General features: G+C 64.9%; 107 protein-coding genes and 2 tRNA genes (1 of these 109 running past the window's edge). 48 read left to right on the plus strand and 61 right to left on the minus strand.

The window, feature by feature from the left end; genetic code table 11:
* A partial coding sequence (locus QQJ84_RS04425; protein WP_284256874.1) for a methyl-accepting chemotaxis protein occupies positions 1-532 on the plus strand: 532 nt, incomplete at its 5' end.
* Positions 533-534: 2 nt separating this feature from the next.
* A complete protein-coding gene (locus QQJ84_RS04430) occupies positions 535-1029 on the plus strand; it encodes a chemotaxis protein CheW (RefSeq protein WP_284256875.1) in 495 nt (164 codons plus the stop codon).
* Positions 1030-1126: 97 nt separating this feature from the next.
* Here QQJ84_RS04430 and QQJ84_RS04435 read toward each other — a convergent pair whose 3' ends face one another.
* Entirely contained in the window at positions 1127-1777 is a 651-nt protein-coding gene (locus QQJ84_RS04435) for a hypothetical protein (protein ID WP_284256877.1), read from the minus strand.
* 405 nt (positions 1778-2182) lie between these two features.
* Between QQJ84_RS04435 and QQJ84_RS04440 the strand changes: the two genes are divergently transcribed.
* Positions 2183-3658 carry an efflux transporter outer membrane subunit gene (locus tag QQJ84_RS04440; RefSeq protein ID WP_284256878.1) on the plus strand — a complete coding sequence of 492 codons (1476 nt, stop codon included), beginning with the start codon at positions 2183-2185 and terminating at the stop codon, positions 3656-3658.
* 38 nt (positions 3659-3696) lie between these two features.
* On the opposite strand, the gene QQJ84_RS04445 is transcribed toward QQJ84_RS04440, so the two are convergent.
* The 6 genes from QQJ84_RS04445 to QQJ84_RS04470 all read right to left on the minus strand — a co-directional run bounded on the left by QQJ84_RS04445 (position 3697) and on the right by QQJ84_RS04470 (position 9757).
* Positions 3697-5016 carry an ABC transporter ATP-binding protein gene (locus tag QQJ84_RS04445; RefSeq protein ID WP_284256879.1) on the minus strand — a complete coding sequence of 440 codons (1320 nt, stop codon included), beginning with the start codon at positions 5014-5016 and terminating at the stop codon, positions 3697-3699.
* A 4-nt stretch (positions 5017-5020) separates the two neighbouring features.
* On the minus strand, positions 5021-6748 hold the full coding sequence (locus QQJ84_RS04450; RefSeq protein WP_284256881.1) for an ABC transporter permease: 1728 nt from the start codon (positions 6746-6748) through the stop codon (positions 5021-5023).
* 191 nt (positions 6749-6939) lie between these two features.
* The gene (locus tag QQJ84_RS04455; protein WP_284256882.1) at positions 6940-7128 is read right to left on the minus strand and encodes a YgaP family membrane protein; all 189 of its coding nucleotides are present in this window, start codon (positions 7126-7128) and stop codon (positions 6940-6942) included.
* 249 nt (positions 7129-7377) lie between these two features.
* Entirely contained in the window at positions 7378-7830 is a 453-nt protein-coding gene (gene dut, locus QQJ84_RS04460; protein ID WP_284256883.1) for a dUTP diphosphatase, read from the minus strand.
* Positions 7827-9011, minus strand: a complete 1185-nt coding sequence (gene coaBC / locus QQJ84_RS04465) for a bifunctional phosphopantothenoylcysteine decarboxylase/phosphopantothenate--cysteine ligase CoaBC (protein WP_456304808.1) — start codon at positions 9009-9011, stop codon at positions 7827-7829. The genes dut and coaBC overlap by 4 nt, the downstream gene beginning before the upstream one ends.
* Positions 9008-9757 (minus strand): class I SAM-dependent methyltransferase, encoded by a 750-nt coding sequence (locus QQJ84_RS04470; RefSeq protein ID WP_284256884.1) that lies wholly within the window; start codon positions 9755-9757, stop codon positions 9008-9010. Before QQJ84_RS04470 ends, coaBC begins: the two co-directional genes overlap by 4 nt.
* A gap of 25 nt (positions 9758-9782) precedes the next feature.
* On the opposite strand from QQJ84_RS04470, the gene mutM reads away from it, so the two are divergent.
* Positions 9783-10610, plus strand: coding sequence for a bifunctional DNA-formamidopyrimidine glycosylase/DNA-(apurinic or apyrimidinic site) lyase (mutM, locus tag QQJ84_RS04475; RefSeq protein ID WP_284256885.1), 828 nt, complete (start codon positions 9783-9785; stop codon positions 10608-10610).
* Here mutM and QQJ84_RS04480 read toward each other — a convergent pair whose 3' ends face one another.
* The 4 genes from QQJ84_RS04480 to QQJ84_RS04495 all read right to left on the minus strand — a co-directional run bounded on the left by QQJ84_RS04480 (position 10611) and on the right by QQJ84_RS04495 (position 16043).
* Entirely contained in the window at positions 10611-11708 is a 1098-nt protein-coding gene (locus QQJ84_RS04480) for a sensor domain-containing diguanylate cyclase (protein WP_284256886.1), read from the minus strand. It abuts the gene before it with no gap.
* A 110-nt stretch (positions 11709-11818) separates the two neighbouring features.
* Positions 11819-12724: a glycosyltransferase gene (locus tag QQJ84_RS04485; protein WP_284256887.1), complete on the minus strand. Its 906-nt coding sequence runs from the start codon at positions 12722-12724 to the stop codon at positions 11819-11821.
* Positions 12724-13191 carry a thioredoxin-dependent thiol peroxidase gene (gene bcp / locus QQJ84_RS04490; protein WP_284256888.1) on the minus strand — a complete coding sequence of 156 codons (468 nt, stop codon included), beginning with the start codon at positions 13189-13191 and terminating at the stop codon, positions 12724-12726. The genes QQJ84_RS04485 and bcp overlap by 1 nt, the downstream gene beginning before the upstream one ends.
* Complete coding sequence (locus QQJ84_RS04495; RefSeq protein ID WP_284256889.1) at positions 13188-16043, minus strand: bifunctional [glutamine synthetase] adenylyltransferase/[glutamine synthetase]-adenylyl-L-tyrosine phosphorylase; 2856 nt, start codon at positions 16041-16043, stop codon at positions 13188-13190. Before QQJ84_RS04495 ends, bcp begins: the two co-directional genes overlap by 4 nt.
* A 17-nt stretch (positions 16044-16060) precedes the next feature.
* Between QQJ84_RS04495 and QQJ84_RS04500 the strand changes: the two genes are divergently transcribed.
* Positions 16061-18763: a YhdP family protein gene (locus QQJ84_RS04500; protein WP_284256890.1), complete on the plus strand. Its 2703-nt coding sequence runs from the start codon at positions 16061-16063 to the stop codon at positions 18761-18763.
* Between the two features lie 54 nt (positions 18764-18817).
* Here the strand turns inward: QQJ84_RS04500 and QQJ84_RS04505 are convergent, their stop codons facing one another.
* Both QQJ84_RS04505 and QQJ84_RS04510 read right to left on the minus strand, forming a co-directional pair.
* The gene (locus tag QQJ84_RS04505) at positions 18818-19417 is read right to left on the minus strand and encodes a nucleotide exchange factor GrpE (RefSeq protein WP_284256891.1); all 600 of its coding nucleotides are present in this window, start codon (positions 19415-19417) and stop codon (positions 18818-18820) included.
* Between the two features lie 39 nt (positions 19418-19456).
* Entirely contained in the window at positions 19457-20413 is a 957-nt protein-coding gene (locus QQJ84_RS04510; RefSeq protein WP_284256892.1) for a GGDEF domain-containing protein, read from the minus strand.
* A 118-nt stretch (positions 20414-20531) separates the two neighbouring features.
* Here QQJ84_RS04510 and dapD point away from each other — a divergent pair, with 118 nt between their 5' ends.
* From dapD to parC, 6 genes are all read left to right on the plus strand, one after another.
* Positions 20532-21380, plus strand: a complete 849-nt coding sequence (dapD, locus tag QQJ84_RS04515) for a 2,3,4,5-tetrahydropyridine-2,6-dicarboxylate N-succinyltransferase (protein WP_284256893.1) — start codon at positions 20532-20534, stop codon at positions 21378-21380.
* A gap of 9 nt (positions 21381-21389) precedes the next feature.
* Positions 21390-22484 carry a succinyl-diaminopimelate desuccinylase gene (gene dapE / locus QQJ84_RS04520; protein ID WP_284256894.1) on the plus strand — a complete coding sequence of 365 codons (1095 nt, stop codon included), beginning with the start codon at positions 21390-21392 and terminating at the stop codon, positions 22482-22484.
* Positions 22481-23041 carry a hypothetical protein gene (locus QQJ84_RS04525; protein ID WP_284256895.1) on the plus strand — a complete coding sequence of 187 codons (561 nt, stop codon included), beginning with the start codon at positions 22481-22483 and terminating at the stop codon, positions 23039-23041. The genes dapE and QQJ84_RS04525 overlap by 4 nt, the downstream gene beginning before the upstream one ends.
* Before the next feature lie 75 nt (positions 23042-23116).
* Entirely contained in the window at positions 23117-24250 is a 1134-nt protein-coding gene (locus tag QQJ84_RS04530; RefSeq protein ID WP_284256896.1) for an amidohydrolase, read from the plus strand.
* The gene (recO, locus tag QQJ84_RS04535; protein ID WP_348522664.1) at positions 24251-24979 is read left to right on the plus strand and encodes a DNA repair protein RecO; all 729 of its coding nucleotides are present in this window, start codon (positions 24251-24253) and stop codon (positions 24977-24979) included.
* Between the two features lie 4 nt (positions 24980-24983).
* A complete protein-coding gene (gene parC / locus QQJ84_RS04540) occupies positions 24984-27212 on the plus strand; it encodes a DNA topoisomerase IV subunit A (protein WP_284256898.1) in 2229 nt (742 codons plus the stop codon).
* Positions 27213-27296: 84 nt separating this feature from the next.
* On the opposite strand, the gene QQJ84_RS04545 is transcribed toward parC, so the two are convergent.
* A complete protein-coding gene (locus QQJ84_RS04545) occupies positions 27297-28412 on the minus strand; it encodes a protoglobin domain-containing protein (protein WP_284256900.1) in 1116 nt (371 codons plus the stop codon).
* A 484-nt stretch (positions 28413-28896) separates the two neighbouring features.
* On the opposite strand from QQJ84_RS04545, the gene QQJ84_RS04550 reads away from it, so the two are divergent.
* The 3 genes from QQJ84_RS04550 (at position 28897) to QQJ84_RS04560 (ending at position 30310) form a co-directional block, all read left to right on the plus strand.
* Positions 28897-29262: a roadblock/LC7 domain-containing protein gene (locus QQJ84_RS04550; RefSeq protein WP_284256901.1), complete on the plus strand. Its 366-nt coding sequence runs from the start codon at positions 28897-28899 to the stop codon at positions 29260-29262.
* A 77-nt stretch (positions 29263-29339) separates the two neighbouring features.
* Entirely contained in the window at positions 29340-29837 is a 498-nt protein-coding gene (locus QQJ84_RS04555; RefSeq protein WP_284256903.1) for a protoglobin domain-containing protein, read from the plus strand.
* A gap of 140 nt (positions 29838-29977) precedes the next feature.
* Positions 29978-30310: a YXWGXW repeat-containing protein gene (locus QQJ84_RS04560; protein ID WP_284256905.1), complete on the plus strand. Its 333-nt coding sequence runs from the start codon at positions 29978-29980 to the stop codon at positions 30308-30310.
* A gap of 54 nt (positions 30311-30364) precedes the next feature.
* Here the strand turns inward: QQJ84_RS04560 and QQJ84_RS04565 are convergent, their stop codons facing one another.
* Both QQJ84_RS04565 and QQJ84_RS04570 read right to left on the minus strand, forming a co-directional pair.
* Positions 30365-30796 (minus strand): SufE family protein, encoded by a 432-nt coding sequence (locus QQJ84_RS04565; RefSeq protein WP_284256906.1) that lies wholly within the window; start codon positions 30794-30796, stop codon positions 30365-30367.
* Positions 30793-31782 carry a magnesium transporter CorA family protein gene (locus QQJ84_RS04570; protein WP_284256907.1) on the minus strand — a complete coding sequence of 330 codons (990 nt, stop codon included), beginning with the start codon at positions 31780-31782 and terminating at the stop codon, positions 30793-30795. Before QQJ84_RS04570 ends, QQJ84_RS04565 begins: the two co-directional genes overlap by 4 nt.
* Positions 31783-31916: 134 nt before the next feature.
* Here QQJ84_RS04570 and QQJ84_RS04575 point away from each other — a divergent pair, with 134 nt between their 5' ends.
* Positions 31917-32555: a glutathione S-transferase family protein gene (locus tag QQJ84_RS04575; RefSeq protein ID WP_284256908.1), complete on the plus strand. Its 639-nt coding sequence runs from the start codon at positions 31917-31919 to the stop codon at positions 32553-32555.
* 66 nt (positions 32556-32621) lie between these two features.
* Here the strand turns inward: QQJ84_RS04575 and QQJ84_RS04580 are convergent.
* Positions 32622-32695: transfer RNA gene (locus QQJ84_RS04580), tRNA-Gln, on the minus strand.
* Between the two features lie 148 nt (positions 32696-32843).
* On the opposite strand from QQJ84_RS04580, the gene QQJ84_RS04585 reads away from it, so the two are divergent.
* The 8 genes from QQJ84_RS04585 (at position 32844) to QQJ84_RS04620 (ending at position 41140) form a co-directional block, all read left to right on the plus strand.
* Entirely contained in the window at positions 32844-33908 is a 1065-nt protein-coding gene (locus tag QQJ84_RS04585; protein ID WP_284256909.1) for a Ppx/GppA phosphatase family protein, read from the plus strand.
* Positions 33905-34576 carry an RlmE family RNA methyltransferase gene (locus QQJ84_RS04590; RefSeq protein ID WP_284256910.1) on the plus strand — a complete coding sequence of 224 codons (672 nt, stop codon included), beginning with the start codon at positions 33905-33907 and terminating at the stop codon, positions 34574-34576. Before QQJ84_RS04585 ends, QQJ84_RS04590 begins: the two co-directional genes overlap by 4 nt.
* Before the next feature lie 128 nt (positions 34577-34704).
* On the plus strand, positions 34705-36201 hold the full coding sequence (gene guaB, locus QQJ84_RS04595; RefSeq protein WP_284256911.1) for an IMP dehydrogenase: 1497 nt from the start codon (positions 34705-34707) through the stop codon (positions 36199-36201).
* Positions 36198-37475, plus strand: a complete 1278-nt coding sequence (locus tag QQJ84_RS04600; protein WP_284256912.1) for an RsmB/NOP family class I SAM-dependent RNA methyltransferase — start codon at positions 36198-36200, stop codon at positions 37473-37475. Before guaB ends, QQJ84_RS04600 begins: the two co-directional genes overlap by 4 nt.
* On the plus strand, positions 37472-38005 hold the full coding sequence (locus QQJ84_RS04605) for a GNAT family N-acetyltransferase (protein WP_284256913.1): 534 nt from the start codon (positions 37472-37474) through the stop codon (positions 38003-38005). The genes QQJ84_RS04600 and QQJ84_RS04605 overlap by 4 nt, the downstream gene beginning before the upstream one ends.
* A gap of 83 nt (positions 38006-38088) precedes the next feature.
* Positions 38089-39639, plus strand: coding sequence for a glutamine-hydrolyzing GMP synthase (guaA, locus tag QQJ84_RS04610; protein WP_284256915.1), 1551 nt, complete (start codon positions 38089-38091; stop codon positions 39637-39639).
* An 11-nt stretch (positions 39640-39650) separates the two neighbouring features.
* Positions 39651-40490: a class I SAM-dependent methyltransferase gene (locus QQJ84_RS04615; RefSeq protein ID WP_284256917.1), complete on the plus strand. Its 840-nt coding sequence runs from the start codon at positions 39651-39653 to the stop codon at positions 40488-40490.
* A gap of 17 nt (positions 40491-40507) precedes the next feature.
* Positions 40508-41140, plus strand: coding sequence for an MBL fold metallo-hydrolase (locus QQJ84_RS04620; protein WP_284256919.1), 633 nt, complete (start codon positions 40508-40510; stop codon positions 41138-41140).
* Positions 41141-41147: 7 nt separating this feature from the next.
* Here QQJ84_RS04620 and QQJ84_RS04625 read toward each other — a convergent pair whose 3' ends face one another.
* The 9 genes from QQJ84_RS04625 to QQJ84_RS04665 form a co-directional block, all read right to left on the minus strand.
* On the minus strand, positions 41148-41819 hold the full coding sequence (locus QQJ84_RS04625) for a metallophosphoesterase (RefSeq protein ID WP_284256920.1): 672 nt from the start codon (positions 41817-41819) through the stop codon (positions 41148-41150).
* Positions 41816-43219 carry a cryptochrome/photolyase family protein gene (locus QQJ84_RS04630; protein ID WP_284256921.1) on the minus strand — a complete coding sequence of 468 codons (1404 nt, stop codon included), beginning with the start codon at positions 43217-43219 and terminating at the stop codon, positions 41816-41818. Before QQJ84_RS04630 ends, QQJ84_RS04625 begins: the two co-directional genes overlap by 4 nt.
* Positions 43216-43902 (minus strand): metallophosphoesterase family protein, encoded by a 687-nt coding sequence (locus QQJ84_RS04635; RefSeq protein ID WP_284256922.1) that lies wholly within the window; start codon positions 43900-43902, stop codon positions 43216-43218. Before QQJ84_RS04635 ends, QQJ84_RS04630 begins: the two co-directional genes overlap by 4 nt.
* A gap of 159 nt (positions 43903-44061) precedes the next feature.
* On the minus strand, positions 44062-44460 hold the full coding sequence (locus tag QQJ84_RS04640) for an MAPEG family protein (protein WP_284256923.1): 399 nt from the start codon (positions 44458-44460) through the stop codon (positions 44062-44064).
* Positions 44461-44533: 73 nt separating this feature from the next.
* Entirely contained in the window at positions 44534-47224 is a 2691-nt protein-coding gene (gene topA, locus QQJ84_RS04645) for a type I DNA topoisomerase (protein WP_284256924.1), read from the minus strand.
* A 12-nt stretch (positions 47225-47236) separates the two neighbouring features.
* Positions 47237-48373, minus strand: coding sequence for a DNA-processing protein DprA (gene dprA, locus QQJ84_RS04650; protein WP_284256925.1), 1137 nt, complete (start codon positions 48371-48373; stop codon positions 47237-47239).
* Positions 48373-48954, minus strand: a complete 582-nt coding sequence (plsY, locus tag QQJ84_RS04655; protein ID WP_284256926.1) for a glycerol-3-phosphate 1-O-acyltransferase PlsY — start codon at positions 48952-48954, stop codon at positions 48373-48375. Before plsY ends, dprA begins: the two co-directional genes overlap by 1 nt.
* Entirely contained in the window at positions 48951-50219 is a 1269-nt protein-coding gene (locus QQJ84_RS04660; protein WP_284256927.1) for a dihydroorotase, read from the minus strand. Before QQJ84_RS04660 ends, plsY begins: the two co-directional genes overlap by 4 nt.
* On the minus strand, positions 50216-51142 hold the full coding sequence (locus QQJ84_RS04665) for an aspartate carbamoyltransferase catalytic subunit (RefSeq protein ID WP_284256928.1): 927 nt from the start codon (positions 51140-51142) through the stop codon (positions 50216-50218). Before QQJ84_RS04665 ends, QQJ84_RS04660 begins: the two co-directional genes overlap by 4 nt.
* Before the next feature lie 135 nt (positions 51143-51277).
* Between QQJ84_RS04665 and QQJ84_RS04670 the strand changes: the two genes are divergently transcribed.
* Together QQJ84_RS04670 and QQJ84_RS04675 are read left to right on the plus strand one after the other, a co-directional pair.
* Positions 51278-51931 carry a Spy/CpxP family protein refolding chaperone gene (locus QQJ84_RS04670; protein ID WP_284256929.1) on the plus strand — a complete coding sequence of 218 codons (654 nt, stop codon included), beginning with the start codon at positions 51278-51280 and terminating at the stop codon, positions 51929-51931.
* A gap of 102 nt (positions 51932-52033) precedes the next feature.
* A complete protein-coding gene (locus QQJ84_RS04675) occupies positions 52034-52399 on the plus strand; it encodes a Rieske (2Fe-2S) protein (RefSeq protein WP_284256930.1) in 366 nt (121 codons plus the stop codon).
* A gap of 153 nt (positions 52400-52552) precedes the next feature.
* Here QQJ84_RS04675 and QQJ84_RS04680 read toward each other — a convergent pair whose 3' ends face one another.
* The 8 genes from QQJ84_RS04680 to QQJ84_RS04715 form a co-directional block, all read right to left on the minus strand.
* The gene (locus QQJ84_RS04680; RefSeq protein WP_284256931.1) at positions 52553-53560 is read right to left on the minus strand and encodes a zinc-dependent alcohol dehydrogenase family protein; all 1008 of its coding nucleotides are present in this window, start codon (positions 53558-53560) and stop codon (positions 52553-52555) included.
* 28 nt (positions 53561-53588) lie between these two features.
* Positions 53589-54377 carry an MBL fold metallo-hydrolase gene (locus tag QQJ84_RS04685; protein ID WP_284256932.1) on the minus strand — a complete coding sequence of 263 codons (789 nt, stop codon included), beginning with the start codon at positions 54375-54377 and terminating at the stop codon, positions 53589-53591.
* Positions 54374-55153 carry a TatD family hydrolase gene (locus tag QQJ84_RS04690; protein ID WP_284256933.1) on the minus strand — a complete coding sequence of 260 codons (780 nt, stop codon included), beginning with the start codon at positions 55151-55153 and terminating at the stop codon, positions 54374-54376. Before QQJ84_RS04690 ends, QQJ84_RS04685 begins: the two co-directional genes overlap by 4 nt.
* On the minus strand, positions 55153-56694 hold the full coding sequence (gene metG / locus QQJ84_RS04695; protein ID WP_284256935.1) for a methionine--tRNA ligase: 1542 nt from the start codon (positions 56692-56694) through the stop codon (positions 55153-55155). The genes QQJ84_RS04690 and metG overlap by 1 nt, the downstream gene beginning before the upstream one ends.
* Positions 56691-57674, minus strand: a complete 984-nt coding sequence (locus QQJ84_RS04700) for a DNA polymerase III subunit delta' (protein WP_284256936.1) — start codon at positions 57672-57674, stop codon at positions 56691-56693. The genes metG and QQJ84_RS04700 overlap by 4 nt, the downstream gene beginning before the upstream one ends.
* Complete coding sequence (gene tmk / locus QQJ84_RS04705; RefSeq protein ID WP_284256937.1) at positions 57671-58297, minus strand: dTMP kinase; 627 nt, start codon at positions 58295-58297, stop codon at positions 57671-57673. Before tmk ends, QQJ84_RS04700 begins: the two co-directional genes overlap by 4 nt.
* 100 nt (positions 58298-58397) lie before the next feature.
* Complete coding sequence (locus QQJ84_RS04710; protein WP_284256938.1) at positions 58398-59264, minus strand: RlpA-like double-psi beta-barrel domain-containing protein; 867 nt, start codon at positions 59262-59264, stop codon at positions 58398-58400.
* Positions 59261-60220 (minus strand): lytic murein transglycosylase, encoded by a 960-nt coding sequence (locus QQJ84_RS04715; protein WP_284256939.1) that lies wholly within the window; start codon positions 60218-60220, stop codon positions 59261-59263. The genes QQJ84_RS04710 and QQJ84_RS04715 overlap by 4 nt, the downstream gene beginning before the upstream one ends.
* Before the next feature lie 134 nt (positions 60221-60354).
* Between QQJ84_RS04715 and rpoN the strand changes: the two genes are divergently transcribed.
* Complete coding sequence (gene rpoN / locus QQJ84_RS04720; protein ID WP_284256940.1) at positions 60355-61857, plus strand: RNA polymerase factor sigma-54; 1503 nt, start codon at positions 60355-60357, stop codon at positions 61855-61857.
* 48 nt (positions 61858-61905) lie between these two features.
* Positions 61906-62499, plus strand: coding sequence for a ribosome hibernation-promoting factor, HPF/YfiA family (gene hpf / locus QQJ84_RS04725; protein ID WP_284256941.1), 594 nt, complete (start codon positions 61906-61908; stop codon positions 62497-62499).
* Positions 62500-62559: 60 nt separating this feature from the next.
* Here the strand turns inward: hpf and map are convergent, their stop codons facing one another.
* The 3 genes from map to QQJ84_RS04740 form a co-directional block, all read right to left on the minus strand.
* The gene (gene map / locus QQJ84_RS04730) at positions 62560-63360 is read right to left on the minus strand and encodes a type I methionyl aminopeptidase (protein WP_284257023.1); all 801 of its coding nucleotides are present in this window, start codon (positions 63358-63360) and stop codon (positions 62560-62562) included.
* Between the two features lie 104 nt (positions 63361-63464).
* Positions 63465-64880: a class II fumarate hydratase gene (fumC, locus tag QQJ84_RS04735; RefSeq protein WP_284256942.1), complete on the minus strand. Its 1416-nt coding sequence runs from the start codon at positions 64878-64880 to the stop codon at positions 63465-63467.
* Position 64881: 1 nt separating this feature from the next.
* Positions 64882-65193, minus strand: coding sequence for a hypothetical protein (locus QQJ84_RS04740; RefSeq protein WP_284256943.1), 312 nt, complete (start codon positions 65191-65193; stop codon positions 64882-64884).
* Positions 65194-65233: 40 nt separating this feature from the next.
* Between QQJ84_RS04740 and QQJ84_RS04745 the strand changes: the two genes are divergently transcribed.
* Positions 65234-66244, plus strand: coding sequence for an enoyl-CoA hydratase/isomerase family protein (locus QQJ84_RS04745; RefSeq protein ID WP_284256944.1), 1011 nt, complete (start codon positions 65234-65236; stop codon positions 66242-66244).
* On the opposite strand, the gene QQJ84_RS04750 is transcribed toward QQJ84_RS04745, so the two are convergent.
* On the minus strand, positions 66207-66950 hold the full coding sequence (locus QQJ84_RS04750) for a WecB/TagA/CpsF family glycosyltransferase (RefSeq protein WP_284256945.1): 744 nt from the start codon (positions 66948-66950) through the stop codon (positions 66207-66209). The two genes, QQJ84_RS04745 and QQJ84_RS04750, sit on opposite strands and share 38 nt — an antisense overlap.
* A complete protein-coding gene (locus QQJ84_RS04755) occupies positions 66947-68134 on the minus strand; it encodes an outer membrane beta-barrel protein (RefSeq protein ID WP_284256946.1) in 1188 nt (395 codons plus the stop codon). The genes QQJ84_RS04750 and QQJ84_RS04755 overlap by 4 nt, the downstream gene beginning before the upstream one ends.
* Before the next feature lie 75 nt (positions 68135-68209).
* Between QQJ84_RS04755 and QQJ84_RS04760 the strand changes: the two genes are divergently transcribed.
* Positions 68210-69205 carry an acyltransferase family protein gene (locus QQJ84_RS04760; RefSeq protein WP_284256947.1) on the plus strand — a complete coding sequence of 332 codons (996 nt, stop codon included), beginning with the start codon at positions 68210-68212 and terminating at the stop codon, positions 69203-69205.
* A gap of 48 nt (positions 69206-69253) precedes the next feature.
* On the opposite strand, the gene ubiG is transcribed toward QQJ84_RS04760, so the two are convergent.
* Complete coding sequence (gene ubiG, locus QQJ84_RS04765; RefSeq protein ID WP_284256948.1) at positions 69254-69961, minus strand: bifunctional 2-polyprenyl-6-hydroxyphenol methylase/3-demethylubiquinol 3-O-methyltransferase UbiG; 708 nt, start codon at positions 69959-69961, stop codon at positions 69254-69256.
* Positions 69962-70023: 62 nt separating this feature from the next.
* Here ubiG and QQJ84_RS04770 point away from each other — a divergent pair, with 62 nt between their 5' ends.
* The 9 genes from QQJ84_RS04770 to QQJ84_RS19435 all read left to right on the plus strand — a co-directional run bounded on the left by QQJ84_RS04770 (position 70024) and on the right by QQJ84_RS19435 (position 81099).
* Positions 70024-71238: an aspartate kinase gene (locus tag QQJ84_RS04770; protein WP_284256949.1), complete on the plus strand. Its 1215-nt coding sequence runs from the start codon at positions 70024-70026 to the stop codon at positions 71236-71238.
* Positions 71222-72265: an NAD(P)H-dependent flavin oxidoreductase gene (locus QQJ84_RS04775; RefSeq protein WP_408861779.1), complete on the plus strand. Its 1044-nt coding sequence runs from the start codon at positions 71222-71224 to the stop codon at positions 72263-72265. The genes QQJ84_RS04770 and QQJ84_RS04775 overlap by 17 nt, the downstream gene beginning before the upstream one ends.
* Positions 72266-72377: 112 nt before the next feature.
* Positions 72378-74642 (plus strand): putative PEP-binding protein, encoded by a 2265-nt coding sequence (locus tag QQJ84_RS04780; protein WP_284256950.1) that lies wholly within the window; start codon positions 72378-72380, stop codon positions 74640-74642.
* A 55-nt stretch (positions 74643-74697) separates the two neighbouring features.
* Positions 74698-75633 (plus strand): helix-turn-helix domain-containing protein, encoded by a 936-nt coding sequence (locus QQJ84_RS04785; RefSeq protein WP_284256951.1) that lies wholly within the window; start codon positions 74698-74700, stop codon positions 75631-75633.
* A 10-nt stretch (positions 75634-75643) separates the two neighbouring features.
* Entirely contained in the window at positions 75644-76768 is a 1125-nt protein-coding gene (gene ispG, locus QQJ84_RS04790) for a flavodoxin-dependent (E)-4-hydroxy-3-methylbut-2-enyl-diphosphate synthase (protein WP_284256952.1), read from the plus strand.
* Positions 76769-76846: 78 nt separating this feature from the next.
* Positions 76847-78070, plus strand: a complete 1224-nt coding sequence (gene hisS, locus QQJ84_RS04795; RefSeq protein ID WP_284256953.1) for a histidine--tRNA ligase — start codon at positions 76847-76849, stop codon at positions 78068-78070.
* Positions 78067-79125 carry a peptide chain release factor 1 gene (gene prfA / locus QQJ84_RS04800; protein WP_284256955.1) on the plus strand — a complete coding sequence of 353 codons (1059 nt, stop codon included), beginning with the start codon at positions 78067-78069 and terminating at the stop codon, positions 79123-79125. The genes hisS and prfA overlap by 4 nt, the downstream gene beginning before the upstream one ends.
* Positions 79122-79946 (plus strand): peptide chain release factor N(5)-glutamine methyltransferase, encoded by an 825-nt coding sequence (prmC, locus tag QQJ84_RS04805; RefSeq protein ID WP_284256956.1) that lies wholly within the window; start codon positions 79122-79124, stop codon positions 79944-79946. Before prfA ends, prmC begins: the two co-directional genes overlap by 4 nt.
* A 154-nt stretch (positions 79947-80100) precedes the next feature.
* Positions 80101-81099 carry a DUF4167 domain-containing protein gene (locus tag QQJ84_RS19435; protein WP_408861782.1) on the plus strand — a complete coding sequence of 333 codons (999 nt, stop codon included), beginning with the start codon at positions 80101-80103 and terminating at the stop codon, positions 81097-81099.
* Positions 81100-81148: 49 nt separating this feature from the next.
* Here QQJ84_RS19435 and QQJ84_RS04815 read toward each other — a convergent pair whose 3' ends face one another.
* The 3 genes from QQJ84_RS04815 to QQJ84_RS04825 all read right to left on the minus strand — a co-directional run bounded on the left by QQJ84_RS04815 (position 81149) and on the right by QQJ84_RS04825 (position 86616).
* Complete coding sequence (locus tag QQJ84_RS04815) at positions 81149-81523, minus strand: hypothetical protein (RefSeq protein WP_284256957.1); 375 nt, start codon at positions 81521-81523, stop codon at positions 81149-81151.
* 130 nt (positions 81524-81653) lie between these two features.
* On the minus strand, positions 81654-82268 hold the full coding sequence (gene rpsD / locus QQJ84_RS04820; protein ID WP_284256958.1) for a 30S ribosomal protein S4: 615 nt from the start codon (positions 82266-82268) through the stop codon (positions 81654-81656).
* Positions 82269-82395: 127 nt separating this feature from the next.
* The gene (locus tag QQJ84_RS04825) at positions 82396-86616 is read right to left on the minus strand and encodes a Hint domain-containing protein (protein WP_284256959.1); all 4221 of its coding nucleotides are present in this window, start codon (positions 86614-86616) and stop codon (positions 82396-82398) included.
* A gap of 136 nt (positions 86617-86752) precedes the next feature.
* On the opposite strand from QQJ84_RS04825, the gene rnr reads away from it, so the two are divergent.
* The 3 genes from rnr to rpmG all read left to right on the plus strand — a co-directional run bounded on the left by rnr (position 86753) and on the right by rpmG (position 90726).
* Positions 86753-88966: a ribonuclease R gene (gene rnr / locus QQJ84_RS04830; protein ID WP_408861785.1), complete on the plus strand. Its 2214-nt coding sequence runs from the start codon at positions 86753-86755 to the stop codon at positions 88964-88966.
* Complete coding sequence (locus QQJ84_RS04835; protein ID WP_284256961.1) at positions 88963-90486, plus strand: S41 family peptidase; 1524 nt, start codon at positions 88963-88965, stop codon at positions 90484-90486. Before rnr ends, QQJ84_RS04835 begins: the two co-directional genes overlap by 4 nt.
* A 72-nt stretch (positions 90487-90558) precedes the next feature.
* The gene (gene rpmG / locus QQJ84_RS04840; RefSeq protein ID WP_284256963.1) at positions 90559-90726 is read left to right on the plus strand and encodes a 50S ribosomal protein L33; all 168 of its coding nucleotides are present in this window, start codon (positions 90559-90561) and stop codon (positions 90724-90726) included.
* Positions 90727-90835: 109 nt separating this feature from the next.
* Here rpmG and thiL read toward each other — a convergent pair whose 3' ends face one another.
* The 10 genes from thiL to QQJ84_RS04890 all read right to left on the minus strand — a co-directional run bounded on the left by thiL (position 90836) and on the right by QQJ84_RS04890 (position 99221).
* On the minus strand, positions 90836-91774 hold the full coding sequence (thiL, locus tag QQJ84_RS04845) for a thiamine-phosphate kinase (RefSeq protein WP_284256964.1): 939 nt from the start codon (positions 91772-91774) through the stop codon (positions 90836-90838).
* On the minus strand, positions 91771-92250 hold the full coding sequence (gene nusB, locus QQJ84_RS04850; RefSeq protein WP_284256965.1) for a transcription antitermination factor NusB: 480 nt from the start codon (positions 92248-92250) through the stop codon (positions 91771-91773). Before nusB ends, thiL begins: the two co-directional genes overlap by 4 nt.
* Positions 92247-92726, minus strand: coding sequence for a 6,7-dimethyl-8-ribityllumazine synthase (gene ribH / locus QQJ84_RS04855; protein ID WP_284256966.1), 480 nt, complete (start codon positions 92724-92726; stop codon positions 92247-92249). The genes nusB and ribH overlap by 4 nt, the downstream gene beginning before the upstream one ends.
* Positions 92723-93862, minus strand: coding sequence for a 3,4-dihydroxy-2-butanone-4-phosphate synthase (gene ribB, locus QQJ84_RS04860; RefSeq protein ID WP_284256967.1), 1140 nt, complete (start codon positions 93860-93862; stop codon positions 92723-92725). The genes ribH and ribB overlap by 4 nt, the downstream gene beginning before the upstream one ends.
* 57 nt (positions 93863-93919) lie before the next feature.
* Positions 93920-94534, minus strand: coding sequence for a riboflavin synthase (locus tag QQJ84_RS04865; protein WP_284256968.1), 615 nt, complete (start codon positions 94532-94534; stop codon positions 93920-93922).
* A 2-nt stretch (positions 94535-94536) separates the two neighbouring features.
* Positions 94537-95643 (minus strand): bifunctional diaminohydroxyphosphoribosylaminopyrimidine deaminase/5-amino-6-(5-phosphoribosylamino)uracil reductase RibD, encoded by a 1107-nt coding sequence (gene ribD, locus QQJ84_RS04870; protein ID WP_284256969.1) that lies wholly within the window; start codon positions 95641-95643, stop codon positions 94537-94539.
* The gene (gene nrdR, locus QQJ84_RS04875) at positions 95640-96113 is read right to left on the minus strand and encodes a transcriptional regulator NrdR (RefSeq protein ID WP_284256970.1); all 474 of its coding nucleotides are present in this window, start codon (positions 96111-96113) and stop codon (positions 95640-95642) included. The genes ribD and nrdR overlap by 4 nt, the downstream gene beginning before the upstream one ends.
* A 15-nt stretch (positions 96114-96128) precedes the next feature.
* Positions 96129-97427 carry a serine hydroxymethyltransferase gene (gene glyA / locus QQJ84_RS04880; RefSeq protein ID WP_284256972.1) on the minus strand — a complete coding sequence of 433 codons (1299 nt, stop codon included), beginning with the start codon at positions 97425-97427 and terminating at the stop codon, positions 96129-96131.
* Complete coding sequence (rpiB, locus tag QQJ84_RS04885) at positions 97424-97882, minus strand: ribose 5-phosphate isomerase B (RefSeq protein ID WP_284256973.1); 459 nt, start codon at positions 97880-97882, stop codon at positions 97424-97426. Before rpiB ends, glyA begins: the two co-directional genes overlap by 4 nt.
* A 70-nt stretch (positions 97883-97952) precedes the next feature.
* Complete coding sequence (locus QQJ84_RS04890; RefSeq protein ID WP_284256975.1) at positions 97953-99221, minus strand: NRAMP family divalent metal transporter; 1269 nt, start codon at positions 99219-99221, stop codon at positions 97953-97955.
* A 255-nt stretch (positions 99222-99476) separates the two neighbouring features.
* On the opposite strand from QQJ84_RS04890, the gene hemB reads away from it, so the two are divergent.
* Together hemB and QQJ84_RS04900 are read left to right on the plus strand one after the other, a co-directional pair.
* Positions 99477-100469: a porphobilinogen synthase gene (hemB, locus tag QQJ84_RS04895; protein WP_284256976.1), complete on the plus strand. Its 993-nt coding sequence runs from the start codon at positions 99477-99479 to the stop codon at positions 100467-100469.
* A 1-nt stretch (position 100470) separates the two neighbouring features.
* Positions 100471-101397: an oxidoreductase gene (locus tag QQJ84_RS04900; protein ID WP_284256977.1), complete on the plus strand. Its 927-nt coding sequence runs from the start codon at positions 100471-100473 to the stop codon at positions 101395-101397.
* Here QQJ84_RS04900 and QQJ84_RS04905 read toward each other — a convergent pair.
* Positions 101381-102085, minus strand: coding sequence for a phytoene/squalene synthase family protein (locus QQJ84_RS04905; protein WP_284256978.1), 705 nt, complete (start codon positions 102083-102085; stop codon positions 101381-101383). The genes QQJ84_RS04900 and QQJ84_RS04905 overlap by 17 nt on opposite strands.
* A 57-nt stretch (positions 102086-102142) precedes the next feature.
* Between QQJ84_RS04905 and QQJ84_RS04910 the strand changes: the two genes are divergently transcribed.
* Together QQJ84_RS04910 and QQJ84_RS04915 are read left to right on the plus strand one after the other, a co-directional pair.
* Positions 102143-102751, plus strand: coding sequence for a superoxide dismutase (locus tag QQJ84_RS04910; RefSeq protein ID WP_284256979.1), 609 nt, complete (start codon positions 102143-102145; stop codon positions 102749-102751).
* Positions 102752-102911: 160 nt separating this feature from the next.
* On the plus strand, positions 102912-103970 hold the full coding sequence (locus tag QQJ84_RS04915; RefSeq protein WP_284256980.1) for a hypothetical protein: 1059 nt from the start codon (positions 102912-102914) through the stop codon (positions 103968-103970).
* On the opposite strand, the gene QQJ84_RS04920 is transcribed toward QQJ84_RS04915, so the two are convergent.
* Positions 103967-104401: a GNAT family N-acetyltransferase gene (locus QQJ84_RS04920; protein WP_284256981.1), complete on the minus strand. Its 435-nt coding sequence runs from the start codon at positions 104399-104401 to the stop codon at positions 103967-103969. The two genes, QQJ84_RS04915 and QQJ84_RS04920, sit on opposite strands and share 4 nt — an antisense overlap.
* Before the next feature lie 97 nt (positions 104402-104498).
* Positions 104499-105173, minus strand: a complete 675-nt coding sequence (locus tag QQJ84_RS04925) for a class I SAM-dependent methyltransferase (protein WP_284256982.1) — start codon at positions 105171-105173, stop codon at positions 104499-104501.
* Between the two features lie 101 nt (positions 105174-105274).
* Between QQJ84_RS04925 and QQJ84_RS04930 the strand changes: the two genes are divergently transcribed.
* Positions 105275-106054 carry a glycosyltransferase family protein gene (locus QQJ84_RS04930; protein WP_284256983.1) on the plus strand — a complete coding sequence of 260 codons (780 nt, stop codon included), beginning with the start codon at positions 105275-105277 and terminating at the stop codon, positions 106052-106054.
* Positions 106055-106063: 9 nt separating this feature from the next.
* On the opposite strand, the gene QQJ84_RS04935 is transcribed toward QQJ84_RS04930, so the two are convergent.
* The 4 genes from QQJ84_RS04935 to QQJ84_RS04950 are packed head-to-tail and all read right to left on the minus strand — an operon-like array spanning position 106064 to position 111530.
* Entirely contained in the window at positions 106064-108709 is a 2646-nt protein-coding gene (locus tag QQJ84_RS04935; RefSeq protein ID WP_408861791.1) for a valine--tRNA ligase, read from the minus strand.
* Between the two features lie 30 nt (positions 108710-108739).
* On the minus strand, positions 108740-109351 hold the full coding sequence (locus QQJ84_RS04940; RefSeq protein WP_284256984.1) for a DUF2497 domain-containing protein: 612 nt from the start codon (positions 109349-109351) through the stop codon (positions 108740-108742).
* Positions 109352-109359: 8 nt separating this feature from the next.
* Positions 109360-110853, minus strand: a complete 1494-nt coding sequence (locus QQJ84_RS04945; protein WP_284256985.1) for a TolC family outer membrane protein — start codon at positions 110851-110853, stop codon at positions 109360-109362.
* A gap of 20 nt (positions 110854-110873) precedes the next feature.
* Positions 110874-111530, minus strand: coding sequence for a protein-L-isoaspartate O-methyltransferase family protein (locus tag QQJ84_RS04950; RefSeq protein ID WP_284256986.1), 657 nt, complete (start codon positions 111528-111530; stop codon positions 110874-110876).
* A gap of 136 nt (positions 111531-111666) precedes the next feature.
* Here QQJ84_RS04950 and QQJ84_RS04955 point away from each other — a divergent pair.
* Both QQJ84_RS04955 and QQJ84_RS04960 read left to right on the plus strand, forming a co-directional pair.
* Positions 111667-111740, plus strand: a tRNA-Cys gene (locus tag QQJ84_RS04955).
* Positions 111741-111785: 45 nt separating this feature from the next.
* Positions 111786-112019 carry a Flp family type IVb pilin gene (locus QQJ84_RS04960; RefSeq protein WP_284256987.1) on the plus strand — a complete coding sequence of 78 codons (234 nt, stop codon included), beginning with the start codon at positions 111786-111788 and terminating at the stop codon, positions 112017-112019.
* A gap of 31 nt (positions 112020-112050) precedes the next feature.
* Here the strand turns inward: QQJ84_RS04960 and msrA are convergent, their stop codons facing one another.
* A protein-coding gene (gene msrA / locus QQJ84_RS04965) for a peptide-methionine (S)-S-oxide reductase MsrA (RefSeq protein WP_284256988.1) crosses the window boundary here: on the minus strand, positions 112051-112127 show its 3' end. 478 nt of this gene lie beyond the right edge of the window; the window shows 77 of its 555 coding nt (coding positions 479-555); its start codon lies beyond the right edge, outside the window; it ends in the stop codon at positions 112051-112053.

Raw genomic sequence — 112127 nt, forward strand, 5'->3', positions numbered from 1 at the left:
GGCGCGGGCAGGGGACGCGGGGCGTGGTTTCGCCGTGGTGGCAACCGAGGTGCGCGCCCTGGCGCAGCGTTCCGCCGATGCCGCGAAGGAGATCAAAACCCTTATCTCCGCCTCCGGCCAGCAGGTCGCCACCGGCGTGCGTCTGGTGGGCGAAACCGGCAAGGCGCTGGGCCGCATCGTGGAACAGGTGGAGCGGCTGAACGGTCTGGTGAGCGAAATCGCCGCCTCGGCGCAGGAACAAGCCACCGGCCTCGCGGAGGTGAACACCGCCGTTAACCAGATGGACCAGGTCACCCAGCAAAACGCCGCCATGGTCGAGCAGACCACCGCCGCCAGCCACAGCTTGGTCACCGAGGCCGAGGAACTCTCCCGCCTCGTCGCCCAGTTCCAGACCGGCTACATTGAAACCGGGCACCCCGAACCACCGCCAATACGCAAAACCGCCGCGCCGGCTGGCCGTTTTCTGCCGCTGGCCCGCACGGATAAAACCCCCCAGCTTGCCCTGGCGGATGACGATATGGAGGAGTTCTAGCCATGAATCAGATATACCGGACCGCGACCCAGCCAGACCGGCGCAGCGAGCTTCTCTCTGTGCGGATCGGCGCTCAGGAATTCGCGATGGACATCCGCTCCATCCGTGAAATCCGCGGCTGGATCGCCTCTACCCACCTGCCGCACGCCCCCTCCTACATCAAAGGCATGATCAACCTGCGCGGCACCGTGCTGGTGGTGATCGACCTCGCCGAACGCCTCGGTCTGCCGCCGCAGGAACCAAACGCCGCCTCGGTTGTTGTGGTGGTGGAGGACGGCGACAAAACCGCCGGCCTGCTGGTGGATGCGGTGTGCGATATCATCACCGTCACTGACGACATGCGCCAGACCACGCCGGAAACCGGCAGCAACGGCCCAAGGCAATTCATCGAGGGCCTGATCATGCTTGACAGCCGCATCATCAGCACGATCTCCATTCCCGCGATCATGCCCGACGCCACCGCCCTGGAACAAATCCCGGCGGTCGAGCCTGTCTGATTTGTCTCTATAAACACAAATGAACCCAATTTTTGTTCCAGCGCGTGGCTTCATCTGTTAAATTGAAGCCACAGGTTCATTTTAGCTGATTATCGCGTTAAGCCGCCGTCGCCCCGGCAAACTCCCAGAAATTCGCGCGCGGTGATGTTCTGGCGATAAATGCCCGCAAATTAGGGTGCTGCCATCCATCAGGGCCGATAAGCGCGCTCATCGGTGCAAAAAACTCGTGCGCATGCGGAACCTGGCTCGCGGAAAACCCCTCATAATGCCGTGGCCGCAGCGCATACATCACCCTGATATCGCGCACCGGCAGCGTCATCGGCCCGGCGGGTTCATTACGGAGTAATCCGGTATAGCGCCAGCGCAACATGTTGTTGTTCTCCGAAACCGGGCTGTTCAACCACTCCACCGGGCAAACCGCCAGCAGCGAGTGCATGGAAGGCGCGAAGCGCGAGCGTTTATCCAGCAGATTCTGGAACGAGCCACACGCCTCGATGGCAAAAATATCCACAAACGGGTCTCGCTCCGTCCCCCCGAAACAAAGCCACAGCCCATCCGGCATGGTACGAAGCCGGTTCGAACCGGGTAGTTTCAACAACGGCTGGTCCAGATCATTCACCGTTCCCGGCCGCGCCCGCAGCCACGCACCTCGCGCGCCCATCTCGCGGTCAGCAAGGCCGGGCGGGTGCTGCGGCCAGGTGCGCAGTTTCTGGCGAACGAGTTGGTCAAGTGTCGTCGCAGCGGCCATCGGTATTTTCCCTAACATTGTATTACGTGAAACAACCTTAGATTGAATACTGACCAAAAACGACTCGGATGCAAGGTCTAATTTGCATATTCAGGATATTAGCCATGTTTTTATCAACCGGGCGCATAAATTACACAAAGACTAATCAATTGATTATACGGCAAGTTACCGCGTATTCAACCTGAAGTAGCTCCTTTCCGCTATCCGGGATTAATCGCTTTGCCGCCGCCGTATGGCTGCCCGCACGGAATGTGGCTAACTCAGCCCGGTAAGATGATGCGATAACACACTGTTACAGCGCTCCTTGGGCGTGCTCCGGCATGGTGGCCATTGCTCTTGTGCTTTGGTGGATTGTGCTATCTCTTAAAGCAAAGGCCTGCCAGGCCGCATAAGGAGTTTGCTTACGTGTTTTCCCCTCTCCGGCTTCACCCGAAACTATTAGGCGCCGTCTCGCTGCTTGCCCTCTCGGGCTGCATGGTGGGCCCAAATTTCACCGCCCCGCGCCCGGCGGTTCCCGCAGCCTATATCTCCAGCGCCCCCGCCACCCCTTATGTCTCCGGCGGCCCGGTGGACCCGCAATGGTGGAACAGCTTTAACGACCCCGAGCTGACCAAGCTGGAGGCCGAGGCCGTGGCCCAGAACCTTGACCTGCAAATCGCCACCCAGCGCATGCTCGAAGCCGAGGCCCAGGCGCAGATCGACGGCGCCGTGCTCTATCCCAGCATCGGCGCCAACGCCTCCTATTCCCGCCAGGGGCTGAGCGACAAGGGCGTCGTCCAGGCTCTGGGCGGCGGTGGCGGCGCCGGCATCCCCGTCTCCGGCATTCCCCCGTTTGACGTTTACCAATACGGCCTCCAGGCAACCTACGACCTTGATTTCTGGGGCAAGAACCGCCGCACCGCCGAGGCCGCCGTTGCCGCCGCCGCTGGTTCGCTGGAAGCCCGCCGCGCCGCGCTGCTCAATGTCGAAACCCAGGTCGCCAGCAACTACATCCAGCTATGCGGCACCGAGGCTGTGCTCGCCATCACGCAAAAAAACCTGGATTCGGCCAATCAGCTGGTCAATCTCACGGTCGAGCGCCAGCAGGCCGGCCTCACCACCGCGCTGGATGTCGCCAACGCCCGCGCCACCGCGGCCCAGATCTCCTCGCAAATCCCCACCCTCACGGCCCAGCGCGACGCGCTGATCAACCAGATCGGCCTGCTGCTGGGGCAAACCCCCAACGCTTTGCCGCCTGAGCTGGTCACCGCCGCACCGGTGCCGCTCACCCCGCCCAGCGTACCCGCCGGCCTCCCGGCCGACCTTCTTCGCCGCCGGCCAGACGTGCGCGAGGCCGAGGACAAGCTCCACACCGCCACCGCCGAAGTCGGCGTAGCCGTGGCGCAGTTCTTCCCGGATTTCTCCCTCACAGGCTCCGTCTCGCTCCAGGCCCTGCAACTCAAAAACCTGAACGGGCTGAGTGCGCTCACCTACGCGGTGGGCCCCACGCTCACCATCCCGCTGTTTGAGGGCGGCCAGCTCCACGGCCAGCTCAAACTGCGCAAGGCGCAGCAGCAGGAAGCCGCCATCGGCTACGCAAAAACCGTACTCACCGCGTTTTATCAGGTGGACAACGCCCTAAGCGCCTACACCCAGGAACACGCCACGCTGAATGCGCTGACCCTCGATGCGCAACAAAGCCAGATCGCCCTCAGCCTCGCCGAAGACCAATACAAACAAGGCCTGGTGGACTACCTGACCGTGCTCACCGCCCAACAGGCCTACCTGGCCGCCCAACAGGCCCAGGCGGTCGCGGTGGAAACCCTGGGCACTGACCTCGTCACCCTCTACCAGGCGCTCGGCGGCGGCTGGGAAGGCGATGTCACCACCGGCAATTCATAGGGGATCACGCGGCAGGCTGAGCCTGGTTTATCCCAGGCTCAGCCTTCCTCCTCGTCTTCTTCCTCCAGCCCGAACTGCTGCGCCTCTTCGTCATACTCAAACAATTCCGCATACCGCCCCCAGGCGATCACCGTGCGCAGCGTTTCCTCGGCGTATTCGGGAGACATATGGTCCTCCAGCTCGTCGCGGAAGCGCACCGCCGATGCCCGGTGGTTGGAGCGCTGGTTTATCACCGTGGTAATCGCCGAGATCAACGGCACATGCGCGCGCAGTTGCGCCGCGAAAATCACCTTGCGGTCCTCGGTCTCGGCCTCGGCAAACTTCCGCCCCATCTCGCTCAGAATCAAATCGCCTTCCTCGAGCACGGCGAACCCCAGCATCCCCAGCGTCTCGCCCAGCGGTAGCAGCTCATCGGCCTCATATTGCAGCGCCGCCGCCAGCGCCGGCAAATCCGCCCGCCCGTCATAGGGCGGGTTATGCAGCGTCTCTATCAAGCCGGACATCAAATTCGTGCCCACCGGATGCAGCGGCGTGGCAAACCCCGTTGGCACCGCCGCCGGCACCGCCTGCACCTCCTTGGGCGCCCGGCGCGTCATAATCCCATAAATATCGTCAACCATCTGGCGGAACGCCGGGTCAAACCGGTTGCGCGGATGCGCGAATGGCACCCGCAGCTCATGCGCCACCCGCCCCGGGTTGGAGGAGAACACCAAAATCCGGTCGCACAACAAAACCGCCTCCTCGATGTTATGCGTCACGATCAGAATGGATTTCACCGGCAGCTTCTTGTCCACCCAAAGGTCGATCAAATCGGTGCGCAGCGTCTCCGCCGTCAACACATCCAGCGCCGAGAACGGCTCATCCATCAGCAGCAGATCCGGATGCACCACCAGCGCGCGCGCCAGGCCCACGCGCTGGCGCATGCCGCCTGAAAGCTCCTTCGGGTAGGCCGTATCATACCCGCCAAGCCCGATCAGGTCGATCGCCGCCTCGGTGCGTTCCTCGCGCTCATCCTTGCGCACGCCCAGCGCCTCCAGCCCGAGCTCCACGTTTTCCTGCACCGTGAGCCACGGAAACAGCGCAAAGCTCTGGAACACCATGGCCACGCCCTCGGCTGGCCCGCGCAGCTCCTTGCCGCGCCACTTCACCTCACCCGCGGTCGGCTTGAGCAGCCCCGAGACAATGCGCAGCAACGTCGATTTCCCCGAGCCCGAGCGCCCGAGCAGGCCCACGATCTCGCCCACCTCCAGCGTCAGCTCCACATCATCCAGCACCACCAGGTCGGCGCTGGCCTCCTTGTGGTATGATTGCCGGCAGTTGCGCACGGTCAGCAGCGGGCCTTCAAAATTCTGATCCATGATGTTACCCCAAGGTGGTCCGGCGGGTCGCGTAGGCATAGAGCGGCCGCCATAAAATCCGGTTGAAGGTGATGACAAATACGGACATCACGACGACCCCCAGCACCACGCGCGCCGTATCGCCATTGTTCGTCGCCTGCGCGATATACGCGCCAAGCCCCTGCGCCACCAGTTTATTGCTGCCCCAGCTTGCCACTTCGGCAACGATCGAGGCGTTCCACGCGCCGCCCGAGGCCGTAATCGCCCCCGTAATGAAATACGGCAAAATCCCGGGGATCATCACCTTGCGCCACCACAGCCAGCCGCGCACGCGGAAATTCGCCACCGCCTCCTTCATATCCCCCGGAAACGCCGCCGCCCCCGCGATGACATTGAACAACACATACCATTGCGTGCCGATCAGCATCAGCGGCGAGAGCCAGATGCTGGCGTTCACATGAAAATACACAATCGCGATCACCACCGGCGGAAACAGCAGATTGGCCGGGAAGGCGGCGAGGAACTGCGCAATCGGCTGCGCGATGCGCGTGGCCCCGGGGCGCAGCCCGATCCAAACGCCAATCGGCACCCATACCAGCGCCGCGATGCTCATCAACACAATCACCCGCGTCATCGTATAGGCGCCCATCAGCACTGCGGTGCCCAGGTCATGCCAGTGCAGCGACCCGGCGATAAACCCCACGATCTTCCACCCGGCATAGGCCGCCACCAGCGCGATCACGCCAAACCAGAGCCCATCGACAATGCGCGAAGGCTCCCGGTTCTCGTCGATCTGCACCCGCACCCCGGCCCCCAGGCGCAGGCGGAAGACCGCCCCCAGCGCATCGCCGATCCCATCGCCAATGGTGCGGAACAACGCCGTCCGGCGCAGCAGCTTCAGCATCCACGGCTCCGGCGCCGGCACGCTCGCCGTCGTCTCGAAGCGGAACTTGCCAGACCACGCCACCAGCGGGCGGAAAATCAGCTGGTCATAGAGCAAAATCACCACGAGCATCGCCAAAATGGCGTAGCCAATGGCCTTTATATCCTTTTGCGCCAGCGCGGTGGCCACATACGAGCCAATGCCCGGCAGCGCGAAATTAGTATTGCCCACCGTCACCGCCTCGGAGGCGACCACAAAAAACCACCCGCCAGACATCGAGAGCATGGTGTTCCAGATCAACCCCGGCATCGCGAAGGGCACATCAAGCCGCCAGAATTTCTGCCAGGAGGAGAGCCGGAAACTGCGCGCCACCTCCTGCAGGTCATTCGGCAGCGTGGTCAGCGCCTGATAGAAGCTGAACGCCATGTTCCAGGCCTGGCTGGTGAAGATCACAAACACCGCCGCCAGCTCCGCGCCCATCACCTGGCCGGGGAACAACGCCATGAAGAACGTCACCGTAAAGGTCAGAAACCCCAAAATCGGCACGGATTGCAGAATATCGAGGATCGGTATCAGCACCATCCCCGCGCGCCGGCTCTTGGCCGCCAGGGTGGCGTAGGTGAAGGTAAACAAAAACGAGAAGAACAGCGCCGCGAACATCCGCGCCGTGGAGCGCAGCGCATAAAACGGCAGATAGCTGGGGTCGAGATGGATCGGCGTATTCTGTATGGCCGCAATCGGCGTCGCAATGGTCCCGCGCCCCACATCCACCAGGCCGATCAACAGCCCCATCACCAGCAGCAGCGCCACCCCGTCCCAGCGGTTGGGCAACCGGCGTCCGGCCAGGGCAGGGGGGGTATAATTGGTCATCGTGCCGCCTGGCGCTTTAAGGGTTGTTCCGCTGCTCCCCCTTAGCCACGTCGCGCTCTTTTGTCACCCAGGGAGGGATTGTGCTTTCATGACAAGCCCCGGCCTCACACGTCAGCCCCTCCGTCACGCCCCATCCGTCATGCCAGCGAAAGCTGGCATCTCCCAAAACACCCCCACGGCCATAACCCAACTCAGGCAGACCGGCAGGTCTTCATCCCCAGCAACCGATACGCCGGGCACCAGCCGATAACCCCGGTCGCCAGCGGCACAACGCCAATATAGCCCCACAACCCCACATAATGCAGCAACGCCGCCGCAATCAGCGCCAGCCCCACCATAATGCGCAAAATCCGGTCAATCCCGCCAACATTCTTCATCATTTTCAATTCTCCGTGCTGTGCCAAACCAAACACTCCGCAGTATGCGCGCCGGGGTTAACCCCTGGTCCAGACTTACATCACGCCACCATTAAATGCCTTTTCGCAACAACCCGCAAGCTATGCCAATGACAGCCAATTCATTCCTTTTCCGTACCAAATCCGCACAAATTGGGGTGCAAGTAAAAAATTAAACTTTATAAACAGCATATTAAGGGAAATTCCTCACAAACGCTCCACGTGAAGCACCCCCTAATGACCAGTGCTGCCAAACCCGCCAGCCCCGCGCGCCGTCTCGTCCAAATCCTCCACCTCCACCCAAACCGCGCGATAAACCGGCGCCAATACAGCCTGCGCAATCCGCATCCCGCGTGTCACGGTAAAATCCTCCGCCCCCGCATTCAGCACGATCACACAAACCTCCCCCCGGTAATCTTCGTCGATCGTGCCTGGAGAATTTGGAATCACGATACCATGCTTGAGCGCCAGCCCCGAGCGCGGCCGCACCTGCAGCTCAAACCCCGGCGGCAGCGCGATGGCAAACCCCGTGGGGATCAGCGCCCGCCCGCCCGGCGCAATCCGCACCGGCTCATTCACCGCCGCGAGCAAATCCATCCCCGCCGCGCCCTTGGTCGCATATTCCGGCAGCGCCAGCCCAACGCCATGCGCCAAACGGCGGATTTTCACCTCATACCCGGCACTCATGCAAAAAATTTCCCTATCTTGTCAGCCAGAAGCCCGGCCACTTCCCGCTTGCTCAGCTTCGGCCAGGCCTGCGCGCCCTCATCGCTGAGCAGCAACACCTCGTTTTCCTCGCCGCCCATAATCCCGGTGCCGCCAACATTGTTGGCCACAATCCAGTCACACCCCTTGCGCGCCCGCTTGGCCGCCGCGTATTCCGCCAGATGCTCCGTCTCGGCGGCAAACCCCACGACCAGCCGCGGGCGCAGCGGCCCCGGCGCTGAGAGCCGCGCCAGAATGTCAGGGTTTTCAGCCAGTTGCAGCGCCGGGGGGGCGCCGCCATCCTTCTTCATCTTCTGCCCCGCCGCCGCGGCCACCCGCCAATCGCCCACCGCCGCCGCGCACACCGCGACATCCGCCGGCAGCGCCGCCTCCACCGCCGCCAGCATCTGCGCGGCGGTCTCCACATGCACCGTTTGCACACCCGCCGGGTCCGCGATGCCAACCGGCCCGCTCACCAGCGTCACCCGCGCGCCCAGCGCCGCCAGCGCCGCCGCGATGGCATGGCCCTGCTTGCCCGAGCTGCGGTTGGCGATGTAGCGCACCGGGTCAATCGGCTCATGCGTCGGCCCGGAGGTGACAATCGCATGCCTACCGCTGAGCGGCCTCGCAACCCCAAGCGCCGCCTCAATTGCCGCCAGAATCACCGGCGGCTCCGCCAGCCGCCCCGGCCCAAACTCGCCGCAGGCCATCGGCCCCGCATCGGGCGCCACCACCAGCACCCCGCGCGACTCGAGCAATGCCATATTCGCCCGCGTCGCAGCGTGTTCCCACATGCGCACATTCATCGCAGGCGCCACCAGCACCCGCTTGTCGGTCGCCAACAGCAGCGTGCTGGCCAAATCCCCCGCCAGCCCGGCCGCCATTTTCGCCAGAATATCCGCGCTCGCCGGGGCCACCACCACCAAATCCGCCGAACGGGAGAGCTCAATATGCCCCATCTCGCTCTCATCGGTGAGCGAGAACAAATCCGTGTGGACTTTTTCCCCCGAGAGCGCCTGCAACGCCATCGGGGTGACAAATTTCTCCCCCGCAGGTGTCAGCACGCAGCGCACGCCATAACCGGCCTTGCTCAGCAGCCGCACCAGCTCCAGCGCCTTGTAGGCCGCGATCCCGCCGCTGACGATCAGCAGGATGCGCTTCACAGCCGCCAGCCCTGGTGAATCGCGGCAATCCCGCCGGAGAGGTTGCGATAGCTCACGCGCTCCAGCCCGGCGGCCTCCATCATCGCCTTCAGCGTCTCCTGGCCGGGGAACATGCGGATGCTCTCCGCCAGATATTGGTAGCTATGCGCATCCCTGGCGACGATCTGGCCGATTTTTGGCAGCGCCTGGAACGACCATGCATCATAGAGCTTCTCCAGCCCGGCGATCTGCAGCTTGGAGAACTCCAGCACCAGGAACTTGCCCCCAGGTTTGAGCACCCGCCGCGCCTCGGAAATCACCTTATCCTTATTGGTGCAGTTGCGCAGGCCAAAGGCCATGGAAACCCGGTCCACCGACGAATCGGGCAGGGGAATCGCCTCGGCATCGGTCACCAGAAAAGTGATATCCCCCAGCAGCCCGTTGGTGGTGGCGCGCTCGCGCCCCACCGAGAGCATGGCGGCGTTGATGTCTGACAAAATAGCCGGTCCGCCGCCCTTTTTCAGCCAGCCAAAGGTGATGTCCCCGGTGCCGCCTGCCAGGTCCAGCAAGGTGCGGTTGGGCCGCGGGTCCAGCGCTTGGATGAATTCGCGCTTCCACAGCCGATGCACGCCAAGCGACATCAGATCGTTCATGATGTCGTATTTTCCGGCCACGGAATCAAAAACCTCGCGCACCAGTTCGCGCTTTTTCGCGCGGTCCACGGTGGTGAAGCCAAAATCGACGGTCTCGGGGGTGTTGCTTGTCATGATCCTAGTATAGCCATGTTTACAAATGCCGGAACTCCCCGAAGTAGAAACCGTGATGCGCGGGCTGGACGCCAGGTTGACTGGCCATGTGATAACGCGCGCCAGCCTGCACCGGCCTGACCTGCGCTGGCCGATCCCCCCCGAGCTGCCCAAAATCCTAACCGGCGCGCGTGTGCTGGGGTTTCGCCGCCGGGGCAAATTTCTGCTCATGCGGCTGGACCGTGAGGTTTCGGTGCTGATCCACCTTGGCATGTCCGGCCGGATGCTCTTTGACGCGCCGCCCGCCAAACATGAGCATCTCACCCTGGAGATGGACGACGGCACGCGGCTGGGCTTTATCGACCCGCGCCGTTTTGGCGCTCTGGACCTGATCGCCACCAGCGCCGAGGATACCCACAAGCTGCTCTCCGGCATGGGGCCGGAGCCGCTGGGGAATGAATTCTCAGGCCCCGTTCTGGCGGCGGCGCTGAAGGGCAAGGCGACCACGATCAAAGCCGCGCTGCTGGACCAGGGGATCGTCGCCGGGATCGGGAATATCTATGCCAGCGAGGCGCTGTTCCGCGCCAGGATTTCACCGCGCAGGCTGGCGGGGAGCTTGAGCAGGCCGGCGGCGGAGCGGCTGGCAACGGCAATCAAGGAAACCTTGCGCGATGCCATCGCCGCCGGGGGATCGAGCTTGCGCGATTATGTGCAGCCAAATGGCGAGCTGGGATATTTTCAGCACGCATGGAAGGTTTACGGCCGCGCCGGAGAGCCTTGCGAGCGCTGCCCCGGCCCGCCGGAATGCACGGGTATCAAGCAGATTGTGCAGGCAGGGCGCAGCACATTCTACTGTCCTAAAACCCAGAAGTGATCATTCCGCCGCCAGAATTTTCTCCAGATTGCCGACCACAACCTTGTTCCGCCCGCTGGCCTTGGCGCGGTAGAGGCCGTTGTCAGCGGTTTGCACCATGGCCTTCAATCCAGCTTCAACGTCCAGCCGCGCCACGCCAATGCTGATGGTGAATTTGCGGTGCGGGAATTCAGAATTCGCCACCAGCGCGCGCACACGCTCAGCAACCAGAATCGCGTCTGACAAATCAGTCGCGGGGAGCACGATCACGAATTCCTCGCCGCCGTAGCGCGCCAGAAAATCATAGGGCCGCAGGCTGGCCAGGAGCACGCGGGCGACCGACTGCAATGCGGAATCGCCAGCAAGATGGCCGAACGTGTCATTATATTGCTTGAACAGATCGATATCGACCATCAACAGGGAGAGCGGCGCGCCGGTGCGCCGCGCGCGGGAGACTTCCTCGTTCAGTTTCTGGTCGTAGGCGCGCCGGTTGGGGATGCCGGTGAGGGCATCGGTGATGCTTTGCTGGCCGAGCCGGGCATTGGCGGCCGAGAGACCGATGACGGTGCGCCGCATGTCCAGCAATTCCATGATCTGGCGCGCCAGCGTTTCCAATGCGCTGGCTTGTTCGGGCGAGAGGGTGCGGGTGCGCTTATCCAGCACGCTTAAGGAGCCGAGGACCGCGCCGGCGGGCGAGATGAGCGGCACGGCCGCGTAGAAGCGCAGTTTCGCCGGGGCGGTGATGTTGGTGGCGCCTGAAAAACGCGGGTCCTGCTGCATGTCCGCCACGACGATGATCGGGTCCGGCTGCGCGATGGTCAGATCGCAGAAGGCATGGCTGCGCGGCAGACTCTGGGCTTTTTCCGCGAAGGCGCTGTTGCTGAAACGTGCCTTGATCCATTGCCGGTCGCGGTCAAAAAAGGAGATCAGAGCGGTTTGCGTGCCGCAGATGAAGGCGGCGAGCCGCGCGATGTCGCCGTAGGATTTTTCCTCCTCGCTATCGAGGATTTCATAGGCTTCAAGCGTCTGCAGGCGGATGGATTCATCATCGTCCAGAACAGGGGCGCTGAATGGCGCGTTGGCGGCACCCGGACGGCGCAAGGCTAAAATTTCATTCACGGCACTAAACCTTTCCGTTGGATAGGCCGATGTTAGGTGCATAATGGTTAAGAAAGCATGAAAATGCGTGGAGGCTGTTGTTAATCTTAACGCAACCATCCGTGGCGCGTTCAGGGAGCTTCCGCGAAGATTTTGATATTCATGAAATTGCTGTCGGTGTTCGCGGGCACCTCGCGCCGGTAGCGGATGAGTGCGGAGGCCAGCCGGGCGAAGCGTATGGCCTCCGAGAAATCAACGCCTTGCAAAAAATCGCCGAGCCAGCTGCACCAATCGAGATAATCCCGCGAACGTGCATTCAGCATTTTACTGAAGAACACCGATGTCTGGTCTTCGCCATGCCATTGCCCGCTGGTCATGGCTTCGAGATTTCCCGGCTTTGGGCCGTGCATATGCAAAATCGCCGCATGGCTGGTGAAGGGCCAGTAGGGCTTGTAGTTGAAGAGCGGATCGAGACGTTCCCACAATCCGCGATAGGCTTCGTTCAGGGCGAACTGATCGTTATAGCGGACCATATCTCCCGAATTTATGCGGAATTTGATCTGCTCCTCCAACGCCGGATAAGTCGCGCGCATGGCGGGGACATTCAGCAGCATCACGCCGGAGTTGAAATAATTCCAGTTGTCCGGCAGCATTTCCGGCGCGGCGGCGAAAACCTTCGGGCGCAGCATCGAGAGATCAAACGAGCGCAGGAAGATGATGTCGCAGTCGGTATAGAGCACGAATTCGTGCTCATGCTCCACGGCCGGAATTTCCAGCCGCAGCCAATGGCCGATGGAATGGGGATTAAACGTGCCCGCCGCCCGCGCCTGCGCGAACATGTCCAGAAACCGGGGTTGGATGTCGCGCACGCGCACGCCGTGCTGTTCCATCCATGCGGTGAATCCGGTGCGCGCACCATAATAAAGCAGCACCGGCTCCAGCCCGCCGATGGCGCGCGCGCTCAGGACCATCAGCCGGGCGAGGGCGCCGGTTTCACCCAGGCCGCCCGCCTCGTCAATGGCGAAATACCAGCGCATTATTTGAGGGCTTGCACAGCCTTCAAAACCTCATCAGCGTGGCCTGCGACTTTCACCTTCGGCCAGATGTGGGCGATTTTACCCTTGGCGTCGACCAGAACGGTCGAGCGCTCGATCCCCATGTATTTTTTGCCGTACATGGATTTCTCCAGCCACGCACCATAGGCGGCGATGGTGGTGGTCTCGGGGTCTGAGGCGAGGGGAAAAGTGAGGTTGTATTTTTCAGCGAATTTCTCGATCGCCTTCATGCTGTCCTTAGAGACGCCGATGATGGTGACGCCGGTTTTGCCAAGCTGGGGCAACGCTTCCTCAAAGGCGCAGGCCTCCTTGGTGCAGCCGGGCGTGTCGGCGCGCGGGTAGAAATAGAGCACGAAGGGCTTGCCCTTGAGGCCCGCCAGGCTGACGGTGCGCCCGCCCGAGGCGGGGAGGGTGAAATCCGGCGCGGCATCGCCGATGTTGAGGCTCATGTGGCAACTCCCTGGTTTATATACATCTCGAAACAGTTTTTGACATTGAAGGCCGCCTGCGCCATGGCCTCGCGCAACGCCTCCCAGTTGGGCGCGCGGGTTGCGCGCAGCAGCGGGATTTGCATCGCGGGCGGCACGGTATGGGCGCGGTCGGAAAGGCCGGTGATACGGTTAATGCCCTGCACGCTGCGCCAGAGATGATCCGCCGCGAGCAGCGCCTGGGCCTCGCCCTGGGGCAGATGCCCGGCCCCGGCCAGGGCGCGCAGGGCGTCGGCGGTGTTGGCGTGGAACAGTTCGGGCGCGCGCGGGCCGTGGATGAGTTGCAGCGCGGCGGCGATAAAGTTCACCTCCAGCATGCCGCCGGGGATTGTCTTGATGTCAAACGGGCCGTGCGGGGGGAGGTCGGCTGCGATGCGGTCGCGCATGGAAACGGTGTCGGCGCGGATTTTGGCCGGGGAATCGGGGCGCGAGAGGGCGGTGATGATCTCGGCCGTGACCTTGGCGGCAAAACCCGGCGTGGCGGCGAGCACGCGGGCGCGGGTGAGGGCCAGGCGCTCCCAGGTCCAGGCGTCGGTGGCCTGATAGCGGCGGAAGGAAGAGAGCGAGACGGCGACCGGGCCGTGGTTGCCCGAGGGGCGCAGGCGCATGTCCACATGGTAGAGTGGCCCCTCCGGCCCGCGGGCGGTGAGCGCGGTGGTGAGCGCGTTGGCGAGGCGCACGAAATAGGGGGTGGGCGCGGTTTCCATCGGGGCGTGGTCGTAGATCAGCATCAGGTCGAGGTCAGACCCGGCGAGCATCTCGCCGCTGCCGGCCTTGCCCATGGCGACCACGGCGAAGGCGCCGCGCGGCACCTTGCCGTAGCGGGCCTGGTGCTGGGCCAGCACGCGCGGCAGCAGGGCGCCAAGGGCGGCGGCGGCGAGGTTGCTGCGCAGGCGGCCGGATTCATCGGCATCCATGCGCCCCTCGAGCGTGGCGACCGAGAGGTGAAATTCCTCGCGCCGGACGAAATGGCGGGTGAGGGCCACCGCGTCCTCCAGATCATCGGCGTCGCGCAGCAGGTGGCGCAGCACCGGCTTGGGGGCGGCGAAGCGGGCCGTGGGGGAGAGCAGCGCCTCCAGCGCGTGCGGGTCTTCGGCCAGATGCTCGGCCAGGGCCGGGGCGGCGCCCAGCACGGCGGCCATGCGCCGCAGCACCGCCGGGTTGCGCTGGAAGAGCGAGAGCAGTTGCACCCCGGCGCGCTGGCGGGAGAGCAACGTGTCAAAATGTGCGAACACCTTGTCCGGCTCGGGCTGTTCGCCCAGCACGGCGAGCAGCGGCGGCAGGATGTTTTCCAGCAGGTCGCGCGCACGCTCCGAGCGCAAAGCGGGGACCTGGCCACCGGACCATGCGCGCAGGCGCTCGGCGATGTGCTGGTCACCGGTGAAGCCGAGTTGATGCACCCGCGCCGTGAAGGCGGCGGGCGGCGGGCCTTCGGTGCCGGGGTCGATGCGGCTGTGCGGCGAGGCATCCTCACCGGCATCAAAAAAGGCCAGGAAGTGGCGGTGTACGCGGGCCAGGAGGCGGGGAAAGTCGCGCCGGAAATTGGTGTCGCCGAGGAAGGTGATGAAGGCGTTCAGCGCGTCCTCGGTGGCGGGCAGGGTATGGGTCTGGCGGTCGGCGATCATCTGCAGCCGGTGTTCCACGCGGCGCAGCTGGCGGTAGTCGGCGGCCAGGGTGCGCGCCACGGCGGCGGGCAGGTGGCCGGCCTTCACCAGGGCAGGGAGGGCATCGAGCGTGGCCAGGATGCGCAACTGCTTGTCCTGCCCGCCCCACACCAGGCTAAGGGTCTGCACGATGAACTCGATTTCGCGGATGCCGCCCTGGCCGCGTTTTATATCGCGCCCGAGGAGGCCGGGGCTGTTATGCCCGGCGTCGATCTGGCGCTTCATGTCGTGGATGTCGGAGATGGCCGCGAAATCAAGGTTTTTGCGCCAGATGAAGGGGCGGATGGCAGCGAGGAAGGCCTCGCCCATGGCGATGTCGCCGGCGATGGGGCGGGCCTTGGAGAAGGCGGCGCGCTCCCAGGTGCGGCCCTGGCTCTCATAATAGGCAAGTGCGGCCGGCAGGGCCATGACCGGCGGGGTGGCCGAGGGGTCGGGGCGCAGGCGAAGGTCTACCCGGAAAACGTAGCCGTCGGCGTCGCGGGTGGCGAGCAGGCCCGTGAAGTCGCGCGCCAGGCGGGCCATGATGGGTTGGGCGTCTTCATCATAGACCGGCGATTGCGGGTCGAAGAAGAGCACCAGGTCAATGTCGGAGGAGTAGTTGAGCTCGCGCGCGCCGAGTTTGCCGAGCGCCAGCATGGTGAAGCCGGAGTCGCGCTCGGGGTCTTGCGGGTATGGCAGGGCGATCTGCCCGGCCTCGTGCAGGCTGAGCAGCAGGTGGCGGGTCGCGGCGCGGCAGGCGGCTTCGGCGAAATCGGAGAGCGCGGCGGTGATTTTGGGCAGGCGCCAGAGGCCGCCGATGTCAGCGATGGCGATGGCGAGGGCAGCCTGGCGCTTGGCCTCGCGCAGCTGCGCCGCGAGCTGGCGGCGGCTGGCGGTGAGCGGCAGGGTGCGCAGGTTTTCCAGGGCGCGGGCCAGGGCGGCGTCGGGCCCGGCCTTCAGCGTCCGCATCAGGCAGTCCGACTCGCGGCAGGCCATATCCGCCAGATAGGGGGCGTTGCCGCCCAGGCAATCAAGCATCGCGCGGCCGGCGGGGGTGGCGGCAAAGCGGCGCTGGGCGGGGCCGATGGCTGCAAAATCCTCATGCAGCCGGGCGGCGGCGGCGGGATCGGCGGGGCTGGGAAATTGTGGGTTGTGGGATATGGCGTGCATCTGGCAAGCAGCACAAGATGAAATGGCGCGCAGGTCAAGCAGGGCGGATTGTGGGGGAGGCGGTGCATCAGCTCGGCCGCATCGCCATGCTCGCGGCGATACTGGTGCTGGTGAGCGTTCTGCTGCTCGGCTTCCGGCTCTCGCAAGGGCCGATTTTGTTGCCGGAGCTGGCTTCGCGCCTGGCCACCGCGGCTTCGGGCCACGGCATCAGCGTGGAGATGAAAGAAGCGGAGCTGACCTGGGCCGGATACCGGCAGGGCGGCGGCGTGCCTGTTTATTTGCGGCTGGGCGACATCGCCGTGCGCAACGGGGTGGGGGTGACCCTGGTGAGCATTCCAAGCGCAAAGCTGGAGTTGCTGCCCTCGGCGTTGATGGGAACCGCCGCGCCGCTGCTGGTGAGCGCGGCGCATGCGCAGTTTTCCGGCTCAAGCGTGCCGGTTTCGCTGCAAGCGGCGATCTGGCCGGGGGCTGATTTCAATTTTGCCCGCGCGGAAGTCGGCGTCACGCTCGGGCCTGGGCGGCTGGGCGTGGGGGTGAACAGCCTGCCGGTCGATTCCGGCGGCTTCAGCGTAAAAATCGCGCCGGGGGCGGCTGATCTTGCCGGCGGGTTTCTCGACCTGAGCCGCACCGGCGCCAGCAAGCCGCGCATGACATTCAGCGGCAACGCGCGGCTGAGCAGCCTTTGGAATATCAGCATTTCCGCCACGGCCGATGAGGTGCAGGCCGGGGATATGGCCGCCTACTGGCCACCGGGGCTGATCCCGATGACGCGGCGCTGGGTGCTCAACAACATCACCGCCGGCACGGCGCGCAATGCCGGCTTCGTCTTCAGCCTGACAGCGCCGCCCGACCTGGGGGGGCTGCGGCTCGCCAACGCCACCGGCAGTTTTTCCGCCGAGGATTTGACGCTGCGCTGGCTTGACGGGGCCACGCCGCTCATCGGGCTGAACGGTGGCATGGTGTTCCAGGATTTGAACAACGCGCTGGTCACCGCTGAGACCGCGCGGCTGGGCGGGTTGGTGCTCACCCATGGGCAAATGGCGCTCTCGGATATGAGCGTGCCGGCGCCAACCATGGGGCAGGTTGATGTGAGCCTCGCGGGTACGGTTCCTGACGCCATCGCGGTGCTCAACGCGCCGCCGCTCAGCCTGCTGAGCCAGGCGCCGCCGCAACTGGCAAAGGCAACGGGGAATGTCACCGCCGCGGTTGAGGCGCGAATACCGTTTGTTAATGATCTGCAACTGGAAAATACCGGGCTGCGGGTCACCGCCGATCTGAGCCAGACGGCATTTGGCTCCGGCGTGCAGGGGCTGCCCTTTTCCCAGGGCAAAGGCGTGCTGGAGGCGACGGTGCTGGGGCTGACCGCCAAAGCGGACCTGCAGTTCGCCGGGCAGCCGGCGCAGTTGAATGTGAAAGTGGGGTTCTCCGGCAAGGGCGGGACAGAGGATGTAAGCCTGAAAAGTCTGGCCGGGCCGGTGCTGCTGCGCCGCCTGGGGCTGGATACTTCCTCCGGCGTTGCGGGCGGCGCGGTGCCCTACAGCCTGCACATCACCGGCAATGCCACCGGGACACAGAACCTTGCTCTACAGGCAGACCTGACGCCCGCGGCGCTGCGTGCCGCGCATCTGGGCTGGAGCAAGCCCGCCGGGGCGGCGGGGGAACTAGCTCTGAGCGCGACGCTTCGCAACGGGCAGTTCGCATCATTGGATGGCATCAACGCCAGCGCGCCGGGGCTGAATATCCAGGGGCAGACGCGCGACGGGGAGATGGCGTTTTCGACCATCAACATCGGCCGGACCGTGGCGAGCGGGGTATTGCGCCCGCCTGCCGCGGCGGATGCGGCCTGGGTTGCCAGCTTCTCCGGCCCCATGCTGGATTTGCGCACGCAGGACACCACGCAGGCCAAAACAGGAGCGGCCGCCAGCACCGCCACGGACACAGGTCCACCCAGCGGGGCTTTATGGCGCGCCCAGTTGAATTTTGAGCAGCTTGCGCTGGCCGCCAGCCCGGCGCCGGTGCTGAACGGGTTCAGCTTCAGCGGCAACGGGCAAGGCGGGACATTGTTGCAGGGGAGCGGCATGGCGGGGGACGCGGCCCTGAGCATCACGCCCGCAAGCCCGCTGCAACGGCATGCGCTGATACAGGCGCCCGATGCCGGGCTGCTGTTGCGGGCCATGAACGCCTATGAAGGCTTGCAGGGTGGGGCGCTGACGCTGGATGCCGATTATGGCGGCGGCTTGCCTGCCACGGGGCAGGCCGTGCTGACGGATTTCAGGCTTTTGAAGGCGCCGGCCTTCACCAAGATCATGCAGGCGCTCACGGTTTATGGCGTGCCTGCGGCGGCTTCGGGGCCTGGCCTCTCATTTGCCCGGGCGGTGGTGCCCTTCAGCCTTGATGGCGCGGTGTTGAACCTGCAAGGCGCGCGGGCCTATTCGGCCTCGCTGGGGTTCACCGCGACGGGGCGGATCGGCCTGGACGACGGCAGCCTGGATGTCGATACGACCATCATACCCGCCTATGAAATCAACGCGTTGCCTGGAAAAATTCCGTTGCTGGGGCATTTGTTCACGGCGGAGAAGGGGGGCGGGTTGATCGCGGCGCGGGTAAAGATCACCGGCACGATGGATGATCCGAACGTTGGGGTGAACCCGCTCTCGGCGCTGACACCAGGATTTCTGCGCGGGATTTTCGGGATCGGGAGCGAGACCGGGACGAAGTGAAGGTACGCCTTGCGTCACCCCGTTTGGGCGGGGCGCGCAACGGCGGCAGGCGGATCAGGCCGTTTCGTCGATCTTCACGGACGGGCCGGATGGCGCCGGGAGCTTGCCGACGACAACCATGCCGGGGCGCAGCAGGCGGCCATGAAGCTGCCAGGTCTGGGTCCAGGCTTGCAGGATGGTGCCGGGCGGGTGTTCGCTGGTTTCCTGCTCGGCCATCGCCTGGTGCATGTTGGCGTCAAACGTGGAGCCGGTGGGGTCGTGGCGGGTGATGCCGTTGCGTTCCAGCAGGGAGAGGAAGGAGCGCTCGATGCCCTCGAACCCTTCGCGCATTTTGGTGACGATTTCGGCCTCGCCTTCCTGGCGCTTGGGCAGGCTGTCGATCCCGCGTTTCAGGTTTTCGGCGGCTTCCACCACGTCCTTGGCGAATTTCTGCACGGCGTAGAGCCGCGCGTCCTCAACTTCGCGTTTGGTGCGGGCGCGCAGGTTGGCCATCTCGGCCTCCGAGCGCATCCATTTGTCCTTCATTTCCTGCAGCGCGGCTTCAAGCTCGGCGATGCGGGCGGCGGGGTCCTGCGCCGGGGAGGCCTGGGCGGCGGGCGCCTCGGCGGGGGTTACGGGCTCGGTGGAGGGGGTTGGTTCTTGATGCTCGGTCATGGCGTGGAATTAGGCGATACGGGGCGCGGAAACAAGACTTCAATCACGCTGCCAGACCTTCCAGGCGCCGCTGGTGTGCTCGCTGCCAGCGCGTTGCGCGACGACATCCGCCAGCCGCAGCGCCGCGATGGCATGCGCGGTGACCGTTGCGCTATCCTCGCCGCTGCCGGTCCAGCGCGGGGCGACGCCGACGGTGACCTGGGCGCCATCAGGCAGAACGGGGGGAAGCTGCGCGCAGAATTTGGCCGCGCGCTCGCCGCCGGTCAGATGGTCCATGTTGTCGCACCAGAGGGCGATGGTGGTGGCGTCGATACGGCCGAGAAGGTCGGTCGGGCGGACAATATCGCGCAGTTCCTCGGCCATGCGCATGGCGATGGCGCTGTGCAGCGCCGCCGGGGCGCGCGAGAAGCCGAGATAGAGCAATGTGCCGGGTTGGCCCTCGACATCCAGACGGTCGAAGCGGCGCGACATTTCCTCGGCGAAGGTGCGCTGCGACCAGAGGCCGGTCTCGGCGTCCAGCATGGTGTTGTGGCGCAGGGCGGGGTCATCGGCGCGGCCGGCGTGGCTGTCGGGCAGGGTCAGCTCCGGGGTGTCCATGTCAAACAGGATGCCGTAGGTGCCGCTGACGGTGCTGCCGGAGATGCGCGGGGCGAGAGAGAGGCGGAAGATGCTGGTGCGCCCATCCGGCCGGATGAGTTGCACCCGGCCGTGCCAGGCGACGCATTCCATGCAGATGGTGGTGATGATGGAGCGGAACTGGGCGGCGCTCAAACCTTCCTCGCCATTGGGGCCGGTGAGCAGGCTGGCCATCTCCACGCCCAGCAGTTGCGCCGCCGGTTTGCCCAGCACCTTGCCGGGGCCAAAGGCGGTGAAGCGGCCGAGCGGGTCGGTCTCGAAGGCCAGATCGGTCAGCATGCCGGCGACGGCGAGCCAGCCGGTGCCGGGCGAGGAGGCCAGCGCGAAGGATTCGGTGCTCGAAATATGCGAGGTTGTCATGCGGCATGAATAGCCGGGAGAGGCTGAAGGGAAGGTTAATAAACCGGCGGCGCGTTGACATCACGGCGGCGCGCCACGATGGTCCGCCGCAGTTATGGACTTCAGCCAAGGATACGACATGAGCGCCGCATCGCACGAGCAACTGCAACAGATCATCGCCAGCGCCTGGGAGCGCCGGGGCGAACTCTCCCCCGCCACCACCGGCGCCGATCGCGATGCGGTGGAGGCGGTGCTGGGCCTGCTGGATGCGGGCGCGGTGCGTGTGGCCGAGCCGGGCGCGGATGGCTGGGTGGTGCATCAATGGCTCAAGCAGGCGGTGCTGCTCTCCTTCCGGCTGAACGCCAACAGGCCGATGGGCGGGGTTGGCGGCGCGGATGTGTTCGACAAGGTGGCGATGAAATTCGCCGGTTGGGATGCCCGCGCGTTCGCTGAATCGGGCGTGCGCGCGGTGCCGGGCGCCGTGGTGCGCCGCTCGGCCTATATCGCGCCCGGTGTGGTGCTGATGCCGTGTTTCGTGAATGTCGGCGCGCGGGTGGACGAGGGGACGATGATCGACACCTGGTCGACCGTGGGGTCTTGCGCGCAGGTCGGCAAAAACTGCCATATCAGCGGCGGCGTGGGCATTGGCGGCGTGTTGGAGCCGTTGCAGGCGGGGCCGGTGGTGATCGAGGATGATTGTTTCATCGGCGCGCGCTCGGAAGTGGCGGAAGGCGTGGTCGTGGGGCGCGGGGCGGTGATTTCGATGGGCGTGTTCCTCGGCGCTTCCACCAAGATCGTTGACCGCGAGTCGGGCGAGATGTTCTCGGGCTATGTGCCGCCCTATTCGGTGGTGGTGCCGGGCACGCTGCCGGGCCGGGCGATGGCGGATGGTTCGCCGGGGCCGGGGCTGGCCTGCGCGGTGATCGTGAAGCGGGTGGATGCGCAGACGCGCAGCAAGACCTCGATCAACGATCTGCTGCGCGCGTAAGTTCAGGGCATGGACGTTCTCGCCTTCGCGCAGAGCCTGTTGCGCTGCCAATCCGTCACCCCGGCGGATGGCGGTACGCAAGGGCTGCTGGCGGCGCAGCTGGAGGCGCTGGGCTTTACGGTGACGCGGCTGCGCTACGGCGAGATCGAGAACCTGTTCGCCGAGCGGCCGGGGGCTGGGGCGCATTTGTGCTTCGCCGGGCATACCGATGTGGTGCCGCCCGGCGAGGGCTGGGGGCATGATCCGTTCGGCGGGGTGGTCGAGGGCGGGATGCTGTATGGCCGCGGGGCTGTGGACATGAAGGGGGCGATTGCCGCCTTCGTGGCCGCGGCGGCGCGCGCGCCGGGGCATGTCTCATTGCTCATCACCGGCGATGAGGAGGGCGTTGCCACCGATGGCACCGTGCGCGTGCTGGAATGGATGGCGGCGAACGGCAAAATCCCGGATTTTTGCGTCGTAGGCGAGCCGACGAGCCGGGCGGTGCTGGGCGATGTGGTGAAGATCGGCCGCCGGGGCAGCATGAACGCGCGCATCACCGTGACCGGGCGGCAGGGGCATGTGGCGTATCCGCATCTGGCGGATAACCCGGTCCACCGGCTGATCGCGGCGCTGGGCGCGATGACGGCGGCGCCGCTGGATTCGGGAAACGAGTGGTTCGAGCCTTCCAGCCTGCAGGTGACCTCGGTGGATGTGGGCAATGCGGCGAGCAATGTGATCCCCGCCACGGCGAGCGCGCGGCTGAACGTACGGTTCAACAACCTGCACGGCAGCGCCGGGCTGACCGAATGGCTGCGCGGGATTCTGGCTGAGTTCGCTCCGGCGAACGAGTTGCAGGTGCAGGTTTCCGGCGAGGCGTTTTTGACGCAGGCGGGGCTGCATACCGAGGCGCTGACACGCGCGATCGAGAAAGTGACGGGCGTGACCCCGGAGCGCAACACCGGCGGCGGGACATCGGATGCGCGCTTTATAGCGCGGTATTGCCCGGTGGCGGAGTTCGGCCTGGTGGGGGTGAGCATGCACCGCACGGATGAGGCTGTGGAAGTGGCGGCGCTGAGCCGGCTGGCGGATGTTTATAAAACCCTGATCGAGGATTTTTGCCGATGATTTTGCGCGGTCTGTTCATGCTCGCGCGCGGGAAAAAAACCGGCATCAACGAGTTCAGCGACTCCATGGACGCCTTCACCGCCTCGCTGGCGCCGTTGATCGCCTTTCCGCTGGTGGGGGCCGGTATTTCCGCGATGAGCGGGCAGTGGGCGTTCGCGCTGCTGGGGCTGTTTTCGCGAATTTGCGCGGTGCTGGCGCTGCCGGTGATTATTTATGAATTGGCGAAACGGACCGGCCGCGAGGCGCTGTGGCTGCGCACCGCCACGGCGCTGAACTGGTCGTTCTGGATGCTGCTGCCGGTTTTGTTCGTGGCGGCGTTCATCGCGGCGGTGATCGTGCAGTTTGGCCTCGCCATGACGCAGGCCGAGATCATGGTGCTGGGGTTGGCCGGGGCATATCTGCTCTGGTATCACTGGTTTATCATGCGGACGGGGCTGGCGCTGAGCGGCTTGCAGGCGCTGGGGCTGCTGCTGTTCAGCAGCCTGGTGATCGCGGTACTCTCCGCCGCGCCGATTTTGGTGTTTCCGCAGTTATACGCCCAGGCCATCCAGCTTTAGGCGGCTGCCGTTTTGGCTTGACGGCGGGGAGCGCGCGCGCAGAATAATCGAGAGACTTCCAGGAGGTCCGCCGCCATGAAACCTGATCTGTTTGAGCGTCTTGCCGCATGGCGGCATCATCTGCATGCGCATCCCGAACTCTCGTGCCATGAGCGCGCGACCGCCGCGTTTGTTTGCGAAAAACTGAGCGAGCTGGGCATCCCGTTTGCCGCCGGGATCGGCGGGCATGGCGTGGTGGCGACGCTGCGGCGCGGGCGGTCCAACCGTGCGGTCGGGTTGCGGGCGGATATGGACGCGCTGCCGGTCATGGAGACGCCCGGGCGGGCGCATGGCTCACGCAACCAGGGTGTGATGCACGCCTGCGGGCATGACGGGCACACAGCCTCGCTGCTCGGCGCGGCGGCGCTGCTGCTGGAGGATCCATCGTGGTCGGGCACGGTGCAGTGCATTTTTCAGCCCGCCGAGGAGGGGTTTGGCGGCGCGCAGGCGATGCTGGAGGATGGGCTGCTGGAGCGGTTTCCGGTGGAGCGGATATTTGGCTACCATAACTGGCCAGGGCTGGAGGCCGGGGTGGTGATGGTGCATGCCGGGCCGGTGATGGCCGCGGCTGCGAGTTTCAACATCACGCTGCACGGGGTGGCGGGGCATGCCGCCATGCCGCATGATTGCGCCGATCCGGTGCAGGGGCTGGCGCATCTGATCATCGCGCTCAACGCCATCGTGGCGCGCAATGTGGACCCGCAGGAGGCGGCGGTGATCTCCACCTGCATGCTCAAGGCCGGGGAGGCGAGCAACCTGATAGCGCATGAGGCCTCGCTGGGCGGGACGATCCGCGCGTTAACGCCGAAGATGATGCATTTTTTGCTGGCGCGTGTCCGCGAGGTGGCGGAGCATACCGCGCGGGCGCATCAGTTGAGCGCGCTGGTGGAGATCACCAGCGAGGTGCCGGCCACCATCAACCATGCGGCAGAGGCGGCGCTGGCCGCCAGGGCCGCCGCCGATGCGGGGCTGAGCCTGCGCGGCGATATCAAGCCCAGCATGGCGGGGGAGGATTTCGGGCGGTTTCTGGAGGTGATGCCGGGGGCTTATGCGTGGATCGGCAACGGCGCCTCGGCCGGGCTGCATAACGAGGCCTATGACTTTAACGACGAAATTCTGCCCGTGGCGGCGCGCTATTACGCCGCCGTGGCGCGGGCGGCGCTGGCCTGAATGCTGGAGTGGCAGGAACCGGCGATTGTGCTGGAGACCGCCGCCTATGGCGAGGGCGACGCGCTGGTAAGCGTGTTGACCGCGCAAGGGCTCTGGCGCGGGCTGGCCAAGGGCGGGGCGGCGCGCGGCAAGGCGGGGATGTGGCAGAAGGGCAATATGCTCTCGGCGCGCTGGGTGGCGCGCACGGCGGAGCAACTGGGAACGCTGGCGGGCGAGATGGTGCACCCCGCCGCCGCGCTGGCGATGGGGGAGCGCGACTCCCTGGCGGTGTTGAATGCCGCCTGCGCGCTGGCGGCCGGCGCTATGGCGGAGCGCGAGGCGTGCCCGGCGGTGTTCGCGGGGTTGGCGCGGGTGCTGGCGGGGATTGATATTGCGGGCGTGCCGCTGCCCGAGCTGGTGCGCTGGGAGGTTTTGCTGCTGCGCGAGCTGGGGTTCGGGCTGGATTTTTCCGCCCAGGCGGGAGGGAATGACCGGCTGGCCTATGTCTCGCCGCGCACCGGGCGGGCGGTGAGCCTGAGCCAGGCGGGGGAATGGGTGGACCGGCTGTTTCCCCTGCCGGAATTCATGCTCGGCGAGGGGGAGGCGAGCCTGGCGGATTGCCTGGCGGGGTTGCGCATCACCGGGCATTTCTTCACCCGCGATGTGTTCGGGGCGCGCCATCGCCCCCTTCCAACGGCGCGCCAGCGTCTCTATGAGCTGATCGCTGATCGGCTGGCCGAGGGAGAGTAGAATTATGCTGGATGAGGTTTCGGGCCATATCGAAGACGCGCCGCTGAGCAACGCGCTCTCGGAGCGCTATCTGGCCTATGCGCTGTCCACCATCATGTCGCGCTCGCTGCCCGATGCGCGTGACGGGCTGAAGCCGGTGCACCGGCGGCTGATCTATGCGATGCACCAGCTGAAGCTGGACCCCCGCTCAGGCTTTAAGAAATGCGCCCGCGTGGTGGGCGATGTGATGGGCAAGTTTCACCCGCATGGCGACAGCTCGATCTATGAGGCGCTGGTGCGCCTGGCGCAGGAGTTCTCCTCGCGGTTCCCCTTGATCGAGGGACAAGGGAATTTTGGCAATATCGACGGCGATAACGCGGCCGCGATGCGCTACACGGAATCGCGGCTGACCGGGATCGCGGAGTTTCTGCTGCGCGGGATTGATGAGAACGCGGTGGATTTCCGCCCCACCTATGACGGCGAGGAGAGCGAGCCGGTGGTGCTGCCCGGCGCGTTCCCCAATCTGCTGGCCAACGGCGCGGCGGGGATCGCGGTGGGGATGGCGACCTCGATCCCGCCGCATAATGCCGGGGAGGTGTGCGCGGCGGCGGTGCATCTGGTGCAAAACCCTGAGGCAAGCACGCAGGAATTGCTGAAGCATCTGCGCGGGCCGGATTTTCCCACGGGCGGGGAGCTGGTGGAGGACGAGGCGACGCTGCTGGCGGCCTATGAGAGCGGGCGCGGCTCGTTGCGCACGCGCGCGCGCTGGACCAAGGAGGCGCAGAAGAACGGCACATGGGTGATCGTGGTCACCGAAATTCCGTATCAGGTGCAGAAATCGCGGTTGATAGAGCAGGTGGCGCTGCTGTTGCAGGAGAAGAAGCTGCCGCTACTGGGGGATATTCGCGATGAGAGCGCGGAGCATATCCGCCTGGTGCTGGAGCCCAAGGCGCGCACGGTGGATGCGGAGATGCTGATGGCATCGCTGTTTCGCGCCACCGCGCTGGAGACCCGCTTCGCGCTCAACATGAATGTGCTGGATGGCGGGCGCACGCCGCGCGTGATGGGGCTGAAGGCATTGTTGCGCTGCTGGCTCGATCACCGGCACGAGGTGCTGGTGCGCCGCTCCAACCACCGGCTGGAGGCGATTGCGCGCCGGTTGGAGATTCTGGACGGGTATCTCGTGGTTTACCTCAACCTGGATGAGGTGATCCGCATTATCCGCAGCGAGGACCAGCCCCGGCCGGTTCTGATGAAGGCGTTCAGCCTGAGTGAGACGCAGGCCGAGGCGATTTTGAACATGCGGCTGCGCGCGCTGCGCCGGCTGGAGGAGCAGGAGATCCGCGGGGAGCACAAAAAGCTGAGCGCGGAGCAGAAGGGCCTGCAGGCGCTGCTGGGCGATGCGGGCAAGCGCTGGGATAAGATCGTGACCGAGATTAACGAGGTGCGGGAGACCTTTGGCGCGGGCGCCCTGGGTGCGCGGCGCACCAAGATAAGCGCCGCGGCGCCGGTGGTGGAGATTGTGGCCGAGGCGCTGGTGGAGCGCGAGGCGATTACTGTGATTTTGTCGCAAAAGGGCTGGATCCGCGCGCAGAAGGGGCATCTGGCCGATGATGCTGAGCTGAAGTTCAAGGAAGGCGACAGGCTCGATTGCCTGCTGCGCTGCGAGTCAACTGACCGGATTACGCTGCTGGCCACCAACGGGCGGGTTTATACGCTCAAAGCCTCCGAGCTGCCGCGCGGGCGGGGGGATGGGCAGGCGATCCGCCTGCTGATCGACCTGGCCAATGAGGATGGGGTGTTGCGGCTGTTCCTGCCGGATGCGAACGGGAAATACCTGGTGGCCTCATCCGCCGGGCGCGGGTTTGTGGTGCCGGGGGCTGAACTTAGCTCCGAGCGGCGGGCGGGCAAGACGATTTTGGCGTTGCGGCCGGGCGAGGAATGGGCGGCCTGCGTGCCGGCCAAGGGCGACCATGTGGCGGTGATCGGCAGCAACCGCAAGCTGCTGGTGTTTCCGCTGGTGGAAGTGCCGGAGATGCCCAAGGGGGCGGGCGTGGCGTTGCAGAAATACAAGGACGGCAGTTTGAGCGATGTGAAGGTGTTCACCCTCGCCGAGGGGCTGACCTGGCGGCTGGGCGATAAGACCCGCACGGAGCCGAAACTGACCGAGTGGCTGGGCGTGCGCGCGCAGGTGGGGCGGATGCCGCCCAACGGGTTCCCGAAATCGGGCAAATTTGGCGGCGAGGCGGGTTGAACGAAGCGGTCAGCCCCATTCTTCCAAAAATGCGGCTTCCAAAAATGTTCCGATACCAGCGGTCATTCATCATGACCGCCGGCATCAGAACGACAATGCGCGATTCGCCGGTGCAGCGGGCTGTTTTTGGGCCTGACCAAGACGGATCAGCGCGTGATAATATTTGGGGTCGATGAGATACTGGCACAGGTCGAGCAGCCGCAGCAGCGAGCTGCTGGCCGCGGCCTGTTCGGCGGGGTTGCTGATGTTGGCGGTGAGCAAGGGCGGGAACGCCGCGCGCAGGAAGGCCATGCTTGCGGCAAAATAGATGGGGGGGATGTTGGCCCGCGTGTGAGCCTCGCCGATATCCTGCTGGCGGCGCACGAAATCAGCCCCGTACTCGCCCTCGAACAGGTTCTCCAGCCATGCCGTGTGGGTTAATTTGAGGGTATCCACCCGGTTCTGAATGTAGGGGGCCATTTGCGGGTCGGCCAGAAGAACTTTGTAGAAACGCGCTGTCAGGGATGGCAGGAGCGGGCGCATCAGGCTCCGGAGTGATTTGATGACCGCCTGATCTTCGGGGCTGAAGCCGACATCCTCGCATAAAACATGCAGGGTCTGGTCCTGGGCGGCGGCTTCAGGCGCGTTGTCTCCCGCCGGAGCCTGGTTCGGCTCGGTGGCGGATTTGAGCAGGTAGGTATCGTCCAGAACCAGGGTTGGCTCCTCCGCGAATTCTGGCGCGGCGGGAAGTTCGGGGACGGGCTGCGGCGCGGAAGGTGGGGGCTCGGGGGCGGCGGCGGCGGGGAGGGGGGCGATGAGTTTCGCGGCGCGATGGGTTTCCAGAATGCCGTTGAACGTGTCTTCATGGACCAGAATGCTTGAGACCGCCGCGCTGGCTTCCTGAAACAACTGGCCCAGCTTCGCGGATTTCGCGGCAATCGCGCACATCACGGCATCGCGCCCGGCGCGGACGATCAGCACAGAGCCTTGCCGGCCGCTGATCATCACCTGCTCCAGGCTGCCGCGCGAGAGCTCCATCGCGGTCCGCTCGCCAAGCGAGAGGGTGGCGGCAATCAGGGCGCTGACGCGATCTTCATCCATTCCCGCCGCGAGGACCGAGGCGATAACGAAACCATCGGTGGATATGAGCGCGGACGCCTGAATATCGGCTGAACTACTGTTCAGGGCGGATAGCAGGGCGGTTATTTGGTCTTCACTCATGACTACCTCCAGCAGGCTTGCCGTCATACCAGCAATAACTAAAACTTCCCAGACAGACATCCCGCCAGGCGGGATTTTATGCAGCATTTCAACAATTTGATCGTCCGTTCATTAAACGATACATTGCACATAATAAGCAACAATTGCGATGGCTGCCCACCGCAAAGGGCGGGGAACACCGCCCAGGCGGCTCGCCGGGCTGTTCAAATAATCGTGTTGTTTGATTTCAGTTGTGAAATGCTTTTGCGGCGCAATCGCAACCGCGCGGCCGCGACTTAAAAACGCACGATAACCAATTGATAAAAAATAAATAAATTCGGCTTGACCCAGGGTGTTTTTGTTGCGTGGTCAGATCGATATTCCCGGCGCCGCGGCCCGCGCGTAACTGAACCGTGTTATTAACAAAATATCGTTAGGTATTCGTATTGCACTAAAATAAAAAGCTTTTAGTCTCGGGCGCGCACCCAACTTTTTGGAGGAATTCATGCGTGAAGACCAGATAAGAACCATTCTGACGGATCTGAACGGGGGTTCCGCCGATATTGAAGCCTCCGCGCTGATATCAACCGATGGCCTGATCATTTCCTCCGCCCTCGCGGCGGGGATGGATGAAGACCGGATCAGCGCCATGGTTGCCGCCATGCTCTCCTTGGGGGAACGCACCGCCGCCGAACTTTCCCGCGGCAATCTGGAACAAGTGATGATCAGCGGCACGCAGGGGCATGTGCTCATCATTCACGCAGGCAATGACGCTGTGCTTTGCACGATCGCCGGCAAGCAGATCAAACTTGGGCTGCTGTTCATCGACGCGAGCCGCGCCGCCAAGGCCGCCACCGCGATCCTGCGATAAACACTTCCCCGGAAGACATTTCGATGCAACTGCAAAGCAACGATCCAAACATTCAGACATTTTGGCATGTTTGCGGATTGGATAAAGATGATGAAAGCATCCTCTGGACCGTTCGCGGCTACATCCTGCCGCTGATCCCGGGTCTTACGGATGCGTTTTATGAAACACTCGCGACGGACCCGCAGACCGCGCCGCTGATCGAGGGGCGTGTCGAACAGCTCAAGCGCACCCATGTTGCCTGGCTGGAGAGCCTGTTCAATGGCGGCTATGGCGCGGATTTTATCCGCAGGCAGCAGCAAATCGGCGAAGTCCATGTGCGGGCCAAAATTCCGCCGACCTTCGTTGCGGCAAGCATGAGCTTTTTGCGCGGCGCCTTGCCGGATGTGCTGGCGGCGAACATCGCGGACAAGGACGACGCCAAGGCGGCGATGGGCACGCTGCTGCGGCTGTTCGATCTCTGCCAGTTCCTGATCGACCGTAGCTATGATGGCACTTTGAGCGATGGCCTGATGGGCAATCTGGGCATCAGCCCGGCCCTGCTCGCCCGCCTGCAGACCGTGGGCAAAAAAATCTGACCGGCGGGAGCGCGGGCGCCGGGCTTTAACATCCGGCACCGCGGGCATACGTTCCGAAACATTCGCAGCATCATGGCGTTACAATCCCATGTGTAACTGGTGATCGTGCAACTGATGCGCAGATGAGGAGGAGTTGTGACATGCTGTCTCGCCGGGGTTTGGCAAAGTCGTTGTTGAGCGCGGGTGCCGCCGCGTTGGTGCTGGGTTTGGGCGCGGGGCAGGCCCGCGCGCAGGTGCCGCCGCCCTATCCCCCTTATTACCGGCCGGTGCCCCCGCTCCAGCGGGAGATTATCCCCGGCGCGCCGGGGGCGGCCTATGTGTGGCGGCCGGGGCATTGGGTGTGGGATGGCGCCGGGTATCATTGGCGGCCAGGGCATTATGTGCGGCGCCGGCATGGCTGGCACCATTGGGTGGATGGACGCTGGGCGCTCCGGGCAGGCACCTGGATCTGGGTTCCCGCTCACTGGAATTGATAGGAGGCCGGGGGGCCCAGAGCGCGATCGCATTTAAAGCGATCAGGCTTTAGGTCAGGCCCTGGCAAGCAACTGAATGCGCTCCACCATCGCGGCAACGCCGTTGCCGCGGTTGGTGGAGAGGGCGCTGATCAGCCCGAGGTCGTGCAGGAATTTCGCCGGGGTGGCGAGGATTTCGGCGCGCGGCCGGCCGGAGTAGACGCGCAGCACCAGCGCCACCAGGCCGGAGACGATGGCGGCATCGGACGCGCCGGCAAAGTATAATTTCTCGCCGTTATCCTCGGCCGCCAGCCAGACCTGGCTTTGGCAGCCTTTCACGCGATGTTCCTCATCCTGCCATGCGGCCGGGTAGGGGGGGAGCTTGCGGCCCAGCTCTATGATGAACTGGTAGCGGTCCATCCAATCGTCGAACAACGCCAGATCCTCCCCGATGGCGGCGATGGCGCCGGCCGCGCTGAGGTCTTCGGGTTGGTAGAAAGCAGTCATAGCCAGCCTTTCTTGCGGAACCATGCCAGCGGCAGCATGGAGGAGAGGATCATCACCCCCCAGGCGTACACATAGCCATAGCGCCAGGTGATTTCAGGGATGTCGTGAAAATTCATGCCATAGATGCCAGCAATGAGGGTGGGCGGGATGCCGACGATGGAGACGATGGTAAGCACCTTGATGAGGCTGTTCTGCGCGACGTTGATGAGGCCCAGCGTAGCGTCCAGTAAAAATTGCACCTTGTCGGAGAGGTGAGTGCTGAACTCGTTGAGCGAGGCGATGTCTTTTTCCACCGATTGCAGGCGCTGCCTCGCCGCTTCGGGCAGCCAGGCCGCGGTGCCCAGCACATAGGGGGCGATGCGGGCGATGCCGAGCTGGCTGTCACGCAGGAAGGAGATGGTGTCATAGCCGCGCCCGAGCACGGCCAGGGTGGCTTGCAGCTCGGCCTCGGCGTTGCGGCGGCGCGCGGCGCGTTCCTGCGGTTTGGCGCTCAGGCGGTGGTGGAAAATCTGGTGCGACAGATCATCCAGCTCGCGGCGCAGGTTTTCCAGCGCGTCGGCCTGGCGGTCAACGATGGCCTCCAGCAGGCCGGTGAAGATAAAGGCCGCGTTCGAGGCGCCAGATACGCCGGTTTCCAGCGGTTGGGTGGCGAACTGGGTGAAAACCTGGCCAGGGGTGAAGCGAATGGTCACCAGCCGGTCTGGCGCCAGGACAAAGCCGCAGGCGCTCGATTGCAGGCCCTCGGGCGTGCGGGTGACGATGGGCATGGTCAGCGTGAGCACATCGCCATTGGCCGAAAGACGTGATGAATTCTCGATTTCCAGGATGTTGTCCTGCTGGGGGAGCGCCAGGCCAGTCTCGCGGGTGACGAAGGCGTAGTCCTCGGGCGCCGGGTTTTCGAGGTCAAACCACAGCGCCTGGGGCATCTGGGCGAGCGCCAGGCTGGTGAGGCGGCCGCCGGGGGCGCAGGCATAGGCTTTCAGCATGTCGCCCCCTTTTAAGGTTCGTGTTCGCGCGCAGAGATACCAAGGGGTGCGGGAATTACAATGGCGGCGGCAATTGCTGAGCCGGGATGGATCGGGTTAGGCTGATGCAAAGTATAATCGCGAGGGGAAGTCCGATGATTACCATTTACCATCTGGGTGTGTCGCAATCCGACAGAATTGTCTGGCTGATGGAGGAATTGGGGCTGCCCTATCAGTTGGAGTGGTTCGACCGGATGCCCAATATGTTCGCGCCGCCGGAGTACAAGGCGCTGCATCCGGTGGCGACGGCGCCGACCATCCGCGATGGCGGCAAGGTGTTTTGTGAGTCGCTGGCGATTGTTGAATATATCGTCAACCGCCATGCCGGCGGGCGGCTCGGGGTGGCGGTGGACGCGCCAAATTATGCCGATTATCTCTATTGGCTGAGCTTCAGCAACTCGCTGATGGCGAGCGTGATGGCGGTGATGGCCAGCGACCCGAACACCACCGATCCGATGCGGGCGATTTTCGCGAAAGCCTCGGCGGACCGGGTGGCGCTGTATTTTAATCACCTGAACCTGCGGCTGGGTGAGTCGGACTATCTGGCCGGGCCCGAGTTTAGCGCCGCCGATGTGCAGAACATGTTCGCGCTGACCACGATGCCGAAATTCGGCGGGCCATCAATCAGCCATTTGCCCAATGTGGTGGCCTATGTGGAGCGGATTTCGGCGCGCCCGGCGTATCAGCGGGCGATGGCGATCGCGGGGCCGGAGGCGGTGAGGCCGGAGGCGTAGGCGCCCGGCGGCGAAAAGCCGCGTAAGCGGCTGATCGGACTTTAATCATGTTATGAATGGCCGCGGTGGCTGGGGGACCTGGATTCGAACCAAGGCTGCCCGGGTCAGAGCCAGGAGTTCTACCGCTAAACTATCCCCCAACGGTCACAGCGAGGCCCGATTAGCACCGGTGTGCGCGGGCTGCAACATCTGGGGTCATCTCATCGTCATAAATTTAATCGCGGCATGGCGAACATGTGTGCTTTCCCGCTTGCCCATCACCCCAATAAAGCGCGACTATGCAGGGGTATGGCAAGCTCGTCTTCATTACTGAACGCTCAGACCGACGCCGCCTCCAGGCGGGGGGGGCGGCGTCCGGTGTTTGCGGGAATCGACCTGGGGACGAATAATTGCCGCATGCTGCTGGGGACGCCTGCGGGGCAGGGGTTCCATGTGCTCGACAGTTTTTCGCGAGTCGTGCGGCTGGGCGAAGGGCTTTATGAGACCGGGCGGCTCTCCGCCGTGGCGATGGACCGCGCGATTGCCAGTTTGAGCATCTGCGCTGAGCGGGCGCGCCGCTGGGCGGCGGACACGGGGACCGGGCCGCTGCGGCTGCGCGCGATTGCCACCGAGGCCTGCCGCCAGGCGGAAAACGGGGCGGAGTTCATCGCGCTGGCGCGTGAGCGCACGGGGCTGCCGCTGGAGATCATCAACACGCGCGAGGAGGCCGAGCTGGCGGTGGAGAGCTGTGCCTCGCTGATCGCCAAGGCGGAGCGGCGGGCGCTGCTGTTCGATATCGGCGGGGGCTCCACCGAGGTTGCCTGGGTGCGGGTGAACTGCAATGGCGCGGCGCCGGAGCTGATCGGCTATCTCTCGCTGCCCGTGGGTGTTGTTACCCTCTCCGAGCGCTGCTCCCAGGCCTGCTACACCGAGGAGGGGTTTGCCGCCGTGGTCGAGACCGTGGCCGCGATGCTGCGGCCCTTCGAGGCGGTCCACCGGATCGGCCAGGAAATCCGCCAGGGCGGGGTGCTGATGGTGGGGACATCAGGCACGGTGACCACGCTGGCCGGGGTGTCGCTGAAGCTGGAACGCTACCGCCGCGGGCTGGTGGACGGGTTTTTCATGAACCGCGGCGCCGTGGAAGCGGCGCTGGCCGAGGCCAAGGCCATGGGGCGGGATGGTTTGAGCCGCCACCCCTGTATTGGCGCCGACCGGGTGGACTTCGTGCTGCCGGGTTGCGCGATTTTTGCCGCCATCCACGAACTGTGGCAGATACCGGATTTAGTGGTGGCTGACAGGGGATTACGCGAGGGTATGTTAATGCGGCTGATGCGCAATGTGCGACCGGAACGGCGTGGCTACGGCCTGGCATGACCGAAAATCCATCGGTGCCGCCGCGCCGCGAGGCCGTGCGGCTGAAACATGCGCGCAAGCACAGCACCTCCTCGCAGGCCTGGCTCAACCGGCAGCTTAACGACCCTTATGTGCAGGCCGCCAAGGCGCAGGGCTATCGCTCGCGCGCGGCTTTCAAGCTCGTGGAGCTGGATGACAAGTATAAACTGATCGCCAAGGGCGCCCGCGTGGTCGATTTGGGCGCCGCGCCGGGCGGCTGGTCGCAGGTGGCGATTCAACGCGGGGCTTCGAGGGTTGTGGGGATCGATCTGTTGCCGATTATCCCGGTCGAGGGGGCGCAGTTCATCGAGGGCGATTTCATGGCCGATGGCATGGAAGAGCGGCTGACCGAGATGCTGGGCGGCCGGGCTGATCTGGTGCTCTCCGACATGGCGCCGAACACGACCGGGCATGTGGCGACCGACCATATCCGCATCATGGCGCTGGCCGATACGGCGCTGGCCTTCGCGACGCAGATTTTGGAGCCGGGCGGTTCGTTCGTTGCCAAATTGTTCCAGGGCGGGGCGGAGCGGGACATGCTGAACACGCTGAAGCTGCGGTTTAAGACGGTGCGCCATGCCAAGCCGCCGGCGAGCCGCAAGGATTCCAAGGAGATGTATGTGGTGGCGATGGGCTTCCGGCCGGAATAACGGCGCAAGCTGGCGGCGGGGCCTATTGCACCGCGGCGCCGTGCCGCTTAATGAGGGCCGCCAAGGTCTTTATTTGCAGGCGCGGCCGGCCCACCAGCCCCGCGCCTGATATTTCTGAAAGCGCGGCCATGGCATCCGATCATTTTCCTCTCCCTGATTTTTCCGCCCGCATCTCCGAGGCTCTGGCCTTCGATGACGTATTGCTGGTGCCGGCCTATTCCCGGATTTTGCCAACCAGAGTGGGCACGGCAACGCGGCTGACGCGCGGTATCGTGCTGAATATCCCGCTGGTGTCAGCGGCGATGGACACGGTGACCGAGGCGGCGATGGCGATTGCGATGGCGCAGCAGGGCGGCATCGGGGTGATCCATAAGAATTTCACCATCGAGGAGCAGGCGGCGCAGGTGCGCCGGGTGAAGAAATTCGAGAGCGGCATGGTGGTGAACCCGCTCACCATCTACCCCGACCAGACCCTGGCCGACGCCCGCGCGCTGATGGCGGCGCATAATATCTCCGGCTTCCCCGTGGTGGAGCGCGATGGCAAGCTGGTGGGGATTCTCACGCATCGCGATGTGCGTTTCGCAACCGATCCCAACGCCAAAATTTATGAGCTGATGACGCGCGAAAACCTGGCGGTGGTGAAGGCCGGGGTTTCGCCCGAGGAGGCGCGCGCGCTGCTGCACAAGCGCCGGCTCGAGAAACTGCTGGTGGTGGATGACGAGTTCCGCTGCATCGGGCTGATGACGGTGAAGGATATGGACAAGGCGCAGGCGCATCCGCTGGCCAACAAGGATGAGCTGGGCCGCCTGCGGGTAGCCGCCGCCACCGGCGTTGGTGATGATGGCGCCGAGCGCGCCGCCGCGCTGGTTGAGGCCGGGGTGGATGTTGTGGTGGTGGATACGGCCCATGGCCATTCCGATGGCGTGTTGCAGGCGGTGACGCGGATCAAGAAGGCATCCAACGCGGTGCAGATCATCGCGGGGAACGTCGCCACGCCGGATGGTGCGCGGGCGTTGATTGACGCCGGGGCGGATGGGGTGAAGATCGGCATCGGGCCGGGGAGCATCTGCACGACGCGGGTGGTGGCGGGCGTTGGTGTGCCGCAGTTCTCCGCCGTGCTGGAGACGGCTGCGGCCTGCCGGGCGCTGGGCGTGCCGGCGATTGCCGATGGCGGGATTCGCGCCTCGGGCGACATGGTGAAGGCGCTGGCCGCCGGGGCGGATGCGGTGATGGTGGGCTCGATGCTCGCGGGGACCGATGAAGCGCCCGGCGAAGTGTTTTTATATCAAGGCCGTAGCTATAAATCCTACCGCGGCATGGGAAGCCTGGGCGCGATGGCGCGCGGCTCGGCGGACCGGTATTTCCAGCAGGAGATCAAGGACCAGCTGAAGCTGGTGCCGGAGGGAATTGAGGGAAGGGTTGGCTATAAGGGGCCAATGGCGGCGGTGGTGCACCAGCTTGTCGGCGGGTTGCGCGCGGGCATGGGCTATACCGGGGCTGCCGATATCAACGCGCTGCAGACCGCGACGACCTTCCGCCGGATCACTGGGGCGGGCCTGCGCGAGAGCCATGTGCATGATGTGGCGATTACGCGAGAGGCGCCGAACTACCGGCAGGAGGGATGACCCCCGCCGGACAACTGGCCGCCGCGATTGATCTGCTGGCGGCGATCGAGGCGGATGGCCGCCCGGCGGATGCCATCGCCAATCATTTTTTCCGCACGCGGCGGTTCATTGGCGCGGGAGACCGGCGCGAGGTGAGCACGCTGGTGTGGGGCGTGCTGCGCGCGCGCCGGCATCTGGGCTGGTGGTTGCAGCATTTCGGCGCGCCGGAGACACCGCGGCTGTTGCTGGCGGTGCAGGCGATCTTCTCGGGCATGAGCGTGCATAAAATCTCGATGGCCTTTGCCGCCGGGCGCTACGGCCCGCCGCCGCTGCAGCCCGAAGAGAGCATTATTTTGGAGAAATTCGCCGGGCACACGCTGGAACACCCCAACATGCCCGAGGCGGTGAAATATGAGATCCCCGACTGGCTGCTGCCCCGGCTGAAGGCACAGTTCGGCCCGGCGCTGGAAGCGGAGATGGCGGCGCTGAACCAGCCGGCGCCGCTTGATTTGCGTGTGAACAGCCTCAAGACCACGCGCGAGGCGGCAATTGCGGCGCTGGCGCGGGAAGGTTTACAGGCGCGGCCCTCGCAATTCAGCCCCTGGGGGCTGCGGCTGGCCGGGCGGCAGTCCATCACACAGGGCAAGGCGTTTCAGGATGGGCTGGTGGAAATCCAGGACGAGGGCAGCCAGCTCATCGCGTTGCAGATGGACGCCAAGCCGGGCATGCGGGTGGTGGATTATTGCGCGGGCGCGGGGGGCAAGACTCTCGCCATCGCCATGACCATGGAGAACAAGGGGCATATCGTCGCGTGCGACACCTCGGCGCCACGGCTGGAGGGGGCAATCAAGCGGTTGCGCCGCGCGGGCGTGCATAATGCCGAACAGCATCTGCTGGGTGAGCCGGGCGATAAATGGACCAAGCGGCAGGCAGGGAAGTTTGACCGCGTGCTGGTCGACGCGCCCTGCACCGGCACCGGCACCTGGCGCCGCAACCCGGATGCGCGCACGCGCCTGAGCGAGACCGACCTCAAGGAGCTGGTGGCCAAGCAGGCGATGATCCTGGACCAGGCGCAAAAATTGACCAAACCGGGCGGAAAACTGGTATACGCGACCTGTTCTCTGCTCAGTGATGAGAACGAGGCGCAGGTGGAGGCGTTCTTGGCGCGTTACCCGATGTTCAAACCGGTGGAGATTGAAGCGCCGGAGGCGTTGCGCGGGAAATATCTGCGGCTTTCGCCGCGCGCGCATGGGACGGACGGGTTTTTCGCCGCTGTGCTGGCGCGCGATCCGTGATCGCGATCCGCCGCGCGCGCGCAGCCGATGCGCCCGGGATCGCGGCGGTGCATGTGGCAACCTGGCGTAATGCCTACGCAACCCTGTTGCCCGAAACATTCCTGGCCGGGCTCTCGGCCGAGCGGCTGACGCTGCATTATGAGCGTAGCATCCGCATGGGGCATGGCGTGTTTGTGGCGGTGCGGAGCGGGGAGCGGAGCGCGCCGCTGGTGGTGGGGTTTTCCACAGTGCGGCGCTGCCATGGCGCAAAGCTGGGAGACGGCGAGGTGGAAACGCTCTATGTCGCCGACGACTGGCAAAACATGGGGCTGGGGGGCCAGTTGTTGCGCGTCGCGGCGAAATATCTGGCTTCTCTGGGCTGCCGCTCGGTGTTTATCTGGGTGCTGCACGGCAACCCGGCGATTTTTTTCTACGAGCGGCTGGGCGGACGGCGGCTGGCCAACGGCACCACCTATGTCGCCGGTTCGGCCGTGCCACAGGTCGCCTATGCATGGGACCCGATCGAAACGCTGTTGGATGTGGACGCCTGATACGCGTTTTGGGCGCGCAATTTTATCGGTTTAATTGGCCCCCGGCGATTCCAATTAAACCGATATTGCTCTAGCAGCACATCATGCACACACAAAAGATTCTGATCCTCGATTTTGGTAGCCAGGTTACGCAGCTGATCGCCCGCAGGGTGCGCGAAAGCGGGGTGTATTGCGAGATACTCCCCTTTAACGCCGATCCCGCGCGAATCGCCGCGTTTGGCGCCAGCGGCATTATCCTCTCCGGCGGCCCGGCCAGCGTCGCTGATGAAGGCTCGCCCCGCGCGCCGGACTATGTGTTCTCCGCCGGGGTGCCTGTGCTGGGCATCTGCTACGGGCAGATGGTGATGTGCGCGCAGCTGGGCGGCGATGTGAAGGGTGCCGAGATCCGCGAGTTCGGCCGCGCCTATGTGGATGTGGTGGAGGATTGCACGCTCTTCGACGGCGCCTGGGTGAAGGGCGCGCGCGAGCAGGTGTGGATGAGCCATGGCGACCATATCTCCGCCCCGCCGCCGGGGTTCCGCACTGTCGCGGTCTCCGAGGGGGCGCCGTTCGCGATGATCGCGGATGATGCGCGGCGGTTCTATGGGCTGATGTTCCACCCCGAGGTGGTGCATACCCCGCATGGCGCGCAGCTGCTGCGCAATTTCACCCATAAGGTCTGCGGGCTGGCGGGCGATTGGACGATGGCCGGGTTCCGGCAGGCGGAAATCGCGAAAATCCGCGCGCAGGTGGGCACCGGCAAGGTGATCTGCGGGCTCTCCGGCGGGGTGGACAGCTCAGTCGCGGCGGCGTTGATCCATGAGGCGATCGGCGACCAGCTCACCTGTATTTTCGTTGACCACGGGTTGCTGCGCGGCGGCGAGGCCGAGGAAGTGGTGCGGGTGTTCGGCGAGCAGTTCAACATCAGGCTGATCCACCGCGATGCCTCTGATCTGTTCCTTGGCCAGCTCGCCGGGGTGACCGACCCGGAGCAGAAGCGCAAGATCATCGGGCGGTTGTTCATCGAGGTGTTCGATGAGGAAGCCACCAAGCTCGGCGGCGCCGACTTTTTGGCGCAGGGTACGCTGTATCCCGATGTGATCGAGTCCGTGAGCGCGCTGGGCGGGCCCTCGGTCACCATCAAATCGCACCATAACGTCGGCGGGCTGCCGGAGTTCATGAAGCTCAAGCTGGTTGAGCCGCTGCGCGAATTGTTCAAGGACGAGGTGCGCGAACTGGGCCGCGAGCTGGGGCTGCCGGAAAATATCGTGGGGCGGCATCCGTTCCCCGGGCCGGGGCTGGCGATCAGGATTTTGGGCGCGGTGAACCGCCCGAGCGTGGAGATTTTGCAGAAGGCGGATGCGATCTATCTGGAGGAGATCCGCGCCGCCGGGCTGTATGATGCGATCTGGCAGGCGTTTGCCGTGTTGCTGCCGGTGAAATCAGTCGGTGTGATGGGCGACGGGCGGACCTATGACCAGGTGTGCGCGCTGCGGGCGGTGACCAGCACGGATGGCATGACGGCGGATATCTACCCGTTCGACATGGGCTTTCTCTCGCGCGTCTCGAACCGGATTGTGAACGAGGTGCGCGGGATCAACCGTGTGACCTATGATATCACCAGCAAGCCGCCCGGCACGATCGAGTGGGAATAGGGGCGCGCCACATGGAAAACACCGCAAACGCAGCGCAGGTTGACTACTGGAACGCGCTGGCCGGGCAGACCTGGGCGCGCTTTCAGGCGCAGCTTGACCGCCAGATAGACCCGCTGGGGCGTGAGGCGATAAGGGTTTTGGCGCCGCGGGCCGGGGAGCGGATACTCGATATTGGCTGCGGCTGCGGCCAGACGACGATGGAGCTGGCGGCGCTGACCGGGGCGGCCGGCTATGTGAAGGGTGCGGATATTTCAGCGCCGATGCTCGAGATTGCGAAGGCGCGGCCGGTGCCGCCGGGTGCGGTGGCGCCGGTGTTCGAGCAGGCGGATGCACAGGTGGCCAGCTTTGGCGATGGCGCCTTCGATGCCGCGTTCAGCCGGTTTGGGGTGATGTTTTTCGCCGATCCGGTGGCGGCTTTCGCCAATATCCGCAAGGCGTTGCGCGCGGGCGGGCGGCTGGCGTTCGTGTGCTGGCGGCCGTTTGCGGAGAATGTGTGGATGCGCGCGCCACAGGAAGCGGCGGCCCCCTTTATGCCGGAAAGCCCGCCCTCGGACCCCACGGCGCCAGGCCCATTCGCCTTTGCCGACGCCGGGCGGCTGCGCGGGATTTTGGGCGATGCCGGGTTCCGGGATATTGGCATTGAGAAATTCGACTGCCTGATCGGCGGTGGTGATCTGGAGCAGAGCCTGGAGCTGTCGCTGCGCGTTGGCCCGCTGGGTGGCGCGTTGCGCGAGCATCCGGAGCTGGTGAGCAAGGTCAGCGATGCGGTGAAGGCCGCGCTGGCGGGATATATGACCCCCCAGGGCGTGCTGATGCCGGCCGCAAGCTGGATTGTACGGGCGCAGGCGTAAGCGGAGAGTTTGAGACAATGACATTGCAGGTTGCGGTTATTCCGGTCACGCCGTTTCAGCAGAATTGCACGCTCGTGTGGAATGCGGAGAGTTTGCGGGGCGCGGTGGTGGACCCTGGCGGCGATGTGCCGCAGCTGCTCGCGGCGATTAAACAGGCCGGGATTACGGTGACGGATATCTTCCTCACGCACGGGCACCTCGACCATGCCGGAGGGGCGGCGGAGCTGGCGGCGGCGCTGGGGGTGAAGATCACCGGGCCGGGGGTTGAGGATAAATTCCTGCTCGATGGCATCGCCGTGCAGGCGAAGACCTTCGGCTTTCACGCGCAAAACTGCACGCCGGACACATGGTTGCGCGAGGGCGACCGGGTGAGCATGGGCGGCGAGGAATTCGAGGTGCTGCACTGCCCGGGGCATACGCCGGGGCATATGGTGTTCATCAACCACGAAGCGAATTTCGGCATGGTGGGCGATGTGCTGTTCCGCAACTCCATCGGGCGCACTGATTTCCCGTATGGCGATACGGACGCCCTGCTGGATGCGATCGCGGCCAAGCTGCTCGTGCTGCCGGATGATTTCACCTTTATCTGCGGCCATGGCCCAAACTCGACCATCGGCGCGGAGAAGCGCAGCAATCCGTTCCTGCGGTAGGGCTTCGTTACGGCAGGTCTATGTCCATCCATGACAGATGCCCGCCCTTGCCCGCACCGGTATCAAGAAACACGGCCCGGGCGCCGGCCCGCCCGGAGCGGATATAGGGGCGGCCGTCGGCGCTGCGCTGGTCGTGGCCGCAATAGAGCGTCATGCCCGGCGGGATATCGTCCACCCAGCGCAACAGGCGCTCGGGTTTGCCGGCACCTGTGACGCGCCCGGTCGTCTGGCCATAGAGGGCGCGGGCGACCAGCGGCTCGGGGCGGCCCGGCGGGAAAGGCGGCGGGGACTGGCCCAGCATGCCGGGGTGGAAGCCGCCGTGGACAAATATGGCGGTGCGCGTGCTGATCCAGGCGGGGGCCTGGGAGATGACTTCCAGCGTGCGCTCCCGCATGGAGGCGGGCAGCTCGGCCAGGGTGCGTGCCACGCCGGGGCCGTAGACCTTGTCACCGCGCAGGGCGCGGGCGAGTTTGAAATCATGGTTGCCGAGCAGGAACAGCCCGCGGCCTTCATCGAGCAGGCGGAACATGACGGCAAGAGCGCCAGGAGTGTCTGGTCCGTCGTCCACCAGATCACCCAGTTGCACGATAAAGCGGTCTGTCTCGGCGGCGATGGCGAAGGCTCTGGCGTCGCCATGCACATCGCCCACCACGCGCAGGCGCGGCGGCAATGGCTTCATTTTCCCCTCAGTGCTGCATAAGCGCCCAATGCCCGCGCCCTTCCTTCCGCCAGTGACACTATGGGATATGGATAGCTTGACCCCAGTTTAACACCGGCACCGAGGAGAATTTGCGGCGGAGCCTCCCAGGGGGACTGGATGTCACGGTCCGGCAGGCGGGCCAGCTCGGGCACATAGCGGCGAACGTAAGCGCCGGTGGGGTCAAACTTCTGGCCCTGCAGAACAGGGTTGAAAATGCGGAAATAGGGCGCGGCATCGGCGCCGCAGCCCGCCACCCATTGCCAGGAGGCGGCGTTGGCGGCTTCATCGGCCTCGCAGAGCGTGTCCCAGAACCAGGCCTCGCCAAGCTGCCAGGGCAGCAGCAGGTGCTTCACCAGATAGGAGGCGCAGATCATGCGCACGCGGTTGTGCATCCAGCCGGTCTGCCACAGCTCGCGCATGCCGGCATCAACGATGGGGATGCCGGTTTGCCCGCGCTGCCAGGCGCGCAGGGCAGGGGCGTTTTCAGCCCAGGGGAAGCCCGCGAACTCGGCGCGGATGGGCCGGGTGCGTAAATCGCGGTGCTGCCAGAGCAGGTTGATGGAGAATTCGCGCCAGAGCAGCTCCTTCAGGAAGGTTTTAACGCCCGGCGCATCGCCCAGGGCCGCCGCGCGGTGCCAGACGAAGCGCGGCGAGATTTCGCCGAAATGCACATGTGGGGAGAGGCGCGAGGTGCCGGGCAGGGCGGGAATGTCGCGCGCCGTGGCGTATTCGCGCACGGGCTTGGCCAGAAATTCATCCAGCCGGGCATGGGCGCCGGCCTCGCCGGGGGTCCAGCTCGCGCGCAGGCCCGCGGCCCAGTCGGGTTTTTTGGGGAGCAGGGACCAGCCAGCCAGGGTATCGCCGGAGATGCCGGGCAGGCCCGGGATATGCGCCGGGGTGGGGCAGAGCGTCTCCGGCACTCCGGCGCTGAAGCAGGCATTGGCAAAGGGGGTGTAGACGCCGTAAGCGCCGCCGGTTTTGGTTTGTATCCGCTCCGGCGCGAACAGGCTGGTGGAGAGGTGGCGGTGGAAGCCGATGTTATGCGGGCGCAGGGCGGCGTCCACGGCGCGGTCGGAATCGCGCAGGGCGGGCTCGAAACTGCGGGCGGCATGCACGGCGGTGGCGCCGGTTTGCGCGGCCAGTTCGGGGATGATGCGGGCCGGGTCACCCCGGCGCAGCACCAGCGCGGCGCCGCGCTGGGCGAAATCGGCCTGCAGGCGGGTGAGCGAATGGTGCAGCCACCAGCGGCTGGCGGCGCCCATCTGTTCATCGAGGATATAGACCGGCAAAACCGGGCCGCCCCCGGCGAGGGCGGCGGCGAGCGCCGGGTTGTCGTGCAGCCGCAGGTCGTTGCGCAACCACAGCAGCGCAGGCTTCATGCCACCTCGGCCATGCGGCCAAGCTGCTCCAGCGCGAAGGAGAAGAGCTGGTCCTGCCCGAGGAGGAACACGCGCAGGCCGCGCGGGAAGAAGCGGGAGATTGTGTGGTCGCGCACATCCAGCCCGCCGCCATGCGTGCCGAAGGCGGGCAGCATGAGCCGGTTGGCGCCGGTGACGAAACACGGGCGGCTGACGCGCTTGGCGCGGGCATCGATGCTGGCCTTCGGCTGGAAATAGCCGGAGATCTCGAACTCGCGCGGCCCAAGCTGCGGCCCGGCGGCGTGGCGGAAGGTGAACGCGCCCTCGCGGTAGAGAGAGACGCAGACGCCCGGCAGACCCGCGGTGGCTTCTGGTTTGTCCGACACCCAGATAAAGCTCGCCTCGCGGGCCATCACCTCGATTCGCGCGCGCTCATCCTTGGCCAGCAGGCTGGTGGCGTCACGGTCCGGCAAATTGCCGCCCAGAATGATAACCTTTGCCGGGCGGTAGAGGCGGACAAGGCGGTTGAGACGCTCCAGCGTGGCCTTGTTGTCATGCGGCGCGGGGGGGCGCGGCGCACCGGGGATGGGCCTCTCGAATTGCAGGTCGGCGGCGATGAGAATACGCCGCGCCGGCCAGAAGGCAGCGCCGGCTGGGTCGAGCATAAAGCGTTCATCGCGCAGGTGAATGGGGGCAGCGGTCATGCGCTGCAACAAGCATATTATGCGTTTTTCGGCTATGGATAAATTGCTGATTAAGTTGATTTCAGCGCAGGCATGCGCCCGGGGAAAGCGCCGCTATCTAAATAGCGCGCCCCCACCAGGCGGATTTTCATGAGACCCCAACGCAACCACCTTGGTGGCTCAGAGAGCCAGAGCCAGGGCGGTGATGCTGGCGGTGAGCAGCACGATCCAGGTGAGCATCGCGCCGCCAGCGCGCAGCAGGTTGGGGGCGGGGCGGGGCAGGCCGAAGGCGTGCGACAAGCGGGCGGCAACAAGCGCCACCGCCAGGCCCACGACCAGAGCATGCGGCGCACCGGCATATTCGATGCCGCCGAGCAGAATGAGGATCAGCGGCACATATTCGGCGAAATTGGCGTGCATGCGGATCGCGGCGCGCAAGCCCTCGGTGCCGGGCCTCGCGTCGCCATCGCCAATCACCACCTTGGTGGCCATGCGCTGGCGCACCACGTGGATGGAGATCCCCAGAAAGATGAGCCCCAGAACACCGGCGGTGAGCAGCGTGATATGAAAATTCTGCATGCGATGGTTCCTCTCCGGTGCGCGGGGCTGGGTTTATTTCCAGCTTTTTGAAAATTTTCCCAGGCGGTCCGGCTCAGGCTTTTGCCTTGGCGGGAGCTTTGGGTTTGGCGGCGGGCTTGGCCTTGGCTGGTGCCTTAGCGGGGTGTTTTGGCTTCGCCTTCGCCTTTGGCGGGGCTTTCGCCTTGGCCTCTTTCACGGCCGGAGCCGCCTTGGCTTTCGCCTTGGCCGCGGGCTTTTTCGCCGCCCCCTTTTTGCCCTTGGGCACGATGACCTTGCCCTTTTCGGCCAGCAGCGCCACCGCCTGCTCCAGGGTGAAGTCGCCCAGTTCCACGCCGCGCGGCAGGTTGGCAACCACATTGCCCCATTGCGCATAGGGGCCGAAGCGGCCCTTGCGGGCAACCACGGGGGCGCCATCCTTCGGGTGGTCGCCCAGGCTGCGGATGGAATCCTGTTTTTTGCCGATCAGGTCCATCGCGCGGTTGAGGCCGATGTGGAGCACGTCGTCGTCACGGTCGAGCGAGGCAAAAATGGCGCCCATTTTCACATAAGGGCCAAAGCGGCCGACCCCGGCCTCGATCTTCTGGCCCGACTCGGGATGCAGGCCGATCAGGCGCGGGAGCGAGAGCAGGCCCAGCGCGTCTTCCAGGGTCAGCGCCTCGGGGTCCATGCCCTTGGTCAGCGATGAGCGTTTGGGCTTGGCCTTCTTATCCGCCGGGTCAGGCTCGCCCTGTTGCACATACAACCCATAAGGGCCTCGTTTTAAAGTAATATCTTCGCCGGTTTCGGGGTGTTTGCCGAGCAGGCGCATACCATCCTTCAGGCTCTCATCCGGGTTGTCTCCACCGTCGATGGCGAGTTTGCGGGTGTATTGGCAGGTGGGATAGTTGGAGCAGCCGATGAAGCTGCCAAAGCGCCCGAGCTTGAGCCCGATGCGCCCGGCGCCGCAGGCGGGGCAGGAGCGCGGGTCGGTGCCGTCCTCGCGGGGGGGGAAGAAATGCGGGCCGAGGTCGGCGTCCAGCGCGTCGATGACGTCGGAGATTTTGAGGTCTTTGGTTTGCGCCACGGCGGCGGAAAAATCGTCCCAGAAGGCGCGCAGCACGTCGCGCCAGCGCATCTTGCCCTCGGCGATCTCGTCGAGCTGTTCCTCCAGCGCGGCGGTGAAGCCGGTGTCCACATAACGCGAGAAGAAGCTGGTGAGGAAGGCGGTGACGAGGCGGCCGCGGTCCTCGGGGATGAAGCGGCGGGCTTCCAGGCGTACGTAATTGCGGTCACGCAGAACGGTGAGGATGGAGGCGTAGGTGGAGGGGCGGCCGATGCCCAGCTCCTCCATCTTTTTCACCAGCGAGGCCTCGGAATAACGCGGCGGCGGCTGGGTGAAGTGCTGGGAGGCATCCACCTTGGCGGTTTTAAGCGGGTCGCCCTTGGCGATGGGCGGCAGCAGGCGGGAGTCCTCGTCATCCGAGGACGCGTCGTCCTGGTCCTCGTGGTAGAGCTTCAAAAATCCGTCAAAGGCCAGCACGGAGCCGGTGGCGCGCAGGGTTTGGCCCTTTCCGTCGGTCATATCCACGGCGGTTTGGTCCAGCTCGGCGGCGGACATCTGGCAGGCCATGGCGCGTTTGTAGATCAGCTCGTAGAGCCGGGCCTGCTCGCTGCTCAGCATGCGGCCGACGCGCTCGGGCTTCAGGCCGATATCGGTGGGGCGGATGGCCTCATGGGCCTCCTGCGCGTTTTTCGCCTTGGAGATGTATTCGCGCGGGGCCACGGGGATATAGTCCGGGCCGAAATCGGATTTGATCTGCGCGCGGATTGCGGTAACGGCCTCCTTGGCGAGCTGCACGCCGTCAGTTCGCATGTAGGTGATGAGGCCCACGGTCTCACCGCCGATGTCGATGCCTTCATAGAGCTGCTGCGCGAGGCGCATGGTCTGCTGCGAGGAGAAGCCGAGCTTGCGGCTGGCCTCCTGCTGCAAGGTGGAGGTGATGAAGGGCGGCGGCGGGTTGCGCTTGGTGCGTTTTTTATCAACCTGGGCGACGGTGAAGCTGCCGGATTTAACCGCTTCCTTGGCGGCCAGCGCCTTGGCTTCGCCGCCCAGATCAAACTGCTCGAGCTTCTTGCCCTGGTAATGCGTGAGGCGGGCAGGGAAGGGCGCGCCGGCCGGTGTGACCATGCCGGCCTCGATGGTCCAGTATTCGCGGGATTTGAAAACCTCGATCTCGGCCTCGCGCTCACAGATGAGGCGCAGCGAAACCGATTGCACCCGCCCGGCGGATTTGCTGCCCGGCAGCTTGCGCCAGAGCACAGGCGAGAGGGTGAAGCCGACCAGATAATCCAGCGCCCGCCTGGCCATGTAGGCCTCGATGAGCGGCTGATCCAGCTCGCGCGGGTGGGCCATCGCGGTTTTGACCGCGGATTTGGTGATCTCGTTGAAGGTGACGCGCAGCACGTTGACGCCCTTGAGCGCGTTCTTGTCCTCCAGCATCGCGCGCACATGCCAGGAGATGGCCTCGCCCTCACGATCAGGGTCAGTCGCCAGATAGAGGGTTTTGGCGCCCTTCAGCGCACGGGCGATCTCGCCCATGTGCTTGTTGCCGCGCTCGTCGGCCTCCCACGACATGGCGAAATCTTCGTCAGGGCGGACCGAGCCGTCTTTGGGCGGCAGGTCGCGCACATGGCCGAAGGAGGCCAGGACCTTATACGAATCGCCGAGATATTTGTTGATTGTCTTGGCTTTTGACGGGGATTCGACGACGACGATATCAGTCAAGAACCGTTCCAATCATAGGTCGGCGGGACGCGCGACGCGGTTACCGGCGAGGGTTTCCACCCTCCCCGCGAGTTCAAGCTCAAGTAGAACCGCCGTGACGGCGGCACCCGACAACTGGCAGCGCCGGGCGATCTCGTCAACTCCGGCCGGATCGGCGCCGATCAGCGCTGGGATTTCCAGGCGCGCGCGGGCGAGTTCACGGGCGCTCTCGGCAGGGTCCACCCAGGCGAATGCGGGTTCGGCGAAGCCGGACGGCGCGCCGTGCTGGAACATCGGGTCACGGCCCAGGCCCTGGCTGGCGGGGTGGCCCGGCAGGTTGGCCAGAACATCGGCGGCGGATTCCGTGAGGTGGGCGCCCTGGCGGATGAGGTCGTTGGCGCCCTGGGAGCGCGGGTCCAGCGGGGAGCCGGGGACACCGAACAGCTCGCGCCCCGCCTCAAGCGCCATGCGCGCGGTGAGCAGCGAGCCGGAGCGGGCCGCCGCCTCGATGACCACAAGGCCCAGCACCAGCCCGGCGATGATGCGGTTGCGCTTGGGGAAGTGGCGGGCAATGGGCGCGGTGCCGAGCGGGGCCTCGGCGACCACGGCGCCGTGTTGCGCGATCAGGCGTTGCAGTTTTTCGTTCTCGGGCGGGTAGGGCAGGTCCAGCCCGCCCGCGATGACCGCGATGGTCTTGCCGGTGCGCAGGGCGCCGGTGTGGGCGGCGGCATCTATCCCGCGCGCCAGGCCGGAGACCACGGTGAGGGATGCGGCCAGTTCCGCGCCAAGGGATTCAGCCAGGCGCATGCCGTTGGCCGAGGCGTTGCGCGCGCCGACGATGCCGATGGCGCGGGTGTGCAGGAGGCTGAGATCGCCCAGCACGGCGATGACCGGCGGCGCGTCGGGCAGTTGGGCCAGATATTCAGGGTATTCGGGCGTATTCAGGAAGATGAACTTCCCCCCCATGCGGGCAAGGGCCGCGAATTCGCGTTCGGCTTCCGCGGGCGTTGGAATGCGCGGCGCGGTGGCGCGGCCCCCGGCGCGGGCCAGCTCGGGCAGGGCGGCCAGGGCTTCGGCCGGGGTCTCGAAGCGCGAGAGCAGGCGGCGGTAGGTGATGGGGCCGACGCTCTCGGTGCGGACCAGACGCAGGCGGTCAATCTGCGGGGGCATCACGCCTTCTGGCCGATTTTAGGCTCCGTGCCGGCCAGCAGCCGCTCAATGTTGGCGCGGTGCTTCCAGAACACCAGCGCCGCGATGATGAGCGCCAGCAAGGCGGTTTTCCAGGATTGAAAATACCAGGCGGCCGCGGGGGAGATGGCGAAGGCGGAGAGCGCCGCGAGCGAGGAGCGGCGCAATGTGGCCGCAACGGCGAGCCAGAGCGCGCAGCACAGCGCGCCCAGCGGCCAGCACACGCCCCAGAACACGCCAAGCCCCGTGGCAACGCCCTTGCCACCCTTAAACCCCAGCCAGACCGGGTAGAGATGGCCGAGAAACACCGCCAGCGCCGCCAGAAACACGCCGCCATGGGCATAATGGCGCACGAAAAGCACCACCAGCGTGCCCTTCACCGCATCCAGCAGCAGGGTGGCGGCGGCAAGTTTTTTGTTGCCGGTGCGCAGCACGTTGGTGGCGCCGATGTTGCCCGAGCCGATGGCGCGAATGTCCCCCAGACCGGCGGCGCGGGTGAGCAGCAGGCCAAAGGAGATGGACCCCACCATATAGGCGAACACGCAAAGCAGAAAAATCGTCATCCAAAGACCCTTACACCGGCTTTCCAGGTGCCCAGCACCACGCCTTCGAGCGCGCGGCCGTCAAAGGGCGTGTTTTGCGCCTTGCCCGGCATCTGCCCGGCGTTCACCTGCCAGGAGCGCTCGGGGTGGAACAGGCAGAGATCAGCCGGCGCGCCTTTGGCGATGACACCCGCGTTGATGCCGAGCCACGCGGCCGGGCGGGCGGTGAGCAGGGCAAGCGCCTGGGGCAGCGTGAGGTGGCCTGATTGCACCTGCGCCAATGTGACGCCAAGCAGTGTTGCCAGGCCAGCGCCGCCGGGAGAGGCTTCGGCGAAGGGGAGGCGCTTGTCGTCGGCGTCGCGCGGCTGATGGTCGGAGGCGATGGCGTCAATTGTGCCATCGCGCAAGGCGGCCAGCACAGCCTGACGGTCAGCCTCCGCGCGCAGCGGCGGCGAGAGCTTGGCATAGGTGCGGTAGCCGCCGATCGCGGTCTCGTTGAGGTCAAAATAGGGCGGGGCGGTGTCACAGGTCACGCGCAGGCCCTTGTCCTTGGCCTGGCGGATCAGCGCCAGGGCCTCGGCGGTGGTGACATGGGCGAAATGCACGGCGCTATTGGCCATCTCGGCCAGGCGGATATCACGCGCCACGCAGATGGCCTCGGCGGCGGCGGGGATGCCGGGCAGGCCCATCCAGCTGGCGCGCGCGCCGCTGGTGGCGGCGCCGCTCTTGGCCAGCTCATAATCTTCAGGGTGTTGCACAATGCGCATGCCAAAACCGCTGGCGTAGCTCAGGGCGAGACGCATCAGGCGCGAGGAGGCGATGGTTTTGGCGCCATCGGTGAAGGCGATGGCCCCGGCGGCTTTCAACAGCCCGTATTCGGCCAGCTCCTGCCCGGCGCAGCCGCGCGTGGCGGCGGCGTAGGGCAACAGGCTGACACTGCCGGTCTCGGCACCGCGCGCGGTGATGAGATGGACCAAGGCTGGGTCGTCGATGGGGGGGGAGCTGTCAGGCAGCACGGCGATGGTGGTGATGCCGCCCGCCGCCGCCGCCGCCGCCGCGCTGGCGATGGTCTCGCGGTATTCAAACCCCGGCTCGCCGAGGCTGGCGCGCATGTCCACCAGGCCGGGGCAGAGCACGGCGCCCTCGGCCTCGATGATCGTGGCGCCATCGGGCTGGCCGAGCGAGGGGCCAAAATCGGCGATGCGGCCATCCTTCACCAGCAGCTCGCCCGCAACCAGGGCCTGCGCGGCACTATCCAGATATCTGATTTTACGGAACAGGATCATAGGATTTCACCCCGCGCCAGAGCGTCAAGCACGGCCATGCGCACCGCCACGCCCATTTCCACCTGCTCCCTGATGAGCGAACGCACCGGGTCGTCGGCAACGTCGCTGTCAATCTCGACGCCGCGATTCATCGGGCCGGGGTGCATCACCAGCGCGTCTGGCTTGGCGAAGCCGAGCTTGCGGCGGTCCAGCCCGTAATAGGCGAAAAACTCGCGCGAGGAGGGGATCAGCCCGGCGGACATGCGCTCTTTTTGCAGGCGCAGGGCCATCACGATGTCAGCGCCGTTCAGACCCTCCTCCATGTCATGACACACGGTGACGCCCGCGGCCTCGATGCCGGAGGGAATGAGGGTGGGCGGGCCGACAACCCGCACGAAATTGCCCATCATGGTGAGCAGCAGAATATTGGACCGCGCAACGCGCGAATGCGCGATGTCGCCGCAAATCGCCACGGTGAGGCCGGAGATGCGGCCCTTGCGGCGGCGGATGGTCAGGGCATCAAGCAGCGCCTGGGTGGGGTGCTCATGGGTGCCGTCACCCGCGTTGATGACCGAGGCTTCAACCTTCTGCGCCAGCAGCGCGGGGGCGCCGGAGCGGTTGTGGCGCACCACCAGCAGGTCGCAGTTCATGGCGTTGAGGGTCGCCGCCGTGTCCAGCAGGGTCTCACCCTTGGTGACCGAGGAGGTGGAGACGGACATGTTGATAACATCCGCGCCCAGCCGCTTGCCGGCCAGCTCGAAACTGGTGCGGGTGCGGGTGGAATCCTCAAAGAAGAGGTTGATCAGCGTGCGCCCGCGCAGGGAATCCCGCTGGGTTTTGCCGGAACGGTTGAGGAGGACGTAGCTCTCCGCGAGGTCGAGCAACGAGGTGACGGCGACCGGGTTCAACCCCTCGATGCCGAGCAGATGCTTGGGAGATGTCATTAAAACCCGGTTAGACCACATTCGCCCGCGTCGTGTGAAGGGTTTGGAGCGAATTATCCTGTTCTTGACGCAGATCATGGCGCAAACGCCTGGCGCGGGGTTAGGTCGCGGGCACTCAGGAGAAGGGGTTTTGCCATGAGGCCATTACGTGGATTTACAGTGTTCGGTAGCGCGGTTTTGTTGTTTGGGGGGCTGGCCGCGTATTCCGCCGCGCAGACACCTGGCGACCAGAGCGCGCCGCCGGCCAGCTACGGTCCGGGGATGATGAGCGGCTGGGGCGGCGGTTATGGCCCCGGCCCGGGCATGATGGGCGGCTGGGGCGGCGGCTACGCCCCCGGAATGATGAACGGCTGGGGAGGTGGAGGCTGGAAAGCCAAATCCGGCCCGGCGGCCAGCGAGACCATGTTTGCCGCGCTCAAGCAGGAGCTGAATATCACGCAGGCGCAGAGCGCTGACTGGGATACATACACCACCGCAGTCACCGCGGCTGATCAGGCGATGTGGCCCGCGATGCGCGCCTTGTTGCAAGGTGCCACGGCCAAAACCGCGCCGGACGATCAGTTCACCTTGATGAGCCAGATGATTGATCTGCGTAAGCAGGATTTCGACAAGAAACACGCCGCCGCGCAGGCTTTGCTGCCGCATCTGACAGCCTTCCAAAGCGGGCAGGCAACCGAAATTTTGCCCGGGTTGGCCGAGGCGGGCAGGGGGATGGCTGGTTGCGGCCGGGGCTTTGGCCGGGAGGGCATGTGGCAAGGGATGATGGGCTTTGGCGGCCCGCCGTTCTGATACCAGAGTTCACACGGTTGCCGCTTGAGAAATGGGCCGTATTGCATCAGAAACGATGTGGCGAGAGCCAAAACGGCCTTATTTTACAAGGGAGACGCCCGAATGAGCCAGATCGAAGCCGCCAAATCCGACCAGGTGCGCGATAGTAAGCTGCATATTGTTAACGCAGGCGGGCATTCCGTCGCGCTAACACGCGTAAACGGCAAAGTGCAGGCGTTTGTGAACAAATGCCCGCATCTGGGCATGCCGCTGACCAAGGGCAAGATTGAGGGCGGGGCGGTGACCTGCCCGTTTCACGGCTCGAAGTTCGACATCTGCTCGGGCCGCAACATGGACTGGGTGAAGAGCCTCCTCGGGATGCCGCTGCCGGGTTGGGCACAGAGCGCGCTGGCCATGGGCAAGAAGCCCACCGGATTGAAGACGCTGGCCGCGACAGAAAAGGACGGCGCGATTTTTCTGGAAGTTTAAGAATTTTTCTGGAAGTTTAAGAATTTTTCTGGAAGTTTAAGACAAGGGGCGGCCGGGGCTTGCGGCCGCCTTTTTCCTGGCCTCCATAAATCGCAGAATCAATATTATGGAAAGTCGAAATACAGGCTCCAGCAGCGATCCGCGGCGGAGCGGTTAGATTTCAATGCCGATTTTGCCGAAATGGGCGTTGGATTCCTGGTAACGGAATGCGTCAACCAATTGTTCCAGCGGGAAAGTCTTGTCGATCACCGGTTTTAGCCCCGTGGCTTCCAATGCGCGGATCAGATCAAGCTGGTGCTGCCGGCTGCCGACGGTGACGCCAACGACATGGGCCTGGCGCATCATGATGGCCGCGGTGGGAATCGGGCCGGCAAAACCCGCCAGCACGCCGATCAGCGCGATATGCCCGCCAAGACGCAGCGATTGGATGGATTGCGGCAAAGTGCCTGCCCCGCCGATCTCCACCACAATGTCCACGCCGCGCCCGCCGGTTATCGCGCGCGCCGCTACGCCCCATTCGGGCTGCTCGCGGTAGTTGATGAGATGATCCGCGCCCAGCGCCTTCAGCCTTTCCAGCTTTGCCGCCGAGGAGGAGGTGGCGATGACCGTCGCGCCAAAGGCCTTGGCCAGTTGCAGCGCGAAGATGGAGACCCCGCCGGTGCCCTGGATCAGCACCGTGTCGCCCGCTTTCACGCCGCCGTCGGCGACCAGGCCCTTCCAGGCGGTGACCCCGGCGCAGGTGATCGCCGCCGATTCGACATGGTTGAGATGCCTTGGCGCGCGCGTGAACCAGGTGGAAGGCGCGGTCACGGCCTCGCGGGCATAGCCGTCCATGCCGTCGCCGGGGACGTATTGGAAGCCTTCGTCAGGCGCGCGGCCATCCAGCCAATGGGGGAAAAAAGTCGTGAGCACGGCATCGCCGGGGGTGAAATCACGCACGCCCTCGCCAACCGCCGCCACCTCACCCGCGCCATCAGACATCGGGATGCGCCCGGCAGCGGCCGGGATCATCCCGGAGACAACCGCATAATCATGATAATTCAGGCTACTGGCACGCAAAGATACCGTGATTTCGCCAGGGCCTGGCGGCGCGGCGGCGGGCAGGTTAACCAAGGTGAGCGCGGCGAGCGTGGCCGGGGCGCCAATGCGAACTGCTTTCATGCAGGCGTTATCCTCTTGTTTTATTGTTTCAGGCTTCGATCACCATGCCATCGTATCCTGGTTCCACGCCAGCGGGCAGCGTGGCGCGCAGGTGCTGGTAGTCCATATCCGGCCCCAGATGCGTAAGCACGGTGCGCCTGGGGCGCAGGCGCTCCACCCAGCCGAGCACGGTGGCCAGATTGGCATGCGTCGGGTGGATCGGGCCTGGGGTGAAGCAATCTATCACCAGCACGTCGAGATTTTCCAGCGCTTCGAGCGCGGTCTCGTCCAGCCGCACGACATCCGTGCAGTAGGCCAGGTTTTCCACGCGCAGGCCGAGCGAGCGCATTGTGCCGTGGTCCTGGTTAATAAACCGCGCGGGAAGGCCTTGAATTTCCACGATGTTTCCTGGCTCGACCGTATGCGGCACCAGCACCGGGCGGTAGAAGAAGCCGCCGCTGAACGGGCGGAAAGCGTAGTCGAACCGCTGGTACAACTCGCCCCAGGTGCATGTATCGGTGTAGGCCGGCAGCGGCGCGCCCAGCAGGCGGTTGAGAATACGGATTTCATCCAGCCCCGCGATATGGTCGGCATGGGCATGGGTGTAGACCAGCGCGTCGATGCGCCCAATGCCGCAGGCGATAAGCTGCAAGCGCAGATCGGGCGAGGTGTCGACCAATATTCGTTTGTTTTCAGTTGATTCGATGACGATGCTGGAGCGCGTGCGGCGGTTGCGCGGCTCGGCGGGGTCGGTCTTGCCCCAGTCGCCAAAACCGCCGGGGCCGCCGATCTGCGGCAGCCCGGCCGAGCCGCCAACCCCCAGCAGCGTAACCTTCATGCCGCCTTGCCGTAGAGGGTGTGGAAATTCCGGGTTGTGAGTTCCGCCACCGCCTCGGGCGATATCCTTTTGATTTCAGATAATACCTTGGCGGTATGCACAGTGTAGGCCGGCTCATTGCGCTTGCCCCGGAACGGCACGGGGGCAAGATAGGGGGAGTCAGTTTCCACCAGCAGGCGCTCCAGCGGCATATCTGCGGCGATTTCCCGCAATTCCAACGATTTGGGGAAGGTTAAAATACCGGAGAAGGAGATATAGCCGCCCATCGCCACCGCCGCCTCGGCCAGTTTGCGGGTGGAGGAAAAACAGTGCAGCAAAAAGCCGAAATCGCCGCCCCCCGCCCGCTCCTCCTGCAAAATGCGGATGATGTCGTCATCGGCGTCGCGCGCATGGATGGCCAGCGGCAGGCCGGAGATTTGCGCCGCGCGGATATTGGCCCGGAAATTTTGCGCCTGCACGTCACGCGAGGCTTTTTCGTAGAAATAATCCAGCCCGCTCTCACCGATGCCGATCACCTTCGGGTGTTTCGCCATCTCGGCGATCGCCTCCGGTGCCGCGACCGGCAAAACATCCGCCGCGTGGTTGGGGTGAACCCCGACGCAGGCCCAGACATTATCATATTTTTCTGCAATGTCAATGGCTTGTTGTGATTGTTTGAGGGTAACCCCGATTGTCACCAGGGTTTCCACGCCGGCGGCGCGGGCGCGTTCCACCACCGCGGCTTCCTCACCGGGCTGGTTGAAATAGTCGAGATGGCAATGCGTATCGACCAGCATTATTTGGCCTCCGCCTCGACGAAGCGGGGGAACAGCCCGGCCGGGGCGGGCAGCGGCGTGCCTTCGGCCAGCGCGGTATCCAGCGCGGTGAACTGGCGCGCATCCGCCGCCACGCCAAGCTGGTCCAGCAGCTTGGCCATGCTGCCGGGCATGAAGGGCTGCAGCAACAGCGCCACGGTGCGCAGGACGGCGGCCAGCACGAACAACACCGTGTTCATGCGCGCGATGTCGCTCTTGCGCAGTGCCCAGGGGGCCTGGTGGTCGATATAGCCATCGGCGGCGCGGATCAGCTTCCAGGTCTCGTCCAGCGCCTCGTGGAAGGCAAGGCGCGACATTGCCCCCCTCACCTTCTCCGGCAGCTCGGCTGCCAGCTCCAGCAGCACATGGTCAGCCTCATGCAGCGTGCCTTTTGGCGGCACCACGCCGCCGGCGTTTTTGGCGATGAAGGAGAGCGTGCGCTGCGCCAGATTGCCGATGCCGTTGGCAAGCTCCGCATTTGTCCGTGAAATCAGCGCCTTGCGGGAGAAATCGCCATCGTTGCCGAAGGGCACCTCGCGCAGCAGGAAGAAGCGCACCGTGTCCAGGCCGAATTCTTCCACCAAGGGGCGCACATCGATGAAATTGCCGGTCGATTTGCTCATCTTCTCGCCCTCGACCGTCCACCAGCCGTGCGAGAACACTTTTTCAGGCAATGCCAGCCCCGCGCCCATGAGGAAGGCAGGCCAGTACACGGCGTGGAAGCGGATGATCTCCTTGCCCACCAGATGCAGGCTGGCCGGCCAATACCCCCCGCGCGGGCCGTTAAGGTCCGGGTATCCGGCGGCAGTGATGTAGTTCACCAGCGCGTCGAGCCAGACATACATCACATGTTTCTCATCGCCCGGCACCGGAATGCCCCAGGAGAAGCTGGTGCGGCTGATGGAGAGGTCCTTAAGGCCGCCGCGCACGAAGGAGAGGATCTCGTTGCGCTTGGCCTGGGGGGCAATGAAATCCGGGTTGGCCTCGTAATAGGCCAGAAGCCTGTCCTGGAAGGCGCTGAGTTTAAAGAAATACGACGGCTCGATCACCCATTCCACCGGGGCGCCGCTCGGGGCCCTTTTGGTGCCGTCCGGCCCGGTTGTGAGCTCTTCCTCATCGTAGAAAGCCTCGTCGCGCACCGCGTACCAGCCCTCATAGGCGCCGAGGTAGATGGCCCCATTTTCCTGCAATTTCAGCCAGATGGCCTGCGCGCTGGCCTTGTGCCGCGCCTCGGTGGTGCGGATGAAGTCATCGTTGGAGATGTTCATCCGCCGCGCCATGTCCTGAAAATCAGCGGAGACCTTGTCGGTGAAACTCTGCGGATCAATGCCCGCGGCGCGGGCGGCGGCTTCCACCTTCTGGCCGTGCTCATCGGTGCCGGTGAGGAAAAACACATCGAACCCGTCCAGCCGCTTGAAGCGGGCCAGCACATCGGCGGCGACCGAGGTATAGGCGTGGCCGAGGTGCGGCGCGCCGTTCACATAATAAATCGGCGTGGTGATATAAAATTTCTGTTGATTCATGACCTGTGCAACTGGCTGAGCGCCACGATCACCGCGGCGCGTTTATCAAGATTGAGACCGGCGGTCTCACGTTCAAGCTGTCCGAACTCCTGCCAGAGCGTAACATCCCCCGCAAGCCGCGCCAGGTTCTGGCCGGAGCGGGCGGCGGCGCGGGTGCGGCTGGCCAGTTCCGCGCGCAGCAGGGTGAAGAAGGTCTCGAAATGGTCCGTGCCCTCCACCGCGCGCGCAACGGTGTCGGCAATGGCCTGCGCGCGCGCGGGAGAAACCGGCGCCGCCAGAACCTCGTCCACCAGCCCGGCCAGCGCCACGCCGCCTTGCGCCGCGAGGGTCAGCGCCGTGCCGATGCTGCCCTCCGCCAGCCCAACCAGCCGCACCCGCTCATCCGCGCCCAATTCAGGGGCGTAGTCAGCCAGCAGCGCCGCCACATCGCCATCCGGCAGCGGCGAGAGCGGCAGAGCGCGGCAGCGGCTGCGGATGGTGGGCAGCAACCGCCCAGGCGCCGCTGTGACCAGCAGCAGGATCGCCCGCGCCGGTGGCTCCTCCAGCATTTTCAGCAACGCGTTGGCGGTCTGCGGGTTCATGTCCTCCGCGCCATCAACGATCACCACCCGCCAGCCGCCCTCCGAGGGCGTGTGATGCATGAACCCGATGGCCTCGCGGACCGTCTCGATCACGATAACCGACTGCAGCCGGTCCTTCTTATCATTCAACCGCCGCTCCACCGTGAACAGATCAGGGTGCGTGGCCGCCGCCACCCGGCGGAACACCGGGGAGCTGGCAGGCAATGAGAGATCCGCGCTGGTGCCCCCGGCCAGCAGCCAGCGGGCAAACCTGAAGGCCAGCGTCGCCTTGCCGATGCCCGGCGGCCCCGAGATCAGCCAGCCGTGATGCAGCCGCCCGGCGCTGGCGGCGTGGTGGAGCGAGGCGAGTGCCGCCTCATGCCCCCTGAAATGCGGGTTGGCGCGCGGCTCGATCGTCAACGCCCGGTCCGCTCCCGGATGACTTCGCGCATGCGGCCCACGACCACCTCCACCGGCTCCGTGCCGTCAACCACCACGCAGCGCGCGGGCTCGGCGGCGGCGATGGCGCGGAACCCCTGGGCGATGCGCGCCATCACCTCGGCGCCCATCTGCTCATAGCGGTCACTGGCCGCGCCACGCGAATTCAAACGGGATTTTGAAACAGATTCAGGCACTTCCAACATGAAGGTGATGTCAGGCATGAGGTCTATCAGCCGCGTCAGCGCGGCAACGGCGGCAATCTCCACCCCCATGCCGTAGGCCTGATACGCCATGGTGGAGTCTGAATAACGGTCACATATCACCACCGCGCCGCGCGCCAGCGCCGGGCGGATGACACACGCCACATGGTCCGCCCGCGCGGCGAAATGCAGCATTGTCTGGGCCATGGCGGTCAATTCCGTGTCAGGATTGAGCAACAGGGCGCGAATCGCCTCCGCCCCCGGCGTGCCGCCAGGCTCGCGCGTGGCCAGAACCTCGTGTCCCGCCTCGCGCAGCAGCGTGGTCAGGCGCAGGGCGGCGGTGGATTTGCCAGCCCCCTCCCCGCCTTCCAGCGTGATGAAAACGCCGTCGCGCACGCTCACCTGATGATTACCCCTAACGCGCTCATCGCAGGATTACACCCAACGCGCTCATCGCACGATAATCTCTAACGCGCTCATCGCACGATAATCCTTAACGCGCTCATCGCACGATGATCTCAGGGTCGGGGATGCCCAGGTCCAGCACTTGTTTCAGTGCCGCGTCGGCATCCTCAACTGAGTGATAAGGCCCTATGTTAACAGCATAAAGTGTCCGGTCACCGCCAAATTCGGGAACAATGCGCGCGGGCATCGCGCCCAGGCGCTGCATGGCCTGATGTGCGTCCCACGGCCGGCCAAAGCCCGGAATTTGCACAAACAGCGGCCCTGGCGAGGGCGCGCTTACTGTGAGTTGGCCGGTCAGCTGCACGGCGGGCGCCGCCGCGCTGCTGGCTGCCACGGGGGTCAGGTTCTGGGTGTTCCCGGCGGTGGCGGAGCCGGGTGGGCCGAGGCTCTGCGCGGTGATCCCGGCCTCCGGCGCGGCGGTCATCTTCGGCCCTTCCCCCAGCGCGCCATCCAGCGCGGCGGTTGCCGTGGCGTTCAGCTTCACCTCCACCTCAACGACCCCGCCAAGGGGGTAATTGAGGAGCCGCGCCACGCGCGGCGTGACCGCGATGATCCGGCCGGGAATATCCGGGCCGCGATCATTCACGCGCACATCCACCGAATTGCCGTTGACCAGATTGGTGATGGTCACGATGCAGGGCAATTGCAGCACAGGGCTGGCGGCGGCCAGTGCATTGGGGTCATAGGCTTCATTATCAGCCGTGTAGGCCGGGGTGTTGCCGCCAATCACCGTGGAGAGGCCTGTCGCGTCATAATCGTTGTAGTCGCGCGGATAGCGCCACTCTCCGCCCGCCTGATACGGATTGCCGATGGTAAAGCTCACCGGCCCTGGCGGCGGCCCCGCGTTCTGGTGCGCGCAACTGGAAAGGACCGCGAAAATGCCGAGAATATAACGGTTTATCATGCGCTTAGCACAGCCCGCCCCAACGAACCGACGGCAAGTGCATAAAAATCCGAAGCATTATAGCGCCTTATCACATGGAAATTTGCATAAATCAGGAAGGCTTCGCCACCGGCGCCATCCGGCAACAGCACGGCGGCCTGGGTGCTGCCGGGCAATGCGGGCGCGCCGGGCAGGCGCTGCACCCCGGCGCGCTGCCAGTCATCGAGGCTGCGCACCACCTCCCGCCCGGTTTGCGCGGGGTCCAGCCCCGGCGCGAACACCGGCTCGGATGACGGCATCTCGGGCTGCCAGCCGTATTTCACCAGATAGTTCGCCATAGAGGCCAGGGTATCAGCGTCCGAATCCCAGATATCAGGGTGGCCGCTCCCCGAAAAGGAGATCGCGGTGGAGAGGTAGACCCCAGGCATGAACTGCGGCTGGCCCATGGCCCCGGCGTAGGAGCCGATGAGTTTTGAGGCCGGGACCGCGCCGCTGGCAACGATACGCATGGCATCAATGGCCTGAGCGCCGAAGAAACGGCTGTTACGGTCCCAGGCCAGGGTGGCGAGGGCGTCGATCACGCCAAAACCGCCCTGATTGACGCCGTAATTGGTCTCGATCCCCCAGATGCCGAGCAGCGGCTCCGCCCCGACGCCAAAACGGCTGGTCACGGCGGCGAGCAGACTGCGCGATTCGGCGGCTTTTATAGCACCGGCCTGCAGGCGGGCATGGCTCAACACATGGGAGGAATATTCAACCCAGGTCTCGGTGAACTCCGCCTGATGGTGGTCCAGCTTCAGAATAGCGGCGTTGGGGACCAGATTTCCGGTGGTCTGGGCGACAATGGCGGGGGGAATGCCCGCGGCCAGGGCGCGTGCGCGCAAGCCTGCGAGAAAACCGGAAAAATCCCGCGCGCGGGCCAACCCAGGCAGAGCCAGGGTGAGGGAAATGCCGCCAAGTAATGCGCGCCTGTTCATGGGGTGATTGTGCCACGCCAGCCCGTGGCGCCGCAACCGCCATGCGAAGACGCAACAATCGCGCACGCGAATTGTATGCACTTTTTGTGCCAAAACATATTGGCGCTCGCAGAGACTTGCGTTAATCTGCGCGCATGGCACTTGGCCCCTCTTTTGCACCGCGGCTCGCCCTGCGGCAATCGCAATCTCTGGTGATGACGCCGCAGTTGCGCCAGGCGATCCAGCTGCTGCAATATTCCAACATTGAGGCAAGCCAGTTCATTGAGGATGAGCTGCTGAAAAATCCGCTGCTTGAGCGGGCGGACGGAGCTGATGGGGGGGGCGCGGCCGAACCCGATCTGCCCGCGCCGGCGGCAGCCGAGCCGCCCGATGCCACCAGCTTCGCCAGCTCAGGCATGATGCCGGGCGCTGAGGATGCGCCGCTCGATATTGATGTCAGCAATATCTATGACGCGGGAACCGGCGCGGATGGCGCCTATGGCGGCGGCGGGCAGGATGGCGAGGATGACTGGAACGCCATCGACGCGCTGGGGGCCAAGGGCCCTAACCTGCGCGAGCATCTGGAGCAGCAGGCGCGCCTCGCGTTTTCCACCACCCGCGACCGGGTGATCGCCACGGCGCTGATCGCGGCGCTGGACGGCGCCGGGCGGATTTCCGACCCGCCGGAGCAGATTGCCGCGACGCTGGGGGTCAGCCTGGAACAGGTGGAGGCCGTGCGCGCAATCATGCTGCGTTTTGACCCGGTGGGCGTGTTCGCGCGCGACCTGGTGGAGTGTTTGAGCGCGCAGCTGGCGGAGAAGAACCGCATGGACCCGGCGATGGCGGCGCTGCTCGCCAACCTGGAAATGCTGGCCCGGCGCGAGATGCGCGCCCTGCAGGCGGTCTGCGGGGTGGACGGTGAGGATCTGGCCGATATGGTGGCCGAGCTGAAGCGGCTGGACCCCAAACCCGGCGCGCGCTTTGAGGTGGAGCCGCTGCGCCCGCTGATCCCCGATGTGTTGATGCGCCCGCTGCCGGTGAAGGCTGGCGAGGCGAACGACTGGATGCTGGAGATCAACCCCGAGACGATGCCCAGGCTGCTGATCCGCCGCGGGTTCCACGCGCGGCTGGCGGCTTCGGCGTCACGCGAGACGAAGGCGTTTCTCTCCGAGCAGTTGCAGGGCGCGAACTGGCTGGTGAAGGCGCTGGAGTCGCGCGCGCAGACGATTCTAAGGGTCTCGGCCGAGATCGTGCGCCGGCAGGAAGGGTTTTTCACCCATGGCATCAGCCATTTGCGCCCGCTCACCCTGCGCGATATCGCAGCCGAGGTGGAATTGCACGAGAGCACGGTGAGCCGGGTCACCTCAAATAAATCCATCGCCACGCCGCGCGGCATATTTGAGTTGAAATTTTTCTTCACCACCGCCCTGACTAGCGCAAACGGCCAAACACATAGCGCGGAGACCGTTCGCCACCGGGTTCAGACCCTCATTTCGGGCGAAAACCCAAAAAATATTCTGTCCGATGACGCCGTCGCGGCAATATTACAAAAGGAAGGCATAGACATAGCACGGCGGACCGTGGCCAAATACAGGGAAGCGTTGCGTATACCTGGCTCGGCGCAGCGCAAGCGGGAAAAATGCCCGCCTAGAGGGTGAATGGGTGGCCCTCTGGACTACGAGTCTGATTTGGTTCGGGAGAAGACCATGCAATTGACGGTCTCTGGCAAACAAGTTGATCTCTCTGATGCACTGCGCACGCATGTGGCAACGCATCTGGATGTCATTACCCATAAATATTTTGACCAGGCGCTGGAGGCGCACGTTACATTCAGTAAGGCGCGAAGTTTCTTTACCTGCGACATAAACGTGCATGCGGGCCGCGGCATTACCGTGCGCGGCGAGGGTGAGGCCGGCGATGCGCATGCCGCCTTCGACGATGCGGCCGAGCATATCGCCACCCGCCTGCGCCGCTACCGGCGCCGCGTTTCCGAGCACGCGCGCGATGCGGGAAACCGCGCCAAACCCGAGGCCGGGCGGCAGTATGTGTTGCAGGCAGAGGCCCCGGCGGAGATTGAAAAACAGGCCGAGGCGCATTCAGAGGCCGAGGCGCTGCACGCCACCATCATAGCCGAATCCGATGCGGCCATTGAGTCGCTGACGGTGCGCGACGCGGTGATGCGCATGGATCTGGCGTTTCAGCAGGTGCTGATGTTCCGCAACTCCAAAAACGGCCACCTGAACGTGGTGTATCGCCGCCCTGACGGGCATGTGGGATGGATTGACCCCGCCGGAGCGTAAAAGCCGCGAAAAAGGCCAGGGACAAAATCCCTGGCCTTTTTTTATGCCCTGAAGGATTTATCAGACATAAGGCGGAACCGTGTAGCCTTTCGGCGAGAGGGTGAAAATCTCATGACCGGTTTCGGTCACGCCTATCATATGTTCAAACTGCGCCGAGAGAGAGCGGTCACGCGTTACCGCTGTCCACCCATCATCCAGCACCTTCACCTCCGGGCGGCCCACGTTGACCATGGGCTCGATGGTGAAGAACATGCCCGCTTTAAGCGCCGGGCCATCCCCCCGGCGGCCAAAATGCAGCACGTTGGGCGGTTCATGGAAATTGCGGCCGATGCCGTGGCCGCAGAAATCGCGCACCACGGTAAAGCGCTGCGCCTCGACATAGGATTGAATGGCATAGCCGATGTCGCCAAAGGTGGCGCCGGGTTTGACCACGGCAATGCCGCGCATCAGCGCCTCATACGTCACCTCGATCAGCCGCCGCGCGCGGGTGTTGGCTGTGCCTGCGACATACATGCGGCTGGAATCGCCAAACCAGCCGTCCAGGATCACGGTCACGTCGATGTTGACGATGTCCCCGTCGAGCAGCTTTTTCTCGCCCGGAATACCGTGGCAGACGACATGGTTGATGGAGGTACAGATCGACTTGGGGAAACCGCGATAGTTCAGCGGCGCCGGGACCGCGCCATGCGCCAGGATGAAGTCATGGCAAAGGATATTCAGCTCCTCGGTGGTGACCCCGGGAACCACATAAGGGCCGATCATATCCAACGTCCGGGCAGCCAGCAGGCCCGCCGCGCGCATCGGGGCAAAATCCTCTGGCCGGTGTATTGTAATCCGCCGTGCTTCGGCGCCGCCATCCATCATTCGGGTCTTTCGCTAAAGGGTGGTGCCGTGGGGGCACCAGGTTTCTGCGGCATTAGATGCAGATGCGGCCGCCGGAAAGCAAGTGCCAGGTGGAAAACCCTTCACGGCTGGTTCTCAATCCGCAGCGGCCGGGTCATCTCTTCCGGCTTCACCCATTCGTCAAATTCCTCCCCCGTGGTGACACCCAGGGCCAGCGCCGCCGCACGGAGCGACAACCCCTCGTGATGTGCCTTGAGCGCCACCTTGGCCGCCGCCGCGTAACCGATGTGCGGGTTCAGCGCGGTGACGAGCATGAGGTTTTTCGCAAGGTTTTCGGCGATTTTCCCGTAGGCTGGCGCGATGCCCGCCGCGCAATGCGTGTTGAAGGCGCCCAGCGCCTCGGCCAGCAGGCGGGCTGAATCGAGCAAATTGTGCAGCATCACCGGCTTGAACACATTGAGCTGAAAATTGCCCTGGCTGCCCGCGAAGGCCACGGCATGGTCATTGCCGAACACCTGCACGGCCACCATCGTCAGCGCCTCGCTCTGGGTGGGGTTGATCTTGCCGGGCATGATGGAGGAGCCAGGCTCGTTCTCGGGGATCAGCAGTTCGCCGATGCCCGCGCGCGGGCCGGAGGCATACCAGCGGACATCGTTGGCGATTTTCATCGCCGCTCCCGCCAGCACGCGCAAGCTCCCCGAGGCGGCCACCACGGCGTCATGCGCCGAGAGGGCCGCATATTTGTTGTGCGCGGTGCGGAAGGGCTTGCCGGTCTCCAGCGCGATGAACTCCGCCGCCGTGGCGCCAAAATTGGGGTGAGCGTTCAAGCCTGTGCCAACCGCCGTGCCGCCGATGGCGAGCTCATAGAGCCCCGGCAGCGTGGCGTGGATGCCAGACATCGCCGCATGCAGTTGCGCGGCCCAGCCGGAGATGACCTGGCCGAGGGTGATCGGCGTCGCGTCCTGCAAATGGGTGCGCCCGGTCATCACCACATCGGCGAACGCCAGGCTTTTTGCCTCGAATACAGCCAGCAGGGCCGCCACGGCGGGCAGCAGCGCGTTCTCGATCACCTCGGCGGCGGCGATGTGCATGACCGTGGGGAAGGTATCGTTGGAGGATTGCGAATGATTGACGTCGTCGTTGGGGTCGATCGGCTTTTTGCTGCCCAGAACCCCGCCCGCGAGCTGGATGGCGCGGTTGGCGATGACCTCGTTGGCGTTCATGTTGCTCTGGGTGCCCGAGCCGGTCTGGAACACCACCAGGGGGAACTCCGCATCCCATTGACCGGCGATCACCTCCTCCGCCGCCCGCACGATAAGTGCGGCCTTCTCCTCCGCCAGCTGCCCCAGAGCCTGGTTGGCCAGGGCGCAGGCCTTCTTGAGGATGCCAAAACCCCGGATAACCTCCCGGCCCCAGATATAATCGCGCCGCCCGATGGGGAAATTCTCGATGCTGCGCTGGGTCTGCGCCCCCCAGAGCCGGGCGGCGGGAACCTGAACCTCGCCCAGACTATCATGTTCAACGCGGAACTTGTTCATTCTACAGCCTTCCATTCAGAAACCCCAGCGCGGGAAGCGGCTTCCAGCGGCGGGGTAAATCGGTGCGGCGGATGGGTTTGATGGCATATATGGGGATGGGCTGGGCCGATGACTCCAAAAATCCGGCATAGGCGCGCACCTGCGCCTCACGCCAGGTTTTATCCGCCAAAGCGGCGCTGCGGCTTGCATAAACCTCGGCGATGCGGATCACCCGCCCGCTCATCGCCACCACCGCCCAGAGTGAGGATTCCGGGCTTTTACGTTCATCAGAGTGGAACTCCGCCATCGCATCCCCTTGTCTTGGACGAAACATCCTGTACTTCTCCGGCAAATTTGTTTTTGGAGAGCAGTGAATGGATCGTGAGGTTCAGGTCTGGCGTGAGGGTAGAGCAGGACGCATCCGGTTGAACAGACCAAAGGCATTCAACGCTCTCAATTTAGACATGGTAAAGACGATCCGCGCCGCCGTGGATGAATTTGGCGCCGATCCGGCAGTGCATGTCATCCTGGTGGACACTTTGGAGCGCTGGTTCTGCTCCGGCGGCGATGTGCGGATGCTCCATGCCGGCGCGGTCGCGGGCGATGCCAGCATCGCGGAGAGCTTCTTCGGGCTTGAATACGCGATGAACCAGGCGATCGCCGATCTGCGCAAGCCCTATGTCGCGATCATCAACGGGCTGTGCATGGGCGGCGGGGTCGGCATTTCGGTCCACGGCAGCCACCGCATCGCCACCGAAAACGCGCTGCTGGCCATGCCCGAGACCGGGATCGCGCTGTTCCCCGACGTTGGCGCCAGCTATGCGCTGCCGCGTATGCCCGGGGCGCTTGGCATGTATCTGGGCCTCACCGGGGCGCGGGTGACAGGCGCCGATGCGGTGCATACCGGATTTGCCACGCATTTTGTGCCCAGCGGGCAGATCGCCGCGCTGAGTGCGGCGATTGTGCGCGACGGTGTAACAGCGATTGCCGAATATGCCGCTCCCCTGCCCCCCTTTACCCTGGCCGCCGAGCGGGAGCTGATCGACCGGGCTTTCGGCCAGGATAGCGTGAACGGGATCATCGCCACCCTGGAGGCGGACGGCGGCAGCTTCGCCAAGGCGGCACTGGCGCAGTTGCGGCAGCATTCGCCAAGCTCGGTACATTGGAGTTTTGAGATCATCCGGCGCGGCGCGGCGCGGGATCTGGCCGGGTGTCTTGCCGCTGAATATGATCTGGTGTGCCAGATCGCGATGAGTGCTGAGTTTATCGAAGGTGTGCGCGCGCTGCTGGTTGACAAGGACAAATCCCCCAAATGGCAGCCGCCGCGGCTGGAGGACGTGAACCCGGCTACGATCGCCGCCCTTTTCGCGCCCAGGCCGCGCTGAGCAGATCGCGCAGGATGGCCGGACCGGCGCGCAGATAGCGCCGGGCCAGCCGGCGCGGCTCCTGGCGCAGGCGGTAGAGCCATTCCAGGCCGTTACGGCGCATCCATAAAGGTGCGCGGGGCAAAACACCGGCGCAGAAATCCAGCGCCGAGCCGATGCACAGCCCGGTGCCGGTGGCGCCGCCCTGGGTGGCGATGGCGTGGGCCAGATGCTCCTGCAAGGGCGAACCGAGCGCGATGAAGGTGAAATCCGCCTGCGCGCCGCAGCCAAATTCGCGCGCGCGGGCAAAGGCGGCCGGATTGTTGAGCAGGCCCCCGGGCGGGGCGTGATGCATGAAGTGATTGGCCGGATAGCGCGCCGCCAAGGCGGCAAAGCCGGGCGGCTGCATGCCGATGACAGCGATGCGCGCGCCGCGCAGTTGCTCCAGCAGCGCCGCCGCAAGGTCCGCCCCCGGCACCACCGCCGGGTGTTGCAGACCCAGCGCGCGGGCGGCCAGGGCGATGAAGCGCGAATCCAGCAGCCGCAGTTGCGCCGCCTGATACAATGGCAACAGCCCGGGGCTGCGCCGCAGCCGGACCAGATGATCGGCATTCGGGGTGACGACATAGGCGAACGGCGCCCCGGGCACGCGCGCCAGCAGCCCGGCGGTAACCTGCGCAAGCGGCGCGTCATCAAATGTGAGGCCAAGCAACGTGATGGAGCTCAAGGCGTCCATGTCATGCCGAATGTGACAACATGCTCGTTCGCGGCAGGCAGATAATTGGCCTGACGGTCATTGAACGCATAATCGGCGTCCAGCGCCAGTTCGGGGCCAAGCCGCCAGGAGGTTTCAGCATCGGCGGTGAACAGGCTCTCGCGCCGGAAGCTGTGCAAATAGGCAGCGCTGGCGGCCTTGGCCGTGAGGTTGATGGTGACATTGCGCATATATTCATGGCTGAGGGATAGTTTTGCCTCGCTCAGCGTGTAAGGGGCGGCGCTGACCTCGTCCGGGTCGTCGATTTCGCGCGCCAGGGTCAGGCGCAGCTTGTCCAGATCGCCCGGCATCCAATCCAGCGCCAGTTCCAGCACCGGCGCGGTGAGCGCCGGGCCAAAACGCGGCTGGCGCTGCGCCACGCCGCCCAGGGCGCTGAAGCTCCACAGGCCGGAGGCCGTGTCCACCAGCCCGGCGAGGAGTTGGTAGGTGGCGGCGTTGAAGGCCGGGGTCTCATAGACAGACTGCGTGGCGTGCAAACGGAGCAGGAACTGCAACGGGCCGGGGGGCAGATAGGCCGTGGTCAGCCCCTCGCGCGTGTCGCGGCGGTTTTGCGCGCCAGGGCTGGGGAAGCTGTAGGCGGTGGCCGAAGCGTCTGGCGTGAGCGTGAACATGCCCAGCGAAATCTCATCACGGGCTCTGAAATCGCGCACGGTAAAGCCAAGCGGCCGGGCGGCGGCGATTGTGCCCAGCGTGAAGCCGGTTTCCTGCGCCCGCTCATAGACGGCGGAAATGGTGATGGTCTCGCGCGCCAGCACAGCCCGCTCCCCGGCGCCAAGCGTGAAACCGGAGGTATCCTGCGCCCGGTTGCCCGGATACAGGGCGGTATTCACGGTCGCGAACACCCCCAGGCCCAGCAGCGGGTCAGCCAGCAGCAGACTCGGCGCGGCGGTGAACCGCGAGGACGCGGCGGCGGCGTTGGGCGCGGAGTCGTAACCTGCGCCCAGGGCCAGGGCGGGGGCGATGCTCAAGCCGTTGACCTCAAAGCCGGAAAACTCCGGGCGCGGCGGCTTATGCTCCGCCGTGACCGCGAATGGCGTGCCGTAGCCCGCAATGGCGGCGGGCAGCACAGCATCCAGCTCCTGCGCGGCGGCGGGGAGAGCCGTGAGCGCCAGCAGGCCGGTGAGGATTTTACGCACGGGATATGTTCGGCATTTCCACATTACAACCAAAACGTTTATTTGAGTCAAAACACAATTTATAGTTGATTATTCATGGCGCGGCGAAATGATATCGACCTGACGAAAGGGCTGGCCATTCTGCTCGTCGTGTTCGGCCACCTGGTCGCGCGGGCGGACCCGGCGGGCGTGGCCTGGTATGAGCCGCTGCGCCGGGCGGTTTATGCCTTCCATATGCCGCTGTTTTTATATCTGAGCGGGCTGATGGCGGTCTCCTCGGGCCTGCTGCTGGCGCCCCGCGCGGCCTGGAAGCAGGTGGCGCTGGCGCGGGCGGAGCGTCTGCTGGTGCCGTTTTTCGGGTTGGGCGCGCTCATCGTGCTCGGCAAAATCGCCGCCGCGCGGGTTATGTTCGTTGACAACCCTCCGGCCGGGCTGGCCGGTGGGCTTGGCGCGCTGCTCTGGCACACTGCGCAAAGCCCGGCGGCTTCCATCTGGTATCTGTTCGTGCTCTTCGCGGTCAGCCTCGCCGGCATGGTGCTGCTGAACGGGCAGCCCCGGCGCCTGCCCTGGCTGCTAGCCGGCATGTTGCTGCTCTACACCCAGCCCCTGCCCGCTTATATGTATCTCGACCGCGTGGGGCGCTACGCGGTGTTTTTCGGCCTTGGCGCGGGGGCCGGGCTTCTGGGCGCGCGCTGGGACAATTTCATGGACCGTTGGTGGCGCTGGCTGCTGGCCGCCTTCAGCCTGGGCCTGGCCGTGGTGGCGGGCTGGGGCGCGCATTGGCCCGAGGCGGTGGTTTTATTGCCGATGGGAGCACTCTCCATGCCCGCGCTTCACGGATTGTTAAGGCGTTGCGCCGCATCCTCGCCAAGGCTTCTCCTTGGTCTCGGGCGGTACAGTTTCATGATCTATCTGTTCAACACGTTGTTCATCGGCTTCACCAAGGGGGTGTTGCTGCATCTATATTCCTGGAATGGCGCCAATTTCCTCCCTTTCGCAATGGCGCTGATGCTCGCGGGTGTCTGCGGCCCGGTGGCGCTCAAGCGGTTGGTGTTCCGGCGCGTGAAACTGCTGGACCGGCTGACGGATTAGCAGCGTTCTGCCTGAATGCTCCGGTGCCGGTCCACCAACGGGCAAAACTCAGCCCGCTTGCGCCATGGCGATGTAGTTGACCGAGGTGTCGCGCGAGATGCGGAATCCACCGGCCAGCGGGGCGAAGGTAATCCCCGCCGTGTCGCACAGCCGCAGCCCGGCGGCGCGGCAATGTCCGCCCAGCTCCACGGGGGTGATGAACTGGCTCCAGTTGTGGGTGCCAACGGGGAGCAGGCGCAGCAGATATTCGGCGCCCAGCTTGGCCACCAGGAAGGATTTCCTGCCCCGGTTCATGGTGGAGATGAACAACAACCCGCCCGGCTCCAGCAGTGCCGCCAGCGTGGCGACGAATTCGCCCGGCTCGGCAACATGCTCGATCACCTCCAGCGCGGTGATGACCGGAAATTTTTCTCCCTCCGCCACCAGGGCCTCGGCGGTGGCGTTGCGGTAGCTGAGCGACAGCCCCTGCCCCGCCGCATGCGCCTGTGCTGCGGCGATCACCTCGGCTCCGGCGTCCAGCCCCAACACCTCATGCCCCGCCCGGGCGAGGGACTCGGAGAGCAAACCGGCGCCGCAGCCAACGTCAAGAATCCGCACCGGGCCGGGGAAGCGGCGGCTGATCCGCTCCAGCACCCAGGCCGCGCGCGGCGGGTTCATCATGTGCAAAGGCCGCATCGGGCCGCTTTTATCCCACCAGCGCGACGCCAAATCGTCGAAAAGAGCGATTTCTTCTGGTCTGACCGAACTGCTCTGCATTGCCGAACTCTCCTGTGACCGGTATGTGACGCCCCGGCCGGTTTTCCACAAGGGACTTATGTATGGCGCGTATCGTGATGAAATTCGGCGGCACCTCCGTCGCCGATCTGGACCGTATCCGCAATGTCGCCCAACGGGTGAAGGCGGAGGCCGACAAGGGCAACGAGGTGGCCGTGGTGGTTTCCGCCATGTCAGGCGCCACGAACCAGCTTGTCGACTGGTGCCAGAAGCTCTCCCCCCTTTTTGATGCCCGCGAGTATGACGCCGTGGTCGCCACCGGCGAGCAGGTGACCGCCGGGCTGACAGCGATTGCCCTGCAAAACCTGGGTGCGGACGCGCGCAGCTGGATGGGCTGGCAGATTGCGGTGGAGACCGATGGCCAGCACGGCAAGGCGCGGATCAGCTCGATTGAGGCCGACGAGCTGATCGAGCGCATGAAACAGGGGCAGATCCCCGTGGTCGCCGGGTTCCAGGGCATCGGCCCGGATAACCGGGTGACCACATTGGGCCGTGGCGGCTCCGACACCTCGGCGGTCGCCCTGGCGGCGGCGCTCAAGGCCGACCGCTGCGATATTTATACCGATGTGGACGGGGTCTACACCACCGATCCGCGGATTGTGCCCAAGGCGCGCAAGCTGAGCAAGATCACCTATGAGGAAATGCTGGAACTGGCCTCGGTGGGTGCGAAAGTGCTGCAAACCCGCTCGGTGGAACTGGCGATGAAGGAGCATGTGCGGGTGCAGGTGCTCTCCAGCTTTAGCGATGCGCCCGGCACCATGGTTGTTGATGAGGATGAAGTTGTGGAACAGGAAATTGTCGCAGGGATCGCCTATTCGCGCGATGAAGCCAAGGTAACGGTGCGCCGGGTGCCAGACCGCCCGGGCGTTGCCGCCGCCATTTTCGTGCCGCTGGCCGAGGCGCATATTAACGTCGATATGATCGTGCAGAACGTCTCCGCCGATGGCACAACGGATATGACCTTCACGGTCGGCAAGACCGACCTGCCGCGCGCCACCGCCGTATTGGAGCAGGCCCGCCAGCAAATCGGCTACGCGGAAATCTCCACCGATCCGAACGTCGCGAAAATCTCGGTGGTCGGCGTTGGCATGCGCAGCCATGCGGGTGTTGCGGGCACCATGTTCCGCACCCTGGCCGAACGGGGCATCAATATCCAGGTGATCTCCACCAGCGAGATCAAGGTAAGCGTGCTGGTGGCCGCCGAATATACCGAATTGGCGGTGCGCGCGCTGCACACGGCGTATGAACTCGATGCTTAATTGCACGCATGACGCGGCGGGCGAATACGCCGCCCTGCAGGCCCGCGGCGCTGCCTTTCTGGGCACTGAACACGCCATCATGGCCGGCGCCATGAGCTGGGTCTCCGAGCGCCACCTGGTCTCGGCCATCTCCAACGCGGGCGGGTTTGGCGTCATCGCCTGCGGCGCGATGCCGCCAGCCCTGCTGGAGGCCGAGATCGCCGCCACCCAGGCGATGACGGACAAGCCCTTTGGCGTGAACCTGATCACCATGCACCCGCAGCTCGACGAGCTGGTGCAGATCTGCCTGCGCGCGAAGGTCACGCATATCGTCTTCGCCGGCGGCATCCCGCCCGGCCCCGCGATCCGCGCGGCCAAGGATGGTGGCGCCAAGGTCGTTGCCTTCGCTCCGGCGCTGGTGCTGGCCAAACGTTTCGTGAAATCGGGCGTGGATGCGCTGGTGATCGAGGGTTCCGAGGCGGGCGGGCATATCGGCCCGGTCTCGCTCACCGTGCTGGCGCAGGAAATTCTGCCGCATATCCGTGAGGTGCCGGTGTTCGTCGCGGGCGGGCTGGCGCGCGGCGAGGCAATTTTGGGCTATCTGGAAATGGGCGCCGCCGGGGCGCAGCTCGGCACGCGCTTCGCCGCCTCGGTGGAGAGCATCGCGCACCCCAACTTCAAGCAGGCCTTCCTGAAAGCCAACGCGCGCGACGCGCTGCCCTCCGTGCAGATCGACGAGCGCTTCCCCGTGATCCCGGTGCGCGGCCTGGTGAATGAGGGCACCAAGCGCTTCATGCGCCACCAGGCCGAGGTGCTGAAAAAATTCCAGAACGGCGAACTGGATAAAAATGCCGCCCAGCTTGAGATCGAGCATTTCTGGGCCGGGGCGCTGCGGCGCGCGGTGATTGATGGCGATGTCGAGAACGGCTCGGTCATGGCCGGGCAGTCGGTCGGCATGGTCACTTCCATACAGCCGGTCGCGGAAATCCTGGCCGATCTGCGGGCGCAGGCGCTGGCGGCGCTGGTGGCGCGCGCGGCGAAGGCCTGAGGCGGCAAATTTCTTCCCTGAGTTGAAAAAAATTCAATCCAGGGAAGAAAAAACCTCTCTAATCGTCTGATCGGGGCTGATTTTTGCCTCTTTTACATGGCAAGATAGCGTCATGACCAGCGAGACTCCCCCCAGGCAGCACCGGCGCAGAAAACCGAAATTCGGTGACACACGGCAGTTGTTCGCCCGGCTGCGGGAAGCTCTGGCGGCTGGCACCGCGAGCCTGCCCGATATCGCCGAGCTGCTGGCGCAGGAACTCCCCGCCGATGCCTGCGTCATCTATGTCGCCCGGCCCGGCGAGGTGCTTGAGCTGGCCGCCACCTATGGGCTGAATGTCAGCGCCGTTGGCCATACGCGCCTGCGCCTGGGCGAGGGCATTGTCGGCATGGTCGCTGCCTCCGGCGACGCGCTGAACCTGCCCGATGCGCAGAACCACCCGCGCTATGTCTACCGCGCCGAGCTGGGTGAGGAGGCGTTCGCTTCCACATTGGCGATGCCGGTGAAACGCGCGGGGCGCATTCTCGGCGTCATCGCGATGATGTCGCGCGAGGCCCGGGTATTCGCCCCGGTTGAGGTCGAGGTGGTGGCCACCGTGGCCATGCTGCTGGCCGAAATTCTGGCGCGCGCCGGGGCGACAAATCTCTCCGAGGAGGGCTTCTCCGCCCGCCTGCCGCGCCGCTATGCCGGGCATGTGCTCTCCTCGGGCATCGCGCGCGGTAAAATCCTGCCTTATGGCGCCTCGCCACCCATCGCCAAGCTGCTCACCGATGACCCCGCCGCCGAGCTGGCGCGGCTGGAAAAGGCCGTGGAGACGGCCAACAAAAGCCTGGACGGGCTGATCACCTCCACCCTGCCCGGCGGCAGCGCCCCGCGCGACGTGCTGGATGCCTACCGCATGGTCACGCAATCAGCCGGCTGGCTGACCCAGGTGCGCCAGGCCATTGGCGACGGGCTGACCGCCGAAACCGCCGTGGACAAAGTGGCGCAAAATCTGCGCGAACGTATGCGCCGCATCGCCGACCCTTATCTGCGCGAGAAACTGGCTGACATCGAAGACATGATCGGCCGCCTGATGGTGGCGCTGGGCGGCATGGCGCCCAAGCCCGAGCGCGCTGGCGGCATGATCCTGCTGGTGCGCCGCCTCGGCCCGGCGGACCTGCTGGACTGGCACGCGCGCGGCATTGCGGGGGTGGCGATCGAGGAGGCCAGCGCCTCCGGCCACGCCGCGATTCTGGCCCGCGCCCTGGGCCTGCCCGCGCTGGCCGTGGAGCGCGGCGCGGTGGAGGCCGCGCAGGAAGGTGACGACGCGCTGCTGGATGCCGAAGGGGCAACCCTGATCCTGCGCCCCGAACCAGAGGTATTGCAGGTTTATGACCGCGCACTGGCCGCCCGCTCCGTCCGCGCGGCGGCACTCTCCGCCTACCGGGACCTCCCCGCCATCACCCGCGACGGCACCGCAATGAGCCTGATGCTCAATGTCGGCCTGGCGCTGGAGCTGGACCAGCTGGAGCGCACCGGGGCTGATGGCATCGGCCTGTATCGCACCGAAATCGCCGCCCTGGCGGCGGGCGGCATCCCCGATGTCGCGGGTCAGGCGGCGGAATACGGCCGCGTGATGGACCGCGCGGGCGGGCGGCCCGTGATGTTCCGCACGCTCGACCTGGGGGCCGATAAATTACTGCCCGGCGAGGCCAGCGGGGGCGAGGAAAACCCGGCCATGGGCTGGCGATCGTTGCGCGTGGGGCTGGACCGCCCGGCGATTTTGCGCCGCCAATTGCGCGCGCTGCTGCTGGGGGCGCAGGGCCGTCCACTTTCGGTGATGTTCCCCATGGTCGCCACGGTGGAGGAATTCCGCGCCGCGCGCGACCTGCTGGAGGCTGAGGCCGCGCGCATCCGCCCGGTGCCGGAAAGGCTGGAGGCCGGGACCATGCTGGAGGTTCCCGCCCTGTTGTTCCAACTGCCGGGGCTGCTGGCGGAGGCTGACTTCGTCTCGGTCGGCACCAACGACCTCATGCAGTTCCTCTTCGCCGCCGACCGCGGCACGCCGGAGCTGGCCGAGCGGTATGACACCCTCTCCTCCCCCGTGCTGGAAATGCTGGAGCGGCTGGTGGCCGCCTGCAACGAGGCCGGGGTTCCGCTTTCAGTCTGCGGCGAGGCGGCGGGCCGGCCGATGGATGCGCTGGTTTTCGCCGCCATGGGCGTACGCACGCTCTCAATGTCAGGCAACGCCATTTTGCCGGTCAAGGCGCTGCTGGTGGAGGCGGACCTGAACGAGCTGCGGCCGGTGCTGCGCGAATTGCGGCGCTCGGGTGCGGCGGGCGGGAGCATCCGCGAACCGCTGACCGCCTGGGCGCGCGAACATAACCTGCCGGTTTGACCTGCGCGGGCGGCGGTAGCGCAAAGCGCCGGGGCGGTATACAAAGCGCCGCAGAATGCCAAACGAGATTGCCGGGATCGACATGACGCAAACCGACCAGCCACAGGCAGCCGCCCAGGTGGGCGCTGGCCTTCGTAGCGTGCGTGAGCGGCTGGGCTGGAAATTGCCCGAGGTGGCCGAGGGGCTGCGCATCCGCCTGCCATATCTTGAAGCGATCGAACGCGGCGACATCGGCGCCCTGCCGGGGCCTGCGTATCAAACCGGGTTTATCCGCACCTACGCGCAAAGCCTGGGGCTGGACCCCGAGGAAATTCTGCGCCGCTTCCGCGAGGCGGGCAGCATGGGCGAGCTGCCCAAGGCGGAGCTTAAATTCCTGGCCCCCGTGCCCGACCGCGGCGTGCCCACCGGGGCGATCGCGCTGCTCGGCGTGGTGCTGGTGCTGGCGGGCTATGGGCTTTGGTATCTGCACACCGAAAAGGAACGCCGCATGGCCGCCGCCGTGCCCAGCGTGCCGGTTGAACTCGCCCCGCTGGCCGTGCCGCCCAAACCGCCAACCCCTCCACCAACACCAGCACCCCCGGGCACGCCCCCCGCGGCCACGGCGGCACCTGCCCCAGCCGTGGCGGTTACACCGCCCCCCGCCTCGCCACCGGCAGAGGTTGCACCCTCCCCCGCGCAACTGGTGCAACCAGCCGTTGCGCCGGTTGCAACACCTGACAATGGACAGGTTATACTCGCCACGGCCGACACCTGGGTTGAAGTGAGCGACGCCACCGGCACCATACTCTTCAGCAAGGTGCTGCATGCCGGAGACAGCTGGCCCGTGCCCGACGAAGCCGGGCTGACCATGACCGCAGGGAACGCCGGTGGCACCGAGATTGCCATAAACGGCAAGGCCGGCGCGCCCCTGGGCGCCGTGGGCGCCGTATTGCACAATTACGCTCTGACACCGCCAGCGGCAAAGCCAGCCGCGCCGCCAGCGGCCAACTAAAGGAATTGCCATGAACTACCGTGAATACCAGCAGATTACCCGCCGCAAGTCCCGCCAGATAAGCGTTGGCAATGTGAAGGTCGGCGGCGATGCGCCGATCTCCGTGCAGACCATGACCAACACGCTCACCACCGACATTGACGGCACGGTGGCGCAGATTTTGCGCGCCGAGGCCGCCGGGGTGGATATTGTACGCGTCTCCTGCCCCGATGAGGAGAGCACGGCGGCGCTGAAGCATATCATCGCCCAGGTGAACGTGCCGATCGTCGCGGATATCCATTTCCACTACAAGCGCGGCATCGAGGCGGCGCAGGCGGGCGCTGCATGTTTGCGCATCAACCCCGGCAACATCGGCTCGCCGGAGCGCGTGCGCGATGTGATTAAGGCGGCGCGCGACCATAACTGTTCCATGCGCATCGGCGTGAACGCGGGCAGCCTGGAGCGCCACCTGCTGGAGAAATATGGCGAGCCGAACCCCGAGGCGCTGGTGGAATCCGCACTCGAGCACGCCAAGATTTTGCAGGACCACGACTTCCATGAGTTCAAAATCTCGGTGAAGGCATCTGACGTTTTCATGGCCGTGGCGGCCTATCAGCAACTGGCCGACGTGTGCGACCATCCGCTGCACATCGGCATCACCGAGGCGGGCAGCAAGCGCGCGGGCACGGTGAAATCCTCCATCGGCCTTGGCTCGCTGCTATGGGCGGGCGTGGGCGATACCATGCGCGTCTCGCTCTCGGCCGAACCCGAGGAAGAAGTGCTGGTCGGCTGGGATATTCTCAAATCGCTCGGCATCCGCCATCGTGGCGTGCGCATCATTTCCTGCCCCTCCTGCGCGCGCCAGGGCTTTAATGTCATCAAGACCGTTGAAACGCTGGAAGAGCGCCTCGCCCATATCAAAACGCCGATCACGCTCTCCATCATCGGCTGCGTGGTCAACGGCCCCGGCGAGGCGCTGATGACCGACCTCGGCCTGACCGGCGGCGGCAACGGCAAGCACATGATCTACGCGGCCGGCAAAACCGACCACACGATCGACGGCGGCGACATGGTGAACCACATCGTCGAACTGGTGGAAGCCAAGGCGGCGCAGGTGGAAGCGGAGCTGAGCGCGGCCAAACTCGCCGCGCAGTAGCTAAGGTTTTCGCGCGTTTGTATTAAACCGGAGCCTGCTGGCTCCGGCATTTTTATTTTATAGGTTGGTTTGAAAATCATGGCCCCTCCCCTGCAACCCGTGCGCGGCACCCGCGATCTCATCGGCGAAGACGCTGCCCGGCACGCGCATGTCCTCGAAACGGCCCGGCGCGTCACCGCGCTTTATGGCTTTAATGAGTGGCAGACGCCCATCTTTGAGGACACCAAGGTTTTCTCACGCACGCTGGGGGAGACCTCCGATGTCGTGACCAAGGAGATGTATACCTTTGAGGATCGCGGCGGTGATTCCGTGACATTGCGCCCCGAGGGCACGGCTGGCGTGTGCCGCGCGCTGATCACCGCCGGGCTCACGCAAACCCTGCCGCAAAAGGTTTTCTACGCCGGGCCGATGTTCCGCTATGAGCGCCCGCAAAAAGGCCGCTACCGGCAGTTTCACCAGATCGGCGTTGAGCTTCTCGGCCCCGCGACGCCGCTGGCGGATGCGGAAGTTATCGCCGCCGGCTGGCAAATTCTCAACGATCTGGGCATCGCCGCAAGCGTGGAGCTGCATATCAACACGCTGGGAGACACTGAGTCACGCAACAACTACCGCGCCGCGCTGGTCGCCTATTTCTCCGAACATGCCGAGAGCCTCTCAGCGGAGAGCAAAACCAGGCTTGAGAAAAACCCGCTGCGCATCCTGGATTCCAAGGACGAGGGCGACCAGAAACTGGTGGCGCATGCGCCGCTGATCCACGATCATCTCTCCCAAGCCGCGGCTGAATTCTACAACGGATTGAAATCAACGCTCACGGCCTTCGGTGTTCCCTTCACCGAGAACCCCCGCATCGTACGCGGTTTGGACTATTACAACCACACCGCCTTTGAATTCGTGACCACGGCGCTTGGCGCGCAGGGCACGGTGCTGGCGGGCGGGCGTTATGACGGCCTGGTCGAACAGATGGGTGGCCCGAGTGTGCCTGGCGTCGGCTGGGCGGCGGGGATTGAGCGGCTCTCCATGCTCATCGCGGCGCCGGAAATTTTGCATCGCCCGGCTGCGATCATTCCGATGAACGAGGAATATCATGGCACGGCCCTGAACATTCTGAAATCCCTGCGCGACATCGGCATCGCCGCCGAAATCGCCTATGCGGGCAACGCGAAGAAGCGGCTGGAGCGCGCCAATAAATCAGGCGCGAAATTCGCCGTGCTGGTGGGCGAGGATATCAAACTGAAAAACCTCGCCGACGGCTCGCAGCAGGATGTATTATTCTCCGACCTCCCAGGACTGTTGCGTTCATGAGTTTTGACCACAAGCTCGATCGTATCCTCTCACGGGCCGAGGAGCTGCGCTTCATGCTCTCCGGCACGCTGGCGGGCGATGCGTTCGTAAAAGCCTCGAAGGAACTCTCCGAGCTGACGCCAATCGAGGAGCGGATCGCCGAACTGCGCGCCGCCGAACAGGCCCAGGCCGAGGCGCAGAGCCTGCTGGCCGACCCGGAGATGAAGGAACTGGCAGCCGCCGAGCTGGAAGATTTGAAGCAGCAGATCCCCGAGCTGGAAATGGCGCTGCGCCTGGCGCTGTTGCCCAAGGATGAAATGGACGACCGCTCCGCCATCCTGGAAATCCGCCCGGCGGCGGGTGGGGATGAAGCCGCCCTCTTCGCCGCCGAACTCTTCCAGGCCTACCAGAAATATTCCGGCCTGCACGGCTATAAATTCGAGGTCATGGAATATGGCGAGAACGAGCTTGGCGGGTTGAAGGAGGGCATTGCCGAGATCACCGGCAAGTCAGTCTTCTCCAAGCTGAAGTTTGAATCCGGCGTCCACCGCGTGCAGCGCGTTCCCGCGACTGAGACACAGGGGCGCATCCACACCTCCACCGTAACCGTCGCGGTGTTGCCCGAAGCCGAGGAAGTCGACGTTGAAGTCAACGAGGGCGATCTGCGCATCGATGTCTACCGCGCCTCGGGCGCTGGCGGCCAGCATGTGAATAAAACCGAATCCGCCGTGCGCATCACGCATATTCCCACCGGCATCGTGGTGGCCATGCAGGAGGAACGCAGCCAGCATAAAAACAAGGCCAAGGCGATGAAGATTTTGCGCGCGCGCATGTATGAGCAGCAGCGCTCCTCGCTGCACGCCACCCGCGCGGCCGACCGTAAATCCCAGGTCGGCACCGGCGACCGCTCCGAGCGCATCCGCACCTACAACTTCCCGCAGGGCCGCGTCACCGACCACCGCATCAACCTGACCCTGCACAAGATCGACCGTATCATGCAAGGCGAAATGGATGACATCATCGACGCGCTGATCGCCGAGGACCAGGCGGCGCGGCTGGCGGCTGACAACCAGTGATCCCCACGGCCACGGCGCTGGCCGCGATTGCGGCGCGGCTGGCCGAGGCGGGCATAGAGGAGCCACGGCGCGAGGCGCGGCTGATATTGGCCGCCACCCAGGGTGTTAGCGCCGCCGGATTGTTGTTGCTGGAGGCGGTGGACCCGCAACGGTTTGAGCCGCTGGTGGCGCGGCGCGAAGCGCGTGAGCCGCTGGCCTATATTCTCGGCCGCAAGGAGTTCTGGGGGTTAGACTTCGCCGTCTCCCCCGCCACGCTGATCCCGCGGCCCGATACCGAGACCTTGGTGGAGGCTGTGCTGGCACTGGGCATCACGCCTGCCCGCGTGCTCGACCTTGGCACCGGCACCGGCTGCCTGCTGCTGGCGGTGCTCAGCGAATTCCCGGCGGCCTTTGGTGTGGGGGTTGATATTTCCCCCGCCGCCGCCGCGCTGGCGGCCGGCAACGCGAAAACCCTGGGCCTGGCCAACCGGGCGGCGTTTTGCGCCGGCGATTGGGGCGCGGCGCTGAACGGCACTTTCGATCTGGTCTTAAGCAACCCCCCCTATATTCCCGGCGCGGATATTGCGGCCCTGATGCCCGAAGTCGCGCGGTTTGAGCCCGCCAGCGCGCTGGACGGCGGCGCCGAAGGGCTGGACGCCTACCGCAGGATCATAGCCGCCCTGCCCCGCCTGCTTGGCGCCGAAGGTGCCGCGGTGCTTGAATTAGGGGTGGGGCAGGCAACATTGGTAACCGCGCTGGCGCAACAGGCGGGGTTTAACGCCACGACTCGTGCAGATCTGGGCGGGGTGCCCCGCGCTATTATTTTGACGCGGTGCAAATAAACATTTGGCATAATGCGCGGATAAGGCTAAGCACGGGGCGCGCGGGCTGATTGGCCTCGAGTCTCGGTGATTTACGAGGCCGCTTTGGGTTTGGTGGTGCTAACGCGCCCCGCCGTGCAAGCAATCTTACGAGGATAGACGAGAGCATATGAATATGAAGCGCATGCGTGGCCGCAACCATCGCCCTAATGCTGGCGGCGGTGGCGGTGGTGGCGGCGGGTTCCGCAACCAGCAAAATGGAATTCCGCTGAACCGCAACCATGTTTTTGACAGCTCAGGCCCCGAGATGCGGGTGCGGGGCACGGCGCAGCAGCTCTACGAAAAATATCAGCAGATGGCGCGCGACGCCTCCAGCAATGGCGACCGGGTGTTGGGCGAGGCCTATTACCAGCACGCCGAACATTATTTCCGCATCATCAGCGCCATCAACCAGGCGCAGGGCGTGCCTAACACGCAGCCCAACCCGGCCCAAGGCGGGCAACAGGGCGGGCAGCAGTCCATCCAGGGCCAGGAGCGCGGCAACTATCAGCCGCAGCAGGGCAACCAGGGTGACTACCAGCGCCGCGAACCCGCCGATGGGGATCAACCGGTGGAAGCCCGCCCGGAGAACCGCCAGCAGGAAAACCGGCAACAGGAGCCGCGCCGGTTTGAGCAGCGCCCCTACGAGCCGCGCCAGAAGCCCGAATTCCAGCGCCAGGACCGGCCTGAACGGCAAGACCGGCAGGATCGCCACGAGCGCCCGGAACGCCAGCCGCGCCCCGAGCCGGTGGTGGATATGCGAATCGACATTAGCTCCGCGCTGGAGGCTGAATTAGCCGCCGCCGTGGGTGAGCCGGCTGGAATCGGCGAGCAACCGGCGATCATGGCGGCCCCGGTGCTTAAGGCCCCGGCCGTTCAGACCCCTGTGGTTCAGAAACCTGTGGTTCAGGCGCCAGTGGTTCAGGCGCCCGAGCCGAAACCGATCCCCATCATTGCCAAGGCACCGCCACCGGCCGCACCGGCCGCAACGCCGCGCGCGGCGCCGCGCGTGGTAACCCCGCCACCGGCCGCGGCGCCGCAACTGGAGTTGACCCCGGTGGAGGCGCCGCGCGTCGCCCGCCCTCGTGGGCGGCCAAGGCTGGTCAAGCCCGATACGGCAAAAGCCAAAGAATAAATTACGAAAATTTGAGGGCGTTCATCCAAAAAATGAACGCCCTTATTGTTTAATCCTCGGCACGCAGCTGGCTGGCTCGCTGCTCCAAATGCGTTGCGATATTATCCAGGCGCCATGCTTCGATGTCATACGGCGTTATGTAGCCAAGATGTTTGGTGTCAATTTCGGTAAAATGCCCCGCGATCGGCCCCAGATCGGCGGCCTTCGCCTGCGCCAGGGTCAGATGGCCGTCATGCGTGGTGTTGGCTGCGTAAAATTTCATCAGGAAGGCGGCCGGATCCTCGGGCTGGCGGCCATCATGGCGCCACCCCGGCCCGCCCATCATGCCGGGGCCGGGCGGTGGCGGGTTAGGTGCGGCCTGCGCGATGGCGAGGCCGGGCAGAACAGTCAGGCTGAGCAGGGCGGCAAGGGCAATACGGCGCATGGAAATCTCCTTAAAGTCAGAGCCTCCCCTTTAGCGGGCGGCTGTAACGCCGGAATTTCGCGCATGTAACCGCCACCTAACAAAAACGGCACCCGAAGGTGCCGTTTTCGTGATACGCTTTGCGCGGAATTTAACGCGAGTAGAATTCCACCACCAGGTTCGGGTCCATCTGCACCGGGAAAGGCACATCGGCCAGCTTGGGGGTACGCAGGAACTTGCCCTTCATGGCGCGGTGGTCAACTTCCATATACTCCGGCACATCGCGCTCGGAGGACTGGGCGGCGTCGAGCACAACGGCGAGCTGCTTGGATTTCTCGCGCACCTCGATCACGTCATTGTCCTTGACCATGTAGGACGGGATGTTCACCTTCTGGCCGTTGACGGTCACGTGGCCGTGGCTGACGAACTGGCGCGCGGCGAACGGGGTGACTGCGAACTTCAGGCGGTAGATCACGGCGTCGAGGCGGCGCTCCAGGATCTCGATGAGGTTTTCAGACGTGTCGCCCTTACGGCGCACGGCTTCCTCGTAATATTTGTAGAAGGATTTTTCGGAGATGTTACCGTAGTAGCCCTTCAGCTTCTGCTTCGCCATGAGCTGCACGCCGTAGTCAGACGGCTTCTTGCGGCGCTGGCCATGCTGGCCGGGGCCGTACTCACGCTTGTTGACCGGCGACTTCGCGCGGCCCCACAGGTTAACGCCCAAACGGCGGTTAATCTTATACTTACTCTCAGTGCGCTTGGTCACGGCGCTTGCCTTTCTTGTTAAAATTCCGCCGATAGTCTCTTTTCGGCATCTGCAAAGCTGCAAATGCAAATAAGAGCGGGCGCAGGCGACCACCGCCTGTCCACGTTCCCGGCAACGAGCCCGCCTCCTACGCTGGGGCGGCTTTGGCGTCAACCGGCTTGACCCAGCTTTGCGCGATGGCGGCCAGCGGCAGGGTGAAATCCGCCGCCGCGCGCGGCAGGTTCAAGGTGGCGGCGCGCCCCGTCCACACCCCATCGTCCTGCGCGCCGCGCGGGTAGAACCCTTGCCCCAGCTCCATGCCCGCCACCAGATCAAGACACACGCCAAGCTCGCGCCGGTCCTCGCAGGCGGGGTCGGTATCGGCCGGGGAGGAGACCGCGGAAAGCAGCGTGACCGCGCGCACGGGGACGGGGAAGATGAAGCGCGCCAGCCGCCCGCGCCGCGCGGCGCTGATCTCGGGGATGGCGGTATACCCCGCCGCCACCGCGCGCAGGCTTGGCCAGTAGGTGAGCGAAAACCCCTGCCCCAGGGCGATTGCATGCAGCCGCGCGCGCACCGCCGCCAGCCGCGCCCCGCGCGTGATGACCGGCGCGAAAGGCTTGCGCGCCGGTGAGCGGCGCCCTGTTTCATGATACAGCGCGCCGCGGTTACCATCGTCAAAATAAGACTCGCAGGGCAGCCCCTCGGCCAGCAAAATGTCGTGGCGGTCCAGCTCCACATGGTAATAGGTCATCGCCGGGGCGGTTCGCTCGCGCAAAATGGTGGCGCCGTTAACCAGCTGCGCCGCCGGGATCAGCACCCCTCCGGCATAAACACAATGCGAGGGCGAGAGCCGCAACGGGCGCGCGGGCTGGCCCGGCCCAAAGGCGTTGGGCAGGATGAGTACCGGCAGGCCATCGCGCGCGGCGCTGGGGCCAAGGTCGAGCGTGCGCCGGCCGATCCAGCGCACCGGGCGGCGCGCCCCGGCGGCGGTTATCAGCGGGTCGCCGGGTTTGAGTTCCTCCACCGCGCGGTAGCCATGCGGGGTGAGCAGGCGCGCACCGCGCGCGAAACAGGGGAGCGTGCCGCCCAGGGTGATGAGCGCGCCGCCAGCACCATCGGAGAGAACGCTGAACGCGGGTTCCCCCGCCGCGATCTGCAACGCCACCGTGGCGGCAAGCGGGCTTTGGCTGTTGGCGATGGTGAGCGTGCCGCCGGACCAGTTCACCAGCCCCGGCGCCACCCCTACCAGATCAATCGCGTCGGTGGCGGCCATGTTCGCCACGCTGGCGGAAAAGCGCGCCGGGTCGTCCAGCGTGATCATCGCATCGCCGCCCATGAAGGTGATCACCGCGCCGGAAAAATCGCCGGTTACATCCAGCGCCGCCGAGGCCATCACCGTTATGTGGGCGGCATTGTTGACCGTGCCGCCCAGGATCAGCGCGCCGCCCTGCGCCAGGATCACGCCATTATTGGTGAGGCTTGCGGCGTTGAGGACGCCGTAGCCCGCCAGCGTGCCGGTATTGGTGAGGGAAGCCGCATCCAGCGTGCCGCCTGTGAGCAGGATCGTGCCCGCCGCGCCGAGGCTGCCGGTGGCGGCAAGCAGGCCGGAATCGGTGATGACACCTTGCGCTTGCGCGATTGTTGCCGCCTGCAAACTGGCCCCGGCGCCGATCTGCAACGTGCTGGTGCCGCTCATGTTCAGGCTGCCGGTGGTCCCCAGGCTGGCGGTGCCGCCCAGGGAGAGCGCGCCGGATAAATCCAGGCTCGTGGCCGCCGCGCGGGCGGCGCCATTCAGGATGATGTTGCCCGCATCGGCGAGCAAGCCGAGTTGCGCGCTGGCATTGCCGTAGGCGAAAAATGTCCCCCCGGCGGCCACCATGGCGGCGGCGGCATTCAGGCTGCCGGCCAGGGCAAACTGCCCGCCCGCGTCAATGGCCAGCGAGCCGCCCAGGCCAAGCCCGCCAAATACATAGGCATCGCTCCCCGTGGCGGCGTTGCCACCCAGGGTCATGTTGCCGCTGGCGGAGAAGGCCTGCGCGAGAACGCCCAGCGTGCCAGCGCCATTGGCATCGCCAATGGTGACATCGCCGCCCAGCGCCACGGTGGCGCTGGAGTCAAAAATCGCCGTTGCGTTGTCCTCCACCACCAGGGCGGTGCCGGAAATGCCGTTGGCCTGAAGCGGCGCGGTAAAATCCGTGGAGCCGTCCACCAGCAACGCGCCGGGGGCGGCGGGCTGGCTGAACAGCGAGACGCCGCCGGTAAGGCCAAAGGAGGCGGTCTGCCCCTCGCTGAAGGCGGCACCGCCGAGGCCGTTGACCACACCGGGCGCGGCGGCGGTTATGTAGATATTATCCGCCAATCCGCCGAGCGCCGCGCTGGCGCTGGTGAGGGTGAGCGTGTCGGCCAGGCCGGTGCCGGTATAGGTGAGCCCCGCCAGTTCTGTGTTGAGGGCCGCAATGTTGGCGCCGGTCAGCGTGATCTGCGCCGCCGGGACGCTGCCATTGCTAAGAAGGCCGTTGGCGGCGGCAAGAGTCAGGCTCAGGCTCTGCGTGGTGCCCGTGCCAAGCTGCAGCGCGATGCCCTGCAGCGGTTGCGCCACACCAGCACTGGCCGCGAAAACCCCAGCGGTGACGATGGTTGGCGCGGCCGGACGCAGAAACACCGATGGGTCGCCCTGGGCGTCCACCCCGGCGGCGAGCGCGGTGCCGCTGGGGATGGCGGCGTGGATTTCGTAGGAGACGGTGCTGCCGCTGGCATCCTGCCCGCCCACCGCGAAGGAACCGGCGGTGATGTTGTAGATGCTGAAATTCGAGAGGCCCGGAAAGATCAGCTGGTCGCCGGGGGCAAAGCCGGTGATGCTGCCCGAGAACGCCTGCGGCCCATTGATGACAAACGCCCCGCCAGCGCCGCCCAGCGTGCCGGCATAGCCGCCGGTGACGCCAGCCCCGGCGCTGTTAACAAAATTCAGCGTCACCGAATTATCGATGGTGACCGGCGTGGCATTGAATATGCCATAAAGCGGCGAGAGCGGCCCCAGCACCATGGCCCCGCCGGAGGCAACCTGAAGCGCCGCGCCGCCGCCGATGCTGCCCGCCGCCAGCAGCAGGGTCTCCCCGCCCAGCGCCGCGATGGTGCCCGGCCCGGCGATCATCCCGGATTCAGAGAAATTTCCCGCCAGGAGCGTGCCGTTGCCGGTGAGCACGCCACCCGCCGCCAGAGAGATTTCCAGCTGGTTATTCAGCGTCTCGGCGTTGCCCGCCACCAGCAGGCCGTTGAAATCCAGCAGCCCCGCCGTGCCAAGCGCGAGCGGGCCGCCAAGTGTGGCGCTGCCCGCTACCACCAGCGTACCCGCCAGATTAAGGCTGGCGGCGCCGAGCGTGCCATAATCATAGCTGGTGCCGCCCAGGGTGAGGGCGCTGTAGGGTAGTTGGAGGCTGGAATCAGGTGTAATGGCTAGGCCGCCGGGGGCCGTGGCGCCGGCGAGAGCCGTGGTGATGCCGCCAGGCACGCCGCCCAGCGTGCCGCCGGTTGTCAGCACCGTTTGCGAACCGGCGGTGAGCGTGGCGCCGCTGCCTGCCGTGCCGATGATGTTGAGGAAGATGTTGCCGTAGGTCAGCGCCGTGGGCAGCGGGCCGGAGACTTGGCGCAACGCATAATACAGATGCTCGCCGCCGGTGATTTTCGGCCCCACGAAGGCCAGCCCGGCAAGCAGGGTGTTGAGCGCGCCTATGCCGTTGGCGGTGAGGCTCAGCGCGATGGTGCCCGTGCCAAGCCCGCTGGCGGCGATGCCGCTGGCGCTGGTGTAGCCCGGCAGCAACAAAATTCCCGAGGCAACTGATAAATCAAGCGTGAGTGTTTCCTGCGTGCCCAGCCCCATCGCCGCGAGGCCGCTGGCGATGGGGTCGCTGAGAAGCATCCCCGCGATGCTGTCCAGCGTGTTCGCCTGGATGGTGACAATGCGCGGCGGCGCGGCGAAGGCCGGGCCGGCCTGCGGCACGATATCAACCATGATGTTGGTCTGCGCGGCCAGGGCCAGCGGGTCGCTGGCCGTAAGGGTCAACACATCGCGGCTGAGGGTCGCGGGCTCGTTCACCTCCAGGCTCGCCAGAGCGGTGTTCACCTGCAGCGCCGTGCCGCTCAGGCTCAGCGTGTTGCCGTTGGCCGCCACCGTGGCGCCGCCGAGGGAGCTGGCGGAGAGCGCCGCGCCGGAATTCCCCGCGATGATTTGCACATTGAGCGTGCCGGGGCTGGCGGGGTCAGTGACCACAATTGCGCCGGGCGGCGTGTTGGCCATCGAGGATAACACCGCGTTGCCGCCCAGCACGGTGAGGGTCGCGGGCGCGTTGATGTTCAGGCTGGTGGACACAACCGCAAGTTATACGCCAATCGGAATTACCACAACTTAATATAGAATCTCCAGAAATTCATGCCCAAAGTAATTATTCCGGGAATCGCACATGCGGTTATGGTGGCGCGTCCGGCTAGGCCCCATACTGTGCAGCATGAAAACCGTGCATAAAAAGCCCCGCGCCAAAGCTGAAAACCCATCGGCCCTGCCGAGCCGGGAGACGATCAAGGCGTTCCTGAAGGAAGCCCCGCAGACCGTGGGGCTGCGTGAGGTGGCGCGCGCCTTTGGGGTGAAGCCCGACGACAAGAAGGCCCTGCGCGGGCTGATGAAATCGCTGGAAGCCGATGGCGTGGTGGAACGCGCCGGGCGCAAAAAATTCGTGGAGGCCGGGCGGCTGCCGGAGACGGCGGTGGTGGAAGTCACCGGGATCGATCGCGACGGCGAAGCCCTGGCCCGCCCGGTGGCGTGGGATGGCCCCGGCCGTCCGCCGATCATCTTCATGCATGCCGAGGCGCGCGGCCAGGCGGCGCTGGCGCCGGGCGCGCGGGTGCTGGCGCGGCTCAAGCAGATCGGCGGCGATAAATACGAGGGCCGCACCCTCAAGCGCCTGGCCGAGCAGGCCGGCGGCATCGTCGGCGTGTTCCACCCCACACCCCAGGGCGGGCGCATTGAGCCCACCGACCGGCGCCAGAAATCCGAATGGGTGGTGCCTCTGGGCGAGACCTTGGGCGCGCTGGCCGGCGAGATCGTGCGCGCAGAACCCCTGCCCGGCGCCAAGTTCATGGGGCCCAAACCCGCGCGCATCACCGAGCGGCTGGGCTCGATCACCGATGCGCGCTCGGTCAGCCTGATCGCCATTGCGACGCATGGCATCCCCATGGACTTCCCCGACGCCGCGGTGAAGGAAGCCGAAAAAGCCAAGGCCGCGCCGCTGGGCAAACGCACCGATTTACGCGAGGTGCCGCTCATCACCATTGACGGCGCGGACGCCCGCGACTTTGACGATGCCGTGTTCGCCGAACCCGCCTCGCACGGCTACCGGCTCATCGTCGCCATCGCCGATGTCGCCCATTATGTGAAACCCGGCTCCGCTCTGGATAAATCCGCGAAGGAGCGCGGCAACTCCTGCTACTTCCCCGACCGGGTGGTGCCGATGCTGCCCGAGGCGCTCTCCAACGGCTGGTGCAGCCTCAAGCCGCATGAGGAGCGCGGCTGCCTGTTCGTGGAGATGCATATCGACGTGCACGGCGCCAAGCTCTCACACCAGTTCGGCCGCGGGCTGATGCGCTCGGCCGCGCGCAAAACCTATGAGCAGGTGCAGGCGGAATTCGAGGATGACCCGAAAAACCATGCGCATCTCTATGCCGCCTTCACGGCGCTGAAGGCGGCGCGCGAGGCGCGCGGCACGCTCGATCTGGACCTGCCCGAGCGCAAGGTGGTGCTGGGTGCGGACGGCCAGGTGCAAAGCATCGCCCCGCGCCCGCGACTCGACAGCCACCGGCTGATCGAGGAATTCATGATCCTGGCCAATGTCTGCGCCGCCGAGGAGCTGGAAAAGCGCCGCCTGCCCTGCATGTACCGCGTGCATGCGCCGCCCAGCGCTGAGAAGCTCGACAATTTACGTTCCTTTTTGGCAACACTCGATATTTCTTTGGCCGCGGGCGACCAAATTCACCCCCGCGACCTCGACCGCGTGTTGAAACTTGTCGCCGGTACGGACAAATCCAGCCTCGTGAACGAAACCATCCTGCGCAGCCAGTCCCAGGCCGAATATTCCGCTGAGAATATCGGCCATTTCGGCTTGGCGCTCACCAAATACGCGCATTTCACCTCGCCGATCCGCCGGTATGCCGATCTGCTGGTGCACCGCGCGCTCATCACCGGGCTGAAGCTCGGCAAAGATGGCCTGGCGCCGGATGATATTTCACAGTTCGAGGACACCGCGCAGCGGATCACCGCCACCGAGCGCCGCGCCACGCTGGCCGAGCGCGACTCCACCGACCGCTATCTGGCGCTGTATTTACAACACCGCGTGGGAGAGTTGTTCACGGCGCGGGTATCGGGAGTGACCAAGTTCGGTCTATTCGTCACCCTACCTGAGAGTGGCGCGAGTGGATTCCTGAGCATGGCGAGCCTGCCTGACGATTTCTGGATGCATGACGAGGCGGCACAGAGTCTGATCGGCAAGAGGTCCCGCAAGACCTATCAGCTGGCCCAGATGCTGGATGTGCGCCTTATGGAAGCACGCCCCGTGACCGGCGGGCTGCTGTTCGCCCCGGCCAATGCCACGCCCGCGCGCGGCCCGCGCCCTGAGCCGCGAGGCCGTGGGGCGCATAAATCCAAACCCAAATCGAAGCGCCGCAGGTGATCCGCGCGGCTGTCATCTTTTTTGTCTGCGTGATCCTGCCGGGCGGCGTATGGAATGCCCCGGCCATGGCCGCGCCTGTGTTCGACTCGGTAACGGCGGCTTCCGTCTGGGGCGCCGCACTTTCCTATATCGCGCCGCGCGCGCTGCAGCAGCTTACCATTCCGCAGATGACCATATGGGGCCTGAACGGGCTGGCGGCCCTTGACCCTGACCTCAGTACCACCTTGCTGAACAACCAGATTATGCTGAACGGGCCGGAACAGCTGATCCTCTCCCTCCCCGCCCCCGCCCCTGATGACGCGACGGCCTGGGGCAAGGCGGCGGCGCAGGTCGCCAGCGCCGCCTATGCCGCCTCCCCGGCGCTGCAACAGGCCGGCACGCAAGGGGTGATCACCAGTTTCTTCGACGAGCTTTTCAACCATTTTGACCCATATTCGCGCTACGAACCACCGCTGCAGGCCGCGCAGGACCAGTTGATGATCACCGGCCTCGCCAGCGCGGGGCTGAGCTTTGGGCAGCAGGGGAGCGAGGTTGTCATCAGCAGCGTCGCCGCCGGCGGCCCGGCTGAAGACGCGGGGCTGACCGCGGGCGCCCAGGTGCTGAAGGTGGATGGCAGGCCGGTTTATCCGGGTGAGATATCCCGCCTTAATGACAGCATGAACGGCATTTACGGCACCCCCACCACGCTGCAACTGCAGGACCCCGCGGGTGGCGGCGCCCCGCAGGACGTTACCATCACACGCGCGTTTATTCCGCCGCAGACGGTGTTTGCCGAGAGCCCCCCCGCGCCGGGCATTCTGGCCCTGAAGATCTCGGGGTTCAACAAGGGCACCGGCAACCAGTTTTCCTCCGCCCTGGCCGCCGCCATGAGCGCGCAACCGCCGCCCGGCGGGCTGCTGCTGGACCTGCGCGGCAACCGCGGCGGCATATTGCGCCAGGCCATATTGGTTGCCGATTCGCTGTTGCAGAGCGGGGCGATCGTAAAAACCGCCGGGCGCGACCCGGATGCGGACCAGTCCTTCGACGCCGAGGGCGCTGACCTCACCGGGGGGATCAACATCGTTGTGCTCGTTGATGGCCAGACCGCCAGCGCGGCCGAAATTCTCGCCGCCTCTCTGGCCGACAACCGCCGCGCCGTGGTCGTGGGCTCCGAGACTCTGGGCAAAGGGCTGGTGCAGACCGTGACCACCCTGCCCGATGGCGGTGAATTATTCGTGACCTGGAGCCGCGTGCTCGCCCCGCGCGGCTGGCCCCTGCAAAGCCTGGGCGTGATGCCGCAGGTCTGCACCAGCCTCGGCCCCGCCGGGCTGCAAACCCAGATGGACGCCCTGGCAAAGGGCCAGAACCTGATGGCGCCCGCACTGGCACAGGCGCGAGCAACCCGCGCGGGGGCCTCGGTGGATGCTATTTTGAGCGTGCGCGACGCCTGCCCCGCCGACACCGGCTCCGACGAGGACTTCGCCGCCGCCGGGTATCTGTTCACCACCCCGAAAGCCTATCAGGCGGCGCTGCTGCAATAGCCTGATACAACCATAACCCTTGACCAACCCGCGCAAAATGCGCCATACGGCGCGCTTCTGGAGATTCTCAACATGGCCAAATCTAACGTCGTTCAAATTAAACTGATTTCCACCGCGGACACTGGTTATTTTTATGTGACCAAGAAGAACGCGCGTGCGCAGACCACAAAGCTTGAGCTGAACAAGTACGACCCCGTCGTGCGCAAGCATGTGAAGTTCAAGGAAGCCAAGATCAAGTAATTCCTCTCCCCCGCACGGGGGAGCAGGTTACACGGCCTTGCCAAAACCCCTGGCGCAGACCTGCGCCGGGGTTTTTTGCGCGTTCGTGGAGTTCCCAAACGATCGCACTCTAGAAATGCCGCCAGCCGGGCCGGGTGAATTGCATCATGGCGCCCGCGTCGTTGAGCACATGCACACCGGCGCCCGCCTGGAACATGCCTATTTTTGTCACCGGCAGGTCGCCGCAGGCAGCCTTTAGCGCCTCGCCCTGGCCGGGGGGCACCGCCAGCAGCAGTTCGTAGTCATCACCGCCGGTCAACCGGGTTTCCAGCGCCGCCTCGCCGGAGGCTGCCGCTGCCGCCGCCGAGACCGGCACCAGCCCGGCGCGGATGACGGCGCTTAACCCGGCGCCTTTGCACATATGCCCCAGATCCTGCACCAGCCCGTCCGAGACATCGATGGCGGCCGACACCACACCGGCCAGCGCCAGCCCCACACGCGGCTCCGGCAGCAGCGAACGGGCGGTGAGAAAGCCTGACGGGTCCGCGAGGCGGCCCAGCCGCGCCTGCAGCCCGAGCGCCGCGTCGCCGATGGTGCCGCTCACCCAGATGCCATCGCCCGCCCGCGCGCCATTGCGGCTCAGCGCGGCGCCGGGGGCAACATGGCCAATCAACGTCGCGCTCAGCGATATTTTGCCCCGGCTGGAGGACGAGTCGCCGCCAAAGAGCTTGATATTGAAAATTTTCTGATCCCGCGCGAGCCCTTGCGAGAAGCCTGCCAGCCAGTCCTCCCCCACGCCATCGGGCAGCGCGATGGTGAGCAGATAACCGAGCGGCACCGCCCCCATCGCCGCGAGGTCGGAGAGGTTGCGGCGCAGCAGCTTGCGCGCGATCAGCGCCGGGTCGTCACCGGGGAGGAAATGCACATCCTCCAGCATCTGGTCGACGGTTAGCACCAGCTCGCGCCCCGGCGGCGGCGCCAGCACCGCCGCATCGTCAGTCAGCCCCCTGCCTTCTTCCCCCGCCAACGGTGCAAAATATTTTGCAATGCGAGAGAATTCGTCGCTCATCCGGCGGTTTGGAATTCGGCCGGGCGGAGCAAATGCGCCAGGCGATCGAGGATGCCGTTGGCCATGCGCGGCTCGTCGCCCGAGAAAAACCCGTGCGCCACGTCCAGATATTCGTTGATGACCACTTTCGCAGGCGGGCCATCGCTCATCCACAGCTCCGCGCCACCGGCGCGCATCAGCGCGCGCAACACGGGGTCGATGCGCGCCAGCGGCCAGCTTTCAGGCAGTGCGGCCACCAGCATGGCGTCTATCGTGTCCTGCTGCTGCGTCGCCGTGCGCACGATGCGCGCGAACAGCGGCACATCGGCGGCCTTCAACCGGCCCTCGTTCATGTCGCCATGGCCGGGGGCATCGCCGCCGATCCGGTGGCGCACGAACTGGTCGATCACCGTTTCCGGGCTGGTTGCCCCCTGCTCGGCCTGATACAGCGCCTGCACCGCGGCCACGCGCGAGAGGGTTCTGGGGCGCGCGCTCATATCGCCATCAACCGGGCCAGCGCGATCTGCCTGAGACAGGCAACCGCCGCTTCCGCGCCTTTGTTGGCGCCGGTCTCGTGGCTGCGCGCCACCGCCTGGGCCAGCGTGTCCACGGTCAGCACGGCGGTGCCGAGGCAGACGCCGTTATCCACCGCGACGCGCATCAGCCCGTCCATGGCGGCGGAGCAGATGAACTCATAATGGTCAGTCTCGCCGCGCACGACGCAGCCAAGCGCGATATAACCATCGAACCCCTTGCCGCTCCTGGCCGCGATGGCGACCCCCTGCGGCAGCTCGAAAGCGCCGGAGACCTCCACGATGCTCAGCTCGGCATTCACCTGGGCAAAAATCTCCCGTGCCGCCGCCAGCATGCCGTCCACCACATGATGATAATAAGGCGCGCTGACGATGAGGATTTTGGGCGCCGGGCCGGAGAGTTCGGGCGCCTTGGGGGCCGGCGCGTCAGCGGTGCTCATTTCTCGTCAATTCCTTCAATGGCGCGCTGCTCGACCATGTTCAGCCCGTAGCCCTCCAGGCCGACGATGGTGCGCTTGTGGTTGGAGAGCAGGATCATGTCCTTCACGCCCAGATCGATCAGTATCTGCGCGCCGATGCCGTAGTCGCGCAGGGTTGGCGCCGCGGTGCGGCCGTTCACAAGGTCGCGGATGCGCTCGGAGACCACGGTGTTGCGGTTTTCGCGGATCAGCACGACCACGCCGCGCCCGGCGGCGGCAATCTGGCGCATCGCCCCGTGCAGGCTGGCCAGATGCTCGCCGCCCACAACGTCGGTCACCGTATCCACGGCATGCATGCGCACCAATACCGGCTCACCGCCGTTCACATCGCCCATCACCATCACCAGATGCTCCACCTGGTCAACCTGGCTCTGGTAGGCGATCATCCGCCAATGGAAGCCGTTTGGCGCGGTCACCACCCCCTGTTCCACGGCCTTCACCAGGCGCTCCGTGGTCCGGCGATAGGCGATGAGGTCAGCGATGGTGCCAAGCTTGAGGTTATGACGCTGCGCATAGGCCACCAGGTCCGGCAGGCGGGCCATGGTGCCGTCATCGTTCATGATCTCGCAGATCACCCCGGCGGGGGTCAGCCCGGCGAGGCGGGCAATGTCCACCGCCGCCTCGGTATGCCCGGCACGGACCAGGGTGCCGCCGTCACGCGCCATCAGCGGAAAAACATGGCCGGGGGTGACGATGTCATCGCGCCCCAGCTCGGGGTTGATGGCCACCGCGATGGTGCGCGCCCGGTCAGCCGCGGAAATACCGGTGGTGACCCCTTCGCGCGCCTCGATGGAGACGGTGAAAGCAGTCTCGTGGCGGGTGCCGTTGGCCTTGCTCATCAGCGGAATGCCCAGCCGCTCCACCCGGCTCCTGGTCAGCGCCAGGCAGATGAGCCCGCGCGCGTGCTTGGCCATGAAGTTGATGGCATCAGGCGTGGCGAACTGCGCCGGGATCACCAGATCGCCCTCGTTCTCACGGTCTTCGTCATCGACCAGGATGAAAATCCGCCCGGCGCGCGCTTCCTCGATGATCTCGGCCGCCGAGGAGATATATTCATGCAGTCCCGCTGTTTTCAGCGTCGATTTCAGGGCGTCCATAAGGCGTTGTCCTTTAGCGCCGCCGCGGCGGCCATGTGAGTTATCGTGTGTAAATGTTTACGCATGCTGAAAAGCGAGCTGCCGCGCGACGTAGCGCGCCAGCATGTCGATTTCTATGTTCACCCTCTCGCCGGGCCGCAATGTTGCGAAATTGGTATGCGCCGCCGTGTGCGCAATGATGTTGACGCCAAAAACCGTGCCCTCGACCTCATTCACGGTGAGCGAGACGCCGTTGATGGCGATGCTGCCTTTTTGCGCCACGAAGGGGGCCAGCGCGTCCGGCAGGCGGAATTTCCAGCGGACCGAGGCGTTCTCGGGGGTCGCGGAGAGCACCTCGGCCACGCCGTCAACATGGCCGGAGACGATATGCCCGCCCAGCTCGTCGCCCAGGCGCAGCGAGCCTTCCAGGTTGACCAGGCTGCCCGGCGCCCAGGCGCCCAGCGTGGTAAAGGCCAGTGTCTCGGCCGAGACCTCCACCGCGAACCAGCCGGGGCCGAATTCCACCACGGTGAGGCAGCAGCCGGAGCAGGCGATGGAGGCGCCGAGCTTGATCTCGCCCGCATGCCAGCCGGCATCGGCCGGGGTTTCAATGACAAAGCGCGCATCCCGGCCCTGGCCGATCGGCTGGACCGCGCGCACTGTTCCAACGCCGGTAATCAGACCCGTGAACATTTTTAATCGGCCTTACGGTAGGTGGTGAGCATGTCATCGCCGAAACGCTCCTGCGCCATCAGCCGGAAGCGGGGCATGGAAGCCAAAGTGGTGACACCAAAAGCCTGCGCGGCGGGCCAGCCGTCGCCGCCGATGATGCTGGGCGCATGAAACCAGGCCAGCCGGTCAACCAGCCCGTCGCGCAGCAGACCGGCGGCCAGCGTGCCGCCGCCCTCGGCCAGAACGCGCGTCAGCCCGTGTTTCGCCAGCGCATGAAGCCCCGCCACCAGATCAACCCCGGCGGCGCAGCATGGCAGTTCGATCAGTTTCACCCCTGCGGCCTCCAGCGCCCGCTTACGCAGGGCATCAGCGCCATTGCGGTGCAAAATCCACAACGGATGCTGCCCGGCGCTGCGCACCAGCCGGCTCATCAGCGGCGTGCGCAAATGACTGTCCACGATAATGCGGATCAGCGGGCTGGCGCGGAAACCATCGATCCGGCAGGTCAGGTCAGGGTCGTCGGAGAGCACCGTGCCGACACCCACAAGCACCGCATCATGCCGCCCCCGGATGGCGTGCACCGCCCGGCGCGCGGCCTCGCCGGTCAGCCATTGCGACTCCCTGGTGCTGGTGGCGATCCGGCCATCCAGCGTGGAAGCAAGCTTGAGGCGAACCAGCGGGCGCTGCCGCAGCACCACGCTGGCGAACCCGGAAATCACCGCGGAACATTCTTTTTGCAGGATATTTTCCGTCACCTCGACCCCGGCGGCCCGCAATTGCGCCACCCCGGCGCCGTTTACCTTCGGGTGCGGGTCGCCCGCGCCGATGACCACGCGCTTGATCCCAGATTCGATTAATGCTTCCGTGCAAGGTCCTGTTTTTCCAGTAAACGCGCACGGCTCCAGCGTCACATAGGCGGTCGCGCCACGGGCGGCGGTTCCGGCCATCTTCAGCGCCTCGACCTCGGCATGTGGGCGCCCCCCCGCCGCGGTGCGCCCGCGCCCCGCCACCCGGCCCTGCGCCACGATGACGCAGCCCACGGAAGGATTGGGCGCGGTCTCACCCAGGCCCCGGCGGGCCAGGGCAAGGGCGGCGCGCATATGCGCCTCGTCTGTTTTTATCGCACTCATTCGTCCAGCTTTGGCTTCGGCAGTTCACTCATATCGCCAAGAAAATTCTCAAAATCCTTGGCCTCGCGGAAATCGCGGTAGACCGAGGCGAAGCGCACATAGGCCACCGTATCCACCGCCTTGAGCGTCTCCATCACCAGCTCGCCGATGTCGTGGCTCTTCACCTCGGTCTCGCCGCTGGCCTCGAGCTGGCGGACGATGCCGTTGACGATGCGCTCAATCCGCTCCTCGTTGAACGGGCGCTTGCGCATGGCGATGCGCACCGAGCGGGCGAGTTTTTCACGGTCGAAGGCGACACGGCGGTCATCGGCCTTAACCACGACGAGCTCGCGCAGCTGCACGCGCTCAACCGTGGTGAAGCGTTGCCCGCAACCGCCGCAGAAGCGGCGGCGGCGGATGGCGCTGCCATCTTCAGTGGGGCGGCTGTCTTTAACCTGGGTATCAGCCTCGCCACAGAACGGGCAGCGCATGTTTCCGTCCCTCGCTTAACGGTAAATCGGGAAGCGCGCGCAGAGTGCCTTCACCCGCGCGCCGACTTCCTGTTCCGCCAGCGCGTTGGTGCCGTCGTTCGACTTCGCCAGACCGTCCAGAACCTGGCCGATCATCTGCCCGACCTCGCGGAATTCCGCGACGCCGAAGCCGCGCGAGGTCGCCGCCGGGGCGCCGAGGCGGATGCCGGAGGTGATGAACGGTTTTTCCGGGTCGAAGGGGATGGCGTTTTTATTGGCGGTGATATGCGCGCGCTCCAGGCTCGCCTCGGCCGCCTTGCCGGTTGTGTGTTTCGGCCGCAGGTCAACCAGCAGCAGATGCGAATCGGTGCCGCCGGTGACAATCGCCAGCCCCTGCTCCACCAGCGTCGCCGCCAGGGTTTTCGCGTTGGCGACCACGGATTTCTGGTAGGTGAGGAAATCAGGGTGCAACGCCTCGCCAAAGGCCACCGCCTTGGCGGCGATCACATGCATCAGCGGGCCGCCCTGCAGGCCGGGGAAAATCGCCGAGTTGATCTTTTTGGCAATGTCCTCATGGTTGGTGAGCACCATGCCGCCGCGCGGGCCGCGCAGGGTTTTATGCGTGGTGGTGGTGACCACATGCGCATGCTCCATCGGCGAGGGGAAAATGCCCGCCGCGACCAGCCCGGCGAAATGCGCCATGTCCACCATGAAATAGGCGCCGACTTCATCGGCCACGGCGCGGATGCGCGCGAAGTCGATAAAGCGCGGATAGGCGGAGCCGCCCGCGATGATCAGCTTGGGCTTGTGCTGGCGGGCCAGGGCCTCCAGCTCCTCGTAGTCGAGAATCCCGTCATCGCGGCGCACGCCGTATTGCACGGCATGGAACCACTTGCCCGACATGTTGGGCGCGGCGCCATGGGTGAGATGCCCGCCGGCGGCCAGCGACATGCCGAGAATCGTGTCGCCCGGCTGCACCAGCGCGAGAAACACCGACTGGTTGGCCTGGCTGCCGGAGTTGGCCTGCACATTGGCGAAACCCGCGTTGAACAGCTTCTTCGCCCGCTCGATCGCCAGGGTCTCGGCGAGGTCCGCCGGGCCGCATCCGCCGTAATAGCGCTTGCCGGGGTAGCCCTCGGCGTATTTATTGGTGAGCACCGAGCCTTGGGCTGCCAGCACCGCGGCGGAGACGATGTTCTCCGAGGCGATCAGCTCGATCCCGTCCTGCTCACGCACCAGCTCCTGGTGCAGAATCGCGGCCAGTTCAGGGTCGGTCTGGGCCAGCGGGGCGTTGAAGAAACGCGCGAGATGAGGGGTTGTGCTTTGCTCGTTCATGCGGCGGGCTCCGTTGAGGGGTTGAGTTTGGCGAGGCGGCGGTCATGCCGCCCGCCCTCATAGGGGGTGGAAAGAAAGGTCTGCAGGATATCCAGCGCCACTTCCTCGCCAATGATGCGCGCGCCCAGCGCGAGCACGTTGGCATCGTTATGCGCGCGGGTGAGCCGGGCGGTGGTGACATCATGCACCAAGGCGCAGCGAATCGCGGGGTTGCGGTTGGCGGCAATGCTCATGCCGATGCCGGTGCCGCAGACGAGAATGCCAAGGTCAGCCTGCCCGCCCGCCACCGCGCCGCATACGGCATGGGCAAAATCGGGATAATCCACGCTGGCCGGGCCATCCGTGCCGAAATCCAGCAATTGATGACCGGCCTCGGCCATGGCGGCGGCGAGCCGGTTTTTAAGGGTAATACCACCGTGGTCAGCGCCCAGCGCTACGATCAAAGAACGAGTCATGCGCCCCGTTTATCATGAGGTTTCACGATAAGGAAATAACATGCGGCCCTCCGGGGCGGGAGGCTGGGTTTCAGGAAATGAAGAACCCGCCGAGCCCGCCCAGCACGCCAAACGCGCAGGTGACGCCGCAAACGGCGATGACCACCCATTTATATGTGCCTTGCAGCCGGTGCGCGGGCGGCAGCGCGAGACGGGAAAGCCGGACCAGAAAGCCCAGCACCATCGGCAGCAGCAGCGCGTTCATCACCTGCACGCCGACATTCAGGCTGATGAGGTTGGGCGTAACCCCCACCAGCACCGCGCCGCCGATGACACAAAGCGCGTAAACACCATAGAACCAACGGGCCTTGAGCGGATGGTGCTCCAGCGAGCGCTTATACCCCGCGACCTCGCCCAGCCCCCAGGCCAGAGCCAGCGAGGCGACAATCGCGGCCACCATGCCCGCACCGATGACGCCAAGCCCAAAAATCAGCCGGCCGAATTGCGGGCCGAGATAAGGGGTCATCGCCAGGCTCATGTCGCCGACCGTGTTCAGGCTCGCCTGGGGTGCGTGCGGACGGATGGAAGCGGCGGCGGCGATGAGGACAGCGGCCATGACCAACTGCGTGACCAAGGCGCCGAGCGCGGTATCCCATTTCGCGGCGGTGTAGTGGCTTGGGTCGAGCTTTTTATCGGCGATGGCCGATTGCTGATAAAAAATCATCCAGGGCATGATGACGGCACCGATATTGGCCGCGACCAGATACTCGAAATGCGGGTTGAACACGGGGATCTGCACGGACTGGCGCAACATGACCGAAAGGTCGGGCCGCGCCGCCCATGCGACAAAAAAGAACGCCAGCTCGAACAGGCCGATGACGATGGCGGCGCGCTCCACCCGGCGGTATGAGCCGGTCAGCACCACCGCCAGCAGCGCGGTAACCGCCAGCGGCAGCGAGACGTAATGCGGCACCCCGTAGAGATCGCCAATGCCGGCCACGCCGGAAAACTCGGTGAGCAACGCGCCGATGGTGGCAACCGAGAGCCCGGCGGCGGAGAGCCATGCCCATTTCGGGCCGAAACAATCGCGGATCAGCTCGCCATGCCCCCGGCCGGTGAAAATCCCCAGCCGCACGGTAAGCTCCTGCACGACATAGAGGATCGGCACCAATATGAGCTGCACCGCGAGCAGCTTATAGCCCCATTGCACGCCGCTCTGCCCGGCGGTGATGATGGAGCCGACATCGGTATCGGCCAGCATGACCACGAGGCCGGGGCCAAACACCGCCATCCAGGGCAAGGTTGTGAAATATCTACCCAGCGAGGACTGGATGCTCTGGCACTTGGTCGTCGATGGCATCAACACGCGGCTCCGCTCGGGGTATAGTTGCAATTCATTCTCATCCACTTTCAGTGCATCGCGTGGCCCCCGCATTGATGCAGATCAAACCAGCAAGAAACGCCTTCAACTGCAATTAAGAATTATTCGCATTTTGTCAGGCTGTTTTAGCCATCCCCAGCCGCGCCCGTCAAGGGCCGGAAAGACCCCGCGCCGATTGCAGCAATGCGCTGGCGTCACCTCGCAATCAGGGCGCGAACCCTCTAATCTGGCGCCATGATAAACCGCTCCTTCCCCAATACCCGCCTGCGCCGCAACCGCTATGATGACGCCACAAGGCGGCTGGTGGCGGAGCATAAACTCTCAACTGACGACCTGATCTGGCCGATCTTCATCCGTGAGGGCGGCGGCGCGGCCACGCCTGTTGCCTCGATGCCCGGCGTCTCGCGCACCGGGCTGGATGGCCTGGCCAAACATGCCGAAGCCGCCGCGCGGCTGAAAATCCCCGCCATCGCGCTGTTCCCCGCCACCCCGGCCGGGCTGAAAAACCCCACCGCCACCGAGGCGCTGAACGCCAACAACCTGATGTGCCAGGCGGCGCGCATCCTGAAGGCCGAATTCCCCGAGATCGCCCTGGTCGGCGATGTGGCGCTCGACCCCTATACCGACCACGGGCACGACGGCATTCTGGAAGACGGCTATGTGGTCAACGACGAGAGCGTGAAAATCCTGGTGCGCCAGGCGGTGAACCAGGCGGCGGCGGGTATCGACATCATCGCCCCGTCGGACATGATGGACGGGCGCATCGGCGCCATCCGCGCCGGGCTGGACGAGGCCGGGTTCATCAACACCCGCATCATGAGCTACGCCGCCAAATACGCCTCCGCCTTCTACGGCCCGTTCCGCGATGCCATCGGTTCCGGCGGCGCACTGAAGGGGGACAAGAAAACCTACCAGATGAACCCCGCCAACGCCGAGGAGGCGCTGCACGAGGTGGCGATGGACCTCGCCGAGGGTGCGGACATGGTGATGGTGAAACCCGGCATGCCGTATCTCGACATCATATTACGGGTGAAACAGCGCTTCGAGGTGCCGGTGTTCGCCTATCAGGTCTCGGGCGAATATGCGATGATCATGGCGGCGGTGCAAAACGGCTGGATGGACCACGACCGCGCCATGATGGAAAGCCTGCTCGGCTTCAAGCGCGCCGGGTGTTCGGGTGTGCTGACTTATTTTGCGGTGGAGGCAGCTAAACTTCTGGAGGGCTGAGATGAACGCATGGGCTTCTGGCGATATTCCCTCGCAGGCGGGAAAACTGGCGGTTATCACCGGGGCCAATAGCGGGATCGGCTATTTCACCGCGCTGGAACTGGCAAAGGCCGGGGCCAATGTGATCCTGGCCTGCCGCAACGCTGAAAAAGGTGCTGCGGCGGCGGCCAAAATAAACGCCGCGGCCCCCGGCCGGGCGATGTTCGAGGCGCTGGACCTCGCCCGCCTCGCCTCGGTGCATGATTTCGCAGCCCGCTTCAAAGCCGCGCACGGCACGCTCGACCTTCTGATCAACAACGCGGGCGTGATGGCCACCCCCGCCCGGCAGGTCACCGCCGATGGTTTCGAGCAACAACTCGGTGTGAATTTTCTGGGACATTTCGCCCTCACCGCACTGCTGCTCCCCGCGTTGATGAAGGCCCCGGCGCCACGGGTGATCCAGCTCTCCTCCATCGCCCACCGGCAGGGGCGGATTGACCTGACGGATTTGCAGTGCGTGCGCGCCTACAAGCCCTGGCAGGCATATAGCCAATCAAAGCTGGCGATGCTGATGTTCGCCATGGAATTGCAGCGCCGCTCGGATGCCGGGGGCTGGGGGTTGCTCTCGCTGGCGGCGCATCCCGGCATCGCGCGCACCGAGCTGATCGCCAATGGCCCCGGCGCCGGGAGCCTCACGGCGCTTGGCCTTAAACTGGTTGAGCCGTTCATCTCGCAATCCGGCGAGGCCGGGGCGCTGCCCACGCTATTGGCCGCCACCGCGGCGGATGTAACCCCCGGCGGCTATTACGGCCCCACCGGCTTCAAGGAATTCCGTGGCCCGCCGGGCAAGGCCAGGCCGGAGAAACACGCGCTGGACGCAGGCGTGGCCCGGGCGCTGTGGGAGGCCGCCGAGGCCCTGACTGCGCTCAGCATCACACCCGGCCCGTAAACGCCGCGCGCAGCACGGCGAATTTGTCACTCAGGCTTCGCGGGGCAAACGGCTTGCCCAGGTCTCGCCTGGCGAACACCGCCGGGAGGGCGGCCGCCAGCGCCGCGCGCGGGGGGCGCTGGTTGAGCAACGCCCGCGCCTGCGCCACCAGCCCTTCCAGCGGCGTTGCGTCAGCCGGCAACAGCGAACGGTCCTGCGCCGCCAGAAACGAGACCGCGCGCAGAATGCCGGAAACACCGTAGGCGGTGCCCAAATCCTCAACGACTGGCGAATCGGCGCCCAAAACCTTCCCCGCGATGCGCGCCAACCGGCCCGCCGTGCCGCGCGCATAGGCGAAAAACGCCGCCGCGTCGGGAATTTCCCCCTCCGCCTCCATCTCGCGCGCCTCGATCAATCCCAGCAAATCCGCCCGCGCGAAAACCCCGGCCTCCAGCGCGGCGCTGAGCGGCGTGGCGATTTCGTGTTTCTTCGCCTCCCCCTCCACCACCTCGCGCCACCATTGCAGGCGGATGCGCGCCAGCAATGGCTCGGAAGCCACCTCGCGCGCGCGCGCCAGCTCATTGTTGAACAGATACAGCAGCGCCAGGCTGCCGCGCGCCTCGGGCGGGGCAAAGAGGGTGCAGAAATAACGGTCAGGATCAGCGCGCTGCAGACGCTGGAGGTGTAAATGGTCGCTTGACGGAGACATGCGCAGTCCATAGCTAATCGTCACGACGAAGAAAACTTTTAACAAGGAGACCCGCTGATGGCTTTTGAACTCCCCACCCTCCCCTACGCCAAAACCGCGCTGGCCGCCGCCGGCATGTGCGAGGAAACGCTGGAACTGCATCACGGCAAGCACCACCAGGCCTATGTGACCGCGCTGAACGGCTTCGTTGAGAAAAACGCCGATCTGCAGGGCAAGACCCTCGAGGAAATCGTCACCTTCTCGTACAACAAGCCGGAGCTGGCCCCGGTGTTCAACAATGCCGGGCAGCATTGGAACCACAACCTCTTCTGGCAGAACATGAGCCCCAAGGGCGGCGTGATCCCGCCCAAGCTGGAAGCCAAGCTGGTTGAAGACTTCGGCTCCGTGGCGGCGTTCAAGGATGCGTTCAAGGCCGCGGGCGTCGGCCAGTTCGGCTCCGGCTGGGCCTGGCTCGTGCTGGCCGCCGACGGCAAGCTGAAAATGGCCAAAACCCCCAACGGCGCCAACCCGCTCGCCACCGGCGAGGGCAAGGTGCTTCTGGCGCTCGACGTGTGGGAGCACAGCTACTACCTCGACTTCCGCAACCGCCGCCCGGACTACATCACCAACTGGCTGGACAAAATCGCCAACTACGAATTCGCCGAAGCCGCACTTCTGGCCGGTTGAGACAAAAAGGGGGCTTTTAGAGTGCGATCGTTTGAGGTTCGCTCAACCGAGCAAGCCGAAAGCGTGAATCGCCCTCAGAAAAATGGCCAGAGCCTGATCGCATTTAAAGCGATCAGGCTCTAAGCCCCCTTTTTTTACAGCGCGAACCCCCCGGAGCACGATGACCATTTATAACGACGAAGAGCTTGACGCCGCGGTCGCCGCCGGGGCGCTCAAACCCGAGGCCGCCGACGCCCTGCGCAGCTTCGTCGGCCAGCACCGCGCCGCGCCCGATCAAGAGCAATTCCGCCTGCTCACCGGCTTTAATGATATTTTCATCTCCATCGCCATGGTGGTGTTCCTCACCGGCGCCGGCTGGCTGGCCGGGAGAAGCTCCTTTCTCTTCGGCGGTGCGGCCATAACCGGGTTTTCATGGGGGCTGGCCGAATATTTCACCCGCCGCCGCCGCCTCTCGCTGCCCAGCATCGTGCTGGCACTCGGCTACGGCCTGGGCTGCGCGCTTCTGTTCGCCGACCTCATCGCCCACGCCCTGAAACAGGCGGATATTTTCGTACTCACCAATCTGTGGAACGCGCAGTTTGACCTGTTCGCCGTCAGCGGCTTCATGACGCTGGCCTATGTGCTGCACTGGCGCCGCTTTCAGGTTCCCATCACCGCCGCGTTCATGGGCCTCACCGGGCTGACCAGCCTGCTCGCCCTGCTGCGCATGTTCATCCCCGGCCTGCAATACGGCCTGCCGGTGCTGCACCTGCTCGGCGGGCTGGCGCTGTTCGCGCTCGCCATGCACTGGGACATGAGCGACCGCCAGCGCGCCACACGGCGGACCGATGTTGCCTTCTGGCTGCATCTGGCCGCGGCGCCCATCATTGTTCATGCGCTGTTCCATATGCTGGGCGTCTTCTCACCCGGCCAGAATGCTTATGGCCGCGCCGCACTCGTGGCCGGGCTTTATCTGTTGATGACGCTGCTTGCCCTCATCATCGACCGCCGGGCCATTCTCACCGCGGCGCTGATCTATGTGATATATGCCATCAGCGGGCTGATCCGCACCGCCGGTTCGCCCGAGGTGAGCTTCGCCGCCGCCGGGTTTGTCATTGGCGCGGCGCTGCTGCTGCTCTCGGCCTTCTGGAACCCAACCCGCAAATTCGCCGTCGGGCTGCTCCCGGCAAGGCTGCAAGCCATCCTGCCGGTTATCTCGGAACGGCCAAAGCCAGCTTAAATGTATTTACGGTACTGCACGAACCCAGGCTTGTCGGCGACCTGATCATACAGGATCATCGCCTGCTTGTTGGTCTCATGCGTCATCCAGTACACGCGCTTAGACTTCGCCTGCCTAGCCTTCTCATACACCGCCTCGATCAACGCCCGGCCCACGCCCTTGCCCCGCGCCTCGGGCGCCGTGAACAAATCCTCGAGGTAACAGACATCCTCCACCTCCCAGGTATTACGGTGGAAAATATAATGCACGAGACCGAGCAGCTTTCCGTTCTCCTCGGCCACCAGGCAGTTCACCGGCTCGGCGGGGTTGAAGAAGCGGCTCCATAAAACCTCCGTGGCCGCAGCGGGAAGTTCGGTTTTGTAGAAGCTCAGGTAGCCCTGCCACAGCGGGTCCCATTGCGCGCGGTCAGCGGGTTGAATTTCACGGATCATTGACTGGTTTCCTTGGTTTATTTGCGTGATCACCATAGCCATTTCAGCAGCCTTAATCTTCGCGCCCATCGCCTGCAAGGCGCTTACCGCCGCCGTCTCAGGCGGCCTCGGGCGCCTTCCTGAAAATACACTTCTTGTCGAAATGCTCGACCTTCCCATCCCCGCAGGCCACCGCGAATTCATCGAACGCCTGGCAAACCCCCGGCCAAACCTCCCGGTGATAATCATCGCCGATCAGAAAACCATTGGGTTTGATCAGGGGCCACCAAGTCTCGATATCAGCTTTCACGGCGCGATAATCATGCCCGGCATCGATATGCACGATATCAGGCTGAATCCGCAAAAACTTCAAAGTCTCGCTGGCATTCAGTGAATCCAGCGGCAAGGGAACGACATAATTCTCCAGCTTGAGCGCCTTCACATTATTCATGAACTTATAGAAGAAATTCGGATAACCGTTGAGGAAGCTCAGCTGCGCGCGCAATGCCGGGTTGATCCAATGGTCCCAGGAGCCTAGCCAAGTATCAACCGCGATCACCACGGCGTCCAGCTCAAGCCGGCGCAGATGCTCGGCCATGAAGAGGGTGGAGCCGCCCTTCCACACACCGATTTCGACGATGATTTTTGGCCGCGCAACATCTATGGCGCGCGACAGATAAGGATGCTGGCTGTTCCAGCCCTGCGTATCCACCTGGAACAGATTTTCCGGGAAGTTGCTGAACGGATCGGCACCGGCATAAAGCCTGTCAATAATTTCCTGCCTGACCCGCATTCATGCCTCCGGGCGTTAAAATTGCGGAACCCCTCCGTAACCGATACAATTGTTCCAAACCATCAACAAGTCCACGCCCCAACCCACCGGAGAGCCCCGTGATGCAAGGTTTTTTACGCACCTACGGCGATCTTGGCCTGCAAAAAACCATGGATGCCGCCGTGGTCATTCCAACCCTGCTCCGCCCCGTGCTGCGCCAGGCGCTGGAGAGCATTTTCGCGCAGAATTTCCCCGGCACCATTCAGGTGCTGGTCGGCATCGATGTCATGGAGGGCGACCTCGCCGTGCTCGATGCCGCCTGCGCGGCCCGGCCTTCGCATTGCGTGGTGCAGGCGTTCTGGCCCGGGTATTCCACCTCGGTCCGCCATGGCGGCCTCACCCCGCCCAGCGACGGCGGATGCTTGCGCGCCGTGCTCACCTATCTGGCCAACTCGCCTTATGTTGCCTATCTCGATGACGACAACTGGTGGCACCCCGACCATCTGCGCCAGATGCGCGCCGCGACCGAGGAGGCGCAATGGGCCTTTGCGTTGCGCTGGTTTGTACATGACCAGACCCGGCGGCCCATCTGTGTTGACACGTGGGAGTCCGTAGGCCCCGGCCAGGGCATGTTTCAGGAGCGTTTCGGCGGTTTTGTCGACCCCAACTGCCTCATGATCAACAAGCTCGCCTGCCCGCTGGCCGCGCCGCACTGGAATATGCCCCTCGCCGGAGACACCGGCTCGGCGGACCGCAGCGTCTTCGCCTTTCTGACGCGCCACCACCAGGTGAAGGGCACCGGAAAAGCCACTGTGTTTTACGAACTCAACGAAAAGGACGGGCTGCACCCCATGCGCATGAAAATCATGGGATCAGCCTATGAGGACGCGGGCAAGCCATAAGCCGGCTCGCTACGCGATCCGTTGCAGCGCCGCATCCAGCCGCGCCACCTCGGCCGAGAAACTCTCCTTGCGCTCCCTGTGTTCTTCCAAAATCGCCTCCGGCGCGCGGCTGACGAAATCGGCATTGGCGAGTTTCTGCTCCACCTTCTGCAACTCCGCCGCCGCCTTCGCGCGCGTTGCGGCCAGGCGGGCGCGCTCGGCGGTGAGGTCGATGATCTCGGCCAGCGGCAATACGATGGTCGCCTCGCCCAGCACCGCCTGCGCGCAACCATGCGGCACCTCGCCGGTCAGCGGACCAAACGCCGAGGCGCGCGCCATGCGCGAGATCGCCTCAAACCATTGCGCCCCGCGCGTCAGCGTTTCCGCCGCCGCATCCTGCAACAATACCGGCGATTTGATCGAGGGCGGCACATTCATCTCTGAGCGCACGGTCCGCACCTGGGAGATAAGGTCGACCACCCATTGCACTTCGGCGCGCGCCGATTCTGGTTCATACACGCCAACCGGCTCCGGCCAGGGCGCATTGATCAACGAATATTGCGGCCCGTAGCCGAAATGATCCCATAACTCTTCCGTCACGAAGGGGATCAGCGGATGCATCAGCCGCAGCAAAACCCCCAGCACATAGGCGGCAACATCACGAATCTCCGCCGCATCGGCGCCCGCGAAACCGGGCTTGGCGAATTCGATGAACCAGTCGCACACATCGCCCCAGGCGAAGCGGTAGCAGGCCTGCGCGTAATCATTCGGGCGGAAGGCATCCAGCGCTTCGGTTGCGGATCGTATCGCCGCATTGGCTTTGACAAGTATCCAGCGCGACAGTGGAAGCTGTGCCGCCTCGGGTGAAAAATCCGGGTTCGGCTTGACGCCGTTCATCTCCAAAAACCGCGCGGCGTTCCATATCTTGGTGATAAATCCACGGTTATTTTCAACAATCTTGGCGCCGAGCTTCACATCGCGCCCCTGCCCGGCCGCCGCCGCCACCGAGTAGCGCAGCGCATCCGTGCCGTAAGCCTCGATCAGGTTGAGCGGATCGATGACATTGCCCTTCGACTTGGACATTTTCTGTCCCTTCTCGTCACGCACCAGGCCATGGATATACACGGTGCGGAAGGGAACATCGCCCATGAAGTGAAGACCCATCATCATCATCCGGGCCACCCAGAAGAAGATGATGTCAAAGCCCGTCACCAGCGTGTCGGTCGGGTAGTATTTCGCAAGCTCGGGCGTCTGTTCGGGCCAGCCGAGGGTTGAGAACGGCCACAGCGCCGAGGAGAACCATGTGTCCAGCACATCCTCATCCTGCGTCAGCACCACACCTTCGCCGGCCTGCGCCTGCGCTTGCGCCTCAGAGCGCGCCACATAAACCGCGCCATCCGGCCCGTACCACGCCGGTATGCGATGCCCCCACCAGAGCTGGCGCGAGATGCACCAGGGCTGAATGTCGCGCATCCAGGCAAAGAACGTGTTCTCCCACTGCTGCGGCACGAATTTAATCGCACCACTTTCCACCGCCGCAATCGCCGGCTGCGCCAGCACACCGGCGTTGCAATACCATTGCGTGGTCAACAGCGGCTCAATCGGCACGCCCGAACGGTCGCCATGCGGCACCGCATGCGGGTGTGGCTTTGTCTCCGCCAGCACCTCAAGCCGCTCCAGCTCGGCCACAATCACTTTGCGCGCGGCAAAACGCTCCATGCCTTCCAGGCTGCGCACGAATTCCGGCATCTCGCCCAACTCGGCGAGCGTGATGCGCCCCTGGCGGTCGAGAATCGAGGGGGTGGCCAGCCCGTGCCGCCTGCCTACCTCAAAATCGTTGAAATCATGCGCCGGGGTGATCTTCACAGCGCCCGTGCCCTTCTCAGGGTCGGCGTAGTCATCGGCGATAATCGGGATCCGCCGCCCGGTCAGCGGCAGGATCACATGCTTGCCGACCAACCCGTAATAACGCGCGTTTTCGCCGTGCACCGCCACGGCGGTATCGCCCAGCATGGTCTCCGGCCGCGTCGTCGCCACCACAATCTCGCCGCCGCCCTCAACCGGGTAGCGGATATGCCACAGATGCCCCTTCACATCCCGGGTCTCAACCTCAAGGTCGGAGATCGCGGTCTGCAGCGCCGGGTCCCAGTTCACCAGGCGCTTATCCTGATATATCAGCCCTTCCTCATGCAGGCGCACGAACACCTCGCGCACCGCGACCGAGAGCCCCTCATCCATGGTGAAACGCTCACGCGCCCAATCGGGCGAGGCGCCCAGGCGGCGCAGCTGCTGCGTAATCGCCCCGCCGGACTCTTCCTTCCATTGCCACACGCGCGAGAGAAACGTCTCGCGCCCGAGCGCCTTGCGGGTGGTCTTTTCCTTGTCCAACAGGCGCTCCACCACCATCTGCGTGGCGATGCCCGCATGGTCGGTGCCCGGCTGCCAGAGCACATCGCGCCCCTGCATACGCCGGTAGCGCACGAAAATATCCTGCAAGGTCATGGTCAGCGCATGGCCCACATGCAGGCTGCCGGTCACATTCGGCGGCGGGATCATGATGCTGTAGGGAGCCGCTTTGCCGAGCGGCGCGGCCGCGAACGCCCCGGATTGCTCCCAGCCGCTATAGAGCCGTGCCTCAGCCGAGGCCGGCTCGAAATGTTTATCCAACGTGGTCAAGACAAATCCTTAGAATAAAATGCGTCAGCTTCAGGTGCGGTCGATCACGCGCTTGATCTCGGCCCGAACGACCCGTTCAACCAGACTCGGCAATTGCGTATCCAGCCATGCCTTCAGCACCGGCTTGATCTCCTCGCGGACCAGATCCTCAATGGTGATGCCGCCCCGGCTCACCGCCACGGCGCGCTCGGTGCTGATGCTGTGGACCAGCGTACCGATGGTGTTCGCAATCGAATTCGTGGCCTCATCGCCAACCAGACCTTTGGGGATTTGTACGTTGTTTTCCATCAAGCCTTCCTCTTCCGGTTCCAGGTTATAAGCAGCGCCCTGCCCGCCAGAGGGGGGCTGGTACATGTTCAGCTCGCGCTCCCGCTCAGGCGGAAACACGGTTTGCTCGGAGCGGCCGGCCTGTTCATTGGTGCCATCTGCCTTGGCAACGGCTGGCCCGGCCGGGGGTTGCACCGCCAGCATCGACGCATCGAGCTGGAGCACGTCGTCTTCCTGGTCCTCCTCCTGGGAACTCTGGTTTTCGCCCTCCTCACGGAGGATGCGGCGGATCGACGCCTGGATCTCTTCCATCGAAGGCTCAGCGCCGCCACCGGCTCCTGAGTTATTAAAATCGTTGCTGCTGTCACTCATCATGTCATCTTTCAATGAGCAGATGAACCTTGGGGCTCATCCGCTATCTCAGGAGCCGTGCTGGCGGTTAGCAAGCTACCGTCAGGCGCAACCCCAGCCTCTTCATCAGCCGCCTCTCCGGTGCCAAAACCGGCATATTTAACAGATTTATAGTATTTAAGGTCATTATACTGGTCTACGGGCAATCCTAGGTCGGTTGCGGTGAGCCGGCCGATCGCCGCCGCCACCGTGTATGAATTATTAACAAGTGTTGATATATTCTGGACCTGTTGTACCTGAGAATTCAACAACAATTGTTGGGCGTTCAACACATCGAGTGTCGTGCGCGTGCCGACCAGGTCCTCGCGCTCGGTGCCGTCGAGCGCGATGGCGTTGGCCTTGATCTCGGCATTCGTGCTCATAATGGCATCACGCGCGGCCATCAGCCCCACCCAGGCCTGGGTCGCCTGCGCATAGGAGGTTCGCTGGGCGTCGAGAATTCCTGCAAAAGCCTGCTGTTCCTTGGCCCGCGCCTGCCGGATCGCCGAATATTCCGCCCCGCCCTGATACAACGGCACGGTCAATTGCCCGAGCACCGAACCGCCCGTGAGGCGCGTGTTCGGCCCGGCTGCCCCCTGCTGGCTATAGGCGGAAGCCTGCACCGAGAGCTGCGGCAGCAGCGCGGAATAAGCCACGTCCACCGCATCCTTGCCCGCGGCGTCGTTGAACTCAGCGGCGATCACATTTGGGTTATTGGCCAGCGCGGCGGCGGCGGCCTGCTCCTTGGAGGAAACCGGCAGCGCCAGCGGCTGCGGCGGCACCAGCGACGCCGATGGATAGTCCCCCACCAGCTGGCGGAAATTCTCCTTGGCAATCTGCAGATTGCCATCCGCGACCTCGACCTGCTCCTTGGCCGCCGCAAGCGCCGCCTGCGCCTGCGCCACCGAGGTCAGCGTTATCTCGCCGACGTTGAACTGCTCAACAGTCGCCTTCAACTGCTGCTCCAGCACATTCTGGTCGCTCTGGTCGAGCGCCAGCACCTGCCGGTCGGTAATCACGGTGACATAGGCGCTGACCACGTTGAGAAACACGGTCTGCTCGGTGGCGAGCAGCTGCGCGCGCGCGGCGTAAACGCTGTTTTTGGCCTGGCGGGTTGAATCGATGACTTTTCCGCCGGAATAGATCGGCTGCGTCACCTGCACCTGGCCGACCAGCTGGTCGCGGTTCTGGGTAACTTTATAGCTGCCATCAGCGGGCTTGCCCGGAACACTGGGCAACACCTCGGTCCCCGTCAGCCGCCCCGCCGTGGCGCCAACCGTCACCGTCGGCCGCCAGCCGGAGAGCGCTGTGGGCACCTGCTCATCCGTGGCGCGCAAAGCGGCACGCTGCGCCTGCAAGGTCGCGTTATTGTCATAGGCTTCGCTCAGCGCCTGGGTGAGCGTTTGCGGCCCATCAGCCCATACGGCGCGCGGCAGCAGAACCATGCCCGCGCTCATCGCAAGGCCGGCAAGAAGCATGGAGCGCATCGAAGTAAATCCGTTCATAATCAGAGACTAAAGGCAGGCGCGCGGCGGAAGGCCGGCAGTATGCGCGCTGTGCAATCAAACGCCCGCACTGTCACGAATTCCTTGCCCACCGCTTCGGCGCTAACCGCCCGGCCAAGCCCCCCCGGCTCATCGCCATCAGCCAGAATGGCGACAACACGCCCCCCAGGCGCCAATTGAGACGCAAAATTTTCTGGAATTGCGGGAACCGCGCCTTCAATCACAATCACGTCATAAGGGCCGCCAGCGGGGTAGCCCGCCGCCAGCGGCGCGCAAACCGATTCGACCTCAGGCGCATATTGCGCCAGCGCCCCGCCTTGCAGCCGCGCCTCTTCCTCCAGCGCCACCACCCGCGCGCCGCAGGCCGCCAGCACCGCGGCCAGATAGCCGCTGCCCGCCCCCACCACCAGCACTTCGGCGGGATTATTCGCCAGCACCAGCTGCGCCAGCCGCGCGGTCACCAGCGGCGATGCCAAAAACCGCCCCTGCCCCAGGTCTATATCCGTGTCGGCATAGGCAAGCGCCCCGGCAGGCGCGAACGCCTCGCGCGGCAAGCTCCGCATGGCCTCAATCACCCTCGGGTCGCTCACCTGATTCGGCCTGACCTGACCGTCCACCATCTTATTACGTGCGATATCCTGGGTGGCTGGCTGCGTCATATAGACCTTCTCTCTCAACTGATTACGCGCGCTATATAGCGGTCACGAGGGGGATAACTCAACCGCGGCGGCAAATAAGACGCCTCATGGCTTGACCGGAAGCGGCGGGCCGGGGATATACAGCGCCACACCCCAGGGTCCGGTGGCAGAGTGGTGATGTAGCGGACTGCAAATCCGCGTATGCCGGTTCGATTCCGGCCCGGACCTCCAGCAACGCGCGGCGGGCGCCTTTCAACCGGCATTGCTAAACGGTAAATGATTCATTACCAAACTTACATGAAAATTGTACCATTTTGTACTGACCGCCGCGGCGTAACCTCGATCGAGTATGCAATACTGGCATCGCTGATCGCGGTCGTCATCATTTCCTCCGTCACTTTGCTGGGCAAAGGTGTCAGCGCAACATTCAACAGCGTCGACACCGCATTCACCGCGGCCACCGCCCCCGCCGCGCCTATCGCGCCCAGGCCGCCAACCACTATTGACTAACCCATCACCGCGCGCCCCGGCGAGACGGAATTTAAGCGGGTTTGCGGAGCCGTGACGCGAAAACTTTGCGCAACTTGGTGATTTTTGGGGCGATGACGGCGTTGCAAT

Origin of the sequence: Acidocella aquatica (assembly GCF_030160635.1) — a bacterium.
Taxonomy (GTDB): Bacteria; Pseudomonadota; Alphaproteobacteria; order Acetobacterales; family Acetobacteraceae; genus Acidocella; species Acidocella aquatica.

Bases quoted from the DNA above. Each gene is read 5' to 3' on its own strand.
- QQJ84_RS04430 (WP_284256875.1), top strand. From the start codon at position 535: ATGAATCAGATATACCGGACCGCGACCCAGCCAGACCGGCGCAGCGAG.
- QQJ84_RS04435 (WP_284256877.1), bottom strand. From the start codon at position 1,777: ATGGCCGCTGCGACGACACTTGACCAACTCGTTCGCCAGAAACTGCGC.
- QQJ84_RS04445 (WP_284256879.1), bottom strand. From the start codon at position 5,016: ATGGATCAGAATTTTGAAGGCCCGCTGCTGACCGTGCGCAACTGCCGG.
- QQJ84_RS04450 (WP_284256881.1), bottom strand. From the start codon at position 6,748: ATGACCAATTATACCCCCCCTGCCCTGGCCGGACGCCGGTTGCCCAAC.
- QQJ84_RS04455 (WP_284256882.1), bottom strand. From the start codon at position 7,128: ATGATGAAGAATGTTGGCGGGATTGACCGGATTTTGCGCATTATGGTG.
- dut (WP_284256883.1), bottom strand. From the start codon at position 7,830: ATGAGTGCCGGGTATGAGGTGAAAATCCGCCGTTTGGCGCATGGCGTT.
- QQJ84_RS04470 (WP_284256884.1), bottom strand. From the start codon at position 9,757: ATGACAAGCAACACCCCCGAGACCGTCGATTTTGGCTTCACCACCGTG.
- mutM (WP_284256885.1), top strand. From the start codon at position 9,783: ATGCCGGAACTCCCCGAAGTAGAAACCGTGATGCGCGGGCTGGACGCC.
- QQJ84_RS04485 (WP_284256887.1), bottom strand. From the start codon at position 12,724: ATGCGCTGGTATTTCGCCATTGACGAGGCGGGCGGCCTGGGTGAAACC.
- bcp (WP_284256888.1), bottom strand. From the start codon at position 13,191: ATGAGCCTCAACATCGGCGATGCCGCGCCGGATTTCACCCTCCCCGCC.
- QQJ84_RS04495 (WP_284256889.1), bottom strand. From the start codon at position 16,043: ATGCACGCCATATCCCACAACCCACAATTTCCCAGCCCCGCCGATCCC.
- QQJ84_RS04500 (WP_284256890.1), top strand. From the start codon at position 16,061: ATGAAATGGCGCGCAGGTCAAGCAGGGCGGATTGTGGGGGAGGCGGTG.
- QQJ84_RS04505 (WP_284256891.1), bottom strand. From the start codon at position 19,417: ATGACCGAGCATCAAGAACCAACCCCCTCCACCGAGCCCGTAACCCCC.
- QQJ84_RS04510 (WP_284256892.1), bottom strand. From the start codon at position 20,413: ATGACAACCTCGCATATTTCGAGCACCGAATCCTTCGCGCTGGCCTCC.
- dapD (WP_284256893.1), top strand. From the start codon at position 20,532: ATGAGCGCCGCATCGCACGAGCAACTGCAACAGATCATCGCCAGCGCC.
- dapE (WP_284256894.1), top strand. From the start codon at position 21,390: ATGGACGTTCTCGCCTTCGCGCAGAGCCTGTTGCGCTGCCAATCCGTC.
- QQJ84_RS04525 (WP_284256895.1), top strand. From the start codon at position 22,481: ATGATTTTGCGCGGTCTGTTCATGCTCGCGCGCGGGAAAAAAACCGGC.
- QQJ84_RS04530 (WP_284256896.1), top strand. From the start codon at position 23,117: ATGAAACCTGATCTGTTTGAGCGTCTTGCCGCATGGCGGCATCATCTG.
- recO (WP_348522664.1), top strand. From the start codon at position 24,251: ATGCTGGAGTGGCAGGAACCGGCGATTGTGCTGGAGACCGCCGCCTAT.
- parC (WP_284256898.1), top strand. From the start codon at position 24,984: ATGCTGGATGAGGTTTCGGGCCATATCGAAGACGCGCCGCTGAGCAAC.
- QQJ84_RS04545 (WP_284256900.1), bottom strand. From the start codon at position 28,412: ATGAGTGAAGACCAAATAACCGCCCTGCTATCCGCCCTGAACAGTAGT.
- QQJ84_RS04550 (WP_284256901.1), top strand. From the start codon at position 28,897: ATGCGTGAAGACCAGATAAGAACCATTCTGACGGATCTGAACGGGGGT.
- QQJ84_RS04560 (WP_284256905.1), top strand. From the start codon at position 29,978: ATGCTGTCTCGCCGGGGTTTGGCAAAGTCGTTGTTGAGCGCGGGTGCC.
- QQJ84_RS04565 (WP_284256906.1), bottom strand. From the start codon at position 30,796: ATGACTGCTTTCTACCAACCCGAAGACCTCAGCGCGGCCGGCGCCATC.
- QQJ84_RS04570 (WP_284256907.1), bottom strand. From the start codon at position 31,782: ATGCTGAAAGCCTATGCCTGCGCCCCCGGCGGCCGCCTCACCAGCCTG.
- QQJ84_RS04575 (WP_284256908.1), top strand. From the start codon at position 31,917: ATGATTACCATTTACCATCTGGGTGTGTCGCAATCCGACAGAATTGTC.
- QQJ84_RS04585 (WP_284256909.1), top strand. From the start codon at position 32,844: ATGGCAAGCTCGTCTTCATTACTGAACGCTCAGACCGACGCCGCCTCC.
- QQJ84_RS04590 (WP_284256910.1), top strand. From the start codon at position 33,905: ATGACCGAAAATCCATCGGTGCCGCCGCGCCGCGAGGCCGTGCGGCTG.
- guaB (WP_284256911.1), top strand. From the start codon at position 34,705: ATGGCATCCGATCATTTTCCTCTCCCTGATTTTTCCGCCCGCATCTCC.
- QQJ84_RS04600 (WP_284256912.1), top strand. From the start codon at position 36,198: ATGACCCCCGCCGGACAACTGGCCGCCGCGATTGATCTGCTGGCGGCG.
- guaA (WP_284256915.1), top strand. From the start codon at position 38,089: ATGCACACACAAAAGATTCTGATCCTCGATTTTGGTAGCCAGGTTACG.
- QQJ84_RS04615 (WP_284256917.1), top strand. From the start codon at position 39,651: ATGGAAAACACCGCAAACGCAGCGCAGGTTGACTACTGGAACGCGCTG.
- QQJ84_RS04620 (WP_284256919.1), top strand. From the start codon at position 40,508: ATGACATTGCAGGTTGCGGTTATTCCGGTCACGCCGTTTCAGCAGAAT.
- QQJ84_RS04625 (WP_284256920.1), bottom strand. From the start codon at position 41,819: ATGAAGCCATTGCCGCCGCGCCTGCGCGTGGTGGGCGATGTGCATGGC.
- QQJ84_RS04630 (WP_284256921.1), bottom strand. From the start codon at position 43,219: ATGAAGCCTGCGCTGCTGTGGTTGCGCAACGACCTGCGGCTGCACGAC.
- QQJ84_RS04635 (WP_284256922.1), bottom strand. From the start codon at position 43,902: ATGACCGCTGCCCCCATTCACCTGCGCGATGAACGCTTTATGCTCGAC.
- QQJ84_RS04640 (WP_284256923.1), bottom strand. From the start codon at position 44,460: ATGCAGAATTTTCATATCACGCTGCTCACCGCCGGTGTTCTGGGGCTC.
- dprA (WP_284256925.1), bottom strand. From the start codon at position 48,373: ATGCCCCCGCAGATTGACCGCCTGCGTCTGGTCCGCACCGAGAGCGTC.
- plsY (WP_284256926.1), bottom strand. From the start codon at position 48,954: ATGACGATTTTTCTGCTTTGCGTGTTCGCCTATATGGTGGGGTCCATC.
- QQJ84_RS04660 (WP_284256927.1), bottom strand. From the start codon at position 50,219: ATGATCCTGTTCCGTAAAATCAGATATCTGGATAGTGCCGCGCAGGCC.
- QQJ84_RS04665 (WP_284256928.1), bottom strand. From the start codon at position 51,142: ATGACATCTCCCAAGCATCTGCTCGGCATCGAGGGGTTGAACCCGGTC.
- QQJ84_RS04670 (WP_284256929.1), top strand. From the start codon at position 51,278: ATGAGGCCATTACGTGGATTTACAGTGTTCGGTAGCGCGGTTTTGTTG.
- QQJ84_RS04675 (WP_284256930.1), top strand. From the start codon at position 52,034: ATGAGCCAGATCGAAGCCGCCAAATCCGACCAGGTGCGCGATAGTAAG.
- QQJ84_RS04680 (WP_284256931.1), bottom strand. From the start codon at position 53,560: ATGAAAGCAGTTCGCATTGGCGCCCCGGCCACGCTCGCCGCGCTCACC.
- QQJ84_RS04685 (WP_284256932.1), bottom strand. From the start codon at position 54,377: ATGAAGGTTACGCTGCTGGGGGTTGGCGGCTCGGCCGGGCTGCCGCAG.
- QQJ84_RS04690 (WP_284256933.1), bottom strand. From the start codon at position 55,153: ATGCTGGTCGATACGCATTGCCATCTCGACTATTTCAACCAGCCCGGT.
- metG (WP_284256935.1), bottom strand. From the start codon at position 56,694: ATGAATCAACAGAAATTTTATATCACCACGCCGATTTATTATGTGAAC.
- QQJ84_RS04710 (WP_284256938.1), bottom strand. From the start codon at position 59,264: ATGATAAACCGTTATATTCTCGGCATTTTCGCGGTCCTTTCCAGTTGC.
- QQJ84_RS04715 (WP_284256939.1), bottom strand. From the start codon at position 60,220: ATGAACAGGCGCGCATTACTTGGCGGCATTTCCCTCACCCTGGCTCTG.
- rpoN (WP_284256940.1), top strand. From the start codon at position 60,355: ATGGCACTTGGCCCCTCTTTTGCACCGCGGCTCGCCCTGCGGCAATCG.
- hpf (WP_284256941.1), top strand. From the start codon at position 61,906: ATGCAATTGACGGTCTCTGGCAAACAAGTTGATCTCTCTGATGCACTG.
- map (WP_284257023.1), bottom strand. From the start codon at position 63,360: ATGGATGGCGGCGCCGAAGCACGGCGGATTACAATACACCGGCCAGAG.
- fumC (WP_284256942.1), bottom strand. From the start codon at position 64,880: ATGAACAAGTTCCGCGTTGAACATGATAGTCTGGGCGAGGTTCAGGTT.
- QQJ84_RS04740 (WP_284256943.1), bottom strand. From the start codon at position 65,193: ATGTTTCGTCCAAGACAAGGGGATGCGATGGCGGAGTTCCACTCTGAT.
- QQJ84_RS04745 (WP_284256944.1), top strand. From the start codon at position 65,234: ATGGATCGTGAGGTTCAGGTCTGGCGTGAGGGTAGAGCAGGACGCATC.
- QQJ84_RS04760 (WP_284256947.1), top strand. From the start codon at position 68,210: ATGGCGCGGCGAAATGATATCGACCTGACGAAAGGGCTGGCCATTCTG.
- ubiG (WP_284256948.1), bottom strand. From the start codon at position 69,961: ATGCAGAGCAGTTCGGTCAGACCAGAAGAAATCGCTCTTTTCGACGAT.
- QQJ84_RS04770 (WP_284256949.1), top strand. From the start codon at position 70,024: ATGGCGCGTATCGTGATGAAATTCGGCGGCACCTCCGTCGCCGATCTG.
- QQJ84_RS04775 (WP_408861779.1), top strand. From the start codon at position 71,222: ATGAACTCGATGCTTAATTGCACGCATGACGCGGCGGGCGAATACGCC.
- QQJ84_RS04780 (WP_284256950.1), top strand. From the start codon at position 72,378: ATGACCAGCGAGACTCCCCCCAGGCAGCACCGGCGCAGAAAACCGAAA.
- QQJ84_RS04785 (WP_284256951.1), top strand. From the start codon at position 74,698: ATGCCAAACGAGATTGCCGGGATCGACATGACGCAAACCGACCAGCCA.
- ispG (WP_284256952.1), top strand. From the start codon at position 75,644: ATGAACTACCGTGAATACCAGCAGATTACCCGCCGCAAGTCCCGCCAG.
- hisS (WP_284256953.1), top strand. From the start codon at position 76,847: ATGGCCCCTCCCCTGCAACCCGTGCGCGGCACCCGCGATCTCATCGGC.
- prfA (WP_284256955.1), top strand. From the start codon at position 78,067: ATGAGTTTTGACCACAAGCTCGATCGTATCCTCTCACGGGCCGAGGAG.
- QQJ84_RS19435 (WP_408861782.1), top strand. From the start codon at position 80,101: ATGAAGCGCATGCGTGGCCGCAACCATCGCCCTAATGCTGGCGGCGGT.
- QQJ84_RS04815 (WP_284256957.1), bottom strand. From the start codon at position 81,523: ATGCGCCGTATTGCCCTTGCCGCCCTGCTCAGCCTGACTGTTCTGCCC.
- rnr (WP_408861785.1), top strand. From the start codon at position 86,753: ATGAAAACCGTGCATAAAAAGCCCCGCGCCAAAGCTGAAAACCCATCG.
- rpmG (WP_284256963.1), top strand. From the start codon at position 90,559: ATGGCCAAATCTAACGTCGTTCAAATTAAACTGATTTCCACCGCGGAC.
- thiL (WP_284256964.1), bottom strand. From the start codon at position 91,774: ATGAGCGACGAATTCTCTCGCATTGCAAAATATTTTGCACCGTTGGCG.
- nusB (WP_284256965.1), bottom strand. From the start codon at position 92,250: ATGAGCGCGCGCCCCAGAACCCTCTCGCGCGTGGCCGCGGTGCAGGCG.
- ribH (WP_284256966.1), bottom strand. From the start codon at position 92,726: ATGAGCACCGCTGACGCGCCGGCCCCCAAGGCGCCCGAACTCTCCGGC.
- ribB (WP_284256967.1), bottom strand. From the start codon at position 93,862: ATGGACGCCCTGAAATCGACGCTGAAAACAGCGGGACTGCATGAATAT.
- QQJ84_RS04865 (WP_284256968.1), bottom strand. From the start codon at position 94,534: ATGTTCACGGGTCTGATTACCGGCGTTGGAACAGTGCGCGCGGTCCAG.
- ribD (WP_284256969.1), bottom strand. From the start codon at position 95,643: ATGAGTGCGATAAAAACAGACGAGGCGCATATGCGCGCCGCCCTTGCC.
- nrdR (WP_284256970.1), bottom strand. From the start codon at position 96,113: ATGCGCTGCCCGTTCTGTGGCGAGGCTGATACCCAGGTTAAAGACAGC.
- glyA (WP_284256972.1), bottom strand. From the start codon at position 97,427: ATGAACGAGCAAAGCACAACCCCTCATCTCGCGCGTTTCTTCAACGCC.
- rpiB (WP_284256973.1), bottom strand. From the start codon at position 97,882: ATGACTCGTTCTTTGATCGTAGCGCTGGGCGCTGACCACGGTGGTATT.
- QQJ84_RS04890 (WP_284256975.1), bottom strand. From the start codon at position 99,221: ATGCCATCGACGACCAAGTGCCAGAGCATCCAGTCCTCGCTGGGTAGA.
- hemB (WP_284256976.1), top strand. From the start codon at position 99,477: ATGATAAACCGCTCCTTCCCCAATACCCGCCTGCGCCGCAACCGCTAT.
- QQJ84_RS04900 (WP_284256977.1), top strand. From the start codon at position 100,471: ATGAACGCATGGGCTTCTGGCGATATTCCCTCGCAGGCGGGAAAACTG.
- QQJ84_RS04905 (WP_284256978.1), bottom strand. From the start codon at position 102,085: ATGTCTCCGTCAAGCGACCATTTACACCTCCAGCGTCTGCAGCGCGCT.
- QQJ84_RS04910 (WP_284256979.1), top strand. From the start codon at position 102,143: ATGGCTTTTGAACTCCCCACCCTCCCCTACGCCAAAACCGCGCTGGCC.
- QQJ84_RS04915 (WP_284256980.1), top strand. From the start codon at position 102,912: ATGACCATTTATAACGACGAAGAGCTTGACGCCGCGGTCGCCGCCGGG.
- QQJ84_RS04920 (WP_284256981.1), bottom strand. From the start codon at position 104,401: ATGATCCGTGAAATTCAACCCGCTGACCGCGCGCAATGGGACCCGCTG.
- QQJ84_RS04925 (WP_284256982.1), bottom strand. From the start codon at position 105,173: ATGCGGGTCAGGCAGGAAATTATTGACAGGCTTTATGCCGGTGCCGAT.
- QQJ84_RS04930 (WP_284256983.1), top strand. From the start codon at position 105,275: ATGCAAGGTTTTTTACGCACCTACGGCGATCTTGGCCTGCAAAAAACC.
- QQJ84_RS04940 (WP_284256984.1), bottom strand. From the start codon at position 109,351: ATGATGAGTGACAGCAGCAACGATTTTAATAACTCAGGAGCCGGTGGC.
- QQJ84_RS04945 (WP_284256985.1), bottom strand. From the start codon at position 110,853: ATGCGCTCCATGCTTCTTGCCGGCCTTGCGATGAGCGCGGGCATGGTT.
- QQJ84_RS04950 (WP_284256986.1), bottom strand. From the start codon at position 111,530: ATGACGCAGCCAGCCACCCAGGATATCGCACGTAATAAGATGGTGGAC.
- QQJ84_RS04960 (WP_284256987.1), top strand. From the start codon at position 111,786: ATGATTCATTACCAAACTTACATGAAAATTGTACCATTTTGTACTGAC.